This is a genomic window from Mesorhizobium sp. 2RAF21, from assembly GCF_052115345.1.
GTDB lineage: Bacteria > Pseudomonadota > Alphaproteobacteria > Rhizobiales > Rhizobiaceae > Mesorhizobium > Mesorhizobium terrae.
The window spans coordinates 387,532-500,618 of the sequence record NZ_JBFRGM010000001.1; the positions used below are offsets into that span (position 1 = coordinate 387,532).

Consider the following 113,087-nt stretch of genomic DNA (forward strand, 5'->3'; position numbering starts at 1 on the left):
CGCCCGGCGATATATCAGCGTTCCTGTCGTCACTTGCCGGCAATGGCTTCAGTGGCGGCAACGTCACCATTCCGCACAAGGAAGTGGTGTTCGCGGCACTCGGGCGACGCGACGAGGCGGCCGAGCAGATCGGCGCGGTCAACACGCTGTGGTTCGAGGATGGCTTCTTGTGTGGCGGCAACACCGACGCGCATGGCTTCGCCGCCAATCTCGACGAACATGCCCCCGGCTGGGCGGGGAACGGGCCGGCGGTCGTGCTCGGCGCCGGCGGAGCCGCCCGCGCCGTCATCCATGCGCTGAAGGAGCGTGGGCTCAAGGACATCCGCATCGTCAACCGCACCGTGGCGCGGGCGCGGGAGCTGGGCGACCAGTTCGGCGCCGGTGTCTCGGCGCATGGTGCGGATGCGACCGCCGCGCTGCTCGGCGATGCCGGCCTGCTCATCAACACCACGGCGCTTGGCATGCATGGCAATGAAGGCCTGCCTGCCGATCCCGCCGGCTTGCCGGCGCATGCGATCGTCACCGACATTGTTTATGTGCCGCTGGAAACGCCGCTGCTCGCCGCCGCCAGGCAGCGCGGACTGAAGACCGTCGACGGGCTGGGCATGTTGCTGCACCAGGCGGTACCCGGTTTCGAGCGCTGGTTCGGCCGCCGGCCCGAGGTGACGCCGGAACTGCGCGCCATGATCGTCGCCGACCTGGAGACCAGCCATTGATCGTTCTCGGCCTCACTGGCTCCATCGGCATGGGCAAGTCGACCGCGGCAAAAATGTTCGCGGAGGCCGGCGTGCCGGTGCACGATTCGGACGAGGCGGTGCATCGTCTTTATGCCGGCAAGGCAGCACCTCTGGTCGAGGCCGCCTTTCCCGGCGTCACCCGGGATGGCACGGTCGACCGGGCACTGCTTGGCCAGCGTGTGCTGGGCGATGCCGCCGCGCTGAAGACGCTGGAAGCCATCATCCATCCGCTGGTGCGCGCCGACGCCGACGCCTTCCTGGCGCGCCATCGCGCCGCGGGTGCCCAACTCGCTGTGCTCGACATCCCGCTTCTGTTCGAGACCGGCGGCAGAAACCGCGTCGACAAGGTGGTGGTGGTGAGTGCGGCGGCGGCGGCGCAGCGTGAGCGCGTTCTGTCCCGCCCCGGCATGGCCGAGGAAAAGTTCGCCGCCATCCTGGCGAAGCAGGTGCCGGACGCCGAAAAGCGCCGCATGGCCGACTATGTCGTCGACACCGGCAGCAGTTTCGAGGAGACGCGGGCGGCCCTTGCGGCGATCATAGCCGAGCTAACGGGGGAAAATGGCGGCAATGACGCCGGCTGACCTTGCGGGGCGGCCAGGCGGGCTCCATTTTCGGGTCAAACGAAATGCGCCGGCATCCCTCCCCGGAGAGATGATATGGGCCGCGGAGCGTCTGTGATGCGCGAGATCATCTTCGATACAGAAACCACCGGCCTCGACGCCCGCGAGGATCGCATCATCGAGCTTGGCGGCGTCGAGCTGGTCAACCGGTTCCCGACCGGCCGCACCTTCCATAAATTCATCAACCCGCAGGGCCGCGCCATCAATCCCGAAGCCGAGGCGGTGCACGGCATCAGCGCCGCCCAGCTGGTCGGGCAGCCGAACTTCGCCGAAATCTGCGCCGAGTTCCTGGAATTCGTCGAGGACGCCAAGCTGGTCGCGCACAATGCCGGCTTCGACATGGGTTTCATCAACGCCGAATTCGGCCGTCTCGGCTACCCGGCGATCGGGCCCGAGCGCGTGGTCGACACGCTGGCGCTGGCGCGCCGCAAGCATCCCATGGGCCCCAATTCGCTCGATGCGCTGTGCCGTCGCTACGGCATCGACAACAGCCACCGCACCAAGCACGGGGCGCTGCTCGATTCCGAACTTCTGGCCGAAGTCTATGTCGAACTGATCGGCGGCAAGCAGGCCGCACTTGGCCTGGATGCCGCTTCGCAGGCCAGTCGTCGCGGTGCCGGACGGGCGGCGGTGGCGCCGCGACCGGTCCCGCTGCCGCCGCGCCTGACCGAGGCCGAACGCGAGACGCACCAGCGCATGGTCAAGACGCTGGGCGAGAAGGCGCCGTGGCTGAAATTCGACGGCGGCAAGGCCGAGGCCGCCGAGTAAACCTTGGGCAGCCTGCCTGAGGGCACAAAAAACCCGGCGCGAGGCCGGGTTTTTCAATTCTGCTTTGGCGACAGCTGATTAGCTGACCAGCACCTTGGAAGCGGCCTGATCCTCGGCCAGCTTCTGCTGGAACATCTGCGCGAAGTCGATCGGGTCGAGCATCAGCGGCGGGAAGCCGCCATTACGCGTGGCGTCCGAGATGATCTGGCGCGCGAACGGGAACAGGAGCCGCGGGCATTCGATGAACAGGATCGGCAGCATGTGCTCCTGCGGGAAGCCGGCGATGTTGAAGACGCCGCCATAGACCAGCTCGACGTTGAACAGCACTTCCTTGTCGAAGGAGGCCTTGGCGTTGAGCGTCAGATGCACGTCGAACTGCGCGTCCGAGAGCGGATTGGCGTTGACGTTGACGCTGATGGCGATGCCCGGAGCCTTGTCGCGGCCGCGCAGCGAGTTCGGCGCGCCGGGGCTTTCGAACGAAAGGTCCTTCACATACTGGGCCAGAACGTTCAGCGTCGGCTGCGCTCCGTTGCCGTTGCCAGCCTGCGCTTCATTGTTGTCGGCCATGAGCCATATCCCCTTGCTGGGCCGCTCGGCCCCAATTGAAATCGGGGCGTTGGCTATCACGGCAGGCGCGCCAAGACAAGATTTGCCGCCTGTTCAATCAGCCCCGCTCATTCGTCCTTGAGGCGGCGCCAGGGCGAATCGGCATTGGGGCCGCGCGAAAAGTCCTCGGCGTCGAGATCGATGGTCTTGTCGCGACGACGCTGGCCGAAGCCGCCCTGACCGAAGGACGAGACCACGGTGACGCGGCTCTTGAGCAGGCGCCAGGCAAGGTCGCGCACCGGCGGCAGCAGGAAAACCAGCCCGATGATGGACGTGATGAAGCCCGGCACCATTAAAAGCAGCGCCGAAAACACGGTCATGGCGCCATGCGCCAGCGGCCGGCTCGGGTCACGGCCGGCGTCGATCTCGGCGCGCGCCGTGGCCATGGTGCTGAAACCCTGGCGTCTAAGCAGCATGCCGCCTAGCATGGTCGAGGCCAGCACCAGCGCCACCGTGGCCAGCGCGCCGACCTGCTTGCCGACGATGACGAAGCCGGCGATCTCCATCAACGGCAGCGCCAGCAGGAGGAAAGGAACAAAGGAAAGACGCACAATTCGCCCGTTTGTTGTATGTTTAGCCATGGCGACCAATCGCCGCTGGCGTTCACTATATCAAATAGGTATGCGCCGCTTGCGTTTGAATGATGGCGCGCCACGTTCTATATGGTTTTATAGTTTGACGATCAGTCGCGAAATGGAGGCGCGGCCGGTTGAGTAGATTGGCCACTTCGAGGATTGATTGGCGCAAGACATGGCATTTTTCGACTTCGGCACGATTTTCTTCCTGGTTGCGGCGATCGTGATCTTTTTCCAGCTGCGTAACGTGCTGGGCCGCCGCACCGGCAGCGAGCGGCCGCCCTTCGATCCCTATACGGCCGGGCGTTCGCGCGACAAGGATTCGGCCCAGGCGCAGGAGAACGTCGTTTCGCTGCCGCGCAAGCGCGCGCCGGGCGATGCCCCCGCGCCCGACGTCTATGCGGCGATCGATGCTTTCGCCAAGCCGGACACCGACCTCAACAAGGGCCTGCGCGCCATCAAGGACAACGACACCAGCTTCGAGCCGAAGGGTTTCGTCGACGGCGCCAAGATGGCCTACGAGATGATCGTCATGGCCTATGCCGACGGCGACCGCAAAACGCTGAAGAACCTGTTGTCGCGCGAGGTCTATGACGGCTTCGTTGCCGCCATTTCCGACCGCGAGGCCAAGTCGGAAAAGATCCAGTCCTCCTTCGTCGGCATCGACAAGGCCGACATCGTCTCGGCCGAGATGAAGGGTTCGGAAGCGCACATCACGCTGCGCATCGTCAGCGAGCTGATTTCGGCGACCCGCGACAAGGCCGGCACCGTCATCGACGGCGACCCGGAGACGGTTGCCGAGGTCAAGGACGTCTGGACGTTCGCCCGCGACAGCCGCTCGCGCGATCCGAACTGGAAGCTCGTCGCCACCGAGGAAGAAGACTGAGCCGGAGCCGCGCCGGTGCCGTTGTCGCCCCTCCTTTCGGCGCGCTCCTATGACGATCTGCCCGGCTGGGCAGACGACGACCACCTCGCCGCCTTCGAAGCCTTCCGCCGTTCGGCATTCCATGTACCGGTGAAACCCTACCGCACGGGCGCGCTCGGCATCGATTTCACCGCTTTCCATCAGGCCTATGAGGTGGCGCGCGCGAAGCCGCCGACGGACCGGGCCGCGGCCCGCGCTTTCTTCGAAAACCATTTCGCGCCTGTCCATGTTGCCGCCGAAGGCGATGGCGGCGGTCTCGTCACCGGCTTCTACGAGCCGGTGGTGGAAGCCTCGCCGGTGCGCACCGAAACCCATCGCTGGCCGCTTTTGGCGCGCCCAGTCGACCTGATCGACATCGACGACACCAACAGGCCTGCCGGCATGGACCCTTATCTGGCCTTTGCCCGGCAAACGGCGGCCGGGCCGGTGGAATATCACGACCGGGGCACGATCGAGCGCGGTGCGCTGGCCGGCCAGGGGTTGGAAATCGCCTGGTTCGCCGACAAGGTCGATGTCTTCTTCATCCATGTGCAGGGCGCCGCCCGCCTCAACATGACCGACGGGCGGCAATTGCGTGTCACCTATGCCGCGAAATCCGGCCAGCGTTTCACCGGGCCGGGCCGCGTGCTGATCGATGCCGGCGAAATTCCCTTCGAAAAAGTGACGATGCAGTCGATCCGCGCCTGGTTCAAGGCGCATCCGGAGCGCGTCGACGAAATCCTGTGGCAGAACCGCTCCTTCATCTTCTTCCGCATCGCGGCCGTCGACGATGCCGGGCTTGGTCCGGTCGCCGCGGCCAAGGTGCCGCTTTCCGCCGGCCGCTCGGTGGCGGTGGACCGGCTGTTGCACACATTCGGCACGCCTTTTTATATTGATGCGCCGACGCTGACGGCATTCGGCGACGGACCGTTCCGCCGGTTGATGATCGCGCAGGACACCGGCTCCGCCATCACCGGCCCGGCGCGCGGCGACCTGTTCGCAGGTTCCGGCGACGCCGCCGGCGAGATCGCCGGCGTGGTGCGCAACCAGGCCGATTTCTATGCGCTGGTGCCGCGCGCCCTGCTCGACGGGGCGGCGGGATGAGCCGGCGCGCCGAAAAACCCCTGTCGGAAGAGGATCGGGTTCTGTGGAACCTGGTGGCGCGCTCGGCCAAGCCGCTCAAAGGCAAGGCCACGCCCGAATTGCCGGAACTGATCGCGCCACAGGCACCGCAGCCCGGACCGGTTCCCGCTGCAACGACCATTGCCACGCCGGCCAAGCCGAAGGTTCAGGCGGTGCGGCATGTGCTGGACGAGCCGACGCTGGACAAGCTGTCCAAGGGCCGCTTGCCGATCGAGGGTCGTGTCGACCTGCACGGCATGACGCAGGACGAAGCCTACGCGCTGCTGTTCTCCTTCCTGCACCGCGCCCATGCCGGCGGCGTGCGTTATGTGCTGGTCATCACCGGCAAGGGTTCTTCGTCCGGCGGCGACGGCGTGTTGCGCCGTTCCGTGCCGGCCTGGCTGTCGACACCCGCCTTTCGGCCGCTGGTTTCCAGCCATGATCATGCCGCCCGCCATCACGGCGGCGGCGGCGCGCTTTACGTGCGCCTGCGGCGGGCGCGGGCATGACCCCGCTCGGCGAGCGCATTCGCGTGCTGCGCGAGGAACGCGGCGTCAGCCAGAAGAACATGGCGGCGGCGATCGGGGTGAGCGCTGCCTATCTGTCGGCGCTCGAACACGGCAAGCGCGGCGTGCCGAGCTGGACGCTGATCCAGAAGATCATCGGCTATTTCAACATCATCTGGGACGATGCCGAGGATTTGCAGCGGCTGGCCGAAAGCTCGCACCCCAAGGTCAGGATCGACACGTCGGGCCTTTCCCCCGCCGCCACCGAGCTCGCCAATCTGCTGGCTGACCGTATCGGCAAGATGAACGACGCCGATATCGGGCGCGTCACCGCGCTGGTGCGGGACATGGCGGGAAAAAGATGATCACTTACCCTTCCCCACATGGGGAAGGTAAACGCTACGCCGCCTTGTCGCGCACCTGATAGTCCTTGATCGCGGCGAAGCGGATCGCTTTCCAGCGCTCGGCCTCGTAGTTCAGCGAGAATTCGTGCTGGGCGAGGAACACCGGGTCGTTGTCGAGATCGCGGGCAATGTCGCCGCGATGCGCTTCGACGAAGCGCGTCAGGTCGAGCTTGTCGTCGGCGTCGATCCAGCGGCAGATCGAGAAACGCGACATCTCGAAATCGACCGGCAGCGAATATTCGACGTTGAGACGTTCCTTCAGAACGTCGATCTGCAGCGCGCCGACCACGCCGACGATGGCCGGTGAGCCGTCTTCGGGCTGGAACAGCTGCACGACGCCTTCCTCGGCCATCTGCTGCAGCGCTTCTTTCAGCTTCTTCGCCTTCATGGCGTCGCCGAGGCGAACGCGACGCAGGATTTCCGGCGCGAAGTTCGGCACGCCGCGGAACAATATGTCCTCGCCCTCGGTCAGCGTGTCGCCGATGCGCAGCGTGCCGTGGTTGGGGATGCCGACGACGTCGCCGGCATAGGCCTCGTCGGCGGTTATGCGCGAGCGGGCGAAGAAGAACTGCGGCGCCGACAGCGACATCGGCTTGCCGGTGCGCACGAGCTTGGCCTTCATGCCGCGCTTGAGCTCGCCCGAGCAGACGCGCACGAAAGCGATACGGTCGCGGTGGTTGGGGTCCATGTTGGCCTGGATCTTGAAGACGAAGGAGGTCATCTTCTCTTCCGTCGCCTCGACCTTGCGGGTGTCGGCCTCCTGCGCGCGCGGCGCCGGGCCGAAAGCGCCGAGCGCCTCGATCAGGTCGCGTACGCCGAAATTGCGCAGCGCCGAGCCGAAATAGACCGGGGTCAGGTGGCCCTGGCGGAAGGCTTCCAGGTCGAACGGCCGGCAGGCCTCGCGCGCCAGCTCCAGCTCCTCGATGAAGGCCGGGCGGTCATTGTCGGGCAACAGGCCGGCGGCGCGGTTGGAATCCGGGCCGTGCACGGGCGTGCGCTCTTCTTCCTCGTCGTTGCGGCGCACCGCGTTCTCGGCCAGGTGATAGGTGCCGGCGAAGGTCTTGCCCTGGCCGATGGGCCAGGTGATGGGCGCGGTGTCGAGCGCCAGCTTCTGCTCGATCTCGTCCAGGATCTCGAACGTGTCGCGCGCTTCGCGGTCCATCTTGTTGACGAAGGTGATGATCGGGATGTCGCGCAGGCGGCACACCTCGAACAGCTTCAGCGTGCGCGGCTCGATACCCTTGGCGGCGTCGATCACCATGACCGCCGAATCCACCGCCGAAAGCGTACGGTAGGTGTCGTCGGCGAAGTCCTCGTGGCCGGGCGTGTCGAGCAGGTTGAAGACGTTGTCGCCATATTCGAAGGTCATCACCGAGGTGACGACGGAGATGCCGCGCTCGCGCTCGATCTTCATCCAGTCCGAGCGGGTCTGGATACGGTCCTTCTTCGCCTTGACCTCACCGGCCAGCTGGATGGCGCCGCCGAACAAAAGCAGCTTTTCAGTCAGCGTGGTCTTGCCGGCGTCCGGGTGCGCGATGATCGCGAAGGTGCGGCGGCGGGCCACCGCCTTTTCGATGGTTTCGGTCATTTTTTCAGGAATTCCGTTCGTTGCGCCGGCTTCTACCAGCGACAAACCCGCCTGTCGAACGGAAACGGCGGCCAGCGCATGACCCAGAAAATCGGAATCGATCTTCGGAAAGGGTCATGCGCCGACTCAAAATGTCAGAGCGTCCTTTGCGCGTCCAAAAGGACGCGCGGCGTTCTAGAGGACCGCGCGCAGCCGCTCATAGGTCGGCGCCAGCTTCAGCAATTGCGTGGCCGCCGTCTTGTCGTCGCCGACCACCAGTGGGTGCTGCAGCGAGCCGATGAGGCGGGCTTGCCCGGCGGCGATCGCTGCCGCCTCCGTGCGGCCGATACGCGCAAGGCAAGTCGCGGCGTCGTTGGCGCGGCGGGCGCCGACGCGGATGGCGAAGTGGATCATGTGGCTGCGCAGGCCGTCGTCGCAGCCCGCTTCGATCATGCCGGCCAGCCGTTCCGCCGCCGCGCCGTTGCTGAGGCTGCCCTCTGGCATGCCGGACACACCTTCCATGGCAAGCCAGCGTTTTGCCGCCGGCAGCGACGCCTCGATCATCTCGAGCTCGCTGCGTTCGGCGACGCGCCGGAACGCCGTCCGCATCGCATAAGGCGTGCCATAACTCAGCGTCTTCGCCGCCCAGGCGGTCATGAAATCGGCCAGCGGCAGGGTCGCATAAGGATAGCCCTGCGGATCGTGCATCAGCACGCGTTCCCCATCGACCTCCAGCATCACGACATAGTGGTCTGCCTCGATCGGGCCGCGCATGCCCGGCTGGTGGTGCAGATGCCCCATCTCGAGCGGACCGACCCAGGCAGGACCATTGACGAGCGCCGCCTTCAACCGGGCAAGCGCGTCGTCGGCCGTGCCGCGGCCTGAGAGGTCGGATGCCCAGCCCAGCGCATCGAGCGTGTCGTCGAAACCTTGTTCGGGATCCCAGCCATAGGGGTCGAACAGAGGCAACTTGCCGCCGATCAATTGCATGCCGAACGGGCTCGACGTGGCGAATTCGATCACGGCGACGGAGGGCGCCGCATTGCCGAACATCATGGCGAAGGAGTTGGCGTAGCAATATGGGCCGGAGCCGACATAGTTGACATGCATGCGTTGGGTTTCCTCAGGAACTGATTGGATAGGCGATGTCGAAGCGCGCGCCATCGCTGCCGGGATAGGTCTCGGACGGGCTGTCGGCGGCGGCGAGACCGTTGCGTTCGATCCACGCTTCGAGCGCGTCGTAGACTGCGAGCACCAGCGGGAAGTCCTCATGGCCCGCCGGCACCGGCACGAACGCCTCGCGCCGTGCCGACAGCAGCCGGACATGCAGGTCGCCGACCGGTTCGACCGGGCCTTCGCAGGCGATCGCGACCTCCACCCAGCCTTCGCTGTCGCGGGTGGTGAAATCGTGATGGTGCACGCTCATCGGCCCGTCATGGGCGAGGCCAGAAGCGGCAAGATGCGCGCGGATGTCGGGCTCCGCCTGCGCCATATAGGCGTCGAGATCGGCCACCGTCACCAGCCGCCTTCGGCTGACGATCTTGGTGGCGGGAACGTCACGCAGCGCGATCGAGAGTGCCGGTCCCCCGAAATCGGCCTGGCGCACCATCGCCTCGACCAGTTCGGCGTGACCGGCAAGGCGTTCGCCCTGTGCCTCCAGCCAGGTCCGCAACTCCACCCCGCGCGCCTGTGGTGAAAGGTCGAGCAGGGCCGCGACGCGCGCCACCGGCAGGCCGAGCTCGCGCAAGCGGGCGATCAGCCGGGCACGCGGCGCCTGCTCCGGCGCGTAGTAGCGGTAGCCGGTCTGCGGGTCGACATGGGCAGGCACCAGCAGGCCCTGCTCGGCATAGAGCCTGAGCGCCTTGGGCGAGAGCCGGGTGGCGGCGCCGAAGCGGCCGGCAAGCAGATGGGGACGGGTCATGGCGCCTGTCTAAGGCCTGCCCCAAGGGCGAGGTCAAGCGCTCATCGCGGGTGTTTTTCGACCGTCGGTCAGAGCGCGAGATCGAAGCCGCTTGCTGCCAGCGTCTCGCCATTGACGATCAGCTCGACGCGGTGATGACCGGCATGGTGCTTGCGGGTGGTGAAATCGCGCACGGTCTGGCCGATCGAAAATTCGGCGCCGGCGCCGGGCGCCAGCGCGATCTCCTTCAGCTTGAACACCTTCTTCGATGCCGTGCCGGCCTTCTTCACATAATGGACGGCATAGTCGACCACGAGTTTCTGCTCCGTCGCGGCGCTGGAGACGAGGCGCGCATCGAGCTGGATGCGCTCGCCGAGACGGATTGCCGCTGGCGTCACTGAAAAATGGCCGATTTGAACCTCGGGCTTGCCGGTGGTGCCGATCAGCGCCAGCGCGCGCGGCTCGCCCTTCTTGATCATGGTGCGCAGAGCGTGCCTGACGATCCAGGCGGTGTGAGCGTTGCCCATCTCCCAGGCCGAGACCTGCGCGATCACCCGGTCAGGATTGTCCTTGGTGATGTCGTTGAGGTGGTTGGCCACCGACTTGCGCACATAGAGGCTGGGGTCGCTGTTCAGCGCCTCCAGGATCGGCGCGGTCGGCGCCGGGTCGGCGATCAGGTTCTTGAGATTGAACGACCATGGCAGGCGCGGGCGCGAACCTTCGCTGGCCAGGCGCCGCACATGCTCGTTGTCGTCCTCGGCCCAGCCAACCATGACAGCAAGCGTGCGTTCGAAGTCGCGGGCGAGGAAATGGCGGATGGCGAATTCAGCCGAGCCGTAGCGGGTGAACAGATGCAGCGCCCACATCGACAGGTCGAAATGGTCCTGCCCGTAGAGTGCGACGAATTCCGGCAGCACGATCGAGGCGAAGCCGTGATTGATGCGCGGCGCCAGCGCGGTCAACACCTCGAGCGCCTCGCCATAGGCGCCGGGCAAGGTGGCATGGAAACTCACCGCCGTCTGGCGCAGCCGCTGCATGATGCCGAGCGCGTCGAGATTGTCGGTGGCGAGCGCCAGGAAACGTCCAGCGTCGAAACCGGGAGAAATGGCCGCCGTCTCCGCGGCGAAATGGCCGAGCCGCGCGCGGTCGAAAATCTCCTTCAGCGCCGGCGCGGCCTGAGTTGCGGTGTTGTCCATATGCTCATCCTGTTCTGCCTCGTCAGCCCTGACGAATCGTGGCGGCACGCTACACCAGCCTGCTGTCAACGGACTGTCAGGAGCCTTGGCCGGCGCGCGGCTCTACAGCACAAAACGACGAGACCTGCATCATTCTTGACCAATCATCAGTTTGTGCTTATGATTAGTGATGACTTATGATTATGCGCAGATAGCCGCCCTGGCCGATCCTACCCGGCGAACCATCTTCGAAAGGGTGGCGCAGCGGCCTTGCTCGGTGGCCGAGATCACGCGCACGCTGCCGGTGTCGCAATCGGCGGTGTCGCAGCATCTCAAGGTGCTCAAGGAGGCGCGGCTGGTGCGCATGCAACCCCAGGGCGCGCGCAACATCTATCACATCGACCCGGCCGGTCTCGGCCGCATGCGGGCCTGGCTCGACCAGCTCTGGGGCGACGCGCTCGACGAATTCAAGCTCAAGGCGGAAATGGAGGACCAGACATGACAGCCACGATTTCACCGTCGCCGGTGCGCCGCTCGGTCACCGTCAAGGCAAGCCCGGCGCGGGCTTTCGAGGTCTTCACATCGGGCTTTTCGAGCTGGTGGCCAAAGACCCACAGCATCGGCACCGTCCCGCTCAAAACGGCGATCATCGAGCCTCGTGCCGGCGGGCGCTGGTACGAGACCGGCGAAGACGGCAGCGAATGCCCATGGGGCGATGTGATTGCCTGGGAGCCGCCGCAGCGCATCGTCCTGGCATGGCGTATCGGCACGGACTGGAAATTCGATCCCGATCTCCTCACCGAAGTCGAGGTCAGGTTCGTTCCCCTCGCCGGCGGCGGAACCCGCGTCGATCTCGAACACCGGCTGCTTGAAAACATGGGCCCGAAGGCCGAGGAAACGGCCGTGATGCTCGATTCCGAGGGCGGTTGGGGCGGCATCCTCCAGGGCTTCGGCACTGTGCTCGACGCTACGGCCTGACACGATCCGAACTTTGCGAACAAACGGCCCGCCATCGTTTGCGGGCCGTTTGTTGTCGTTGACCGCCATAACCGACAGGCGGATAATATCCGCAAAGGCGTCGATCATTCGACGCCGCTCCACAGCGCCGCGCGTCCCTTCGGACGCTCAAGGGGCACTGTGGACCTCGAGTTGTGCACGACCCGTTCGGAGAATCGATCCCGGTTTTTGGTCATGCACCAGCGATCCAGGAGGTCGCTATGACCATCCATCAGGAAGTTCATTTCAAAGGCACGCCGAAGGACATCTACGACCTGCTGCTCAACTCCGCCCGCTTCCAGGCAATGACGGGCGGACGCTCGGCCCACATCTCGACGCATGAGGGCGGCGAGGTGTCGATGTTTGGCGGCGACATCGAAGCCCGAAACGTCGAACTGGTGCCCAACCGCCGCATCGTCCAGACCTGGCGCTCACGCACCTGGCCAGAAGGCATCTTTTCGATCGTCCGTTTCGAGTTGCAGGCCGATGGCACCGGCACCAGGCTTGTCTTCGACCAGAACGGCTATCCCCAGGCTACCCATCATATGCTCGAAGACGGTTGGCAGAAGATGTACTGGGGGCCGATGAACCACGCGCTGAAGCATCACTGAGCGGCAGCCAGAGCGGCGTCACTTAGGCCCGCCGGCAATAGTCCGAAGGCCATTCACGCGTCGTCGCCTTGGCGCGCCAGATCGACATGCTCCGCCAAGCGCCCGCTGTCGTCCCAAAACTATCTGGACAGTGTCGGCTTCCATCCCGTTGGGTTGCCGGAGAGGTCTATGCGCCAATGGTGGAGGCGAGCGAAAGACGGGGCGGTTGCCCTCATTCGGCCGCGACGGGACGTCTTTCCGAAATCGGCGCGAAAGGCCGGATGACGATACCGGCCCTGGTCATGGCGACGAAGCTGGATGGCGGCACCGGCTGCCATTCGGCGTTCTCGCGGTCAAAGGGCTCGGAGACGATGCAGCGGCCCGTGCCGTCGCGAAACGACGAGGTGTAGAGCGTCGGCGCCGTCGCGTCGGTGGCGTAGCGCACCGCAAACAGCGTCTCGCCGTCGGAAAAAGCGGCGGTGAGTTTCAGCGCCGGGTCGATGCCGGCATGCCGCGCCGCCGAGACCACCCGGGCGGTCGCGCGTTCGAGCGCCCCTTGCGGGTCGTCGTCCAGCCCCTCGTCGATCATCAGGAGGAAAAACAGCTCGGAATCGGTGGTGCCCTCGAGCTGGTCGTAGAGCGCGTCGGGCAGCGTCGCCTCCAGGGCGCGGCGGATGCGCTCGAAGCCGCCGATCTGGCCGTTGTGCATGAACGCCCAGCGGCCCGACACGAAGGGATGGCAGTTGGCGCGGCTGGTGGCGCCGCCGGTCGAGGCCCGCACATGCGCCAGGAACAGGCCGGAGCGGATCTGCCGGCACAGGCTTTTCAGGTTCGGATCCGACCAGGCCGGCAGGATGTCGCGATAGAGGCCGGGCTCGGCGCGGCCGCCATACCAGGCAAGCCCGAAACCGTCGCCATTGGTCGGCGACTTGGCCTCCTGCGCGCAATGGCTCTGTGCGATCAGCGAATGGCATGGCGCGGTGACGATGTCTTCCAGGAAGACTTCCTCACCGAGATAGGCCGCCCATCGGCACATTCTGCTCAGCGTCCTTCAGGCGCCAGGTTCGGGAGGCTCGAAGCCTCCGGCAGGGTTACGCCTGCGGCCGCCGGTTGTGGGTGCGCTCGTAGAGCTGGCGGATGGTCCTGCTCGCCGTAGTCTCGAACAGGAAGGGTAAGAAAGCGTGAATGAGCGCGGCCGAGCCGGCCAGGAACAGCTTGCCGGCGAACCAGCCGGCAAAGCGCATGTGCTCAAAATAGGTTTCGTCGACCGAGTGTGGATGGTCGGTGAACAGGCGGGCGATGCGCGCGGTCATGTGATTCTCCCATTTCTGCCGCCATGGTTCCACGCTTTGACGGAACGAGAGTCCCAAATTGTCCTTGTTTCAGGGTCATGATTGGGACAAACATCCCAAGATGGAGCATGAACTCGATACGATAGACCGGCGAATCCTCGCCGAGCTGCAACGCGACGGCACCTTGTCGGTGGACCAGCTTTCCGAGCGCGTCGGCCTGTCGCGCAACGCCTGCTGGCGCCGGGTGAAACGGCTGGACGACGAGCGTTTCATCATCGGCCGCGTCGCCCTGGTCGATGCCGACAAGCTCGGCCTCGGCTTGTCGGTGTTCATCATCGTGCGCACCTCCAGCCACGACCCGGACTGGCTGGCGAAGTTCCGCGCCGCGGTCACTTCCTTTCCCGAGATCACCGGCGTCTACCGCATGTCGGGCGATCTCGATTACGTGTTGCGCGCCCGCGTCGCCGATGTGAAGGCCTATGACCGGCTCTACCAGCGCCTGATCGCCAAGGTGCCGCTGTCCGACGTCTCGGCCTCCTTCGTCATGGAGGAAATCAAGGAGACGACGGTGGTGCCGGTGGAGGTTCGGTAGGCAATCGCCGGACAGCGGTGCCCGATGACGTTCTGGACAACAGCGGTTTGAGCTCATATGTTACAACCGTAACATTGAGGCACAACCATGGTATCATTGTCCTGGCTTCTCCTCACCTACAAGGTACCGCCGGAACCCGCCGCCAAACGCATCGCGCTGTGGCGGCGCCTCAAGGGCATGGGTGCGGTCTATCTGCAGAACGGTGTCTGCCTTCTGCCCAAGACCGACGACCATGTGCGCCGGCTGAAGATGATCGAGAACGACATTCTCGAAATGGCCGGCGAATCCGTCATCCTGGAAACCGTCGCGCTCGACCGCGCGCAGGAGGAACGGGTGGTGCAGCGCTTCCGCGCCGACCGCGACGACCAGTATCGCGAGTTCCTCGGCCGCTGCGCCGATTTCGAAGCCGAGATCGCCAAGGAGATCGCGATCAACAAATTCACCTATGCCGAGCTTGAGGAGGAGGACACCGACCTCAAGAAATTGCAGGGCTGGCTTGAGAAGATCAGGAAGCTCGATTTTTACCAGGCGACGCTCGCCGGGGAGGCAGAACAGCGCTTGCGCGCCTGCGAGGCCCTGCTGGACGGATATGCCCGGCGCGTCTTCGATGCGCATGACGAGAACCGCTGAGATGGGCGGCCAGCAGGGCACCGGCAAAGATCGGGCGGACGGGGCTCGCCGCGGGCTCCCGGCGGGCGTCTGGGCGCTCGGTTTCGTCTCCATGTTCATGGACATCTCCTCGGAGATGATCCACGCCTTGCTGCCGGTCTATATGGTGGCGGTGCTCGGCACCTCGACGCTTGCCGTCGGCATCATCGAAGGCATCGCCGAGGCGACGGCGTCGATCACCAAGATTTTCTCCGGCGCGCTCAGCGACTGGCTCGGCAAGCGCAAGCTGCTGGCGGCGCTGGGTTATGGTCTTGCGGCGATAACCAAGCCCATCTTCCCGCTGGCGCCGTCGATCGGCTGGCTGGTAACCGCGCGTTTCATCGACCGCGTCGGCAAGGGCATTCGCGGCGCGCCGCGCGATGCGCTGATCGCCGACATCACGCCGCCCGAACAGCGCGGCGCCGGCTTCGGGCTGCGCCAGTCGCTCGACACTGTCGGCGCCTTTGTCGGGCCGTTGCTGGCGATCGTTTTGATGTGGCTGACCGCCAATCATTTCCAGGCGGTGTTCTGGATCGCCGTCATCCCGGCCTTCGTCGCCGTTGCCCTCATCATTGTCGCCGTCAAGGAGCCGAAGCGCGTCGAGGGGCAGCGCCGGGTGCGCATGCCGTTGCGGCGCGACGAACTCAAGCGCCTCGGTCCGGCCTTCTGGTGGGTGGTGGCAGTGGCCGCGATCTTCACCCTCGCCCGCTTCAGCGAGGCGTTCCTGATCCTGCGGGCCCAGTCGATCGGCCTGCCGCTGGCTCTGGTGCCGATCGTCCTGGTGGTCATGAACCTTGCTTATTCGCTTTCCGCCTATCCCGTCGGCGTGCTTGCCGATCGCATGGACCGCCCGACCCTGCTTGGCCTCGGCCTGGTATTGCTCATAGTGGCTGACCTCGCACTGGCGTTCCTGCCCAACGTGGCAGGGCTCGCGGCCGGCGTTCTTCTATGGGGGCTGCATATGGGTTTCACGCAAGGCCTGCTGGCGACCCTGGTCGCCGATGCCGCCCCGGCGGAATTGCGTGGAACAGCTTTCGGCATGTTCAACCTCGTCACCGGTCTCGCCTTGCTGGTCGCGAGTGTCGTCGCCGGCGCCCTATGGGATCAGTTCGGACCCCAGGCCACCTTCCTTGCCGGCGCGGCCTTTGCATTGCTCACCCTGATCGCGCTTTTATCCATGCGCCGCCGCCTGTCGGCGAAAGCCGGTTAGCTGGCTTTTCAACCGCCGTGGCAGACCGCTTCCCGCCACCAAAGAATCCCGTTGAAACCCCGGTGGGCGGTTGACTTGGCACGCGGTCGGGCCGATAGGATCGCGCCATGCACCCGACATCGAAAACTTCACCCGTCCTTGGCCCGACGGTCGGTTTCGTCCGCCTGCCGCATGGCGAGGGGCTGGAGCTTCCAGCCTATGAAAGCACCGGCGCCGCTGGCATGGACCTGCGCGCCGCCGTTCCCGAAGACCGGCCGCTGCTCATCCTGCCCGGCAGGCGCGTGCTGGTGCCGACCGGGCTGGTCATGGAAATCCCCGAGGGTCTGGAAGGCCAGGTGCGGCCCCGCTCCGGCCTCGCGCTGAAGCACGGCATCACCTGCCTCAACACACCGGGAACCGTCGACAGCGACTATCGCGGCGAGGTCAAGGTGCTGCTGATCAACCATGGCGACGAGGAATTTTATGTCGAGCGCGGCATGCGCGTCGCCCAGATCGTCTTCGCGCCCGTTGTCCAGGTGCGGGCCGAGGAACGCAGCCTCGCCGGCGGCACGACACGCGGCGGCGGCGGTTTCGGGTCGACCGGAACGGCTTGATGACGTTGCCGGAACTGGTCATCTTCGATTGCGACGGCATTCTGGTCGACACCGAGAACATGGCCAATGAGCGGCTGGCCGTCTGGCTGACCGAGGCCGGTTATCCCGCCGATTTCGACTATTGCCGCAAGCATTTTTCCGGCCGTTCGATGGTCTCGGTACGCAACGAGATCCTTGAAACGGCCGGTATCGACCTCGGCGAGGATTTCGCCGACCGCTGGAACATCGGCCTGCCGGAGCTGTTCGCCAAGGGCGTCGACGAGATCCCGCATGTGCGCGACGTCATCGACGCCGTGCGCGCCGCCGGCATTCCCTATTGCGTTGCCTCCTCGGCGCGCGTTTCCAAGATGCACATCACGCTCGGCGTAACCGGGCTTCTGCCTTTGTTCGAACACGCCATGTACAGCGCCACCATGGTCGGCCGCTCGAAACCCTTCCCCGACCTTTTCCTACATGCGGCGAGGGAAATGGGCGTCGCGCCCGAAAACTGCATCGTCATCGAGGATTCGGTGGCCGGAACCAAGGCCGGCATCGCCGCCGGCATGCGGGTGTTTTCCTATCACGGCGACCCCCATTCCGATCCCGAAGGCCTGCGGGAGGCCGGCGGCATCCTGTTCGCCGACATGCGCGAACTGCCGAGCATGGTCCCGCTGCGCTAGCGCCGCGCCTTCCATGACGGTTCGATCAAGCCTCGACGCCGACTTTTGGCAGGAGTGTTGAGCGGCCTGGGCCTGCGCCAACGGCATTCGTTTGCCCGGCCCCGAAGGGCTCGCTAGGATTAGCCCAATCGCACAATTGCCGGAGATATTTCAATGGACAAGGGCAAGACCTTCAGGGATTTGCACGCCGAGACGTTCGTCATTCCCAACCCGTGGGACGTCGGCTCGGCCAAGCTTCTTTCATCCATGGGCTTCAAGGCGCTGGCCACCACCAGCGCCGGCCACGCCTTCTCGCGCGGCCTGCCCGATGGCAGCATCACCTTCGAGGCGATGATCCAGCATTGCCGCGAGATCGTCGCGGCCACCGCGCTGCCGGTGTCGGCCGATCTCGAGAAGGGCAAGGGCGACAGCGCCGAAAGCGCCGCCGAGACCATCTTCGCGGCCGAGGCTGCCGGCCTTGCCGGTTGCTCGATCGAGGACCATACCGGCGACGCGGACAAGCCGATCTACGATTTCTCGCAAGCCGTGGAGCGGGTGGCGGCGGCGGCCGAGGCCGCGCGGGCCTTGAAACGCGACTTCGTCTTCACGGCGCGCGCCGAGAACTTTTTGCACGGCCGGGCCGACCTCGACGACACAATCCGCCGGCTGCAGGCCTATGAGAAGGCCGGCGCCGACGTGCTTTATGCGCCGGGTATCGCCGACGTTGCTTCGGTGCGCGCCGTCTGCCAGGCGGTCACGCGGCCGGTCAATGTGCTGGCGGTGCCCGACTTCACCGTGCCGGCATTGGCGCAAGCCGGCGCCAAGCGCATTTCGGTCGGCTCGCAGCTCGCCTGCGCTGCCTTCAGCGCATTGGAGCGGGCCGGCCGCGAACTGCTCGATGTCGGCTCCTTCACCTTCAACCGCGCCAACACGATGACCTTCCGCCGCCTGAACGAGCTGTTCTCGACGGAACAGGGTTGACGGCGAGGCACGTCGTTTCAGCGACGTGTGCCGACGCGGCGTTGAACCAGGCCGGCCCGCTCTCATTGCGCGGGCTGGCGCTCGCGCCTACTATGATGCCCGCGCCAAATTCATCGCCGATGCGAATGACGCGCCCGGCCAGGGTTCCTGTTGAGATGAATGTTGCGATCCGCGTTCTTTTTATCGCCGCCGTGCTGGCGGGTTTCGGCTCGCCGGTGCGTGCCGACGAGAAGGGCGAGCTTGCGGCACTGGTCGATGCGCTGCGCAACGAAATCGCCGCCTGCTGGATGCCGCCTGATATGACCGGTGCGAAACCCATCTCGGTGGTGGTCAAGGTCAGGCTGAAGCGCGACGGCTCGCTGGCCGCCAAGCCGGTGGCCGAGAACCCGCCCAAGGCGAAGGAAGCGAAGCTGCTCGCCGCCAGTGCCGTGCGCGCGGTGGAGCGCTGCGCGCCTTTTCACAGTATGGCCGGCACCCGCCTGCCCTACGAGCGCTGGCGCGAGCTGAAACTGAACTTCGCGCCGGTGTTTTGAGCCGGTCTGCCGGCACGCAAGGCGACCGTTGTGCCCAATCCCTGTTTCAATCTACGGTAGGACCCGCTGATGTGCAGGGGGAAGCCAAGGCATGCATTCACCGGCCCGGTGCGTTCTGGCCACTCTGTTGATGTGCGCTCCAACCGTGTCTGCCCAAGCCGCCGACAAGGCGGCTGCCGGGAAGATCAGTATGGCCGCCATGGTGGCCATGCGGGAGAAGATCGACAGCTGCTGGTCGATACCGGCGGGCGCGGTTTCAGGAGAAACCATCCTGTTTCAGGCGAAAATTCTCGTCCGCTTGAAGCCCGATGGCTCGTTAGCTGAAAAACCGACGGTCCGGGAGCCTCAAAAAGGGAAAGCATTTCGGCTCTACGCAGAGAGCGCCATACGCGCCATCGAAAAATGCGCTCCTTACACCATGCTGCGCCCCTGTCCGCCCGATGTATGCAGCGAGATTGTCGTTACATTCGCTCCTAACTACATGACCCCACCCCAACCGCAGCAATAACTTGCAAAATCCGGCCATTTCTGTAGACCCGCGCGCGGCCGGCATGGCAGAAAGCCAGGGTTTTGGGCCATTTGACTGGACCCAGCCTCGCGCGGAGACCTGAATGCCGGAATATGATGTGCTGAGCATCGGCAATGCCATTGTCGATATCATCGCCCAATGCGACGAGGCCTTCCTTGCCGACAACGGCATCATCAAGGGCGCGATGAACCTGATCGACGCTGAGCGTGCCGAACTGCTCTACCGTCGCATGGGCCCGGCCGTGGAAGCGTCCGGCGGCAGCGCCGGCAACACGGCCGCCGGCATCGCCAGTTTCGGCGGCCGTTCCGCCTATTTCGGCAAGGTCAGCCAAGATCATCTGGGCGAAATCTTCACCCATGACATCCATGCCCAGGGCGTCGCCTTCGACACCAGGCCGCTGCAGGGCACGCCGCCAACCGCGCGTTCGATGATTTTTGTCACACCCGACGGCGAGCGGTCGATGAACACCTATCTCGGCGCCTGCGTCGAGCTCGGCCCGGAAGATGTCGAGGCCGACAAGGCCCGCGGCGCGGCCGTCACCTATTTCGAGGGCTATCTGTGGGATCCGCCGCGCGCCAAGGAGGCGATCCGGCTGACCGCGAGCCACGCCCACGCCGCCGGCCGCAAGGTGTCGATGTCGCTGTCGGACAGTTTCTGCGTTGATCGCTACCGTGGCGAGTTCCTCGACCTGATGCGTTCGCGCACGGTCGACATCGTCTTCGCCAACAGCCACGAGATCAAATCGCTCTACCAGACCGCTTCCTTCGACGAGGCGCTGGCGCAAATCCGCAAGGATTGCCGCATCGCCGCCGTCACCCGCTCCGAGAAGGGGTCGGTCATCGTGCATGGCGACGAGACCTTCGTCATCGAGGCCACCAAGATCCACGAACTGGTCGACACCACCGGCGCCGGCGACCTTTATGCCGCCGGCTTCCTGCATGGTTACACCAAGGGTCTCGACCTCAAGACCTGCGGCGATCTCGGTTCGCTGGCGGCCGGCCTAGTCATCCAGCAGATCGGCCCGCGTCCGCGCCAGAACCTCAAGCGCGAGGCCGAGCAGGCCGGATTGCTGTAGCGTCTTTTTCCTTTTCCCATGCGGGAGAAGGATCATGGCGCCGCAAGACGAAATCCGTATAGTCCTCGCCGCGACAAACGAGGACGAGCATGGCAAGCCCCTATCCCGAAATCACCCTGGTGCGGCACGGCGAGACCGAGTGGAGCGCCACCGGCAAACACACCGGCCGCACCGATATTCCGCTGACCGCCACGGGCGAAGATGCCGCGCGCGGGCTGGGCGACCGCTTGAAGGGCAAGAGCTTTGCCGCCGTCTGGTCGAGCCCGTCTTCCCGCGCGCGCCGCACGGCGGAGCTGGCGGGGTTCGGCGCACTGGCCGAGGTGAAGCCCGACCTCGCCGAATGGGATTATGGCGCCTATGAGGGGCTGAAGACGAAGGAAATCCTGGTCGAGCGCTCTGGCTGGAACCTTTACCGCGACGGTTGCCCGGGCGGCGAAAGCGTGGCCGAGGCCGGCGCCCGCGCCGACCGCGTGGTTCAGGCGCTGCGCGCGGTGAATGGCAATGTGCTGGTTTTCTCCTCTTCGCATTTCCTGCGCACGCTCGCCGCCCGCTGGCTCGGCCTGCCGGCCTCGCAAGGGGCACTGTTCGTGCTCGATACGGCCAGCATCTCCACACTCGGCTACGAGCACGACATGACCGAACCGGTGGTGCGCCGCTGGAATCAGGTCTGAGCCGTCTCGGTTGCTCGCGATTGGGATGCCGCGCCGGTGCCCGGACCGGGCAAGGCCTCGCAGCGGGCGGCGAACAGCCGCTCGCAGATGAAATCCACGAACACCCTGACCTTCGGCGACAATTGCCGGTTCGACGGCCAGATCAGGCGGAATTGGCCCGGCGCGTCGAGATAGCGGTCGAGCAGCGTCACCAGCTCGCCTTTGGCCACCGGCTCGCGCGCCAGGAAATCCGGCATGCAGCCGATGCCGAGGCCGGCAAGGGTGGCGCCGCGCAGCGCCTCCATGTTGTTGCAGGTGAGCACGATGTGCCGGCGCGGTTCAGGCTCGCCCTCCGGCAGGGTCAGCGGCCAATCATGCAGCTTGCCGCTGTTGGGGAAGCGGAAGAGGATCGCCCGGTGGCCGTCGAGGTCGCGCGGACAGGCGGGGCTGCCGTGGCGCTCGAGATAATCGGGCGAAGCGCATAAGAGCATTTGGAAGGGCCTGAGCGCCCGCGCCATCAGTCGGGAATCGGGCAGGTCGCCGCTGCGCAGCGCCACGTCGACGCCTTCGTCGATCAGGTCGACGATGCGGTCGTTGAAATCGAGGTCGATCTCGACTTCCGGGTAGAGCCGCGTGAATTCCGGCAGCACCGGCAGGAACAGATGATAGCTGACCACCGGCGCGCTCACCCTCAAGCGCCCGCGCGGCGTTTCCACCGCCTCCGCCAGCATCGCCTGGGCGTCGTCGAGATCGTCCAGCACCCTGCGGCAACGGTCGTGGAACAGGCGTCCTTCCTCGGTCAGCCTGAGACTGCGGGTCGAACGCTGCAGCAGGCGAACCCCCAGCTGCTCCTCCAGCCGGGTCACCGCCTTGCCGACCGCCGACGGCGATAGCCGAAGCACCCGCCCAGCGGCGACGAAACTGCCGAGATCGGCCGTGCGCACGAAGGCGGCGAGCCCGCTCAGCCGGTCGAGGGAGCGATCCATTCGAGCGTTTCCTTCCATGATAAGCGGAACATGACCAGCATTTTGTTCAGATTACCGCAAATCTATCATGAAACGGTCATTCAACAAGCCCGGCGGCGTGTCTCGCGGAATGCGGACATCGTGGGCGAAAAAACCCCGCGGATATCATGGTTCAATCGAAAAAGGCTCCGGGCGCGGCCGAAAAAGCGCTCGTTCTCGTCGCGGTGTGTCTGGCCGCTCTCTCCATGCCGCTCACCTTCACAGGCCCGGCCGTGGCGCTGCCCGCCATCGGCCGGGCGCTCGGCGGCAGCCCGATCGCGCTCAACTGGGTGACCAACGCCTTCATGCTGACCTTCGGCTCCTCGCTGATGGCGGCGGGCGCGCTGGCTGATGCCTATGGCCGCAAACGCATCTTCCTGATCGGTACCGCGGCCTTCGGCCTGTTTTCGCTGGCTGCCGCCATGTCGCCCTCGATCCTCTGGCTCGACCTTGCCCGCGCCGCGCAAGGCGTTGCCGCCGCCTTTGCCTTCGCCGGCGGTGCGGCGGCACTTGCGCAGGAGTTCGACGATGGTGCCCGCATGCGCGCTTTTTCCCTGCTCGGCACCTCCTTCGGCATCGGACTGTCCTTCGGCCCGATCGCGTCGGGCCTGATGATCGACGCCTTTGGCTGGCCTTCCATCTTCCTGCCGGTGGCGGGCGCCACCGCCGTCGCCTTCCTGATCGCGGCCCGTTTCATGCGCGACAGCCGCGATCCCGCCGCCGCCGGTCTCGACTGGCCGGGCGCGGCAAGCTTCACCGCGGCACTTGCGCTGCTCACCTACGGTTTCCTCAAGGCGCCGGAGGCCGGCTGGAGCGATCCGACGGTGGTCGGTCTCATCGCCGGCGCGGTCGTGCTTTTCCTCGCCTTCGGCCTGATCGAGCGCAAGGTGGCGCGGCCGATGCTGGACCTCTCGCTGTTTCGTTATCCGCGCTTCGTCGGCGTGCAGCTTCTGGCCGCCGCTCCCGCCTACGCCTTCGTCGTGCTTCTGATCCTGCTGCCGGTGCGTTTCGTCGGCGTCGAGGGCATGGGCGAGATCGGCGCCGGCCGCATGATGATCGCGCTGTCGGCGCCGTTGCTGGTGCTGCCGCTGGTGGCCGGCCTTTTGACGCGCTGGCTGCCGGCCTCGGTGCTGTGCGCGACGGGCCTGGCCATCTCGGCCGCCGGGCTGTTATGGCTGTCGGGCGTGCCGGGCGGCGCGCCGCCGTCCGCGCTGCTTCTGCCGATGTTGACCATTGGCGTCGGCATCAGCCTGCCCTGGGGCCTGATGGACGGGCTTGCCGTCTCGGTGGTGCCGAAGGAACGCGCCGGGATGGCGACCGGCATCTTCAACACCACACGCGTTGCCGGCGAAGGCCTGGCACTGGCCGTGGTCAGCGCGATGCTGTCGGCGCTGACGGCCGGGCATCTGGCAACGGCAGCGACGCCCGCGGCGGAAACCGGCCGACTGGGTCAGGCCGCGCAAAGGCTGGTCACCGGCGACCTCGCCGCAGCACAAGCCCTGCTGCCCGGCACGGGCCGCGACCTCCTGGTGACGCAATATGGCCTGGCCTTCTCGACCTTGCTCGTCCTGCTCACCGCCATCACCGTGGTCACCGCGATCGTGGTGTTCCTGTTCATGGGACGGAGGGCGGAAGAGGAGCAGCCGGAGACGGCGCAGGCCACCTTCTGCGCTTGAGCTCGCGAGAACCGCAAGCCGCTACTGCCCCGCCTGCTGCAACTGGTCGGCGTCGGTGAGCGTGTTGAGAAAGGCGACGATGTCGTCGATCTCGGCATCGTCCAGCGCCGGCTTGTCGCCGGGCTTGCGGCCGAAGGGCGGGTCCTGGTTGAGATTCGCCCAATAGCGTTGCGGCAGGTCGTCATAGCGGTGAACCGAGCCGTCGGCGTTCTTCGCATACCAGTGGCCGGGGTCGCTGTCGCGCGAGGCGTAGAACGCGACAGCATCGCGCAGCGTGTGGAAGAAGCCGTTGTGGAAGAAGTTTTTCTTCAACGCCACGTTGCGCAGCGTCGGCGTGCGGAACAGGCCGCAATATTCGTCCCGCCTTTTGAGGTCGGTGCGCAGCGGGCCGCACACGCCGAGATCGACATAGGCGGAGTCGGCATTGGCGGGAATGGCCGGATTGCGTGGCACCGCCACGGCGATCAGGCCGAAATCGGTGAATTGCGGCGGCTCGCCGTCATTGGCCGGCTCGCTGAGATGACAGGAAGCGCAATTGCCCTTGGCCGGGTCTTCGAACAGGGCGCGGCCATGGAGTTCCTGCGCGGTCAACGTGCCCTTGCCGGCCAAAAAGGCGTCGTAGCGGCTGGAATAGGGGTAGAAGGTGGCGGCGTCCTGCTCGAACGTGCCGAGCGCCTCGACGGCGCCGTCGAAAGCATCGGTGGGTCGCGAGAAGATGTCGTCGCCGAACGCCGCCTTGAACGCGTCGGCATAGGCGGTCCTGGCGAGCCGTGCCACCACAGCGTCTGGGCCGGCATTCGCCATCTCGAACGGCGACAGAAGCGGGATCCTGGCCTGCTCGGCGCCGCGGTCGACGCGGCCGTCCCAGGTCAGGCCGCCGGTCGGGCCGTTGTCGACGCTTTCGTCGCCCTCGTCCTCGGAATCGTAGAAATGCTCGCTGAAGGCGGGCACCGCCTGCAGATAGCGCAGCGTCGGCACCGCGCGCTGGCCTGGCCGGTCGAGCGCCGGACCGCCCATCTCGACCGGCGCGGCCGAGGCGGAGGAGAAACCATGCTTCGGGTCATGGCAGGAAGCGCATGCCTGCCGCCCCGACGCCGACAGCGCCGGGTCGAAGAACATCTGGCGGCCAAGTTCGGTCAGCGTGGCGGCACGGGCGAAGGCCTGCGCCCGCGACAGCGGGCCGGGATGGACGCCGTTGGCCTCGGCGGCGACCGTGTGTCGGATAGCGGGGGCTGAGAGCCCGAGCGCCATGGCCACCGCCAGCGCGGCGAGACCGTGTCGCAGGCGTCGCGGATCGATCTTGGGCACTTTCGGAGGCACCTTCGGGTTTTGTCGTATCGGAGCAAGCCGGCGCATGATTCCCGGCGCCTGCAACGAAATGATGACGCCCGCCGGCACTGCATCCCCATGTCACAAACCTGACAGAGAGCGGGCCTAGGCTTTTTGCGACTTGCAGGTGCGTGGCTTCGGCAGGACGGCCCGCAGGCGGCCCTCCAGCCAGTCCCTCAGCCACAAGGTCATCCCCCATGCCAAGGCTCAAACCCCTCAAATCCGCTTGTCTGGCCAGTTCCGCGCTGGCTCTGCTCACCGCCGCGCTGCCCGCGCATGCCGCTCCCGCCGGCTACGACAAGATCGATAACATTGTCGTGATTTATGCCGAGAACCGCTCCTTCGACAATCTCTACGGTGGTTTCCCCGGCGCCAACGGCCTCGCCAATGCCAGCGCCGACGAGGTCACCCAGCTCGACCGCGACGGCAAGCCGCTGTCCGAATTGCCGCCGTCCTGGGGCGGCCTGACCGCCAAGGGCGTGACGCCGGCTGTCACCGAGGCGCAGTCGGCGCACCTCGCCAATGCCGTTTTCGCCATCGACGATGCCAAGGGTTTCAACCAGGGGCTCAACGTCATCACGCGCGATTTGTGGCACCGCTTCTACCAGGAGCAGATGCAGATCAATGGCGGCAAGAACGACAAGTTCGTGGCCTGGGCCGATTCCGGCGGCCTCGTCATGGGCCACTATGACGGCTCGTCTTTGCCGATGTGGAAGGTGGCGCAGAAATACGTCCTGGCCGACAACTTCTTCCAGGGTGCGTTCGGCGGTTCCTTCATCAACCATTTCGCGCTGGTCTGCGCCTGCACGCCGTTTTATCCCGACGCCGACAAGAGCCCGGTGAAGGACATGATCGCTTCAGTGGAGCCGGACGGCGTCACGCTGAAGGTGGCCGACAATTCGCCTGTATCGGCGCTCGCCGGCGGGCCGAAATTCGTCAAGGACGGCGCCATCTCGCCCGACTTCTACGCCGTCAACACCATGCAACCGCCCTACCAGCCGTCCAACAACAAGCCGGCGGAAGGCGGCGATCCGGCTTTTGCCGACCCGAAGGCCGCCACCACGCTGCCGCCGCAGCATGACATCACCATCGGCGACCTCCTGTCGCTGAAGGGGATTAGCTGGGCCTGGTATGCCGGGGCCTGGCAGACCGCGCTCGACGGCAAGAACGCCACGCCGGTGCCGAACTTCCAGTTCCACCACCAGCCCTTCAACTATTTCGCCGCCTATGCGCCGGGCACGCCGGCCCGCGCCGAGCATCTGAAGGACGGTGGCCTCGAGGGCGCCGCCTTCATCAAGGATATCGACGACGGCAAGCTGCCGGCCGTCACCTTCTACAAGCCGCAGGGCAACCTCAACGAGCATGGCGGTTATGCCGACGTGTCGAGCGGCGACCAGCACCTGGCCGACGTCATCGCCCATCTGGAGAAGAGCCCGCAATGGGCGCATATGCTGGTGGTGGTGACCTATGACGAGAATGGCGGCTTCTGGGATCATGTCGCGCCGCCCAAGGCCGACCGCTGGGGGCCGGGCAACCGCATCCCGGCCATCATCGTCTCGCCCTTCGCCAAGATGGGCACGGTGGATCACAGCCAGTACGACACCACCTCGATCCTGCGTTTCGTCACCACGCGCTACGACCTGCCGGTGCTGCAGGGGCTGGTCGCGCGCGACAACGCGCTGCGTGCCAACAGCCTGCCGGTCATGGGCGACCTCACCGCCGCGCTCGATCTGACGCACTGAACCGGGTTAGCGCTGGAACAGACAAAAACCCCGGCGGGTGACCGCCGGGGTTTTGCTTTGGGTTTGGCGAGTGCCTGATCGGAGCAGCATCCGAGACATGTCTCTGACGCGACCCTCGCCCGCTTCGCGGGAAGGGATCAGCCCTCAGGCTCCGGCCGAATAGGCCGCGATGGCCGCCATGTTGACGATGTCCGAATCCTTGGCGTTCAGCGGCACGATCTGGACCGGTTTGTTGAGGCCGACCAGAAGCGGGCCGATCACGGTCGAGCCGCCCAGTTCCTGCAGCATCTTGGTCGAGATCGAGGCCGAGTGGAACGCCGGCATGATCAGCACATTGGCCGGGCCGGTCAGCCGGCAGAACGGGTATTGCGCCATCACGCGCGGGTTCAGCGCGACGTCGGCGGCCATTTCGCCGTCATACTCGAAATCGACCCGCCGCTTGTCGAGAATGCGCACCGCCTCCTGCACCCGCTCGGAGCGTTCGCCCTGCGGATGGCCGAAGGTGGAGTAGGCAAGCATAGCGACGCGGGGTTCATAGCCCATTCGCCGCGCGAAATTGGCCGCTTCCTCGGCGATGTCGGCGATCTGGTCGGCATTGGGCATGTCGTGGACCGCCGTGTCGGCCACCAGAACGGTGCGCCCGCGCGCCAGCACGATCGATACGCCGATGACACGATGGCCGGGCTTGGCGTCGATGACGCGGCGCACGTCGTCCAGCGCCGTCGAATAGTTGCGGGTGACGCCGGTGACGATGCCGTCGGCATCGCCCAGCGCCACCATGCAGGCGGCGAAATGGTTGCGGTCGTTGTTGATCAGGCGCTGGCAGTCGCGGAACAGGAAGCCCTTGCGCTGCATGCGCTCGTACAGGAAATCGGCATAGATCGCGTTCTTGCGCGACAGGCGCGCATTGATGATCTCCAGCCCCGGCTTGTCGAGGTCGATGCCGGCGTGGCGGGCATTCTCCTTGATGATGTCGTCGCGGCCGAGCAGGATGGCGGTGCCGAGCCGCTGGTTCACATAGGCGACCGCCGCGCGCATCACCTGTTCCTCCTCGCCCTCGGCGAAGACGATGCGCTTGGGCTGGCGCCGCACGCGGTCGTAAATGCGCTGCAGCGTCGAGGCGATCGGGTCGCGCCGCGCCGACAGTTCCTGCGCGTAGCGGTCGAGGTCGAGGATCGGCTTGCGCGCCACGCCGGTTTCCATCGCGGCCTTGGCCACCGCGATCGGGATGGCCGAAATCAGGCGCGGGTCGAACGGCACCGGGATGATGTATTGCGGGCCGAATTTCGGCCGGTTGCCCTGATAGGCGGCGGCCACGTCGTCGGGCACGTCCTTGCGGGCAAGCTCGGCCAGCGCCTGGGCGGCCGCCACCTTCATGGCGTCGTTGATGGTGGTCGCGCGGACGTCCAATGCACCCCGGAAGATATAGGGGAAGCCCAGCACATTGTTGACCTGGTTCGGATAGTCGGACCGGCCGGTGGCCATGATGGCGTCGGTGCGGATCTCGGCCACCTCCTCCGGCGTGATCTCCGGATCGGGATTGGCCATGGCGAAGATGATCGGGTTTTTCGCCATCGACTGGATCATGGCATTGGTGAAGGCGCCACGCGCCGAAAGCCCGAACACCACGTCGGCGCCGTCCATCGCCTCGGCCAACGTCCGCGCCTCGGTCTTCACCGCATGCGCCGACTTCCACTGGTTCATACCCTCGGTGCGGCTCTGGTAGACGACACCCTTGGTGTCGCACAAGGTGACGTTTTCCGGCGCGAAACCCATCGACTTGACCAGTTCGATGCAGGCGATGCCGGCAGCACCCGCGCCGTTGCAGACGAGCCTGGTCGTCTTCATGTCGCGGCCGGTGATCGCCAGCGCGTTGATCAGGCCGGCGGCGGCGATGATGGCGGTGCCGTGCTGGTCGTCATGGAAGACGGGAATGTCCATCAATTCGCGCAGCCGCTGCTCGATGATGAAGCATTCCGGCGCCTTGATGTCTTCCAGGTTGATGCCGCCGAAGGAGGGCCCGAGGAACTTGACGCAGTTGATGAATTCGTCGGCGTCTTCGGTGTCGACCTCGAGGTCGATCGAATCGACGTCGGCAAAACGCTTGAACAGCACCGACTTGCCTTCCATCACCGGCTTGGAGGCCAGAGCGCCGAGATTGCCCAGCCCGAGGATGGCGGTGCCGTTGGAAATGACGGCAACCATATTGCCGCGCGTGGTGTAGTCGAAGGCGCGCGACGGGTCTTCGGCGATCGCCTTCACCGGCACGGCGACGCCCGGCGAATAGGCCAGCGAAAGGTCGCGCTGCGTGGCCATCGGTTTGGTCGGCACGATCTCCAGCTTGCCCGGCCGGCCCATGGCGTGGAATTCCAGCGCCTCCTCCGCGCTCACCGAAGGGCCTTGTCCATCCTGTGCGTTCTTACGGGCCATGCTGCGTTTCTTCCCCTTGGGTGGCGCTTTGCGCGCGCTCAATTTCTTTGTGGAGCGTTCGGGATTAAGGCTACACTTTGGAGGTGTAAACCGCCAAGCAATTGCCTTCGGGATTTTTGGAAACAGTTTCTTGAACGACGAAACCCCTATCGCGATGGAAGGTAGCGCGCCGCTGGCTGGCGCCTCGGCATCCATGCCCACTGCCGCCACCCCGATGATGGAGCAGTATCTCGAGATCAAGGCGGCGAACCCGGATTCGCTGCTGTTCTATCGCATGGGCGATTTCTACGAGCTGTTCTTCGACGATGCCGAGAAGGCTTCGCGGGCTTTGGGCATTGTGCTGACCAAGCGCGGCAAGCACCAGGGCGCCGAGATCCCGATGTGCGGCGTGCCGGTGCATGCGGCCGACGATTATCTGCAGAAACTGATCGCGCTCGGTTTCCGCGTTGCCGTCTGCGAACAGATAGAGGATCCGGCCGAGGCCAAGAAGCGCGGTTCGAAATCGGTGGTCAAGCGCGACGTCGTCCGTCTCGTCACGCCCGGCACCATCACCGAGGACAAATTGCTGGCGCCGTCGGAATCGAGCTTTCTGATGGCGCTGGGGCGGGTGAAGGGCGGCACTGACCAGAATTTCGCGCTGGCCTGGATCGAGATTTCCACCGGCGTCTTCCGTGTCGCCGAGACCAATGCCGAGCGGCTGTTGGCCGACATCTTCCGCGTCGATCCGCGCGAACTGATCGTCGCCGAGCCGGTCTTCTACGATCCCGAGCTGAAGCCGGTGTTCGATGTGCTTGGCCGCGTCGCCAATCCGCAGCCGGCCAGCCTGTTCGATTCCGCCTCGGCCACCGCCCGCATCGCCCGTTTCTTCAACGTGGCGACGCCGGATGCCTTCGGCACCTTCAGCCGCGCCGAACTCTCCGCCATCTCCGGCGCCATCGCCTATGTCGAGAAGACGCAGAAGGCGGAACGCCCGCCGCTGTCGCGACCCGAGCGCGAGGAGAACGGCGCCACCCTGTTTATCGACCCGGCGACGCGCGCCAATCTGGAACTGTTGCGCACGCTGTCCGGCAGCCGCGACGGCTCGCTGTTCAAGGCCATCGACCGCACCGTCACCGGCGGCGGCGCGCGCCTGTTGGCCGACCGGCTGATGGCGCCGCTGACCGATCCCGCGGCGATTACCGCTAGGCTCGATTCGGTCTCCTTCTTCCGCGACGAGGTTCGTCTGGCCGAGGCGCTGCGGCTTTCGTTGAAGGGCGTTGCCGACATGCCGCGCGCCTTGTCGCGGCTGGCGCTGAACCGCGGCGGCCCGCGCGACCTTGGCGCGCTGCGCGCGGGCTTCCTTGCCGCCGGCGAGATCGCACGGATCTTTGGCCGGGCCGCGCAGCCGGCGGAGGTGGCCGCAGCGCTCGCCGCCATCGGCGCGCTGCCGAAGCCGCTGGCCGAACACCTCGCCGGTGCGCTGGCCGACGAGCTGCCGCTGTTGAAACGCGATGGCGGCTTCCTGCGCGCTGGCTACGATGCCGAGCTGGACGAGATGCGGGCGCTGCGCGACGAGACGCGCAAGGTCATCGCCGGCATGGAGCGCGACCTGATCGAGGAAACCGGCATCCGCTCGCTGAAGATCCGGCATAACAATGTGCTGGGTTATTACATTGAGGTGACGGTCAACCACCAGGCCATCATGACCGGCACGGACGAGGCCAAGGCGCGCTTCATCCACCGCCAGACCATGGCCAACGCCATGCGCTTCACCACAACCGAACTGGCCGGGCTGGAAACGAAGATCGCCAATGCCGCCGACCGCGCGCTGGCCATCGAGCTTGCTGCCTTCGACAGGCTGCTGGCCGAAGCCGTCGGCGAGGCCGAGGCGATCCGCGCCGGCGCGGATGCACTGGCCGTGCTCGACATATCGGCCGCCCTGGCCGCGCTGTCGGTGAGCGAAAACTGGTGCCGGCCGGTCGTCGATGCCAGCCTGGCCTTTGCCATCGCCGGCGGCCGCCACCCGGTGGTGGAACAGGCGCTGCGCCGTTCCGGCGAGGGGCCGTTTGTCGCCAATAACAGCGACCTGTCGCCGGAGGGCGATGCGAAGAACGGCGCAATCTGGCTGCTCACCGGCCCCAATATGGGCGGTAAGTCGACCTTCCTGCGCCAGAACGCGCTGATCGCCATCCTGGCCCAGACCGGTTCCTTCGTGCCAGCGGCAAGCGCCCATATCGGCGTCGTCGACCGGCTGTTCTCCCGCGTCGGCGCTTCCGACGATCTGGCGCGCGGCCGTTCGACCTTCATGGTCGAGATGGTGGAGACCGCCGCCATCCTCAACCAGGCTGGCGAACGCGCGCTCGTCATCCTCGACGAGATCGGTCGTGGCACCGCCACGTTCGACGGTCTCTCCATCGCCTGGGCGGCGGTGGAATATCTGCACGAGAAGAACCGCTGCCGGGCGATCTTCGCCACCCACTTCCATGAAATGACGGCCTTGGCCGGCAAGCTCAACCGGCTTCACAACGTCACCATGCGCGTCAAGGAATGGGAGGGCGACGTCGTCTTCCTGCATGAGGTGGGCAAGGGTGCGGCCGACCGGTCCTATGGCGTGCAGGTCGCGCGCCTCGCCGGTCTGCCGGAAGCCGTGGTGGCGCGGGCCAGGGAAGTTCTGCATCAGCTCGAGGAAGGCGAGGTGTCGGGCAAGGCCGACCGCCTTGTCGACGACCTGCCGCTGTTTTCCGTTGCCGTGAAACGCGAGCCGCCGAAGACCGCCAAGCCCGATGTGCTGGGCACCGCTCTGTTAGAGCTGAGCCCCGACGAGATGACGCCGCGCGAGGCGCTGGAAGCGCTTTACAGATTGAAGGAACTGGCGGCGGGGAAATAGCCGTCTTGCGAACCTGCGGGCTTGGCGCGTGCGCCAGGCCCTCGTTCAGCCGATCGGCAGTGCGTAGGTCTGCTTGACGATCTGGCTCGGCACGTCGGTCTTGACGTTCTGGATGCCGTTGGCGCGCGTCAGGTGAGTGGCCTGGAACTGCCGGTATTCGGTGAGGTCGGCCACCGCCACCCGCAGCAGCGCGTCGCTCTCGCCCAGCATGATGTAGCATTCCATCACCTGCGGCAGCCTCTTCATCGCCGCCATGAAATGGTCGATGGTTTCCGCGTCCTGCGCCGTCAGCCACACCCTGGCGAACAACGACATGCCGACGCCGATACGGACGGGGTCGAGCACGGCGACATAGCGGTCGATGATGCCGGCTTCCTCCAGAAGCTTGACCCGGCGCAGGCAAGGCGACGGCGACAGGCCGACCTTTCTGGCCAGTTCGACATTCTGCAAGCGGCCGTCTTCCTGCAGGGCACGCAGGATACGGCGATCGATCTCGTCGAGTTTCATCGGCATTCCATGCCAGGATTTCGTTGAAATCAGCATATCATGCCAATTCTGAAAAGCAGCATGGCATCTTCGCAATCCGATTGCCGGCATCGTTGTCTAGCCTGTCTGTCATGCAAACGATGACCCTGATCCTTTTCGCCGCCACGGTATTGCCGCTGATCTTGACGCCGGGTCCCGACATGCTGTTCGTCGCCTCGCAGGCGCTGTCGGGCGGCGCGGGCGCTGGTCTGCGCGGCACCGCCGGCGTGTGCCTCGGCTATGTCGTGCATTCGGCCTTTGTCGCACTCGGCCTGGCTGCGGTCATCGCCGCCTCGCCGCTTTTGTTCGAGGCGCTGCGCTGGCTTGGCGTCGGCTATCTCGTCTATCTGGCGGTGAAGCTGCTGCAATCGGCGATGCGGCCGGGCGGCGTCGCGCTGGCCGCCGTCGCTGGTGGGGCTAGCCTGCGGCGCGGCTTCCTCACGGCCTTCCTCAACCCCAAGGGCATGATGATCTATTTCGCCATCCTGCCGCAATTCATGACGCATGACGCCAATGCCGCCCTGCAGGCGGTCCTGCTTTCAGCAATCTTCGTGGCGTTGTGCGGCCTGGTCTATACGGTGCTCAGTCTCACCATCGCCGGGCTTGGCCGGCGTGGCGGCATCAGCGACCGCAGCCGCCGCGTGGTCGAAGGTTCGGCCGGCGGGCTGCTGATCGTCGCGGCCGGTTTCATGGCCGCCCGCTGAGGGCGGGCTCGGAAGATGCGGCGCAGCCCGCCTGCAATTGGACAGACAGATCGCGCAATTCGCCCTTCAGCCAGTTGGTGGCGCCGTCGGCATCGCTGCGCGCATGCCAGGCCATGCCGATTTCAAACCCGTCCAGCGGCACCGGCGTTTCGAACCGCCTGAGCCCGTAGGCGCCGATGCAGCAGCGCGCCAGCTTGGCCGGCAGCGTGGCGACGAGGTCGGTCGAGCCTGCAACATTGGCCGCGACCAGGAAGTGCGGCACCGACATGGCGATGCGGCGGGCACGGCCGATGCCTGCCAGCGCCTTGTCGGCGACGGCGTTCATGCGGCCGACCCGCGAGACGATGACATGGTCCTCGTCGAGAAAGGCATCCAGCGTCACCGAGGCGCCGAGCCGTGGGTGGCCGTCGCGGCAAAGCGAGACATAGCGATCCTGGTAGAGCACCTCGCGCCGGCGCGCCGTCGAAAGCGTGCTTGCCTCGGAGATGACGAGGTCGCAGTCGTGGCTCGCCAGCCGCTCCTCGAAATCGGCCTCGAACGGCAGCACCTGCAGCACCATGCCGGCGGAGACGTCGCGAATGCGCTGCATCAGCGGGACCATCAGCACCGCCGCCGCATATTCATTGGCCAATATCCGGAAGCGGCGGGTCGAGGTCGCGGCCTCGAACCGCGCCTCGGTCTCGAGCGTCTGGACGATCTGGTCGAGCAGTGCCCGTACGCGCGGCCGCAACTGCTCGGCGCGCGGTGTCGCCACCATGCGGTTGCCGCGCCGGACAAGGATCGGGTCGTTGAGCAATTCACGCAGCCGGGCCAGCGTCGCGCTCATCGCCGGCTGGCTCAGCCCCTGCCGGCGCGCGGCGCCTGAGACGCTGGGTTCGGCCAGCAGCGCGTCCAGCGCTGTGAGCAGGTTGAGATCGATGCCGCGTATATCCATAGAGCCTATTCCGCAAATACACGAGATCGATTGGAATTATCGATCATCGCCGCATAAGTCCAGTTCGACCCGCCCGTTTGGGCATCGTCGAGACACTGGAGAGCGGAAATGCAGACCACCACATTGGGAAAGAACGGCAAGCGGGTTGGCCGCATTGGCCTCGGCGCCATGGGCATGACCTTCGGCTACGACCCGCATGGGCGCGACGACGATGCGTCGGCTGAAGTGATCCGCCGCGCCATCGATCTTGGCGTTACCCTGATCGACACCGCCGACGTCTATGGGCCGTGGACGAATGAGGAGCTCGTCGGCACGGCGTTGAAAGGGCGGCGTGACGAAGTGGTGTTGTCCACCAAGGGCGGCTTGCTGTTCGACGAAAACGGCTTCAGCAACAACGGTCGCCCCGACTATCTGGCGAAGGCCGTCGACGACAGCCTGATGCGGCTTGGCGTCGACCATATCGACCTCTATTTCCTGCATCGCATCGACCCGCAAGTGCCGGTCGAGGAGAGCTGGGGCGCGCTGGCCAAGGCCGTCGACGCCGGCAAGATCGGCGCGCTCGGCCTCTCGGCGTCGAGCCTTGACGAGATCCGCCGGGCGGAAAAGATCCACCCGGTTGCCGCCGTGCAATCGGAACTGTCACTGTTCGATCGCTCGGCGCTTGCCGAAGTGCTGCCCTACACGGTCGAGCATAGCATCGCCTTCCTGCCGTTTTCCCCCTTGGGTCGCGGCGTGCTGACCGGCGGCATCGCCAGGCACGAGGACCTGCCCAGGGACGACTGGCGCCGCAGGCTGCCGCAATTCAGCGACGAAGGTCTCGCCAGGCAGCGAGCGCTCGTCGCGGCGGTCGAGCGCATAGGCGCGCGGCACGGCGCCAAGCCCTCGCAAGTGGCGCTGGCCTGGCTGCTCGCCAAGGGCGATCATGTCATTCCGATCCCAGGCACCAAGCGCCTGCGTTATCTCGAGGAAAATGCCGCCGCCGCCGATCTCGCGCTGACACCGGCCGAGATCGCCGAACTCGACGCGCTGGAGCCGCCGGTGTTCGGCTGACGGCGGGCGGTCCGGAATGCGCTAAAAACACCTTGACCCGTCCCCTGGGACCGCCCCGATAAGAGGGCGGTCGGCAATCAGGAGATCGATTCGTGAGCATTTCCGGAGAAGTCCTCAATCCCGCCGAAGCCGCGCGGCGGCTCGGCGTATCCGCCAAGGCGCTGCGCCTTTATGAAAGGCGCGGTCTGATCAGGCCCTTGCGCACCGGCGCCGGCTGGCGCGCCTACGGACCGGTCGAAATGACGCGCGCCGGCGAAATCGTTGCCTTGCGCGGGCTGGGCCTCAGCCTGGTCGAGGTGGCGCGCATCCTGAATGGCGACCCCTCCGCTCTGGAGCCGGTGCTGGCAACCCATCAGGCCGTGCTTGAGGACGAGCTCAACCGGCTCGGCCGGACCGTCGAGACGGTGCGCGGCCTGCGCGGCGAGCTGGCCGGCGGCAAGGTCCCCAGCGCCGGTGAACTGACGAGGTTGTTGCGACCCGCCGGCGAGATCGTGGCCGCCTTCGACTTGCCCTGGCCCTGGGACGGCGAGCGGTTCGAACTTCGCGACGCGCGACCGCTGACTTTCATCGTCGGCCCGCTGGGCAGCGGCAAGACGCGCTTTGCAGAGGCGCTGGCCAAAGCGCTTCCCGACGCTGCTTTCCTCGGCCTGGAGCGATCGAGCGACGATGGAGCAGCCGCCGCGAAAGCGCTGCTGGAGAAGGATGCCGCGTTGGACGCGCGGGTGGAGGAAGCCATCGCCCGGCTGTGCGCGGATGGCGCGTCGCGTTCGCCGGCGCTGCTTACGCTGATGGTTGCGCTGGAGGCCGAGCGCCCGGCCGCGCTGGTTGTCGACATGGTCGAGCAGGGTCTGGATCAGGCCACCCAGGAGGCTCTGATCGCGCGCCTGCGCCGCCGTGGCCCGCAGGCGCGCCCGCTGTTCCTGATGACCCGCTCCGATGCGATCCTCGACCTTGCCGCCGTCGGTCCCGGCGAGGCGATCCTGTTTTGTCCGGCCAATCACAGTCCGCCGATGCGGGTGGCTGCCTTTTCGGGCGCTGCCGGCTTCGAAGCTGTCGCTTCGTGCCTGGCCTCGCCGCGGGTTCGGGCGCGCACGGAAGGCATGATCGCCTGGCGTCCGCAGGCGGCTTGAGCCCAACAGGGACGATTCGTGCGGCGGCCATTGCAAGGATTGCCGGGGGCGGATGGGCGCGTCGCGCGTCGATATGCTATCGAGCTGGGAAAGCCGAAGCCAAGGTTGCCCCATGCGTCTCGCCCAATGCCATAACTTCCACGACTTCCGCGCCATGGCCAGGCAGCGTCTGCCGGGCCCGATCTTCAACTATATCGACGGCGCGGCCGACGACGAGGTTACCTACCAGCGCAATACGGCGGCGTTCGAGCATTGCGATCTGGTGCCGAACGTGCTGCGCGGCGTCGGCGACGTCGACCTGTCGGTGACCGTGATGGGGCAGAAACTGGCGCTGCCGGTCTATTGTTCGCCGACGGCGCTGCAACGCCTGTTCCACCACCAGGGCGAGCGCGCCGTGGCTGCGGCGGCGGGCCGGTTCGGCACGATGTTTGGCGTGTCTTCGCTCGGCACCGTCAGTCTCGAGGAAGCACGCAAGATCAGCAGCGGACCGCAGGTCTATCAGTTCTACTTTCACAAGGACCGTGGGCTCAATCGCGAGATGATGGCCCGCGCCAAGCAGGCCGGCGTCGAGGTGATGATGCTGACGGTGGACAGCATCACCGGCGGCAATCGCGAGCGCGACAAGCGCACCGGCTTCGCCATCCCTTTCAAGCTCAACCTCGCCGGCATTGCCCAGTTCGCGGTCAAGCCCGCCTGGGCGATCAACTATCTCACCCATGAACGTTTCCGTCTGCCGCAGCTCGACAGCCATGTCGACATGGGCGGCGGCGTCATGTCGATCAGCCGCTATTTCACCGAGATGCTGGACCCGTCCATGTCGTGGGACGACGTCGCCGAAATGGTACGGCACTGGGGCGGGCAATTCTGCCTGAAGGGCATCATGTCGGTCGAGGATGCGCGACGGGCGGTCGACATAGGCTGCACCGGCATCGTGCTTTCCAACCATGGCGGCCGCCAGCTCGACGGTTCGCGCAGCGCCTTCGACCAGCTTGCCGAGATCGTCGACGCCGTCGGCGACAGGATAGACGTGATGATGGACGGCGGCGTGCAGCGCGGCACCCATGTGCTGAAGGCGTTGTCGCTCGGCGCGAAGGCGGTGGGGCTTGGCCGCTATTATCTGTTTCCGCTGGCGGCGGCCGGCCAACCCGGCGTCGAGCGGGCGCTGGACCTGATGCGTGTCGAGATCGAGCGCGCCATGAAACTGATGGGATGCGGCACCGTTGCCGAGCTGAGCCGGAGGAACCTGCGGTTCCGCTAGGATTGCGGTGCTTTCCAACGATCGTCCACCGGCCGTGGGCATGGTTGGAAACAGCCCCCTCTCATGAAGGGAATCTTAAAGCTTACTATTGTAGCACTTGCGAATATTCGCGTGGGCGGACGCGGAGAAGAACTGGCTAAAAGGGAGCGAGTTCGTTTCGCAGGGCATGTGAGGAAGCCAGGCAACATACGATCGAAATTTCAGCTTCTCGGGCTGCTCTGGCCTTTTATTGTCGTTGTACTGATCCAGACCATCATCGCCGGCGTCAGTCTTTACACGCTCTCGGCGGTACGCGCCTATGTGGCCGGCGAGAGTGCCTGGACGAAGGGTCAGAAAGACGCGATCTATTACCTGACGCTCTACGCCAACACTGCCGAACCGCATTATTTCGAACGTTTCCGCCACGCCATCGCCATCCCGCTCGCCGACCGCGAAGCGCGACGGCTGATGGAGCAGCCGGTTCTCGACTATGACGGCGCCGCGCGGGCGCTGCAGCTTGGCGGCAACAATCCCGACGATGTCGACGGCCTGATCTGGCTGTTCCGCAATTTCCGCAGCGTGCCTTATCTGGCCAATGCGGTGCAGCGCTGGACGGATGCCGATCCCAAGATCCTCGAACTGGCGGCGCTGGGCGAGGCCATGAATGTTGGCTTCACCACCGGCAGCGCCTCACCGGCGAAGCTTGACGTCTGGCGCCGTTCGATCGGCCGCATCAACGACCAGATCGCGCCGTTGGCTCAGGCTTTCTCGCAGTCGCTCGGGCGCGGCTCGCGCGACATCACCGCCCTGCTGCTCGCCCTCAACGTCGTCGTCGCCTTCGGCCTCATCCTGCTCGCCATCCGGCGCACCTCCAACCTGATCGGGCAGCGCCGCGCCGTCCAGGAAGCGTTGAACGCCGAACGCAAGCGCGCGCAGGTGACGCTGGCCTCGATCGGACAGGCCGTGGTGGCGACGGACGCCGATGGCCGGCTCGACTATATGAACGGCGCAGCGGAGCGGCTGCTCGGGCTGCAAAGCGCGGATGCCAAGGGCAAGCCGCTCGACGATCTGTTCCGGCTGGCCAGCGAGGAGACAGGCGAGGAGGATAGCGCCTATCTGGCGCGGCTTCTGGCCGGCGAAGCCTTCGACGGCAATGGCCTGACGCAGCGCCTTGTGCGCCAGGACCAGTCGCGCATCGCCGTCTCCCTGGTCGCCGCGCCGCTTTATGTCGACCAGCGGGTTGCCGGCGCGGTGCTGGTTTTCCACGACCGCACGACCGAGCAGGAATTCCTGGCGCAGCTGTCCTGGCACGCCACGCACGACACGCTGACCTCGCTCGCCAACCGGCGCGAGTTCGAGTCCCGGCTTGGCGCTTCGCTGGCGGGGCTCGCCAAGCGTCCGGCGACGCATGCGCTGATGTATCTCGACCTCGATCAGTTCAAGATCGTCAACGACACCTGCGGCCACGCTGCTGGCGACGAATTACTGCGCAAGGTTTCGACGGCGCTGCGCCAGCAATTGCGGCCGGGCGACGTGCTGGCCCGGCTGGGCGGCGACGAGTTCGGCATCCTGATGGAGAACTGCCCGGCGGAGCTTGCCGCGACCACGGCGGAAACCTTGCGCAAGGCGGTGGAGGAGCTGCATTTCGTGTGGAACGGCCGCGCCTTCAACATCAGCGTCAGCATTGGCGTTGTCGGGCTCACCGACGCCTCGATGACGATTGAGGAGACGCTGCGCAGCGTCGACGTCGCTTGCTACATGGCCAAGGAGAATGGCCGCAACCGCATCCAGCTGCAGCAGGTGGGCGATATCGAACTGGAGCAGCGCATGGGCGAGATGGCCTGGGTGCAGCGGCTGCGCGAGGCGCTGGAGCAGAACCGCTTCTGCATTCATGCGCAGGAGATCGTGCCATTGCAGGATGACACGCCGGCTGGCGCGCATGTCGAGCTCTTGGTGCGGCTAACCGACGCCGACGGCAACATGATCGCGCCCGGCGCCTTCATTCCGGCCGCCGAGCGTTATGGCCTGATGCCGCTGGTCGACCGCTGGATGGTGCGTTCCGCCTTCGAGATGCTGGCGCTGCGGGACCGGGCCGGCACCGACGGCGCGATCGCCACCTGCGCCATCAACCTGTCGGGCGCTTCCTTCGGCGACGACAGTTTTGTCGACTATGTGCTGGAGCAGTTCGAGCGCACCGACATTGCCCCCTCGCTGATCTGTTTCGAGGTTACGGAGACCAGCGCGATTGCCGACCTCGACCGCGCAACGCATTTCATGACGGCTCTGCGGGCGCATGGCTGCCGCTTCTCGCTGGACGATTTCGGCGCCGGCATGTCGTCGTTCAACTATCTGAAGACGCTGCCGGTCGACTATCTGAAGATCGACGGCGGTTTCGTGAAGGACATGCTGGCCGACCGCATCGATCGCGCCATGGTCGAGATGATCCAGCATATCGGCGAGGTGACCGGCAAGCGCACCATCGCCGAGTTCGTCGAGAGCCGCGAGATTGCAGTGGCGCTGCGCACCATCGGCGTCGACTATGCGCAGGGTTTCGGCATCGCGCGCCCCCGCCCCTTCGATGTTCATTTCCGCGCGACCGCCAGTCTCGACTTTGGCGTCGAAATCCCGGCTGCGACGCGGTCGCGGCGCGCGGCCGGATAAAGCGCCAGACAGGATGCGCGCAAGGCCGAAGGCGGGCGTCTTGACTCGATTGTACCGATCAGTACAATTTCTCCATCCCGATGCCGATGGAGATCAAAATGGCTCGTTCGCCACTGCCGCCCTTTACCGCCGAGACCGCCGCGCAGAAGGCGCGAATGGCCGAGGATGCCTGGAACAGCCGCGATCCCGAGAAGGTGTCGCTCGCCTATACCGAGGACAGCGTCTGGCGAAACCGCTCCGAGTTCATCCAGGGCCGTGGCGAGATCGCCGGCTTCCTCGCCCGCAAATGGGCCAGGGAACTGGACTATCGCCTGATCAAGGAAGTGTGGACCTGGAGTGGGAACCGCATCGCCGTGCGGTTCGCCTATGAATGGCGCGACGACAGCGGCCATTGGTTCCGCTCCTACGGCAACGAGAACTGGGAATTCGACGAGGCCGGGCTGATGCGCCGGCGTGTCGCCTCGATCAACGACATGCCGATCGCCGAGGCCGAGCGCAAGTTCCATTGGCCGCTCGGTCGCCGGCCGGACGACCATCCCGGTCTGTCCGACCTCGGTCTCTAGATGCGCAGGATCGCGCCCGGTCGCAACGATCTTGTCGTGGCGATCGCCGAGGTGTTTCGCGCACATGGTTATGCCGGCGCCAGCCTGTCGCTGATTACCGAGGCGACAGGCTTGGGCAAGGGCAGCCTCTACAACTTCTTTCCGGGCGGCAAGGATGAGATGGCGACAGCCGTTCTCGCCCATATCGACCGCTGGTTCGAAAACAATGTCTTTACGCCGCTGCGCGAAGCCGAACGGCCGCAGGAAGGCATCGATCGCATGCTTTCCGCGACGGATGCCTATTTCCACTCCGGCCGCCGCATCTGTCTGGTCGGCGCCTTCGCGCTGGATGATGCGCGTGATCGTTTCGCTACCGAAATAAAGTCTTATTTTGCCCGCTGGGTGGCGGATCTCGCCGGCGCGCTGCGCCGCGCCGAGCATGCGGAGGCGATGCTGCTGGCAGAAGAGGCCGTCGCGGCGATCCAGGGCGCGTTGACCCTGGCGCGCGCTTTCGACGATCCGGCGGTGTTTTCGCGCTCAATGATGCAGATCCGCCGGCGGCTCGGCGTCGCCGGCTAGGGAGGTGTCGCCTTCGGGCTCACGCCGCGTCGAGACCCTCGAAGATCAGGCTGCGATGCAGCGCGGCACCGGCGGTAACACCGTCGGCCGAGGCCCAGGTGGCGTTGTGCGTGGTGCGCGCGGCATCGCCCGCGGCAAAGACGCCGGCGATGCTCGTCGCCTTCATGGCATTCGTCGCGATGATGCGGCCGAAAGGACCATCCTCGAAAGCGCAGCCCAGCCGCTCGGCCAGCGGGCTCGCCATCGCCATGCGCGGTGTCAGATAGAGCGCGGTCAGGGCAAGGCGCCGGCCGTCCGCAAGCATCACCGCGTCGAGCGCCTGCCCTTCGCCTTCAAGGGCCTGCACGGGTGCCTGCTCCACGGTGACGCCGCGCCAGGCAAGCTTCGCCAGCATGCCTTCATGCGGCATCGGCTGGCCGTTGAGCAGCAGCGTGGTGGGGCCCCATTCGGAAATCATCAGCGCCTTTTCCACGCAATGCGGCGAGGTTGCCAACACGCCGAGCGGCGCGCCGCCGAATTCGTAGCCGTGACAATAGGGGCAATGCAGCACACTGACGCCCCAGCGCTCGGCCAGCCCTGGCATATCGGGCAGTGTGTCGGCCACGCCGGTCGCCAGCACCAGCTTGGAAGCCTTGAGCGTCGAGCCCGAGGCCAGTTCCACGGTGAAGGCGCCGTCCTGGCCGCTAGCATCGACCGTCTCGTCGGCGACCAGGCGGACATTGGGATAGGCGGCGAGTTTTTCGCGGGCGGCGGCGATCATCGCGGCTGGCGCGACCCCATCCTGGCCGAAGAAGCCGTGCGAGGCCGCGGCAAACCGGTTGCGCGGCCTGCCGGCGTCGATGACGGCGACCGCGCGGCGCCCGCGGGCAATCTGCATGGCGGCCGAAAGGCCGGCATAGGAGCCGCCGATAACGACGGCGTCGAGCTGTTTCGGGGCGAGGAGTGGCCTTGGGGCTTCAAGCTGCATGGGGATTGGCCTTTCTGGTCTTGTTCCGTTTCCAGCGTTCGTGGAAATCGGCGGCAAGGTCGGCCAGCGTCACTTCGCCGAGCCGCGTTATCAGCAGCGCCTGCGCCGCATCGAAGGCGTCGTCGAGCGCGGCGTTGACCGCCTGTTCCACCAGACAGTCGGGCGTCTCCATGCGGTTGCCGAGCGCAAACACCATCGGCTCGCCAAGTGCTGAATAGACGTCGCGCAGCGACACCGTGGCGAGGTCGCGGCTGATCGTCCAGCCGCCGCCATGACCACGCTCGGAGCGCACGATGCCCATGTCGCGCAGGCCGGCCATGATGCGCCGGATCACGACGGGGTTGGTGCTCAATGTCCTGGAAAGCTCTTCCGATGTCATCGGACGGGCTTCCTCGGCCATGTGCAAAAGGACGTGCAGGACGCCTGAAAGTCGACTGTCTCTTTTCATGCAACTTTATATGTTACGAAAGAGGCCGGACGTCAAGAGTTGGCCGATTGGGCCAGCTGCGGCTTCAGGAAACGTTGGAGATGATCGCCGGGACCGGAATGCCGCGTCGATCCACATGCCCTTGCGGGAGCGGGTCTCGCCGCTACTCGCTTTCGCCGTCCAGCGCCGGAACCGACACGCCGGCAAGTTCGGCGGCGAGCAAGCGCGCCGCGCCGGCGCGTGCGATTCTCAGCATCAGCGCCTTGCGGGTTGCGGCTGCCATGCGGTGCTCCGGCGCGTCGCGCAGCATCTCGGCGCCATAGCCGTCGGAGAGGATGAAGCCGCATTCCTCCGGAAAGATGTCGGCCGGCACGCCGGGATGGGTGGCAAAGAAAAAGCGGTCGCAATGCAGCCGGTAGTCCGGCCATTTGCGGTCGACGCGAAAGTCTTCGATCGAGGATTTGATCTCGATGATCCAGATGTCGCCCTGGCGGGTGAGCGCGACGAGATCGGCCCGCCGCCCGGTGGCCAGCGACAATTCCGGCAGCACATGCGCACCCATTTCCGACAACAGCCTTTGCACGCCGCGCCGCACCAGCATGGCGCGCTCCGACTGGCGACCGTCGATCAGGGGATTTTGCGATACCGGCGAGATGATGGGCATAACCCATCATGCCCGATTCTGTTCACGGTTTGAACCCTGCTCAGCCCACCGTCTCGGCTTCGCCTGCCATCTCTTCGAGGATCGGGCAGTTCGGGCGCTCGTCGCCATGGCAGGCGTGGATGAGCTTGTTCAGCGTCATGCGCATGGATTGCAGCTCGCGCACCTTTTCCTCGATCGCCGCGACATGGGCGGAGGCGATCGCCCGCACGTCCTGGCTGGCGCGGCCGCGATCCCTGTAGAGCGCCATCAGCTGGCGGCAGTCGTCGATGGAAAAGCCGAGATTGCGCGCCCGTTTCAGGAAGGCGAGGCGATGCACGTCGTCATTGGAATAGTCGCGATAGCTGTTGCCGGAGCGTTCAGGCGAAATCAGCCCGATCTCTTCATAATAGCGAATGGTCTTGGCCGGCAGGCCGGAACGGCGGGCGGCGTCGCCGATATTCATGGTCTTGCCCTCGTGCGGTCCGTCCCGAAGGGTTTTTCGGACTGCTTTTCTTGATTTTACTCAACAATCTCGCGGCATATGTTGCCGAAATGCCATAGCCGGCGCCTTACCGGCAAGCACTTGCTTTCATATAAGCATCGGCTGCTTGGCAAGCAAAAGAAATGCCAGCATGAATGCGTTAACGATTTGGTCGAATCGCACCGAAAAACACGGGACCGGGGGCTGGGAACGGTTCATGCGCTTGAAGTCTGCCATTATTGTCGCGGCACTTGCCGCCTCGCTCGCCGGTTGTAGCACCATCGGCCAGATGCGGCTGTTCACCAATGATTATGGCGGGGTCAGCGACGCTGGCTATCAGCTGCCGCGCATCCCGATCGAAAAGGTGCCGCGCCAGTTCCATCGCCAGATCGTCAGCTACGACACCAAGGAAAAGCCGGGCACGATCATCGTCGATACCGGCAACAAGTTCCTCTATTTCGTGCTGCCGGAAGGCGAGGCCGTGCGTTACGGCATCGGTGTTGGCCGCGAGGGCTTCGAATGGAGCGGTTCCGCCCATGTCGCGCTGAAGCGTGAATGGCCGACCTGGACGCCGCCGTCGCAGATGATCAAGCGCCAGCCGGAACTCGCGCAATACCGCAACGGCATGGACCCGGGCCTGAAGAACCCGCTCGGCGCCCGCGCTCTCTATCTGTTCAACAAGGGTGGCGATTCCGGCTACCGGCTGCACGGCACGCCGGAATGGTGGTCGATCGGCAAGGCGATGTCGTCGGGCTGCATCCGGCTGATGAACCAGGACATCATCGACCTCTACAGCCGCGCCGAAGTGGGCGCCAAGGTGATCGTGATGTGATTTGGCTCCTGTCCGAAGCCGGACAGGACCTCAAATGCGTTTCGTATGCGGACCGTCTAGGCAACACGGACGTCCCAAACAGAAAACCGGGCCTTGTCGCCCGGTTTTTTGTTTTCTAGCGAAGATCGCATCCCGCCCCAAAGAAAAACCCCGAGATGTTATCTCGGGGTTTTTGAACCAAAAGGATACGGGTGCTTAAGCGATCTGCTCGACATGCTCCACTTCCGGCACGAAGTGGCGCAGCAGGTTCTGGATGCCGTGCTTCAGCGTGGCGGTGGACGACGGGCAGCCGGCGCAGGCGCCCTTCATGTGCAGGAAGACGGTGCCCTTCTCGTAGCCACGGAAGGTGATGTCGCCGCCGTCCTGCGCCACGGCCGGGCGCACGCGCGTATCGAGCAATTCCTTGATGGTGACGACGATTTCCTCGTCGGCCTGGTCATAGAATTCCTTGCCGTCGTCGTGATGGGCACCGGCCCCCTTGCCTTCGGCCGCCATGACCGGCTGGCCGGACATGAAATGTTCCATGATGGCGCCGAGGATCGCCGGCTTCAGGTGCTGCCAGTCGGGGCCGTCCTTGGTGATGGTGATGAAGTCGTAGCCGAAGAACACGCCATTGACGCCGGGAATGTCGAACAGCCGGCCGGCCAGCGGCGAAGCCTCGCGCGCGGCGTCGGCGTCACGGAAATCGGCGGTGCCGTCCCTGAGCACTTCCTTGCCGGGCAGGAACTTCAGCGTCGCCGGATTGGGGGTCGACTCGGTCTGGATGAACATGGCCGTCTCCGTGCCCTTGGCGGGCATTAGTTTGGAATAATTCTAAATAGGCCCAATTCGCCGGCCGTTCAAGCAAAAGCGGCGGGACCGTTCCTAGAGATATAGGAAGCTCAGGCCAGGCTTTCGATGTCCTCGTCCGACAAGTTCTGCGGAACGACGGTGACGGGGATCGGAAAGGCGGCGCCCTTGCCGGCGATCGAGGCAACCAGCGGGCCTGGACCTTCCTTGCCGGCGCCGGCGGCCAGCACCAGGATGGCGATGTCCTGGTCTTCCTCGATCAGCTTGTGGATCTCGTCGGCGCGCTTGCCTTCGCGGATCACCAGCTCGGGTTCGATGCCGACCTTCTGGCGCACCTTGCCGGCCTGGACGTCGAGCGCCGAGCGCGCGGTAGCGTTGGCCTCCTCGCGCATGATCTTTTCAACGCCCAGCCAATGCTGAAAGTCGTCCGGCTCGATGACATAGAGCATTACCACCACGCCGCCCGTGCTTTGCGCGCGCTTCGAGGCATAGGCCACGGCACGCTCGCATTCGGGCGTGTCGTCGATGATCGCCAGGAACTTGCGGCGGTGGCCGGCTTCCCGGCTCAGGCGTTTGGAGACCATATGGATCCTGTTCGGTGGTTTCGGCCGCAATCTGCCATTCGGGTGGGGTGCCTTGCAAGCGCCCCCCGCCATCCGGCCAGGGTCGAAACTCCACAGGGCTGGCAGCCTGCTGATACGGCTTGTGCCAAAAAGGAAAAGCGGCCGCGAACGGCCGCCTCTGGGTTGGAATGACGACCGGCTCAGCCCTGCAGCAGGCCGATAATGTCGCGCACGGTCTTCATATTGGCCTCGGCCAGCACGCCGGCGCGCTCGCCGCCATTGCGCAGCACACCGTCAATATGGCCGGGATCGGCCATCAGGCGGCGCATTTCGCCGGCAATGGGCGCCATCTTCTCGACGGCGAGGTCGGCCAATGCCGGCTTGAACACCGAGAATTGCTGGCCGCCATATTCCTTCAGCACGGCTTCCTTGCTGGTGTCGGCGAGGCCGGCATAGATGCCGACGAGGTTTTCCGCTTCCGGCCGGCTGGCCAGGCCGGCGATCTCGGAGGGCAAAGCCTCCGGGTCGGTCTTCGCCTTCTTGATCTTCTTCGAGATCGTGTCGGCGTCGTCGGTCAGGTTGATGCGCGACAGGTCCGACGGATCGGATTTCGACATCTTCTTGGAGCCGTCGCGCAGGCTCATGATGCGCGCCGCCGGCCCGCCGATGACCGGTTCGGTCAACGGGAAGAAGCCGTTCACCGTCTCGTCGCCCATCTGGATTTCCACGCCGACGCCGAGTTCGGCGATGCGGTGGGAGAAGTCGTTGTTGAACTTCTGGGCGATGTCGCGGGTCAGTTCCAGATGCTGCTTCTGGTCGTCGCCCACCGGCACATGGGTGGCGCGGTAGACCAGGATGTCGGCCGCCATCAGGCTCGGATAGGCGAGCAGGCCGAGCGATGCATTCTCGCGGTCCTTGCCGGCCTTGTCCTTGAACTGCGTCATGCGGTTCATCCAGCCGATGCGCGCCACGCAGTTGAATATCCAGGCAAGCTCGGCGTGCTGCATCACCCGGCTCTGGTTGAAGACGATGTGTTTGTCGGGGTCGATGCCGGCGGCGAGGAAGGCGGCGGTGATCTGCCGGGTCTGGTCCTTGAGGTCTTCATGGACGAGCTGGGCGGTCAGCGAATGCAGGTCGACGACGCAATAGATGCAATCCATCGTTTCCTGCAGGGCGACGAATTTCCTGATCGCGCCGAGATAGTTGCCGAGGTGGAGATTGCCGGTCGGCTGGACGCCGGAAAAGATGAGCGGCTTGAAGGCGGAGGCGGTCATGTTGGTTTCCTTGGCTTGTGGAGGGCCGTTTCGCGCGCGGCGAAATTTCGGACGGCGCGTTATGGACGACGCCGGGGCGTCGATCAAGCCTCGCCGTGAAGGGCGGGGCCGAAACAACGGTTGCCGGGCGGTAAGAAGGTCGTGAACTGGACTGGTTAGCCGCCGGCGGCCGCCATGCTCTGGTCGGGGGCGCGAACCTTGCGACGATCGGGCAGGCCGACCAGCATGCGGAAGGGCGAAGGCAGAAGGTCGGCGATCACTGCGGTAAGCAGCGACCAGAAGGTGGTGATTGCCACCACCAGCGCAAGCTTACTCCACAGCGAGAGATCGAGCGGCAGAACATAATACAGCGCCATGATGACGAAGGTCTGGTGGACGATGTAGAGCGGGAAGATCTTGGCGTTCAGCCAACTCAGGACGGGGCTCTTGCGGTTGGCGTGCAGCGCCGCGAATCCGACTGCGGCCAGGATCACCGTCCAGGCCAGCGAGAAGGTCAGCGTCTTGTAGAGCGCCATCGACATGCCGCCGGTTTCGCCGCCGATGCTGGCCGCCTTGGTCACCCAGGAAAACCGGTAAAGCCAGATGGTCAAAGCCGCGGCGATGGCAAGGCTCCACCAACGCCGGGCGATGATGGCGGGCACCACCGCCTGATGATGTTTGGCGACGAGAAAGCCGAGGCCGAACCAGCTTGCCCACACCGCGAACCAGGCGCCGTCATTGTAGAGCACATTGGTTTCGCGCGGGAAGAACGGCAGGAAGATCAGGTGCAGCGCCAGCGGCAGAAGCACGAACAGGTAGATGGCCGGTGAGCGGGCCGTGCGTTCGAACCAGTCGGACAGCCGGCGCGTCGAGGGGAGGGTGAACAGTCGGAAGATCGGCGTGCAGATCACCGTCATCACCAGGAGATAGGCGACGAACCACATATGCGCCCAGGAGAAATTGCCGGTGGGATACTTGCCTTCGGTGAAGTAGCGCAGCACCCAGAACTCCAGCAGCGAGCCTTGGAAGCGGCCGTCGGACAGGCGCTCGTACCAGACCTGCGGCACGATGATCACGCACATGGCGAAGATCAGCGGCAGGAATAGCCTGAGGAAACGGCCCTTCAGGAAGTCGAACGTCGTCTGCGAGCGGAAGGCGAACCAAGTGCCCATGCCGGAGACGAAGAACAGCAGCGCCAGCCGCCAGGCGCGGGGAAACAGCGTGACCAGGGACAGGGTCTGGCTCTTTTCAGGACTGTTGAACAGCCAGTCCAGATCGTAGAGGAAGGCAGCCGACGAATGGTAGAGAATGAGCAGGCCGAAGGCCGAAACGCGCAGGGCGTCAACATAATAGAGGCGATGGCTGGTTGGCTGCATGGCGAAGGCTCCAGCGCAAAGGCCATCTGCCGAAAATGGTTTCGCGCGACTTTATCCTTGCTTCGTTAAGAAAGCAGCAAACCGGAACTCACATCGCGTCCACTGAAGAGTTCAACTCACCCGCCACCGATCAAAAGCCACGGGCATTGCAATTTTTTTCGCACGGCGGGAACCTTATCGTCGTTTCGCCATCTGACTTCCAAATGGAGGAGGTTTCGATGCAGCCGGTCAGATCAGCGTTGATACCTCTCAGCACTGCGAGCGACATCGATCTTGTGCGCGGGGCGCTGGCGCGTGAGGCTGCGGCCTTCCGCGCCATCATGACACGGTACAACCAGCGGCTCTATCGGCTTGCGCGTTCGATCCTGCGCAACGACGCGGAAGCCGAGGACGCCGTTCAGGAAGCCTATCTGCGTGCGTTTGCCAATCTCGCCGGTTTCCGGGGCGACTCCTCCCTGGCAACCTGGCTATCGCGGATCGTCATCAACGAGGCGCTTGGCCGCCTGCGTAAGACCCGGCGCGCCGAAACAGTGTCATTGCCTGTCGAGGATGCCGGGGCGGCCCGGATCATTCCCTTTCCCTTGAATGCAGGTTTAGGCGACCCGGAACGGAACATGGCTCAGCGAGAGATCCTGCGGTTTGTCGAACAGGCCACCGACAGTCTTCCCGAAACGTTTCGGATGGTTTTCGTCGCGCGCGTCATAGAAGGCCTGAGCGTGGAAGAGACGGCCGAATTGCTCGACATAAGGCCCCAAACCGTCAAAACCCGTCTGCACCGCGCTCGCAAGCTGTTGCGCGAGCGGCTCGACGCGCAGATTGGTCCGGTGCTGCTCGAGGCATTTCCCTTCGCCGGCACGCGTTGCGAGCGCATGACCGAAGCGGTGATGAAACGGCTCGGTTTTTCCGGCTGACGATTTTCGCAAGAGATCGCGGGAACGTTTCGCAACGTGGTTCATCCAATGGATGTCGAACCGAAGTGCTCGCTATTGCGAGCACGAAAACAGGAGTTCATCCGATGACCACGAGATTGCATATGGCGTTCGTCGCCGCCTTGATGCTTGGCACGGCTGGAGCTGCTCAGGCAGCGGACAAGCCAACCGACCCGCAGATCGCCCATATCGCGTATACCGCTGGGGCGCTTGACGTGGATATGGCCAAACTGGCCATTTCCAAATCCAAGAACAAGGATGTCGTGGGTTTTGCCAATGACATGGTACGTGATCACGAGGCCGTGAACGTACAGGCGCTCGACCTCGTCAAGAAGCTCAAGGTGACGCCGCAAGACAATGCAACGAGCAAGGCGCTGACCGAAGCGGCTGCTGCCGAGAAGACCAAGCTTGAAAAGCTCGACGGTGACGCTTTCGACAAGGCTTATGTTGCCAACGAAGTCGCCTATCACAAGCAGGTCAACGGCGCGCTGGAGACGCTGCTCATTCCGTCGGCACAAAATGCGGAACTCAAGAGCCTGCTGGAAACCGGGCTCAAGATATTCCAGGGCCATGAAAAACATGCCGAGATGGTTGCGTCCGAGCTGAAATAGGATCGGCCATGTGCGCGCAACGTCGCCTCCTGCCTCCTTTGGTGCTGGCGCTCGGCTTGGGCACATTGTCGGCTCACGCCAAGACGATAACGGTTACGGTCGAAAAGATGGCGTTCTCTCCCGCTGAAATCGGCGCCAGTGTCGGAGACACCGTCCAATGGGTGAACAAGGACGCGTTCGCTCATACCGCGACGGTGACGGGAGAATGGGAAGTGATGCTGCCCGTCGCGAAGTCGGGAAGCATCGTTCTGGAGAAGGCTGGCACCCTCGATTATTTCTGCCGTTTCCACCCGAATATGAAGGGTAGAATTGCCGTCTCTGCTCCGTGATCGGAGAGATTGGAACTGGAGAGCCGAAGCCGGTGGTCCGGCTTCGGCGCCAAGGCCGGTCGCTCGCTATTCCGTATCGACGGGCGCCGGCGAACCCTTGGCGTTGCCGCGCTTGATGTTGCGGCGGATCATGCCGAAATCGGCGCCGCCAATGGCGAAGGCGATCACGAAATAGATCACAGCGCCTGCTGCCGACAGGCCGACCAGAGTCACCGCCTTGGTCGTCAGATGTGCCGCCGACGACAATTGCACCGTGAACCAGTGCTCGCCGAAATAGAGCGCGGCTCCCATCAATGCCGCCGCCAGCACGAGACGCGGAATGCGTTTGAGCAGCGGCACGTCGCGGCCCCAATGGCCGCGCCGGACGAGCACGGCAAGCAGCATGATCGCATTCAGCCAGCCGGCGACGGCCGAAGCCACCGCGATGCCGGGCGCGCCCATGGACGGAAACAAAGTGAGCGCGATGGCGACATTGGCGACCACCGAGATCGCCGCGAAGATCATCGGCGTGCGCGTGTCCTCGCGCGCGAAATAACCTGGTGTGAAGGCCTTGATCAGCACGAAGGCCGGCAGGCCGAGACCGAAGATCGCCAGGATGGCGGCGACCGTCGGCGTCGAATTGTTGGCGGCGAAGGCGCCGCGCTCGTAGAGCAGTCGCACGATCGGTTCCGACATGACCAGCAGCGCCACCGCCGCCGGCAGCGTCATGAACAGCGTGAACTCGACCGAGCGGTTCTGCAGGTTGGCGGCCTCCACCATGTTGCCGGATTTCAGCGCGCGCGACAGTTCCGGCAAAAGCACGATCGCCACCGCCACGCCGACGACGCCGAGCGGCAATTGGTAGATGCGGTCGGCATAGGCGAGCGAGGAGACAGCGCTGTTCTGGCCCGACGCGATCGCCGTGCCGATCAGCTGGTTGATCTGGGTGATGCCGCCGGTGATTGCCGCCGGCAGTGCCAGCCACAGCAGCCGCTTGACGTTGGGTGTCATGTGCGGCCAGCGGAAACCGATCGAGATGCCGGCGTGGCGCACGGCAATCCACACGATGGCAAGCTGCACCAGGCCCGCCGCCAGCACGCCCCAGGCGAGCCCATAGCCGACATAATACGCGTCCTTGCCCTTGTACCAGGCATAGGCGAGCACCGCGATCAGGATGATGTTGAGGAACACCGGCGCGACGGCGGCGGCGAAGTAGCGGCGCAGCGAATTCAGCATGCCGGCCATCATGGCGCCGAGCGACATGCAGATGAGGTAGGGGAACATGACGGTTGCCAGCCGCACCGTCATGTCGAACTTGCCGGGGATGTCGGCGAAGCCGGGTGCCACCAGGTAACGCACGATCAGCGGCATCGCCAGTTCCATGGCGATGGTCAGCACCAGCAGCACTGAGAACAGCACGCCGAACACTTCCTCGGAAAAGCGCTTGGCGCCCTCGACGCCATTGGCCTCGATCTCCTTGGAGAACAGCGGCACGAAGGCAGCGTTGAACGCACCCTCGGCGAACAGCCGGCGGAAGGTGTTGGGCAACTGGAAGGCGGCGTTGAAGGCGTCGGCGATCGGACCGGTACCGAGGGCGGCGGCCATGAACATCTCGCGCGTGAAGCCGAGCGCGCGGCTCATCAGCGTGCCCGAAGCGACGGTGGCGAATTTCTTGACGAGGCTCATGCGGTATTCCTGTGCGGAGCACGGGTGAAGGGGCGATGGGGCATGGGATGCGTGGCGCTATTCCGCCGCGGCCTTGGTCTTGCCGCGGGCGGCCTGCGAGCCGTCCAGCGTTGCGATCAGCCGCTCGCGAATGGTTTTCAGGCGGCTCTGGTTTTCGATCTTCTGGTTGGTCAGGTCGGTGACGTAGAAAGTGTCGATCACCTTCTCGCCGAAGGTGGTGATGTGGGCCGAGGCGATATCGAGCGACAGGTCCGACAACGTGCCGGTGATTTCGGAAAGCAAGCCGGGCCGATCCAGCCCTTCCACCTCGATCACCGAGAAGCGATTGGACAGCGCGTTGCGGATCTCGGCGCGCGGCTGGATGCGGAAGGCCTTGGCGCCGCGCTTCGGCTTGGCGCGCTTCTCGATCATTTCGGGCAGCCAGGAGCGGCCGGACAGAACGTCCTCGATCAGCTTGCCGACGCGCTCGCCGCGCCGGCGCTCGTCCTCGTCGCGGTCGAACTCGCGTGCGATCAGGATCGTGTCCAGCGCGCGGCCGTCCGAGGTGGTGAAGATCTGCGCGTCGACGATGTTGCCGCCCGCTGCCGCGCAAGCGCCGGCAATGACCGAGAGCAGGCGCGGATGGTCCTGCGCCAGCACGGTAATCTCGGTCACCGCCTCGAATTCGTGCGTCTTGACCATGGTGGCGAGCTTTTTGCCGGCGGCATCGGCTTCGCGCACGAATTCGGCGTGGCGCAGCTGATCCTTGAGGTCGACGGCGAGCAGGTAGTTCTCATAATGCAGGCCGACGAGGCGCTTGCGCTCGTCCTGCGGCCAGCCTGCCAGCGCCTCTTCCAGCCGGTCCCGCGCCGCCGCCGTGCGGTCGGCACGCGAGACCTCGGAGAAGCCGCCGGTCAAAAGCAGCTCGGTCTCATAATAGAGCGTGCGCAGAAGCTGGCCCTTCCAGCCGTTCCAGACGCCTGGCCCGACGCCACGAATATCGCAGACGGTGAGGATGAGCAGCATTTTCAGCCGCTCCACCGACTGCACGACATCGGCGAAATCCTCGATCGTCTTGCGGTCGTTCAGGTCGCGCGTCTGCGCGGTCATCGACATGACCAGATGGTTCTCCACCAGCCAGGCGACGGTTTCGGTGTCGATGGCCGAAAGTCCCATATGCGGGCAGATGCGCCGGGCGATCTTGGCGCCGGCCTCGGAATGGTCCTCCGGCCGGCCCTTGGCGATGTCGTGCAAAAGCACGGCGACGTAAAGCGCCTCGCGCTGGTTCTTCAGTTCGCCGATCAGCTTGTGCGACAGCGGGTGGATCTTCTCGCCGCCGCCCTGCTCGATTTCCGACAGCACGTCGATGCAGCGCAGCAGATGCTCGTCCACCGTATAGTGGTGGTACATGTTGAACTGCATCATGGCGACGATCTTGCCGAAATCGGGGATCAGCCGCCCGAGCAGACCCGCCTCGTTCATGCGACGCAGATTGAGCTCGGGCTTGTTGTCCGAAGTCAGTATGTCCATGAACAGCCGGTTGGCCTCGCGGTCGCGGCGCAGATTGCGGTCGACCAGCTTGAGCGAGCGCGTCACCAGCTTCAGCGCATCTGGATGGTATTCCAGTCCGTGGCGGTCGGCGAACCAGAACAGGCGCAGAAGGTTGACCGGATCGCGGTCGAACACCTTGTTGTCGGCGATGTTGATGCGGTCGTTGTCGATGATGAAATCGGCGGTGCCGGCCAGCTTGCGGCGGCGGCGCGAGAAGGTGAGGAACAGCCGGTTGAAACCCGAGACGTGGCTGGCCTGCTCTTCCTCAAGCGCCGCGCAGAAGATACGGGTGAGGTCGCCGACATCCTTGGCGACCAGGAAATAGTGCTTCATGAAACGCTCGACCGCCGACAGGCCGGGATGGCTCTTGTAGCCGAGCCGGTCGGCGATATCGCGCTGGATGTCGAAATGCAGCCGCTCCTCGGCCTTGCCGGTCAGGAAATGCATGTGGCAGCGCACCGCCCACAGGAAATCCTCGGCCTTCTGGAACTGGTTGAACTCGTCGCGCGTGAACACACCCTGCGCGACCAGTTCTTCCACGGTACGCTCACGGTAGAAATATTTGCCGATCCAGAACAAGGTCTGCAGATCGCGCAGGCCGCCCTTGCCGTCCTTGATGTTGGGCTCGACCAGATAGCGGCTTTCACCACCCTTGCGATGCCGTTCGTCGCGCTCGGCAAGCTTGGCCTGTGCATATTCGGCGCCGGTATTGCGCACCACTTCGCGGTCGAAGCGGGTGATCAGCTCGTCGCAAAGCGCTTTTTCGCCCCAGACGAAGCGCGCTTCCAGAACGGCGGTGCGGATCGTCATGTCGGAGCGCGACAGCCGCAGGCATTCCTCGATGTTGCGGGTGGCGTGGCCGACCTTCAGCCCCATGTCCCACAGCATGTAGAGCATGTATTCGACGATCTGCTCGCCCCAGGGCGTCTGCTTGTAGGGCAGGAGGAACAGGAGATCGATGTCGGAGCCCGGCGCCAGCGTGCCGCGGCCATAACCGCCGACGGCGACGATCGCCATGCGCTCGGCCGCGGACGGGTTCTTGGCGCGATAGACATGGGTGACGGCGAAATCGTAGAGCGCGGCGATGATCTCATCCATCAGATGCGACAGCCGCTCGGCGCAGGCGATGCCGCCGCCATCCTGCATCAGCATCTTTTCGGCGATCTTGCGCCCGCTGGCGATGCGCTCCTTAAGGACAAGCAGCACGGCGGCGCGCGTCGACGCGCTGGAGCCGTCGCCATTGGTTTCGGCGGTCAGCGCCGACAATTCCTCGCGCAGCGTCTTGCCGTCGATGATCTCGTCGAGCTTGAGGGGAATCTTCGCCATTCGTCTCAGCTAGCGCCTTTCCGGCGGCGTCTATAGCCTGTTTTGACGGCTATGGGTATGGGGACGGCGCGACCTGGGCAGGCGCAGGAATAAGCGCTTGACCTTCCAGTTGCTGGAAGCCCTATCTGCGGTCAAAAGCTGGAAATACGAGGGATTCTTTGATGACGCAGACACACCACGATCATAGCCACCACGCGCACGCCAAGGATGGTTCCTGCTGTTCCGGCCATGGCGCCAAGCTGGCCGGTGCAGCTGTCGTGCGCGATCCGGTCTGCGGCATGGAGGTCAATCCCGTTGCCGGCAAGTCGACCTTCGAGCATGGCGGCCGCCTCTTCCATTTCTGTTCCGAGGGTTGTCGCGGCAAGTTCGAGGCGCATCCGGAGCTGTTCCTGACCGCCAAGGACCCGGTCTGCGGCATGGATGTGGATCGCGCCAGCGCCAAGCATTTCCTGCGCCACGAGGGCGAGAAATATTACTTCTGTTCGGAAAGCTGCCAGAAGAAATTCGAGGCTGATCCCAAGGCCTATCTGGGCGATCGCCCGGCGCCGGCACCCTTGCCCAAGGGCACGCAATACACCTGCCCGATGCATCCCGAGATCATCCGCGACAAGCCGGGCTCCTGCCCGATCTGCGGCATGGCGCTGGAACCGCTGGTGCCGACCGGCGAGGATGGACCGAACCCGGAGCTGATCGATTTCACCCGGCGGTTCTGGATCAGCGCCGTCCTGTCCGTACCGCTGCTTGTCATCACCATGGGACCGATGATCGGCCTGCCATTCCTGCGCGAATGGCTGGGCGAGCGCGCCGCCGTCTGGGTCGAGCTGGTGCTCGCCACGCCGGTCGTGCTGTGGGCGGCGCTGCCCTTCTTCGAGCGCGGCTGGGCTTCCGTCGTCAACCGCAGCCCCAACATGTGGACGCTGATTTCGCTCGGCGTCGGTGCCGCCTATCTCTTCAGCGTCTTCGCCACGCTGTTCCCCAACGTGTTCCCGCACGAGTTCCGCGGTCATGGTGACGCCGTGCCGGTCTATTTCGAGGCGGCGGCCGTCATCATCGCGCTGGTCTTCCTTGGCCAGGTGCTGGAACTGCGCGCCCGTGAAAAGACCGGCTCAGCGATCCGCGCCTTGCTTGACCTCGCGCCCAAGACCGCGCGATTGATCGGCGACGACGGTTCCGAGAACGACGTGCCGCTCGATCAGGTCAAGGCTGGCGACAAGCTGCGCGTGCGGCCGGGCGAAGCGGTGCCGGTGGACGGCATCGTGCTCGAAGGTCGCTCCTCCATCGACGAATCGATGATCACCGGCGAACCGGTGCCGGTCGAAAAGGTCGAGGGCGATGCGCTCACCGGCGGTACGCTCAACAAGAACGGTACGCTCATCATGTATGCCGAGAAGGTCGGCTCGGAGACGACGCTGGCGCGCATCGTCGACCTGGTCGCCAAGGCGCAGCGCAGCCGTGCTCCGATCCAGAGCCTTGCCGACCGCGTCTCTTTCTATTTCGTGCCGACGGTGGTGCTGATCGCCATCCTCGCCTTCATCGCCTGGGCGGTGTTCGGGCCGCAGCCCAGCCTGGTGTTCGCCACCGTCGCCGCAGTGTCGGTGCTGATCATCGCCTGTCCGTGTGCGCTGGGGCTGGCCACGCCGATGTCGATCATGACCGCCACCGGGCGCGGCGCGCATGCCGGCGTGCTGGTGAAGGACGCGGCGGCGCTCGAACGCTTCGCCGCCGTCAACACGCTGGTGGTCGACAAGACCGGCACGCTGACCGAGGGCAAGCCGAAGCTGACCGACGTGATCGCCACCGGCGGCATCGACGAAAACGAGCTGCTGGCGCTGGCTGCCGCCCTGGAGAAAGGGTCGGAGCATCCGTTGGCCGAAGCCATCGTTGATGGCGCCGAGGAGCGTGGGCTGAAAGTGGTGGATGCCGGCGACTTCGAGGCCGTCACCGGTAAGGGTGTCTCCGGCACGGTGGCCGGTCGCAAGGTGGCGCTCGGCAACCCCGCCATGATGGCTGGGCTCGGCCTTGATGCCGCCGCTCTCGCCGATCGTGCCGGCTCGCTCCAGAACGACGGCAAGACCGCGATGTATGTGGCGGTTGACGGCAAGCTGGCCGGTCTCGTCGCCGTCGCCGATCCGATCAAGGCCACGGCGGCCGAGGCGATCCGCGCTCTCCATGACGAAAACATCACCGTCGTCATGGCCACCGGCGACAATGAACGCACCGCCAAGGCCATTGCCAAGCGGCTCGGCATCGACCAGGTGCGGGCAAACCTTCTGCCGGAGCACAAGAGCGCGCTGATCGAGGAATTGCGCGGCCGTGGCGGCGTCGTCGCCATGGCCGGCGACGGCGTCAACGATGCTCCGGCGCTTGCCGTCGCCGATGTCGGCATCGCCATGGGCACCGGCGCCGACGTGGCGATGGAAAGCGCCGGCATCACGCTGGTGAAGGGCGATCTGACCGGCATCGTCAGGGCGCGGCGGCTGGCCAAGGCGACTTTGTCCAACATCCGCCAGAACCTGTTCTTCGCCTTCCTCTACAATGTCGCTGGCGTGCCGGTGGCGGCGGGCGTGCTCTATCCGGTGTTCGGTGCGCTGCTGTCGCCGATGCTGGCCGCCGCCGCCATGAGCCTTTCCTCGGTGTCGGTCATCGCCAACTCGCTCAGGCTGCGCGGCTTGAAACTTTAGGCTGAGTTGCTTGAAACTCTAGGCTGTGGCGCCGGTACCTCTGGACGAGCGGCGCCGCAGGCCCCACTTAGGGACGGCAAAAAGGAGATTCGCATGAACATGATGAAAAAGGTGATCCTGGCGCTGATGGCCGCCGGCATGCTGGTCGCCGTGCTTCTGGAGACCGCTCCAGCCTGAGGATCATGGCGGCCTGCCCATGCGGGTGGTCGCCGCACGAACTGATTTCAAAACAAAAGGCCGGCGTTTCCAATAGGACACCCCGGCCTTTTTCATTCGGACCTGGTTTATTCGTCCTCGCCGTGATCGGCGACGCTGGGCGCGGCCATCAGCAGCGCCGCGCCGCCAAGTGCCGCGATCAGCGAGCCGGCCAGGATGCCGACCTTGACCGCATCCTGCAGCTCGGGACTGTTGGCGAAGGCGAGCAGGCCGATGAACAGGCTCATCGTGAAGCCGATGCCGCATAGCAGCGCAATGCCGGTCATGTGCATCCAGCCGGCGCGCATCGGCAGATCGGCGAGGCCGAGCTTGATGGCCAAGGCCGACGCGCCGAGCACCCCCACCAGCTTGCCGAGGACAAGCCCCGCCGCGACGCCGAGCGTCAGCGGTTCGACCAGCGCGGCCGGTGTCAGGCCAGCCAATGAGACGCCGGCATTGGCGAAGCCGAAAATGGGGATGATGATCAGCGGCACGAAGCGGTGCAGCGCGTGTTCCAGCTGGTGCAGCGGCGAATGCTCCAGATCGTGGGCAATGCCGGGTGTCGCCTTGAGCGGGATGGTCAGCGCCAGTGCCACGCCTGCCAGCGTCGCATGCACGCCCGATTTCAGCACCAGGACCCACAGCACGACGCCGAGCACCAGATAGGGTATCAGCGACAGCACGCCCATGCGGTTGAGCACGACAAGGACGACAATGACGGCCAGCGCCGCCGCGAGATAAATGAACGACAGGCCGCTCGTATAGAACAGCGCGATGATGACGACCGCGCCAAGGTCATCGATGATGGCGAGTGCGGTCAGGAATACCTTCAGCGACGCCGGCACGCGGTTGCCGAGTAGCGACAACACGCCGAGCGCGAAGGCGATGTCGGTGGCGGTCGGGATCGCCCAGCCGGGAAGGGCGGCGGCGTTGTCGCGGTTGATGGCGACATAGACCAGAGCCGGCACCGCCATGCCGCCGGCCGCCGCGATGCCCGGCAGCATGCGGCGCGGCCAGGTGGAGAGCTGCCCGTCAAGCACCTCGCGTTTGATCTCCAGCCCGACGAGTAGGAAGAAGACGGCCATCAGCGCATCGTTGATCCAGTGCAGCAGGCTGAGCGGACCGAGATAGGCGTGCAGCGCGGCGAAATAGGTTTCGGCCAGCGGCGAATTGGCGACGATCAACGCAAGCGCGGCAGCCGCGATGAGGATGATGCCGCCGGCGGCTTCGCCATCGAGAAACTCGCGGAAGACCGAAACCGATCGCCGGTTGTCATTCGCCATGTCTGCTCCTGCCATCGTTGCCGTTCAGGGGCGATCATGCCGAACGCGGCCGCGCCCGGCAAGCAAGGCCGGGCAGGCTGCGACCATAAAGTCCGGTTTTCGCGTGTTTTTCCGGCCGATCAGCGCGGCGCGCGCTTGGCCAGGATGCGCTGCAGCGTGCGGCGGTGCATGTTGAGCCGCCGGGCGGTTTCCGAGACGTTGCGCTCGCACATTTCATAGACACGCTGGATGTGTTCCCAGCGCACGCGATCCGCCGACATCGGGTTCTCGGGCGGGGCGGCGCGCTCGCTGCCGCTACGGGTCAGGGCCGCGAAGATGTCGTCGGCATCGGCGGGTTTCGACAGATAGTCGACTGCGCCGAGCTTCACCGCCGTCACCGCCGTGGCGATGTTGCCGTAGCCGGTCAGGATGATGGCGCGCGCGTCGGCCCGCTTTTCCCGGATGGCTGCGACTACGTCGAGCCCGCTGCCGTCGCCGAGCCGCATGTCCACCACCGCATAGGCCGGTGGATGCGCGCGTGCCTTGACGAGGGCTTCCTCGACGCTTTCGGCGGTATCGACCTGGAAACCGCGGCCTTCCATGGCGCGGGCGAGACGGGTGAGAAACGGCTTGTCGTCCTCGACGATCAGCAGGGATATGTCGTCGCCCGTCACCATGCCGCCATGGGCATCTTCAACGCTCATGATCTGTTTTGTCCTTCTTCTTGGCTTTTGGCCCAGATATAGCGATTGCGCCCGAATTGTCCAATTTTGAGCAGGTTTTCGCCACGATTTGTGGCGTTTCTGCGCTATTCCGCCGCATCGAAACCGATCGGAATCATGGTCTCGGCGTTGACGAACACCTCGCGCGGCCAGTCGATGCTGACCAGCGCGCCCTCGCCGGGACCACCCGAGTTGCGGAAATCGATGACCGCGCCCGAGCGTTCGATCAGCGTCTTGGCGATGAACAGGCCGAGACCCAGCCCGCCGCCGCGCTCCGCGCCCTGCCTGGTCGACATATAGGGCTCGCCGATCCGGTCGATGATCTCGGGCGGGAAGCCCGGCCCGTCGTCAGTGATCGACACCGCCACGCGCTGATCGTTCCAGGCCCAGCGCACGGTGATCGAAGAGCGGGCGAAATCGACGGCGTTCTCGACCAGATTGCCGAGCCCGTAGATCACGCCGGGATTGCGCCGGCCGACCGGTTCGGGGCCGATGCATTCGCCGGGGTGCAGCGTGATGGTGATGCCGAAGTCGCGATGCGGGGCAACCACTTCCTCGACCAGCGAGGTCAGCGGCAATTGCGCCAGCTGCGGTTCGCCCTCGGAGGAAAGGCTGGTCAGGCGTTTGAGAATCTCGCGGCAGCGTTCGCTCTGCGTGCGCAGCAGCGAGACGTCCTCACCGTATTTAGGATCCTTGCCCAGCGTCTTCTGCAGCTCGCGCGCGACCAGAGTGATGGTGGCGAGCGGCGTGCCGAGTTCGTGGGCGGCTGCGGCCGCCAGCCCATCCAGCGCCGAAAGGTGCTGTTCGCGCTGCAGCACCAGTTCAGTGGCGGCAAGCGCGTTGGCGAGCTGGCGGGCTTCTTTAGCGACGCGGAAAGCGTAGATGGCGGTGAAGGCGATGGAACACACCACCGCCACCCAGACGCCGGCGACATAGACGAAGGGCATGACCAGCGTGCTGTTTTCATGCCAGGGCAGCGGTTCGTGGATGAAGACCAGCAAGGTTGCCGCCGCCATCACCAGCACGCTGAGCAGGGCGGTGAGCTTGAGCGGCAGCGAGGTGGCGGAGATGACGACCGGGACGGTGAGCAGGAGCGCGAACGGGTTGGTCAGGCCGCCGGTGAGGTAGAGCAGGCCGGTGAGCTGGAACCCGTCGAAGACCAGGATGCCGAACGCGGCGGGCGGTGTCAGCCGGTGCGCCGCCGGGTAGCGGAAGGCCAGGAACAGGTTCATCCAGGCCGAGCAGGCGATCAGCGTGAAGCAATAGCTGACCGGCAGCGGAAAATTCAGCGCATAGGCGACGACCAGCACGGTGATGCTCTGGCCGACGATGGCCAGCCAGCGCAGCCTGATCAGCGTGTTGAGCCGCAGGCGTTCGGTGGGTTGGAAGTCGGGGGAGCGCTGGAAACTGATCATCATGCCTTCTATCGCGCGGGCGGGGACGGCGCCAGTTCGGAGCGGTCGTTCAGGTGCCGCGTGGCTTGGCGCGGCTGGTGGCGGCTGCCTCGAGCGGGTTTTCCGGCCAGACATGCCTGGGGTAGCGGCCGCGCATGTCCGAACGCACATCGGCCCAGGAACCGCGCCAGAAACCGGGCAGATCCCTGGTCGTCTGGATCGGCCGGTGTGCCGGCGACAACAGTTCCAGCGTCAACGGCACCGTGTCGTTGGCGATCGAAGGATGACGGCCGAGGCCGAAAAGTTCCTGCACGCGGATCGCCAGCACCGGCGCCTCGCCATCGTAGCGAATGGGAACACGGCTGCCGGAGGGCGCGTCGAAATGGGTCGGCGCCAGCGCATCGATCCGGCGCTGCAGGTCGTGCGGCACCAGGCTGGTCAATCCGTCGATCAGCGCCGCACCTGAAATCGCATCGAATGAAGCCTTGCCGGTGAGGAAGGGGGCCAGCCAGTCGTCCAGTCTTTCGATCAGCGCCGCCTCGCTCATCTCCGGCCAGGGCGCGCCAAGGCCGCGGTGCAGCCAGGCGAGGCGGTTGCGCATGGTCTCCGCTTCCTTGTTCCAGGGCAGCAGCGTCAACCCGTGTTCGCGCAGGGCATCGAGAATGGCGCGGTCGGCGTCGGCGCCGGACGGGGCCGGCAGCATCCGCTCCGCCAACACGATGGCGCCGAGCCGAACCGTCTCGCGCACGCGCACCACGCGCCTGTCGCGGTCGAAGCTGGTTTCGCGCCGGCTCTCGACGCGGTCGGCGAGCGCGTCGCGGATTTCCGTCTCGCTGGCTGCTGCCGCCGCGGTGATGCGTGCATTCTGCGCCTTGCCCTGCAGGTCGGCCACGACGAGGAAGGGTTCTCCGGCGAGCGGGTCGGCACCGTCGAGCATCGCGCCGGAACCATTGGCGAGCACGAAGCGGCCACGCTCGCCGCGCGCCTTGGCGACGCGGTCGGGCCAGGCGTTGATAAGCAGGGCGCCGGCCGTGCCGGCTTCGTGTCCGGCCGACGAGACCGTGCGCGCCAGTCGATCCGCCAGCTGGCGCGCCGCATTGGCGCGTGGCGAACGATCCGAGGCGAAGCGCATCAGCCGCCGTTCGAGATCGGCGCTGTCACCGCCCAGACCGCGTTCCGTGAGCAGGACGGCGAGCCGGGCCGCATCCTGCGCGCGGCCAGGACCCGCCTCGGCAACCATGTGGGCGAGTCGGACCGGCAGTGCCAGCTTGCGCATGGCGGCACCGGATTGCGTCAGCCGCCCGCTGTCATCGATGGCATGCAGTGCCTTGAGCAGCGCGCGCGCCTCGGCCAGTGCCGGGGCCGGCGGCGTGTCCAGAAAGGCGAGGCTGGCGGGATCGGCGACACCGAATGCGGCGCAGTCCAGCATCAGCCCCGAGAGGTCCGCTTCGAGGATTTCCGGCGGCGTGAAGGCTGGCAGCGCCGCGGTCTGCTCGGCCCGCCACAAGCGGATGGCGACGCCCGGCTGGGTACGGCCGGCGCGACCGGCGCGCTGGTCGGCCGAGGCGCGCGAGGCGCGCACCGTCTCCAGCCGGGTCAGGCCGCTGGCCGGTTCGTATTTCGGCAGTCGTGACAGGCCGGAATCGATGACGACGCGCACGCCGTCGATGGTGATCGAGGTTTCCGCGATAGCGGTGGCCAACACCACTTTGCGCCGCCCTTCTGCCGCCGGGCGAATAGCGGCGTCCTGTGCCTTGCCGTCGAGCTGGCCGTAAAGCGGCACGACGTCGGTGTCCGCGCCGACGCGGCCGGCGAGTTGCTCGGCCGTGCGTTCGATCTCGCGTTGTCCGGGCAGGAAGGCAAGCACGCTGCCGGTCTCGTCGGCGAGCGCCGCGCGGATGGCTTTAACCGTCGCCTCCTCGATGGGCACGCCGCCGGCGCGCTCCTGATAGCGGATATCGACCGGGAAACTGCGGCCCTCGCTTTCGATCACCGGGGCACCGGACAGGAGCCTGGCGACGCGCGCGCCGTCCAGCGTCGCCGACATCACCAGAAGGCGCAGGTCCGCCCGCAGCGCGCCCTGCACGTCGAGTGCCAGCGCCAGCCCGAAATCGCCGTCCAGCGAGCGCTCGTGGAATTCGTCGAAGATCACCGCCGAGACACCCGGCAGCTCCGGGTCGTCGAGGATCATGCGGGCCAGAACACCTTCCGTGACGACGAGGATGCGTGTCCTGGCCGAGGTACGGTTCTCCATGCGCATGGCATAGCCGACCGTGCCGCCGGGCTCTTCGCCAAGCAGGGCGGCCATGCGCCTGGCCGCAGCGCGCGCGGCGAGCCGCCGCGGCTCCAGAAGCACGATCTTGCCGGAACCGAGCCAGGGCGCGTCGAGCAGGGCAAGCGGCACCAGCGTCGTCTTGCCGGCGCCGGGCGGCGCCACCAGCACGGCACTGTTTTTGCCGGCGAGCGCGTCGGCCAGCGCCGGCAGCACCGCGGTGACGGGAAGATCAGGTAAGGTGGCTGCAATCATGGGGACGACGACCGCATGTCAGCCGCGACGGCGCGCAGGCCGACGCGGTTCACGGTGTCCGGTCGCGCAAGCACGAAGAGCGGCCCTCAGGCCGCCTTCTTGCGAGCCAACCTTGCCTTGATGCTTTCGACATCGGCACGCGGCGTCGCGGCGAACAGCGTCTTGGTGTAGCTGTGCTGAGGGTTGGCGAAGACCTCTTCGCGCGAGCCGTATTCGACCGCCTCGCCGAAATACATCACCATGACATCGTCGGCGATGTAGCGCACCACCGACAGATCGTGGCTGATGAAGACATAGGTCAGCTGGAATTCGTCCTGCAGGTCGGCGAGCAGATTGAGCACTTGCGCCTGCACCGAAAGATCGAGCGCGGAGACCGGCTCGTCCAGCACCAGCAGGCTCGGATTCAGCATCAGCGCGCGCGCGATCGCGATGCGCTGGCGCTGGCCGCCCGAGAACATGTGCGGGTAGCGGTTGTAGTGCTCGGGGCCGAGGCCGACCTTCTTCAGCATCGCCATGGCGCGGTCGCGCCGTTCGGAAGCCGGAACGTCGGTGTTGATGACCAGCGGTTCGCCCAGGATATCGCCGATCTTCTGGCGCGGGTTGAGCGACCCGTAGGGGTTCTGGAACACGATCTGCACCTTGCGGCGCATCTCCTTGGACAGGCCGTCCTTGGCGATGTCGACCTTGTTGCCGTCGATGAACAGCTCGCCGGCGGTCGGCGCGTCGATCAGCGTGATGATGCGTGCCAGCGTGGACTTGCCGCAGCCGGATTCGCCGACGATGGCCAGCGTCTTGCCCTTCTCGACCGAGAACGACACGCCCTTGACCGCATGCACGGTGCGGGCCGGCCGGAACATGCCGCCACCGACATGGTAGTCGCGCTTGATGGTCTTTCCTTCGACGACGACGGTCATGAGGCGGCTCCCGAAATAGCGGGCTCGAAGAGCATGTCGGAGACGGTCGGCAGCCGGTCGCCGGTGGCATTGTCCGGCAGCGCCGAAAGCAGCGCGCGCGTGTAGTTGCTCTTCGGGTTTTCGAACAGCGACAACACGTCGGCCTCTTCCATCTTCGTGCCCTTGTATTGCACGATGACGCGGTCCGCCGTTTCGGCGACCACGCCCATATTGTGGGTGATCATGATCAGCCCCATGCCGTATTCGGCCTGCAGGCGGACCAGAAGGTCGAGGATCTGCTTCTGGATGGTGACGTCTAGCGCGGTGGTCGGCTCGTCGGCGATCAAAAGCTTCGGATTGCAGGCGATCGCCATGGCGATCATGATGCGCTGGCACTGGCCGCCCGACATCTGGTGCGGGAAGGAATTGAGCCGCTCCTCCGGTTCGGGAATGCCGACCAGGGTCAGGAGTTCGATGGCGCGGGCGCGGCGCTGGACGCGGTCCATGCCCATATGCACGCGCAGCACTTCCTCGATCTGGTAGCCGGCCGTAAAGCACGGGTTCAGGCTGGCGATCGGCTCCTGGAAGATCATCGAGATGTCCTTGCCGACGATCTTGCGGCGCTCGGCCGCGTCGAGGCCGAGCAGGTCGACGCCGTTGAAGCTCATGCGGTCCGCCTTGACCGTAGCCGAGGGCGGCAACAGGCCCATCACCGCCAGCATCGAGACCGACTTGCCCGAGCCGGATTCGCCGACGATCGCCAGCACTTCGCGCGGTTCGATCGCAAGGTCGATGCCCTTCACCGCCATGAACGGTCCGCTCGATGTGTCGAACGAGACCGTCAGGTTCTTGATTTCCAGCAACGCCATCTCAAGACCTCTTCAGCTTGGGGTCGAGCGCGTCGCGCAGACCGTCGCCGATCAGATTGATGGCGAGCACGGTGATCAGGATTGCGAGGCCGGGGAAGGTGACGACCCATGGCGCGCGCAGGATGAACTCGCGTGCCGAGGCCAGCATCGTGCCCCATTCCGGCGTCGGCGGCTGCGCGCCCATGCCGAGGAAGCCGAGTGCCGCGGCTTCCAGAATGGCGTTGGAGAACGACATCGTCGCCTGCACGATCAGCGGCGCCACGCAGTTCGGCAGGATTGTCACCAGCATCATCCTGATATGGCTGGCGCCGGCGACCTTGGCCGAGACGACATATTCGCGGTTCTTTTCGGCCATGACGGCCGCGCGGGTGAGGCGGGCGAAGTGCGGTTGCAGCACCAGCGCGATGGCGAGCATGGCGTTGAACAGGCCGGGCCCGAGGATCGCCACCAGCACCAGCGCCAGAAGCAGCGACGGGAAGGCGAGGATGATGTCCATCACGCGCATGATCAGCGCGTCGACCCAGCCGCGGAAATAACCGGCCAGCACGCCGAGCACGATGCCAGACGACAGCGCGAAGACGACGACGATAAGGCCGATGAACAGCGAATAGCGCGCGCCATAGATCAGCCGCGAGAGGATGTCGCGGCCGACCGCGTCGGTGCCCAGCAGGAACGTTGACTTGCCACCTTCATACCAGGCCGGCGGGGTGAGCAGCGAATCGCGGAACTGTTCGTCCGGCAGATGTGGTGCCACCAAAGGCGCGAAGACAGCCATCAGGACAAGGAGGGTGAACACCACCAGGCCGATGACGGCGCCGGTGTTCATGGAATAGTAGTGCCAGAATTCGGCGAGTGCGCGCTGCCGGGGGCCGGTGGGCACCGTGGCGGCGGTGTTCTCGCCTGCGGTTTGATCAGTCATGTCATTGTACCCGGATACGGGGGTTGATGACGGCGTAGAGCACGTCAACGACGAGATTCACGGCCATGACGATGAGGGCTATGATGAGCAGCCCGCTCTGCACGACGACGTAGTCGCGCTTGCCGATGGCGTCGATCATCCACTTGCCGATACCTGGCCAGGAAAAGATCGTCTCGGTGAGGATGGCGCCGGCCATCAGCGTGCCGACCTGCAGGCCGATCGTGGTGACGACCGGGATCAGCGCGTTGCGGAAGGCATGCAGGCCGATGACGCGACGTGGCGCGAGGCCCTTGGCTCGCGCGGTGCGCACATAGTCTTCGCCCAGCACCTCGAGCATGGCTGATCGCGTTTGTCGTGCGATGACGGCAAGCGGGATCGTGGCGAGCACGATCGACGGCAGGATGAGGTGACTGACGGCCGAGGAAAATGCGCCGGGCCGGCCCGAAATCAGGCTGTCGATCAGCATGAAGCCGGTGACGGGCTTGAAGAAATATTGCAGGCCGATGCGGCCGGAAACCGGGGTCCAGCCAAGATAGCCGGAGAAGAAGATGATCAGCAGCAGGCCCCACCAGAAGATCGGCATCGAATAGCCGGTCAGCGCCACGCCCATGGTGGCCTGGTCGAACCAGGAACCGCGCTTGACGGCGGCGAAAATGCCGGCGGGAATACCGATCACGATGGCGATGATGAGGGCGACGGTGGCGAGTTCGAGCGTCGCCGGGAACAGCGTCATGAATTCGCCGAAAACCGGCCGCTTCGTGGAGAGCGAGATGCCGAAATCGCCGGACAGGACGTTCACGATGTAATCGAAATACTGAACGACATACGGGCGGTTGAAGCCGAAGCGTTCGATGAGTTCTGCATAGCGTTCGGGGCTTACGCCGCGCTCGCCTGCCATAGCGAGGATCGGGTCGCCGGGCAGAAGCCTTACGAAGGCAAAGGCCGCCAGCGAGATGCCGAAGATGGTTGGCACGATGAGCGCCAGTTTGTGGAGTAGATAGCGGAACATGGACCTTAATAAAACGGCGGCGCTGAAAGTCCAGCGCCGCCGTTCCCTATTTAGCGTTTGAAGCCTTATTCGGTGACGTCAACACCGTCGAAACGGTGGATGCCGAGCGGATCCATGGCGAAACCGACGACCTTCTTGTTCATCGGCATGAACACCTTGGAGTGCGCAATCGTCAGCCACGGGGCTTCCTTCTTGAACACTTCCTGGGCCTTCTCATAGATCTTGGTGCGTTCGGCGACGTCCGTGGTGGCCTTGCCCTTCTGCAGCAGGTCCTCGAACTCCTTGTTGCACCAGATCGCGTAGTTGGACTGGCCGATGGCCGAGCAGCCGAGCAGGAACAGGAAGTTGTCCGGGTCGCCGTTATCGCCGGTCCAGCCGAGCTGGAAGGCGCCGTCACGATCCTTGGCCTTGCCGCGTTCGCGGTATTCGGTCCACTCATAGGAGACGATCTCGGCCTTGACGCCGACCTTGGCATAGTCAGCCTGGATCAGCTCCGCGACGCGCTGGGCGTTCGGGTTGTACGGACGCGACACCGGCATCGCCCAGATCTTCATCTTGAGATCCTTGACGCCTGCTTCGGCCAGCATCTTCTTGGACGCTTCAGGATCGTACTGATCGTCCTTGATGTCCTTGTTGTAGGACCACATCGTCGGCGGGATCGGGTTGACGGCCACCTGGCCGGCGCCCTGATAGACCGCGTCGATGATCGCCTGCTTGTTGACGGCCATGTTGAGGGCCTTGCGGACCTCGACCTTGTCGAACGGCGCGACGGTCGTGTTGTAGGCCATGTAGCCGATGTTCAGGCCTTCCTGCTCGGCAACGTGGAGGTTGGTATCAGCCTTCAGGCCGGCGATGTCCGCCGGGGCCGGATAGGACATGATATCGCACTCGCCGGCCTTCAGCTTCTGTGCGCGGACCGCCGGGTCCGTGGTGATCGCGAAGATCAGGTCGTCGATCTTCTGGCGGCCGCCGAAATAGCCGTCCCAGGCCTGATAGCGGATGACCGCGTCAACCTGGTAGTCGACGAACTGGAACGGGCCGGTGCCGACGGGCTTCTGCGAGAACTGCTGCAGCGTGCCGGCCTTCTGGAGCTGGTCGGCATATTCCTTCGACACGATCGAGGCGAAGTCCATGCCGAGGTCGGGCAGGAAGGCGACTTCCGGCTTGTTCAGCACGAACTTGACGGTGTGGTCGTCGACCACGACGATTTCCTTGAGCAGGTCCGGGAAGCCCATGCCGGCGAAGTATTCCCAGCCGGTGCCGGCCAGGTAGCTGTACCACGGGCTGTCCTTCTTCCACTGGCGCTCGAAGGAGAACTTGACGTCTTCGGCGGTGAGTTCACGGGTCGGCTTGAACCAATCGGTGGTCTGGAACTTCACGCCCTTGCGCAGCTTGAAGGTGTATTCCTTGCCGTCGTCGGAAACGGTCCAGCTCTCGGCGAGGCCGGGCGAGATGGTGGTCTTGCCATGGTCGAATTCGACCAGACGCGAATAGATGGTGCGCGACGATGCGTCGAAGTCGTTGCCGCCGCTCCACGGCGACGGATCGAAGCCTGCCGGCGACGCTTCGGAGCAGTAAACCAACTGCTTGGCGTTCGCCACGCCACCAATGACGGTTGCGGCCAGCAACGCGGCCGCAAAAGTCAGTTTCGTTTTCATTGAGCACTCCCTGGTGTTCTGCCAAGCCCCTCTATAGGCTCGCGAAGCGCGCATATAAGCACCGTTTTTGTGGTATTGGAACTCCCTGTCTGCCTAGCAGGCCGGTTTGGGAATGAAATTCTATCAGACTTGAAAATTGCGATATAAATGTTTCGCTATTTGCTTATCACGGGAATGTGAAAGCCTGTATCTTTCGTTGAGGTGCAAAAACCTCCTACGACCCATTCGGGCAAAAAAGGACGCGCCCAGCGGGCTATAGGCATCGCGTCGCAGAATCCTGCCCGGGTGCCGTTGGGGCAAGACTTGCACGGCGATGAATTGTCGCAATACATAGTCGACAGAAGGGTTTTCAGCGCCAATCGGCGTCGGTCGCATCGCACAAGCCCCCACCCAAGAGGGGCCTGGCCGGCCCAGCTATCGTCCAGGGAGGAGCACGTGGTGAAGGCAGCGAAGACGACGGGTGCGACGAAGGCAGCGAGCAAGGCGCCAGCCGCCGCAGCGAAAGCGCCGGTGAAAGCGAAGGCCGCGGCGGGAAAACCCGCCGTCAAGGCAGCGCCGCCCAAGACGACTGCAGCCAAGGCGACCAGTGCAGGTAAGGCCGCGCCCGCCGCAAAGCCGGCATCGAAGCCCACGGCACCCAAGGCAGTGTCCGCAAAGTCCACCAAGACCGCTCCTGTGGCATCTTCGGCCCAGTCATCCAGGAAGGCGGCTTCGGCGAAAGCGCCAGCCAAGCCCACGGCCGCCAAAACCGTCTCCGCGAAACCTGTCGCTCCGGCCAAGCCGGTTACGGCCCCGACAAAAACCTCGACCGCGAAGGCACCGGCAAAGGCCGTCGTAGCCAAGGCCGAAACGGCTCCGGCAAAACCGGCCCCAGCGGTGAAGAAAGCGGCGGCGCCGGCGAAAAAACCGGCCAAGACCGCAGCCTCGAAACCAGTCCCTGCCAAGACCGCGCCGCCGGCGGTTGCCGCTGCCGCGAAACGGCCTGCGAAGAAGGCGGCAGCGAAGTCCAAACCGCAGCAGGCGAAGGCTGCTGCAAAGACCGATGCGGCGAAGGTTACAGCCGCGCCCAAGGCCCCGGTGAAGGCCGCCGGCAAGGCTCCGGCAAAGGCTGCCAAGACAGCGAAGCCTGCTGCCAAACCTGCSAAGACCACCGCTGCCGCGGCCAGCGCGAAGGAGCTGCCAAAGGCGATCGCGGCACTGGCCGCCGGCCAAGCGGCAAAACCCTGGCTCGCCAGCTACCCGAAAAACATCCCGGCCGAACTCGGACCGATGCCGGCGGCTTCGATCGGCGATTTCCTGGTCGACACCTGCCGGCAGTTCGCCAGCCGTCCTGCCTACACCTGCATGGGCAAGACGCTGACCTATGCCGAGCTCGAGCGGCTTTCGGCCGGGTTCGGCGCTTATCTGCAATCGCTCGGCCTCAAGCCGGGGGCCCGCGTCGCGTTGATGATGCCGAACGTTTTGCAGTATCCTGTGGCGATGATGGCGGTGCTGCGGGCCGGTTACATCGTCGTCAACGTCAACCCGCTCTACACGCCGCGCGAGCTTGAGCACCAGCTGAAGGATTCCGGCGCCGAGGCGATCGTCATCCTGGAGAATTTCGCCACCACCTTGCAGGCGGTCATCGCCCGCACCCAGGTCAAGCATGTCGTCGTCGCGTCGATGGGCGAATTGCTGGGCGGCCTCAAGGGCGCGATCGTCAATTTCGTCGTACGGCGGGTGAAGAAGATGGTGCCGGCCTGGTCGCTACCGGGGCATGTGCGCTTCGGCGCCGCGCTGCGCGCCGGCCAGGGCATGAGCCTGAAGCCGGTCAAGGTTGTGCTCTCCGACGTCGCCTTCCTGCAATATACCGGCGGCACCACCGGCGTCTCGAAAGGGGCGACGCTGCTGCACTCCAACATCCTGGCCAATGTCGCCCAGAACGCGCTGTGGACCGAGGACGCTTATGTTTTGAAGCCGAGGCCGGCACAGGTGATCAACATCTGCGCGCTGCCGCTCTATCACATCTTCGCGCTGACGGTGAACGCGATGATGGGCATGCAGATGGGCGCGCATTGCATCCTCATCCCCAACCCGCGCGACATTCCCGGCTTCGTCAAGGAACTGCAGAAATACCCGTTCAACATCTTCCCGGGCCTCAACACGCTGTTCAACGCGCTCCTCAACAACGAGGATTTCCGTAAGCTCGACTTCAAGCCGCTGATCCTGACGCTGGGCGGTGGCATGGCGGTGCAGAAGGCTGTGGCGGATCGCTGGAAGGCGTTGACCGGCGGCGCCATCACGGAAGGATACGGCCTGTCCGAGACATCGCCCGTGGCGACGGCCAACAAGTTCAGCGCCGGCGACTACACGGGAACCATTGGTCTGCCGTTGCCGTCGACGGAAATCGCGATCCGTGACGAGGATGGCAATACGCTGCCCTTCGGCGAGGTCGGCGAGATCTGCATCAGAGGCCCGCAGGTCATGGCCGGCTACTGGAACCGTCCCGACGAGACCGCGAAGGTGATGACGGCCGACGGCTTCTTCAAATCCGGCGACATGGGCTTCATGGACGACAAGGGCTACACCAAGATCGTCGACCGCAAGAAGGACATGATCCTGGTTTCCGGCTTCAACGTCTATCCGAACGAGCTGGAGGACGTGGTGGCGCAGCACCCTGGCGTGCTGGAAGTGGCCGCTATCGGCGTGCCGGACGAGCATTCGGGCGAAGTGCCGAAATTGTTCGTCGTCAAGAGGGACCCGGGGCTGACCGTCGAGACGCTGCTCGCCTATTGCCGCGAGAACCTGACCGGCTACAAGCGGCCGAAATATATCGAGTTCCGCACCGAGTTGCCGAAAACCAATGTCGGCAAGATCTTGAGGCGCGAACTGCGCGGATAGTTCCGGCTGAGATCGGGCTCGCGGCGCGGCTGTTCGCGCGGGGGCAGCGTGCCGTTTCGAGGCTGCGGTTGCCGTGGTTGCGGGCCATGGTGCCGGCATGCGAAGTTGCCGGCATTACCGATGGAGATTCGCCGATGGTGCCGAGAACGTCCGCTCTGGTCCTGCTGCTGCTTCTGGCTGGCTGCGCCGGCGATTACTCGCTGGTATCGCGGCAGGACGCCGACCTGCAGTCGTCGCTGCAATACGACAAGGTCGAATGCAAGCAACTGATCGCGCAGCGCGATGGCCTCGCCAAGGCGAATGGGCTGACGTCGAACGCCAAACCGGTCTTCGCTGAAACGCCGCTCGGCCTCGGCCCAGTGCTGCCGGACATCCGGTCGGCCAAGCGGCAATCATCCGACAAGGCCTCCGCCCAGATCGATGCGATGAACCGCTCGCTGATCCGGCGTCAGTGCATCCCGAAGCCGGCCACGACTTGATCGGGACGGCTTCTGCCCAAAAGTCCAGCGTCTGAAGCGGTGTGCTGCGGCTCGGACCGGGCTGGAAAAGCCTAGTAGCCGGCGGCGCGGTCGACCGTGTTTTGCAGAGCCTCGCCGCGCTCCACGGCTGCCATCTGAGCCAGCATGGTCGGCACCAGGTGATTGGGGTCCGACGTGGCGGCCGCATGCGGCGTCACATAGACCTTCGGGTGGCTCCATAGCGGGCTTGTCTTGGGCAGCGGCTCCACCTCGAACACGTCGAGGCTTGCCTCCTTCAGGGTGCCGTCGTCCAGCGCGCGCAGAATGTCGGCATCCTTCTGCAGGCGGCCGCGGCCGGCATTGATCAGCACGGCGCCGCCGAGCCCGTTGCGTCGCCGCAATTCCTTCAGCAGGCCGTAGTTGACGATGCCCTGGGTGGTCGGCGTCAAGGGCAGAAGCACGACCAGGATATCGGTGGCGTTGAGGAAGGGGATCAGCCCGTTGTCGCCAGCATAGGTGGTCACACCCTCCATCGGCCGCACGGAGCGCGACCAGCCATTGACACGAAAGCCCAGCGACAAAAGCACCGAGGCGGCCGCACGGCCGAGCGTGCCCAGCCCCATGATGCCGACCGAAATATCGTTGGCCGGCCGTTGTTGCGGCTCGTGCCAGGTCTTCTTCTGTTGCTGGTGGCGATAGAGCATGCCCTGGCGGTGATGGTCGAGAACGCGCCAGACCACATATTCGGTCATGTACTGGGTGAGGTTGTCGGCCACCACCTTGACGATCGGCACGTTGGGCAGGCCGGGATCGTTGAAGATATGGTCGACGCCGGCGCCGATCGAAAAGATGGCGCGCAGATTGGGCAGGCCGGCAAGCAGGTTCGGCTTGTGTTTCCACACCACCGCATAGGTGATCGACGGGTCGTCCTTGCCGGCCGGCTCGGTCACCACGTCGCGTTCGGCCGAAAGAAGCTCATGCCAGCGCTGCGGGTGGAACCCGGTGACGGAAAGCAGGATGCGGCCTTTGTCCAGAACAGGCATTCTTTCTTCTTCCCCCGAATATGTGCTGAGGCCCGACCGCTATTCGCTGACGGCGCCGAGCGGCGCGGTCTCGATGCGGAAGGCGGCCGAGATCAGGGCCTTAGTATACTCGGTCTGCGGCCGCTCGAAAATTTGTTCTGATGGTCCAGCCTCGACCACCTTGCCGTTGCGCATGACAATGACGTCGTTGGCGAGCGCCCGGATCACCTTCAAATCGTGGCTGATGAACAGATAAGCGAGGTTATGCTTGGCCTGCAGGCTGCGCAGCAGATCCACAACCTGCGCCTGCACGCTCATGTCGAGCGCCGAGGTCGGTTCGTCCAGCATGACGAAGCGCGGCTTCAGCACCATGGCACGCGCGATCGCCACGCGCTGGCGCTGGCCGCCGGAGAATTCGTGCGGATAGCGGAAGCGCGTCGTGGGATCGAGCCCGACCTCGGTCAACACGTCGACCACACGCGTGTCGCGTTCGTCGGGCGTCAGCTTCGGCTCGTGGATCTTCAGCCCTTCCTCGATGATCTCTGCTATCGACATGCGCGGGCTGAGCGAGCCGAATGGATCCTGGAAGACGATCTGCAATTCGCTGCGCAGCGGTCGCATGGCGCCGAACGAAAGCTTGTTGATGTCGCGGCCGTCGAACTGGATCGCGCCGGTGGACGAGATCATGCGCGACAGCGCCAGGCCGAGCGTCGTCTTGCCGGAGCCGGATTCGCCGACCACGCCCAGTGTCTGGCCGGCGCGCACGGTGACATCGATGCCGTCCACCGCCTTCACGTGATCGACCGTCTTGCGGAAGAAACCCTGCTTGATCGGGAACCAGACCTTGATGTCGTTGCCGCGCATGACCGCCTTGGCCGTCTCGTCGGCGACCGGCGGCCGGCCTTTCGGTTCGGCGGCAAGCAGATGCCGCGTATAGGCATGCTGCGGATTGGCGAAGATTTCCCTGGTCGGGCCGGTCTCCACGATCTTGCCCTTGGTCATGACGCAGACGCGGTCGGCGATCTTGCGCACGATGCCGAGATCGTGGGTGATGAACAGCATCGACATGCCGTTCTTCTGCTTGAGCCTGGCCAGCAATTCGAGGATCTGCGCCTGCACCGTCACGTCGAGCGCCGTGGTCGGCTCGTCGGCGATCAGGAGTTGCGGTTCGTTGCCGAGCGCCATGGCGATCATGACGCGCTGGCGCTGGCCGCCGGACAGCTGGTGCGGATAGGCGTCGAGCCGTTTTTCCGGCTCGCGGATACCGACCTCGTTGAGCAGTTCCACGGTGCGCTTGCGTGCCTGCGCCTCGCCCATGCCCTGGTGCGTTCTGAGGATCTCGCCGATCTGCCGCTCGATCGTGTGCAGCGGATTGAGCGAGGTCATCGGCTCCTGGAAGATCATGGTGATCTTGTTGCCGCGCACGCGCCGCAGCTGCCGCTCGTCCAGCGAAAGCAGATCCTCGCCGCCGAACAGGATCTGCCCCGACGGATGGCTGGCGGGCGGATAGGGCAGAAGCTTCAGCACCGACAGCGCCGAAACCGACTTGCCGGAGCCGGATTCGCCGACCAGCGCTACGGTTTCGCCCTTGGCGATGTCGAAGGAAATGTGGTCGACGGCGGTCGAGACCTTGCCGCCTTGCAGGAAGGCAACCGAAAGGTCGCGGACGGAAAGAAGAGGGGTCTCGCTCACTTGAACGTCTTCCTCGGATCGAAGGCGTCGCGGGTCGCTTCGCCGATGAAGATCAGCAGCGACAGCATCAGCGAAATGACGACAAAGCCGGACAGGCCGAGCCAGGGTGCGTTGAGGTTGCGCTGGCCTTGCTTCAGCAGTTCGCCGAGCGAGGCCGAGCCGGGCGGCAGGCCGAAACCGAGGAAATCGAGCGACGTCAGCGTCGAGATCGAGCCGTTGAGGATGAAAGGCAGGAAGGTCAGCGTCGCCACCATGGCGTTGGGCAAGAGGTGGCGGAAGATGATGGTGTGGTTCGGCACGCCGAGCGCGCGGGCCGCGTTGACATATTCGAAGTTGCGGGCGCGCAGGAATTCGGCGCGCACGACACCGACGAAGGCGACCCAGGAGAACAACAGCATCAGGCCGAGCAGGATGAAGAAGCCCGGCGGCAGCACCGCCGCCACGATGAGCAGCAGATAGAGCACCGGGATGGCCGACCAGATTTCGATGAAACGCTGGAACAGGAGGTCGACCCAGCCGCCGAAATAGCCCTGAATGGCGCCCGCCGAGACGCCGATCAACGCCGAGCCGATGGTCAGTATCAGGCCGAACAGCACCGAAATGCGGAAGCCGTAGATGACGCGCGCCAGCACGTCGCGGGCCTGGTCGTCGGTGCCGAGCCAGTTCCAGTTGCCGACGACGCAGTCCGGGTCGGCTGCCTTCTGCGGATATTGCACGCAGCGTTTGTCGGCGCTGTATTGCCAGGAAGGCTTGGCGGGCGCCGCCTCCGGCACGGCGTTGTTGACGGTGCGATAGGAGTAGCGGATCGGCGGCCAGATCATCCAGCCATTGGCGTTGATCTCGTCGCGGATGACCGGGTCGCGATAGTCGGTGACGGCATAGAAACCGCCGAACTTCTCTTCCGGATAGGCGACCAGCACCGGGAACAGGATCTCGCCCTTGTAGGAGGCGATGATCGGCTTGTCGTTGGCGATGAACTCGGCGAACAGCGACAGCACGAACAGGACGAGGAAAATCCACAACGACCAGTAGCCGCGCCGGTTGGCCTTGAAGTTGGCCCAGCGGCGCTGGTTGAGCGGGGAGACGCGCGGTCGCGCCACCGGTGCGACCTCGGCGACGGGATTGGCAGCACGTTCGGCTGTCATACGTCCCTCCGCTCGAAGTCGATGCGCGGATCGATCCAGGTGTAGGTCAGATCGGAGATCAGGCTGATGAACAGGCCGATCAGGGACATGATGTAGAGATTGGCGAAGACGACCGGATAGTCGCGGTCGACCACCGATTTGAAGCCGAGCAGGCCGAGCCCGTCGAGCGAGAAGATGTTTTCGATGAGCAGTGAGCCGGAGAAGAAGGCCGAGATGAAGGCGCCTGGAAATCCGGCGATGACGATCAGCATGGCGTTGCGGAAGACATGGCCATAAAGCACCTGTCGCTGCGACAGGCCTTTCGCCCGTGCGGTCACCACATACTGCTTGCGGATTTCCTCGAGAAACGAGTTCTTGGTCAAAAGCGTCGTCGTGGCGAAGGCCGACAGCACCATGGCCGTCAGCGGCAGAGCGAGGTGCCAGAAATAGTCCAGGATGCGGTGCGGCCAGCTCAGCTGGTCCCAATTGTCGGAGGTCAGCCCGCGCAGCGGGAACCAGTCCCAGAACGAGCCGCCGGCGAACAGGATCATCAACAGGATGCCGAACAGGAAGCCCGGAATGGCGTAGCCGATGATGACGATGGCGCTGGTCCAGGTGTCGAAGGGCGAGCCGTCCTTCACCGCCTTGCGGATGCCGAGCGGGATCGAGATCAGGTAGGAAAGCAGGGTGATCCACAGGCCGATCGAGATCGAAACCGGCATCTTTTCAAGGATCAGGTCGACCACCGAAATGTCGCGGAAATAGCTGTCGCCGAAATCGAAGCGGGCATAGTTCCACAACATCAGCCCGAACCGCTCCAGCGGCGGCTTGTCGAAGCCGAACTGCTTCTCCAGCTTGGCGATGAATTCGGGATCGAGGCCCTGCGCGCCGCGGTATTTCGAACTCACGTCGCCGGCAACGTCGAAATTGGTGCCGCCGAGATCGCCGCCACCCCCGCCACCCAGCCGGTCGCTGGCGCTGCCGCCCTGGTTGGTCAGCTTGGCGATGACCTGCTCGACCGGTCCGCCAGGCGCGAACTGCACCACGGCGAAGGAAATCGCCATGATGCCGAACAGCGTCGGGATCATCAGCAGCAGGCGGCGCAGGATATAGGCGCCCATCAGGCTCTGCCTCGCGGGTCGCTGTGTCGGATGCCGTTCAAACCGTCAGGCTTTGCCAATCTTCGCCGCCTTGTCCTTATCCAGCCACCAAAGCGTCTCCACCGGGAAGGCATAGTCCGGTTTCGGCTCCTTGAAGCCGAACATGTCCCAGAACGCCACCCAGTGATTCGCGTTGAGATAGTTTGGAATCCAGTCGTGCCGCGCGCGCAAGACCCGATCGAGCGCGTGCATGGCAACGACCAGGCTTTGCCGGTCCTTGGCAACACCAACCGCGTCGATCAGTGCGTCGACGGCCGGGTCCGCGACGCCGGCGTAGTTCCGGGTGCCTGGCATCGCGGCACTGCGCGAATGGAAGAACTGTTCCATGTCGTCCTTCGTCGGCGTCGGTGAAAACTGAAACGCGACCACGACCAGGTCGAAATCGAACGCCGAAAGGCGCCGCTGATATTGCGGCGTGTCGACGATGCGGAAGGTGGCGTCTATGCCGATGGCGCGCATATTTTCGACGAAAGGCGAGAGGACGCGCGAAAACACCTCCTCGTCGGTCAGCAATTCCAGGGTCAGCGTTTCGCCCTTGTCGTTCTGGACAAAGGCGCCATTACGCTTCCAGCCGGCTTCGGCGAGCAGCCTTGACGCGGTGCCGAGCATCTTGCGGTCTCGGCCCGAACCGTCGGAGACCGGCTGCATCACCGCCTCGCCGAATGCTTCTTCAGGAACCTTGCCACGCAACGGCTCCATCAAGGCGAGTTCGGCGGCGGTCGGCTTGCCTTCGGCGCGATAATCGGAAAGTTCGAACAGCGATTGCGAGCGCTGGTAGAGACCGTAGAAGAAGTTCCGCTGCGTCCACTCGAAGTCGAAGCAGAAGCCGATCGCCTCGCGCACCTTGATGTCGTGAAAACGGTCGCGACGCTGATTGAGCGCCATGGCCTGCATGCGCGGCCGTTTCTCGGTCGGGAACTCGCGCTTGACGACCCTGCCTTCCTTGACGGCCGGAAAATCATAGTCGATCGCCCAGCTGCGCGAGACGGATTCCTCGCGAAAGAAGACGTCGCCTTTCTTGAGAGCCTCGAAATTGGCGCGGCGTTCGAGATAAAAATCGATGCGGATACGGTCGAAATTGTTCTGGCCGCGATTTACCGGCAAGTCCTTGCCCCAATAATCGGCGACGCGCTCATATTCGATGGTCTGGCCGGCAGCCACCTTGCCGACCCTGTAGGCGCCGGAGCCAAGCAACGGACGCATGCCGCCCTTGAACCCATTGGCCTCGATATCGGCCTTGGACAGGATCGGAAAGCCAATCAGCGAGAGGATGAGACGTTCGGTCTGTTTGCTGTCGAAAACCAGGCGCAGCGTCTGCTTGTCGTCGGCGATGGCATCAGCGAGATGCGCGAGCGGAATGGAGAAATCCGGAGCGCCGTCCGTCTTCAGAAGCTTGTAGCTGAAAGCGGCATCTTCCGCGGTGAGCGGCGAACCGTCGTGGAAACGCGCTTCGGGCCTGAGCTTGAAGGTGAAGGAATTGCGGTCAGGTGCAATCGTCACCGTCTCGGCGACCAGACTGTACGATGAATCGGGCTCGTCCAGCGCCGATGCCATGAGCGAATCGAAGCACAGTTCCATCCGGGGCGGCGCGTCGCCCTTGAGAATGAACGAATTCAGCGTGTTGAAGGTCTGCGGGTTCTGGTTGAACACCCAGCTGGACGGCGCGAAGTTGAACGTGCCGCCCTTCGGAGCGTCCGGGTTCACATAGTCGAAGTTCTTGAAACTGACCGCATATTTGAGGTCGCCGAAGGCAGAGAGCCCGTAAAGGGGTGTTTGTGTCGGGCTGGCGGCGAAGACCCGGCTCGGCAGAAGTGTCGCTGCGGCGGTCGCTGCGCCAAGCGCCAGCACTTCGCGGCGGGAAGGGCCCGCCATCAATTGAGGCCCTTGTATTTGGCGGCCAGCGCCTTTTCCTTATCGACGTCGATCCACCAGGAATCGAGATCCGGCCCGACATAGGTCGGCTGCTTGTCGGGAATGCCGAATTTGTTCCAGTAGGCCAGCCATACATTCGGGCGCGAAAACTGTGGCACCACGTAGAAATTCCACAACAGCACGCGGTCGAGCGCCCGGGTCGCGGCAACCTGATCTTCCCGGTTGGAAGCGAAGATAACGCGATCGACCAGCGCATCGACGACCGGATCCTTGATGCCGGAATAATTGCGCGAACCGGGCGAGTCGGCTGCCTTTGACGACCAGTAATCGCGCTGCTCGTTGCCGGGGGAGTCCGATTGCGGCAGCACCACGGTCGTCATGTCAAAGTCGAAATTGCGGACGCGGTTGACGTACTGGCTGCTGTCGACGAAGCGCAGCGTGGCGACGATGCCGATCTTGCGCAGCATGGCGACATAGGGATTGAGCGTCGCCTCGGCGCCTTGCCGGAAGTCGAGAATCTCGAAGGCGAAGGGCTGGCCGGTCTTGGTGTTGACCATCTTGCCGTCCTTGATCGCCCATCCTGCCTGGGCGAACAGGTCCACGGCGGCCTTCAACACCTTGCGCTCGGCCTGCGGCGTATCGAAGGCGGGGATCTTGAATTCGTCAGTAAAGAGCTTCGGCGAAAGCTTGTCCTTGTATTGATTGAGGATTTCCAGCTCCTTGCCCTGTGGCAGGCCGCTGGAGGCCAGCTCCTCGCTGCCGATGAAGTAGCTGGTGATGCGGGTGTTCAGCCCGAAGGACTGGGTGCGATTGATGGTGTCGAAATCGTAGAGATAAGACAGCGCCTGGCGCACGTGCCGATCCTGGAACAGCGGCCGGCGTGTGTTGATTCCGAAACCCTGCATGCGTTGCAGCGAGGTGGCCTTGAACTCCTTCTTGATGACGTCGCCGGCTTTCAGTGCCGGGAAGTCGTATTTTGTCATCCAGCCTCGGGCGCTGTTTTCAGCGTTGATGTCTTCCAGCCCGCCCTTGGTGAAGGCAAGCCAGGCAGCGCTGTCATCGAGAAAATAGACATAGCGCTTGGTGTCGAAATTCTCGCGGCCGATCTTCACCGGCAGTTTGGCTCCCCAGTAATCGGGAACCCGTTCCCAGACGATTTCGGCGCCGGCCTTGAAGCTTTTCACCCTGTAGGCAGCGGAGCCGAGCGGAATTTCCAGCGTCGGCTTGGTCACGTCGCGCTTGTTGCCCTTGGCGTCCGTGCCTTCCCACCAATGCTTCGGCAGGATGGCAAGGTCGCCCATGATCTTGGGCAGTTCGCGGTTGCCCTTCTGGTTGAAGCGGAATTCCACCTCGCGGTCGCCGACCGCCACCGCCTCGGTGACGTTGTCGAAATAGCGGTTGTACATCGGGCTGTTCGCCTTCAGCACGTTGAACGACCAGATTACGTCGTCGACGGTGATCGGCTTGCCGTCGTGCCATTTCGCGCGCGGATCGAGGCGGTAGGTGGCTGACGAATAGTCCGCCGGGTATTTGTAGGCTTCCGCGACCAGCGGATGGCTGACGCTGCCTTCGTCGATCGCCTGTTCCATCAGCGTGTCATAAAGCAGGCCGCCGCCGAACGCCGCGAAGCCAGCTGCCGGCGAGCCTTGAACGATGTAGGGATTGAAGCTGTCGAAGCTGCCCACGACGGTCGAATTCAGCGTGCCGCCTTTGGGCGCGTCAGGATTGACGAAGTCGTAGCGCTGGAAATTCTCGCCGTATTTCGATTCGCCGAGCAGCGAGGATGTGGTGCGCCATTCGTCGGCCGATGCCGCCTGGATGCCGATGACAAGGGCGGCACCCGCCGCCAGGAACTTCAAGGGCATACCGAGCCGGAAACGCTGCATTCGTGATCCTTCTGCCTATGGCTGGCGGTTCGTGCCGGCACTTTAGCTTATTCGCGGTCAGCCGAAACCGGCGGAGACCAGCTTCTTGCCCGCGAACAACAAAAAAGCCGGGGTGAACCCGGCTTTTTCGTGATCATTGCTAGGATAAATCCGTCACTGCGCGGGCTTTGCCTCGGCCGGCTTGGCATCCGCCGGGGCGGAAGCAGGCGTGGCTGCCGGCGCGGCACCGGCTTCCGGCAGCGCTGCCGGGCTGTCGGAAAGCGTGCGCAGATAGGCAAGCAGGTTACCGCGGTCCTCGTCCTTGGGCAGGCCGGCGAAGCCCATGGCGGTGCCCTTCACGAAGCCCTTCGGCGAAGTCAGGAAATGGTTGAGGTTCTCGAAGCTCCACTTGGTATCGCCACCCTTGGCGAAATCCTTCATGCCGGCCGAATAGGCGAAGCCTTCATGATGGGCAACCGGGCGGTTGACGATGTCCCACAGGTCCGGACCGACCTTGTTGGGGCCGCCCTTTTCGCCGCTGTGGCAGGCCTGGCACTTCTTGAAAACGGCGGCACCGGCGTCGGCAGTGCCCGCGGCCAGAAGCTCGGCGACCGGCTTGGCGGCCTTGACTTCCTTGGCGCCACCACCGGCTGCTTCGGGCTCAGCCGCCTCGATCGTGAAGCCGGGCTTCGCGGGCTTGGGTGCGGCGAACAGCGAGTCGGAGACGATACCGACCGAGAAGACCACGAACACGGTTCCCAGCAGGCCGGCCAGTATCTTGTTGACTTCGTTGGAATCCATGCACCCCAGCTCCCTTTTCCGGCGGACCGTTCCGTCCTTCCGGCCGTCGGTATCGAGACCCTCCCCGTCGAGGGGGCCAAATCGGGCGGAAACTAGGTCTTTTGCTATTCGGTTGCAACACCTATAAGGGCGCTTCCAGTGAGACCTTTTGCCACTTTCCGCCTTACCCATCCCAGTTCCGCGTCATCCATGTCCACCTTGATCCTGATTCCGGCCCGCATGGCCTCCACCCGTCTGCCGGGCAAGCCGCTGGCCGACATAGCCGGCAAGCCGATGATCGTTCATGTCGCGGCCCGCGCCGCCGAGGCGGGGCTCGGCCGTGTCGCGGTGGCGACCGACACCGAGGCGGTGGCACAGGCCGTTCGCGCCCATGGCTTCGAGGCGGTGATGACCCGCGCCGACCACCAGTCCGGCTCGGACCGCATCTTCGAGGCGCTGACCGCGCTTGATCCGAAAGGCGAGGTCGAGACGGTCGTCAACGTGCAGGGCGACCTGCCGACCATCGAGCCGGGCATCATCGGCGCTGCGTTGAAGCCATTCGAGGACAGCGCGGTCGACATCGCCACGCTTGGCGTCGAGATCACGCGCGCGGAAGAAAAGACCAACCCGAATGTGGTCAAGATCGTCGGCTCGCCTCTGTCCGGAACCCGGCTCAGGGCGCTCTATTTCACCCGCGCCACCGCCCCATGGGGGGAAGGCCCGCTCTATCACCACGTGGGGCTCTATGCCTATCGCCGCGCCGCGCTGGAGCGCTTTGTTGCGCTGAAACCGTCGGCGCTCGAGCAGCGCGAGAGCCTCGAGCAACTGCGCGCGCTGGAGGCCGGCATGCGCATCGACGCCGAAATCGTCCGCTCGGTCCCGCTTGGCGTCGATACGCCCGAGGATCTGGAACGCGCGCGCGAAATACTGTCACACTGAAGGTTGAAGCATGTCTCCTGCCCCCACCAACCGCATCTCTTTCCAGGGCGAACCGGGCGCCAATTCCGACACCGCCTGCCGCAACATGTTCCCGACGATGGAACCGCTGCCCTGCCCGACCTTCGAGGATGCGTTCAACGCGGTGGAAAGCGGCAAGGCCGATCTCGCCATGATCCCGATCGAGAACACCATCGCCGGGCGCGTCGCCGACATTCATCACCTTCTGCCGGAATCGAAACTGCACATCATCGGCGAATATTTCCTGCCGATCCATTTCCATCTGATGGTGCTGCCCGGCGTCCAGCGCGCCGAGATCAAGACCGTGCATAGCCATATCCATGCGCTTGGCCAGTGCCGCAAATACATCCGCAAGAATGGCTGGAAGCCGGTGGTGGCCGGCGATACCGCCGGCTCCGCCAAGCAGGTGGCGGCCATAAAGGACCGCACCATGGCGGCGCTGGCGCCACGGCTCGCCGCCTCCCTCTATGGGCTCGATATCCTGGAAGAGAATGTCGAGGATACCGATTCCAACGTCACGCGCTTCGTCGTGCTGACCAAGTCGAAGCAATGGGTGGAACGCCCCTCGCCCGACGCCAAGATGATGACGACCTTCATCTTCCGCGTGCGCAACGTGCCGGCCGCGCTCTACAAGGCCATGGGCGGTTTCGCCACCAACGGCGTCAACATGACCAAGCTGGAGAGCTATCAGCTGGGCGCCTTCACCGCGACGCTGTTCTACGCCGACATCGAGGGACATCCGGAGGACCCGGGCGTGAAGAACGCGCTGGAGGAGCTGCGCTTCTTCTCCAAGGAAGTGCGCATCCTCGGTGTCTACCCGGCCAGCGATTCGCGCGAGCAGTGGAAAGTGGCGGACTGAGGTCCTGCCACTAGGGCAGCACGGCTTCCGCTTCGATCTCGATCAGCCATTCCGGCAAGGACAGTCCGGTGACGATGATCCAGGACGAGGGTGGCGGATTGCTTGGGAAAGCGCGGCGTAGTGCTTCTGTGATCGGCCTCTGATCGTCCCGCGCCGCCTCGGCGATGTAGATGCGCAGCATCACCACATGCGAAAGATCGCCACCCGCCTGCTTCAGCAGATAGTCGATATTGTCGAGCGCTTTAACGGTTTGCGCGCCGATGCCGCCCTCGACGGTCTTTTCGTTCTCGTCGACGCCCACCTGGCCCGAAAGCAGCAGCCTGCGGCCTCCCTCCACCATCATCGCCTGGCTGAAACCATATTGAAGGCTGTCGAACAGCCCGTCGGGATTGATCGTGTGGCGTTGCGTCAAGGCAGGCTCCGGCTGGCAGGTCGATCGAGCGGCCGCGCTCGCGTGGCGGCGGAACCGTCATATCGGAGTGGTGGATGTGGATTTCCAGCCCGGCGGCTCGGTTCGATCATCCAAAACGATACCTGTCACGGGCAGGGCTCGAACGTCAGCTTCGTTGCGCCAGCTGCAATTCAGCCTTCGCTGTCTACCCAGGCCTTGATCAGGTGATGCGCGATGGCGCCGGGCGGCGGCGTCATCAGCCCGTCCGGATGCCTTCGCTCCAGCATCTGCCGCGTCTCCTCGCGCGAGAACCAGCGGCAATCCTCCAATTCGTTGAGATCGGGCTGGATGTCCTCGTTCAGCGCCTCGCCGAAACAGCCGATCATCAACGAATAGGGGAACGGCCAGGGCTGGCTTGCGTGGTAGACAACGCGGCCAAGCCGGATGCCGGCCTCTTCCAGCGTTTCGCGGCGCACGGCGGCTTCGATCGTCTCGCCGGGCTCGATGAAGCCCGCGAGCGAAGAATACATGCCGGGCGAAAAATGCGGGCCGCGGCCGAGCAGGCATCGTTCACGCGACACGGTCAGCATGATCGCCACCGGATCGGTACGGGGAAAATGGTCGGTGCCGCAGGCCGGGCAGTGGCGCCGGTAGCCGCCGGCACGCATTTCGGACGGGTTGCCGCATTTCGAGCAGAAGCGGTGGCTGGCGTTCCATGACAGGAGTGCAGCGCCCTGGGCGAGGGCGCCGAGCGCGGCCTCGTCGATGAGCCCCTGGATGTAGACGGAGCGATGGTCGATCGCCTTGATCGTTTCAGGCAGAGCTTCCGGAACCATCGCCGCCGGCGCCGCCAAGATGGGCGTTCCATCGGAAAAACCGAGCAGAATCGCATCGGCGAGCTGAGTCTCGACGCCCTGGCTCTCGGCCTGGTCGAACCAGGGATCGAAGGCGCCGTCCTTGAGCTTGAGATACAGTCGGCCGTCCCGCATCGGCAGGATGCGGGCGCGGGGGTCGGCCAGCGCAACCGTCACGCAATCGTCGGAACGGTGTTCGGACTGGCGGTCGATATGGTTGCCGGCAAAACCGACGAACTGGCTGGGCTCGCGCAATGGTGCGTCGAACAGGCGGAAGCTCATTGGGGAAACTCGGAGGTCAGGAGGTCGGGGGACTTTGTCCGCGATTTATAGCGCTGCCTTCACCTGTTCGGCAAACCGGTGAAGGTCGGACCGTTTGTAAGGCTCACGCAAGCCGTGGCCCCAGACCGGGCCCGGCCAGCCAGGGTCGCCCTCGTTGCGGGCGATGACATGGAGATGGAGCTGCCGGACGATGTTGCCGAGGGCGCCGGTGTTGATCTTGGTGCAGCCGGTCGCCCGCTTCAGCGCTTGCCCCACCATATTGGCTTCGAAGGTCAGCATCGCCTGGTCGAGCGGCGTCAGGTCATGCAATTCCTCGATGCCGTGCCGTTGTGGCACCAGGATGAGCCAGGGCCAGCGGCAGTCGTTCATGATGCGCAGTTCGCACAGGCCGAGCCACAACAATTGTTCGCTGTCTGCCTCCAACCGGGCATCCAGCGAAAATCCGGCCTTCAGGCCAGGCAGCATCGGCATTCCCCCAGAGGTTTGGAGGAAGGCTAAAACGGCGCAGAGCCCGCCGCAAGCACTTCCTTGCCCTGCCCCAATGATCTGTCATGGCACTCCACCCTTGCATTCCGCCGCCAAATTGCCGATATGGGGGTGGGAGGTTGGTGGTGGACGATCCACTCGCCAACCGGGTCAGGTCCGGAAGGAAGCAGCCCTAACGAGCCCGGAACGGGTCATTGTTCCAGCCTCCCGCCTTCTTCGCCCTTCTCCCGCGGTCCTTCTGTCGCTAACAATGACGACGCGCAGTTCAGCGGGTGAAACTCTTTTGCGGGAACAGGCTCCAGGGAGCATTGAGGGCGGATGAGCGAAGCCGGAAACAAATCCGCACCGGAAAAAGCCCCCGGCGGCTACCGTGTCCTGGCGCGCAAATACCGCCCGTCCAATTTTTCGGAACTGATCGGCCAGGAGCCGATGGTGCGGACGCTGACCAATGCGTTCTCCACCGGCCGTATCGCGCAGGCCTGGATGCTGACCGGCGTACGCGGCGTGGGAAAGACAACCACCGCGCGTATTCTTGCGCGCGCCCTCAACTATAAAACGGCCGAAATAGACCGCCCCTCCGTCGATCTTTCCGTGCCGGGCGAACACTGCCACGCGATCATGGAAGGCCGCCATGTCGATGTCATCGAGATGGACGCCGCCTCCCACACCGGTATCGACGACATTCGCGACATCATCGACCGCGTGCGCTATGCGCCCGTCTCGGCCCGCTACAAGGTCTACATCATCGACGAGGTTCACATGTTGTCGACGCAGGCCTTCAATGGCCTGCTGAAGACGCTGGAAGAGCCGCCGCCGCATGTAAAATTCATCTTCGCCACCACCGAGATTCGCAAGGTGCCGATCACGGTTTTGTCGCGTTGCCAGCGTTTCGACCTGCGCCGCATCGATGCCGCCATGATCAAGGCCGACCTTCGGCGTATCGCCGGGCTCGAACAGATCGAGGTCGAGGACGACGCGCTCGCCATGGTCGCGCGCGCCGCCGAAGGCTCGATGCGCGATGCCCAGTCAATCTTCGATCAGGCGATTGCCCACAGCGCCGGCAATGTCACGGCGGAGGCGGTGCGCTCGATGCTCGGCCTTGCCGACAGGGCCCGTATCGTCGACCTGTTCGAACAGGTCATGAAGGGCGACGTCGCTTCGGCCCTGCAAGGCTTGCGGGCGCTCTACGATGTCGGCGCCGATCCGGCCGCCGTTCTCACCGATCTTGCGGAATTCAATCACCTGGTTACGCGCCTGCGCTTCGTGCCGGGCGCCGCGGACGATGCGGCGCTGAGCGAGGACGAGCGCGTGCGCGGCCTCGAGTTCTCGCAAACGCTCTCCGTGCGCGTGCTGTCGCGCAGCTGGCAGATGCTGCTCAAGGGCATTCCGGAGGTGCAGAACTCCAACCGCCCGGTGAGTGCCGCCGAAATGGTGCTGATCAGGCTTGCCCATGCCGCCGATCTGCCAACGCTCGACGAGGCCTTGAAATCGCTGGAAGCCGGCCTGCCGCTATCGTCCGCGACGGCGCGTGCCAATGGCAGCCCAACTCCCAACGGTGGCGGCAATACAGCCTCCGCTGCTGCAATGGCGTCGACGCGCATGCCGGTTACGTCCGGCGGTGGCCAGACCATGCGGCTCGTCGAGCCTGTCGCCGCGCCGGCCTTTGTGCCCGCACCGGAACCGGTGCAGGAACAGCAGACTGTGTCGGTCAAATCGCTGGCCGACATCGTCTCCCTCGCCGATCAAAACCGCGACATCGCTTTCAAGGTGCTGGTCAAGCGTTATGTCAGGCCGGTGCGATTCGAGCTGGGCCGTATCGACGTGACGCTGACGCCCGACGCTCCGAAGATGTTGCTGAACGACATGACCTCGAAGCTGCGGGCCTGGACCGGCCGCAGCTGGCTGGTGTCGCTGTCGAAGGAAGAGGGCGGCCCGACCATGGCCGAAGCCGAATCCGCGCGGCGTGAAAGCGCCATCTCCGATGCGCGCGCCGATCCGGCCGTGGCAGCGATCCTCGCCCGGTTCCCCGGCGCAAAGATCATCGACGTGCGCATTCCCGATGCCCCCGGTGGCGACGACGCGGACGAAAATCTGCCGTCGGAACCCGTGGCCGACGACGATACCGATATTTGAGAAGGACAAGACGATGAAAGATCTGCTCGGCCTGATGGGCAAGGCAAAGGAAATGCAGGCCAAGTTCCAGACCATGCAGGAGGAGATCGCTGGTCTCGAAGCCACCGGTCAATCCGGTGGCGGTCTGGTCAGCATCACGCTGACCGGCAAGTTCGAGATGAAGGTTTTGAAAATCGATCCGTCGTTGTTGAAGGAAGGCGAGGCCGAAATTCTGGAAGACCTCGTGCTGGCAGCACACAACGACGCCAAGACGAAGGTCGAGCAGGTGATGCAGGAAAAGACCAAGGCTTTGACTGCCGGCCTGCCGCTACCGCCCGGTATGAAACTGCCGTTTTAAGCGGCAAGACAATATACCATAATAATAGCGAGAGAATTGGAACAGAAAATCTTCATCAATTCTCTCGTTCTCGCTTTATTACAGAGTGTAACAATTAGTCATACATTGGTATTAACCCTTCAGTAACAGCTGTGGCACGCCGGTAAAATCCACGAATTGTTCACTCTGTTTGCCAAAGTAAGCCTTTGGCCATCTTTTTGCCCGAAAGTGTCTCATTCTTGCCGCATATCCTGGGGACAAGGCGGCGCGAAAATGAGGGACGTTTGTTGATCGCCAAGCGATGGAAAAGACCGTTCGTTCTGGGAACGGTGGTTCTGGCGCCCCTTTTGTTGGCCGCCTGCAGCCAGACAACCGGTAGCCACGGCATGTCGGTGACCAAATTCACCGATTCGGTCGCGCCGAGCTCCAAGGTTCGCCCCTACCGTTATTCCGCCCGCGATAAGGAATGCCTGTCGCGCGCGATGTTCTTCGAATCGAACCGTTCCAGCCGCGATGGCATGGTCGCCGTCGGCACCGTGGTGATGAACCGCCTGCGGTCCGGCAAGCATGGCAACGACGTCTGCACGGTTGTCGGCGAGCGTGGCCAGTTCGCGCCCGGCGTGATGACGCGCCGCATGAATTCCCGTGCCATGCCGGACGTGCAGGCGGCGGCCGAGGCCGTGCTCAACGGTGAGCGCTCCACCAAGCTGAAGAACTCGATGTACTTCCACACGGCGGGGCTGAAGTTCCCTTACAACAATATGCATTATGTGCTGGTTGCCGGCGGCAACGCCTTCTACGAAAAGCGCGGCCGCAACTGGCAGCCGCTGCCGGACGAGAACCCGGTTGCCATCGCCATGGCGACGCCGGCGGCACCGGTCGTGTCGAGCACGTCGACAGCCACCGCCTTCGCGACGACCAAGGCGACAAAAGCTGCCGTGACCGCGCCCGTGGTGATGGCTTCGGCCGAGCCGGCGCCGTTGCCGGTGATCACCGCTTCGGCTGTGCCGAGCGAACGACCGGCTCCGATCATGGCCTCCGCTTCGATGGCTGAACCGCAGCCGGTGATGTCGTTCCAGTCGACGCCGGACAATACCGACGCCATCGGCGCGCTCATCATGAGCGAGAGCCGTCCGCTGCAATGATCGGCGCGCCGGCCTGACCGGCGTCTCCGTTCGGATGGCGGTTTCCGTCCGCATCGTTGCGGACGCGCGCGGCTTTCAGTTTCAAACCGGCTGGAAAAATCCTACATCGGTGCGATGTCCAAGCGAATCGCCGGTCCCGAGATCGAACGCCTGATCCAGCTTCTGGCCAAGGTGCCGGGACTTGGCCCGCGTTCGGCACGCCGCGCCGCGTTGCACCTTATCAAGAAGAAGGATCAGCTGCTGTCGCCGCTCGCTGGTGCCATGAGCGAGGCAGCGGAAAAGGTGCGCATCTGCTCGAATTGCGGCAATGTCGATACCGCAGACCCCTGCATGATCTGCACCGATCCGCGCCGCGACGATGCGACGTTGATCGTGGTCGAGGACGTCTCCGACCTTTGGGCGCTGGAACGGGCTTCGGCCATGAACGTCCGCTATCACGTGCTCGGCGGCACGCTCTCGCCCCTGGACGGCATCGGGCCGGACCAGCTGAACATCCGTTCGCTGGTCGACCGCGTTGCCGCCGGCGCGATCAAGGAGATCATTCTGGCCGTCAACGCCACCGTCGAAGGCCAGACCACGGCGCATTATCTCACCGACCAGCTCTCCGGCTTCGAGGTGAAGGTGACGCGGCTGGCGCATGGCGTGCCGGTGGGCGGCGAGCTCGACTATCTCGACGAGGGCACGCTGGCAGCAGCGCTGAAGTCGCGCACGGCATTTTGATGCAGGGTTTTCGGGGAAGGGTCGGATGCACAGTTTGAACCCTCGCTACCTGCCCATCTTCCTGGCAAGGTTTTTGCTGTTGCTCGGGGTCGTTGCCGGTTTGACGGCCCCCGCCTCCGCCGCGTCCGTCGACGACCAATTCCGCGCTTGGCTGCAGAACGATCTCTGGCCCGAGGCCAAGGCAAAGGGCATTTCGCAGGCCACCTTCAAGGCCGCCTTCGACGGCGTGAGGCCCAACCTCAAGCTGCCCGATCTCGTCCTGCCGGGCGAGAAACCGAAGACGCCGAAGAAGCAGCATCAGGCCGAATTCGGTTCGCCGGGCGCCTATTTCGCCGAAAAGATCGTTGGCGCGGTCTCAAGCGGCGGCCGTGCGCGCGCCGGCAAATATACCGCCACGCTCAGCCAGATCGAAAAGCGCTACGGTGTTCCGGCGCCGATATTGCTGGCAATCTGGGGTCGTGAAAGCGGCTTCGGCACTGCCAAGATGCCGTACGATGCCTTCGAAGTGCTCGGCACCAAGGCCTTTCTGGCGACACGCAAGGACATGTTCCGCGAGGAGCTGCTGGCGGCGCTGGAGATCGTGCAACGCGGGCTGGCGCCGGTTGGCGCCATGAAATCCTCTTGGGCCGGCGCGCTCGGCCAGCCGCAATTCATGCCGACGTCTTTCCTGAAACACGCGGTCGATTTCGACGGCGACGGCAAGACCGATATCTGGAACTCGGTGCCGGACATCCTCGCGTCCATCGCCAACTATCTGACCCAGTATGGCTGGGTGAAGGGGCGCGGCTGGGGCTATGAGGTGACGGTGCCTGAAAGCGTGTCGTGTTCGCTGGAAGGACCGGACCGCGGCAAGCCGATCGCGGAATGGGCCAAGCTCGGCATCAAGCGTGTCGGCGGCAAGGCGTTCCCGGCAAGCGAGCAGAAAGCCGAGGGCTTCCTGATGATGCCGGCCGGCCGCAATGGTCCGGCGTTCCTCGCCACGCCCAATTTCTACGTGTTGAAGGAATACAATACGTCCGACCTTTACGCGCTGTTCATTGGCCTCGCCGCCGACCGTATCGCTCAAGGCGATCATCGATTTTCGGCGGACTGGGGCGCGGTCGGCGGGCTCTATCGCTCGGATATCGCAGCCCTGCAGCGCGCGTTGGAGAAGAAGGGCTACGACGTCGGCAGCGCGGATGGGCTGCCCGGCTTCAAGACCCGGCGCTCGATCGGCGAGTGGCAGGCCAAGAACGGCCGCGCGGCCACCTGTTACCCTGACACAGCACTGGTGCAGGCGGTGAAGTAACGGCGCGTTTGCGCCGTCATGCCGCCTTCGACAGTTCGCGGTGCACGTCTGCCAGAATCTCGAACGACCGCACGCGTGCCGCATGGTCGAAGACCTGCGCCGTCACCATCAGTTCGTCCGCCCCGGTACGCTGGATGAAGGTCTCGACACCTTGCCGCACCGTTTCCGGCGAGCCGACGACCGCGCAGGAGAGCGCCTGGTTGAGCATGGTGCGCGCGACGGGGTCGAGATCGCGGTCATAGTTCTCGACCGGCGGCGGCAGTTTGCCCGGTCGGCCGCTGCGCAGATTGACGAAAGCCTGCTGTAGCGATGTGAACAACAGCCGCGCCTCGGCGTCGGTCGGGGCGGCGATGACGTTGAGGCCCAGCATCACACGCGGCTTGTCGAGTTGTTTCGACGGTTCGAACCGCGTCCGGTAAACCTCCAGTGCCTGGTCGAGTTCGGCCGGCGCGAAATGCGATGCAAAGGCGTAGGGCAGGCCGAGCATGGCGGCGAGTTGCGCCCCGTATAGGCTGGAGCCGAGGATCCAGACGGGCACATCCTCGCCTTCACCCGGCACGGCGCGGATGCGCTGGCCTTCTTCCGCAGCTTCGAAATAGGCCATCAGTTCGACGACGTCGCGGGGGAAACTGTCCACGCCGGCGTCGAGATTGCGGCGCAGGGCGCGTGCGGTCAGCATGTCCGTGCCCGGCGCGCGGCCCAGTCCAAGATCGATGCGGCCGGGATGAAGGGCAGCCAGCGTGCCGAATTGTTCGGCGATCACCAGCGGTGCATGGTTGGGCAGCATGATGCCGCCGGCGCCAACGCGAATGGTGTTGGTGCCGCCAGCGACATGGGCGATCACCACGGCGGTGGCCGCGCTGGCGATGCCGGGCATGTTGTGGTGTTCGGCCAGCCAGTAGCGCTTGTAATCCAGCCGTTCGGCATGGCGGGCCAGATCCAGCGTGTTGGCCAGCGACTGCGCGGCGCTGCCGCCTTCGATGATCGGCGACAGGTCGAGAACGGAAAGATCGGTCATGGGCAGGCCCCGCTGGATGGTGAAACCGCATATAGGGTGGGGCCGATGAGGCAGCAAACCGACTGATTATGCCAGCGCTAACGCATCGGCCCGAAAATCGGGTTCAATTTTCGAAAGCACGACGCGCAAATTCAAAAGTGTTGGAGTACCCTTTGCTCGTCCGAATGGCCGCGCGGCGCTCTAATATGTCGTTGCATTGCAACATAAGCGTTCTATTCATGGCTGGCATACCGTTTTGGCGCTTGATCTCTGGCTTTGCGCGCGTATGTAAGCGGCGCACATAGACTTCAGGGAACTGGACTTGGCTATCTACAGGGAAAAAGACATTTTCGAGCGGCGTAATGCCGCGAACGAGGCAAAGAAGGCGCTTCTGGAGCGCTTCAAGGCGAAACCCGCAGCAGACGACCCCGCGGTGTTGGCCCGTCAGGCCGAACGCAAGGCGATTCTCGAGGCGCGCGCCGTGCGCGAGGCTGAGAAGGCTCGGCTGAAGCAGGAACGCCTGGCACGCGAAGCGGCCGAGAAGGCTGCGCGTGAAGCGGCTGCCGAGGCTGCAAGGCTGGAAGCCGAAGAGAAGGCACGCGAGGAAGCTGCCTTGCGCGATGCCGAAGAGAACGAGCGCATTGCCCGCGTTTTGGCCGACGAGGCCGAACGCAAGGCTAAGCGCGACGCACGTTATGCCGCGCGCAAGTCGCGCGTTGGCCGTACGCCCCCGGGCTTCTCGGCGCGCTGATTGCCTTCATGAACAAAAAAGACCCCGCTTCACCTCATGTGGAGCGGGGCTTTTGCATTTGCCGTCTAGCGGTAGCTGGGCCGGATTGACGCCGGTCTTACTGTCTGTCGAGCCGCGCCGGGCCGAGCATGCCCGTGTCGAGGCCGAAATCGACGATGCGCCCGGGCAGCGGCTGCCCGCGAACGAGCGCCGCACAGGCTTCGCCCATGGCGGCGGATGTCTGGATGCCGTAGCCGCCTTGTGCGACCAGCCAGAACAGGCCGGGCACGGAAGGGTCGAAACCGCCGACAAGGTCTCCGTCGCTGACGAAGGAGCGCAGGCCTGCCCAGACGCGGCTGGGGCGGCCCACGGGAAGCGTGGTCAACTCCTCGATACGGTGGATGCCGAGGGCGATATCCTCCATTTCCGGCTGCACGTCCTGCGGTGGCATCGGATCGGCATTGGCCGGCGAGCCCAGCAGCATGCCGGCATCGGGCTTGATGTAGCAGCTCTCGTCGGCGCTGATGAACATCGGCCAGCGGGTCACGTCCAGCCCGGCCGGCGGCGCGAACACGAAAGCGGTGCGCCGGCGCGGCTCCAGCCCGACCCGTTTGGCGCCGAGCAGGGCGCCGACTTCGTCGCCCCACGCACCGGCGGCATTGATCACGATCGGCGCGATATAGTCCTTGCCCGAGGCGGTGATGCGCCAGTCGGCACCGATCCGTTCGGCAGCGGTCACTTCGGCATTGTTGACGACGGTGCCCCCGGCACGCTTGAACCCGCGCAGATAGCCCTGGTGCAGGGCGTGCACGTCGATGTCTTCGGCCATTGAATTATAGACCGCACCGACCGTGCTTTCGGGGCGCAATACAGGAATCCAGGCTTTTGCGCCCTCGAAATCGAGCCGCTCGCCGGAGAGGCCGATCGAGCGGGCCGCCTCCTGATGTTCTTCCAGTAGATGCTCCTGCTCGGCGGACGCCACGACCAGCATGCCGCGCGGCGTCAGGATCGGATGCTCCGTAAAGCCGGCGGGCGGCGTTTCGAGGAAGGCCCGGCTCGCCTTGGTCAGCGCGCAGACCTGGCGCGTACCATAGGTTTCGCTGAACAGCGCGGCCGAGCGGCCCGTCGAATGGTAACCGGGCTGGCTCTCGCGCTCGAGCATGACCGTTTTCAGATGCGGCGCCAGCCAGTAGCCGACGGACGCGCCGGCAATGCCGCCGCCGATGATCAGGACGTCGGTCTTGACTGGCTCCTGCCGGTGGCCGGTTTCTTGTGTGGTCATCGGATGTTTCCTGGCGTCGGCTTCATCTCGACGCGACGTTTTCCTATGCGCTAAGCATTTTCAAAATTTGAAAACGACGTCAAGCGCCGGCTCGGCGCATGAACCCGAAAATCGGCATCGATTTTCGGGTTCATGCGCCATCTCAAAGTGCTAGAGCGTCCTTTGCGCGCCCGAACGGACGCGCGGCGCTCTAATGATCCAGCATCTCGATCAGCGCCGACTGGAAGTCCGGCTGCGCGCTGGAGCACACGGCAAGCACCAGCCCGTCGGCTTCGCTGACCGCGAGATAGGCATGTCCCATGGTGCTGTCGATGTAGATGCTTTCGCCCTTCTCCAGCCGCACCGGCGCATAATGCTCGGTGTGCACCTCAATGGTGCCTTCGAGCACATAGAGGAATTCCTCGCCGGAATGTTTGATGAGCGGGCCGAATTCATCCAGCGAGCGGGTGGTGATGCGCGTCAGCACCGGCACCATGCGCTTTTTGGTGATGTCGGTGCTGAGGTAAAGATAATCGTAGTTCTGGGTTTTTTGCCGCAGCCCGTCGCCCTGCAGATTGACTGATCGCCGGGTCAGCGGGTGGCCGGGGATTTCCGGTTCGGCCACCAGTTCCGCCATCGACAGGCCAAGCCCTTCGCTGATCTGCAGCAGCTTGTCGTAGGACAACGACATCTGGTCGTTCTCGACCTTGGACAGCGTCGACACCGCCACGCCCGTCTTGTGGCTGACATCGCTGAGCTTCCAGCCATGTCTCTGGCGCAGCGCCTTCAGGTTCGATCCGAGTTTCGGGTGCTTGGCCATCGATCCCCAATCATTGGTCCAGTTCGCCGATACGACGATAGCCGTTGACAATATCGGCAACAAGGAAAATCATTTGTCGTATCGGAAAATGGAATTCCCTTTCGCTGGATTGGGACACGAAAATCTGCCGGAGGCAGCTTCGGAGACGGTTGGCCGCGAAGTGGCCCGCCGTTGCCGGGGATTATCGTTTCGAGGAGGAAAGCAATGGCTCGGGAAGTGGAATGGGCGCGCATGACGGCGCCGGAGCTGCGCGCGATCGCCGAGCGCGGCAACGCACTGGCCATCCTGCCGGTCGGTTCGCTGGAGCAGCATGGGCCGCATTTGCCGGTCATCACCGATACAGCGAGCGCCGTTGCAGCGGCCGTGCGCGCGGCAAGGCTCGTCGCGGAAGACGTGCCGCTGGCGGTGCTGCCTGGCCTCTGGCTCGGCATGAGTGAACATCACCTGCCCTTCGGCGGCACCATCACGCTCGACTACGCCGCCTATCACGGCGTACTGCGGTCAGTCGCCCGCTCGCTGAAGGCACTCGGCTTCACCCGCCTGCTTATCGTCAACGGCCATGGCGGCAATGTCGATCCGCTGGCGGTCGCCATACGCGAACTGGCGGTCGAGTTCGACATGCCGATCGTGGCGACGACGCCGTGGTTCCTGGCGCAGGAGGAAACCTCCGCCCTGTTCGAAGCCGACGATGGCCCGAAGCATGCCTGCGAAGGCGAGGCTTCGGTCATGCTGGCAATCGCCGGAGACATCGTCAAAACCGACAAGTTCAAGGAGGCCGAAGCCTTGCAGGCCGGGCAGAACGAGGCACCGCATGGCGCTTCCCGCTTCTATTCCTTCTCCGAACGCGCGCCCAAGACCGGCACCTGGGGTTTTCCCAGCAAGGGCACGGCCGAGAAGGGCGAAAAGTTCCTGGCTCTGCACGCCCGCGAGGTCGCCAAACTGATCACCTCCGACATCCTGTGGACGCGGCCGGATCCGGTGTGGCGCCAGGGTCGCGGTCTGGAAACCACTGCCGGCCGCGTTGAATGAACCATCCATTGGGCGGCCCGCATATCAAGGAAGGCCGCCTTTCCACCCGCCGATGACACGACAATCAAGAAACGAAGGGGAAAGAACATGACAATTGTGCAGCGCGGCCGGTTGGTCACCAAGCTCGCCACCGGTGTCGCCATCACGGTCCTGTCCGGGCTGTTGGCCAGCCAGGCTTTCGCGAAGAGCCTCGTCTATTGTTCGGAAAGCGCGCCGGAGGGCTTTGATCCGGCGCTCTATTCCAGCAACTCGACCTGGGATGCCTCGTCCAAGCCTGTCTACAGCCGTCTCGTCGAATTCGAGAACGGCACCACCAATGTCGTTCCCGGCCTCGCGGAAAGCTGGTCGATCTCGGACGACAAGCTCGAATACACCTTCAAGCTGCACAAGGGCGTGAAGTTCCAGACCACGGACTATTTCACGCCGACCCGGGAGCTGACAGCCGACGACGTGCTGTTCTCGCTCAACCGCCAGCGTCTCAAGAACGATCCCTGGTACACCTACATCGCCGGCTCTAGCTATGAGATTTTCGAGAGCATGGAGATGCAGGCCCTCATCAAGGATATCGTCAAGGTCGACGACCAGACGGTGAAGATCGTGCTGAACCAGCCGTCCGGTTCGCTTCTGGCTATGCTTGCGATGGATTTCGGCTCCGTCATGTCGAAGGAATATGCCGACAAGCTTGCCGCCGCCGGCACCAAGGAAAAGTTGAACCAGCAGCCGATCGGCACCGGGCCGTTTCGCTTCGTCGACTATCAGCAGGACGCGGTCATCCGCTTCCAGGCCAATCCCGACTATTTCGGCCAGAAGCCGAAGCTCGACGAACTGGTCTTCGCGATCACCATAGACCCCACCGCGCGCATCCAGCGTTTGCGAGCCGGCGAATGCCAGGTCGCGCCCTACCCGGCACCGGCCGACATCGCCGACCTCAAGGTCGACCCCAACCTGACGGTCATGGAGAAGCCCGGCCTCAACGTGGCCTACCTCGCCTACAACACGCTGATGCCACCCTTCGACAAGGTGGAAGTGCGCCGCGCGCTTAACATGGCGATGAACAAGCAGGCGATCATCGATGCGATCTTCCAGGGCACCGGGCAGGTGGCCAAAAACCCGCTGCCGCCCGGCATGTGGGGCTACAACGACGCGGTCGTCGACGACAAATACGATCCCGAGGCAGCTAGGAAGATGCTGGATGGGGCCGGGGTCAAGGATCTCAAGATGAAGATCTGGGCGATGCCGGTGAGCAGGCCTTACATGCCCAACGCGCATCGCACGGCCGAACTGATCCAGGCCGACTTCGCCAAGGTCGGGGTCACCGCTGAAATCGTCTCCTACGACTGGGGCGAGTATGTGAAACGGGCCCGCGACAAGGACCGCGACGGCGCCATCATCCTCGGCGCCACCAGCGACAATGGCGATCCCGACAATCTGATCAGCTATTTCTTCGCCTGTTCAGGCGTCGGTGGAGCCAATTTCGCCAACTGGTGCTACAAGCCGGTCGAGGAGTTGATGCAGAAGGCGCGCGTCACCTCCGACCAGGCCGAGCGCACGAAAATGTACCATCAGCTGCAGGTCCTGTTCAAAGAACAGGCGCCGTGGGCGACGCTCGATCACTCGACCGTTTCGCTGCCGATGTCGAAGAAGGTGTCGGGTTATGTGATGGACCCGCTCGGGTCGCATCGCTTCGAGACCGTCGATATCGCCGAATAGGCGATGGAGGCGAACTCCGCGGGCTCGTTCCCGCGGAGTTTTCTGTTCTTTCACGCGATCGCCATCGCGCTCTCTAGGCCACGGAAAATATCCCCGGGGATGCCCGCCAAACCTCGGGCGTTCGCCGCGTATTGGTTTTGCAGGTCCCCTAAATCTGTGTTAGCCTTTCTGAGGCTTTGTCCATGTGGGGGACAATGGCGAAGTACTTCTAATCGTTACTCGATTCAAAGTATCTGCCATCGGCCTTGGGACGGCTGGCTCTGGCATGTGCTGCTCATCCGTATTTTGGGGGATCGGGGTCGCCACGCATGGTCGATCATCAGGCGACACGGCAGCTTTCAACGATCTGCGCCATTGACGCAGTCGGGTTCTCGCGTCTGATGAACGAGAACCAGGAAACCGCTGTCGCCATCTTCCAGGAACGTCGGTCCGCTATTTCCGAGACCGTTGCCGAATTCGGCGGCCGTGTGTTCGGAGCCGCCGGCGACAGCATGATGGCGGAGTTCGGCAGCCCGGTGGAGGCGCTGCGCGCCTCGCTCGAAACCCAGGCACGTGTCGAAAAGCTCAACGCTTCGGTCGCGGAACAACTCAGGATGCCGTTCCGCATCGGCATCGCCACGGGCGTCGTCATTTTCGACGAGGGCGGCATCTTCGGCGACTGCGTGAACGTCTCGGCGCGCTTGCAGGAGTTTTCACCACCGGGCGGTGTCGCCATCACCGAGACGACATTCGAACACGTCAATGGCAAGCTTTCGGCGGAGTTCACCGATCTCGGCCCGCTGCCGCTCAAGAACATCGCCTTGCCGGTGCGCATCCTGATCGCCAATCCGGCGGCCACACAGGCGCCGCCGGCGGCGTTCGCCCAGGCGCGCTCCTCGCATGTCCAGCAAATCCTCGCCAATGCCGGTCATCTTCAGCCGGCGATCGCCGTGCTGCCGTTCCAGAACGCCAGCCAGGACAGGTCGACGGACTACCTTGCCGACGGCATCGTCGACGACATCATCCATGGCCTGGCGGCAACGCGGTCCCTCCCCGTCATCGCGCGCGATTCGAGCTTCCAGTTCCGCGACCAGTGGCTGGGCATGGCGGCCATCGGCAAGCTGCTCGGCGCGCGCTATTTGGTGACCGGGTCGATCGCCAGTTCTGATCGCCGCATTCGCCTCAACTCCTCCCTGATCGACAGCAGCAACGGGCGGGTCGTCTGGTCCGGCCGCTTCGAGCGCGACCTGGAGCATGTGATCAAGCTGCAGGACGATCTCGGCGGCGAGATCGTCTCCACGCTCGAACGCGAGGTGGATCGCGTCGAGCAGGTGCGCACCTTCCAGATTCCGTGGGAACGGCTGGAAACCTGGCAACTGGTGCGCCGCGGCCGCTGGCACATGCAGCGCCGCACCAAGGAAGACATGGATGCGGCGCTGAAGCTGTTCCAGCAGGCTTTTGACGAAGACCCCAATTCCAGCGCCGTGCTCAACGAACTCGCCTGGTGGTATTTCTGGCGTGCCTGGCTCAATTTCGGAAATGTCGACGATCTTGAGAGGGTGAGCGATTTCGCCCAGCGCGCCTTGCTCGTCGACAGCCAGGATGCGCGACCCTACACCTTCCTCGGCTTCGTTGAGATCCTGCGCGGCCGTCCTTACCTTGCGCTGGATTTCCTGCAGCAGGCGCTGCACTACAATCCGAGTTTCGTGCCGGCCAATCTGGGAGCCGGCAGCGCGCAGCTTTTGCTGTCGCGCCCGGACGATGCGATCCCGATCCTGAAGCGTGCCGACCGGTTGTCGCCCTTCGACACCTACCGCTTCCACAGCCTGGGCGAACTCGCCGTCGCCTACACGCTGATCGAGGACTGGCCCGCCGTCATCGCCGTTGCCGAAAGATCCCTCGCCCTGGCGCAGGAGTATTTTTATCCACGGTTCCTGAAGATCGGTGCGCTCGCCCGCAGCGGGCAGATCGAGGCCGCCCGGGCCGAACTCGCCATTTTTGGCGTACGGCATCCCAAATTCCGGCGCGGCTGGATCGAATGGGTTCCGTTTGCCGACAAATCCGTCAACCGCCGGATGCTGGAAAACTTCGACGCGGCAGGCTGAGGGCCGATTGACCGCAGCCTGCAATTTACATCGCTCCGGCCGGAATGAATGTGAAGCGGATCACTTACCCGGCCCGAATCGGGCCGTAGCATCATCGGCGGGTTTTTCAGGGCGTCCGGGGGATCGAGAACATGGCCTTTGCCTTCAAATATTATGAAGGGGTTCTCAAAGGGCAGGCCGAGCTGTCGTTGAACGATGCGGCGCCGCCATTCGACATCGAGCGGATGCGCGGCAAGCCGGGTTTCGTTTCGCGCCTGATAAAGGGCGGTCTCGAAAAACCCGACTGGTGGCTGGGTCTCTTTCGGCGCTTCTGGCCGCGTGCGCGCCTCGGCAGGGTCGTGTTGCTCACGCGCTTCGAGGACGTGCGCGAGGTGCTCGAGCGCGAGGCGGATTTCGAGACGCCCTATGGCATGGAGATGCGCGAGTTCGGCGGCGGCGCCAATTTCATTCTCGGCATGAAGGACAGCGAAGCCTACCGCCGGCAGAAGTCGGCGGTTCTCACGGCTTTTCCGCCGAGGGAGATCGAGGAGCGCGTGCGGCCGATTGCCAGGGAGAACTCCCGGCAGATCGTCAAGCGTGCCGGAGAAAAGTTCGACGCCGCCGGCGAATTGATGCGCATCGTTCCCGTCCGCATCTGCCGCGACTATTACGGGCTGCATATCGAGGACGACCGGCAATTCGGTGACTGGGCGCTTGCGCTCTCCAACATCTTCTTTGCCGATGCGACCGCCGACCGCACGACGCGGGAACTGGCGGTGGCTGCCGCGCAGAACATGCTGGCTACGATCAATCGGTCGATCGACCTGATCATCGCCAAGGGCAAGCCGGACGACCGGCCGCTCGGCCGCCTAGTCCAGATGCTGAACAAGGGCGAGGTTTCCGGTCGGGACGAAATCTGCTCGATCATGATGGGCATGATCACCGGCTTCATGCCGACCAATCTGCTCGGCGGCATCAATTGCCTGGATGTCGTGCTGGACAAGCCGGAAGCGTTTGACTGCATCCGCAAGGCAGTGCTTGCGGAAGACAATACGCGCCTGGAAAAGGCGATCGTCGAAGCGATGCGCTTCAAGCCGATCTGGATTTGGCCCTGGCGTTATGCCGCCGAGGACAGGACCATCGGAGCTGGGCGCTCGCGCCCCTTTCGCATCCGCTCCGGAACGACCGTTCTCGCCGCCACCCGGTCGGCCATGTTCGACACGTCGAAGATTGCCGATCCCTGGACTTTCAATCCTGATCGCAACCCAAGCGAAAGCATGGTTTTCGGCCACGGCATCCACACCTGCATCGGTATTGCGATGGCCCGCGTCCAGATCGGCGAGGCTTTCAGGGCGCTGTTCGAAAAGCCCGGCTTCCGCAGGGCGCACGGCAAGGAAGGCAAGCTAGTAAGGATAGGCGCCTATCCCGACACGCTGATGGTGGAATTCGACCAGCCGGCCGAGAACCGGCAGACCGATCAGGCGCTCGTCACCGTCTGCGTGCCCGTCCGGCCGGGCGTCGATGCGTCGCGGCTTCAGCAGGAGATCGACACGCTTGGCAACCCGGCGACCGACGTCCTGAAAGCGAGCCTCGACAAGACGGCCGCGATACACTTCGCCAGCCTTTCGGCGGTTTCCACCGCCGATGGCGAGGCGCGGCAAGACGGCGGTCTCTATCTGATGTTGGAACTTTCCGGGGACGGAACAAGGCGCCAGGTGATCAAGACGTTCGCCGAGGCCACAGCCACCCAGTTCCAGCCGCTGTTCGAGCGTTTTTCCGCCGTCCCGCTCAAGGGCTCGTTCGAGGCTTTTCTCCAAAAGCACACGATCGATGTGTCGCCGCAATTCGGTAGCCTGTCGGGCCTCGTGTTTGCGGGCACGCCGGGACACTCGGTTTCCCGTATCCAGGCCGAAGCGGCGCTGGCCGACGAAGCCAGCAACATCGTCGAGGGGCTGACCGGCTTCCAGGGGCCGCCGGCAGCGGAGATCCTGAAGACCGTTCGGACCCAACTGGCTCAGGACAGCCGCTTCGATTGGGCATTTGCGCCGGCGCCAAGCCTGCTCGAAAAGCCGGGCGGTTCGCTGGGTTCGACATTCTTCCACAGCGTCTTCAATCTACGCACGGCCCTGCCGCTGGCGATCCTTGTCGCCATCCTCACTTTCCTGACCTATGCGATGATGTTCGATGCGAGCGGCGGCTGGTTTCGCATGGCGGCGCGGATCGGCTCGTCCCTCGTCGTCGCCGTTGGCGGGCTGGTTCTCACCACCCTGGCGCTGGCGACGGCGATAGCCGTCTGGTTGAGGCGCATCGAGCAGCGCGACGACGTCAGCGCAACCGGCATCAGCCTTGACGCGCTCAAGCAACTGCAGCAGCGCGAGGATGCGGACGGCTATACCCAGAACCACATGACGGCGGTCTCGATCATCAAACCGGGCATGCTTCGCGTCTTCCTGCTGGGCTTTTCGTTCTACATCATTTCGATCGCCGCCAGCCGGGCGTTCCGGCCGGGTTATCTCGGCGACATAAACACGATCCATTTCGCGCGCTGGGTCAGGATCCCCGGTACCAACCGGCTCGTCTTCTTCAGCAACTACGGCGGGAGCTGGGAAAGCTATCTCGAGGATTTTGTCACCAAGGCGTCCGCAGGTCTCACCGGCGTCTGGAGCAACACGAAGGGGTTTCCGCGCACACGCTTTCTGTTCCTGGACGGTAGCCGTGACGGTGACCGGTTCAAGCGCTGGGCGAGGGCGGAGCAAATACCGACATCGTTCTGGTATTCGGCCTATCCCAAGCTGAACACCACGCTGATCCGCAAGAATTCGCGCATCCGCCAGGGCTTGTGCGCGGCGCGCATGAGCGAGGCGCGCGACTGGGTGAGCCTGTTCACCTCACTGCCCCGGCAGGACGGGATCAAGCTGTCTTTGCCACAGAAGCTGCTCAATCAGGCCGAGGACACGGCCGTGGAAAGCCTGGAGAATGGCGAAATCCAGTCGCTCGTCTTCGGTCCGCTCGGCAATCTCGAACACGCAAAGATGTTTGCCTTCGCAGTCGGCGACAAGAGTTCGGTTGAGCAACGTGAAGGCCTGCTGGACTATCTCGTCTCGCATGTGAGTTTCGGCGATGCTAAGCCGGCCGCGCGCGCGATGTTCTGTGTCTTCGGGCCGGACGGCCTGAAGAAACTGGGCCTTGCGGGCAATGCAAACAGCGATCCGCTTGCCAGCTTCCCATTGGCCTTCCGGCAAGGCATGGCGGACCAATATCGCAGTCGCATTCTTGATGACCGGGGCGACAGCGCGCCCGAGCTTTGGCGCTGGGGCTCGGTCGCGACGCCGGTCGATCTGGCGATGGTCTGTTATGCCGCCACCAAGGAACTGCTCGATGAGATGGGGCTCGAGATGGGCAATCTCGCGGCGCGGTCGGGGCTGGTGCCGAGAGCGGTGATACCGCTGTCGATCGAACGCGGCGCCGCCAAATGTCCGGTCGGAGATCCGGCGCGGAAAGAGCGTGAAGACAGCCCGATGGCGAGGGAGCATTTCGGCTTCGTCGACGGCATATCCCAGCCGGTGATCAAAGGCACCAGGCGTAGGAGAACTCATAATTCGAGCCCGATTCACCAGATCGCCGCCGGCGAATTTCTGTTCGGCTATCGCGACGAACATGGCTTCTATCCACCAAGCCCGACGACGCCGGCCGAGTTCGATCGCGAAGGGCGTTTGCTGGCGATCGACGATGGTGGGCAGCCCGTTGCCGGCGCTGCTTCGATGCATGATTTCGGCCGCAACGGGTCGTTCGTCGTCATCCGCCAACTTGAACAGCATGTCGATGCATTCAACGACTACTGTCATCGAGAGGCGGCGGGCCTGCGCAGCTTCAAGGGTTTCGAAGGGGTCGATGCTGAATGGATCGGCGCCAGGATCGTCGGCCGCTGGAAGAACGGCTCGTCGCTCACCAGGAATCCGGACAGCCCCGGCCGTGAACTCGACAATCAGTTCACTTACGGAGCGGAGGACCCTCAGGGGCTGCATTGCCCGTTGGGTGCTCACATAAGGCGCTCCAACCCGCGAGACTCGCTGGGCACCGATATCGATACCCAGCTTCGCATCTCCAAGCGCCACCGTATCCTGCGCGCCGGCCGCAGCTACGTCCTGGACAAGGGCGAAGGCACCGCAGCCGAAAAGGGACTGCTGTTCATCTGCTTCAACGCGAGTTTCGAACGCCAATACGAATTCATCCAGCAGACCTGGATGTCCGCGCAAAACTTCCACGGCTTGCGCGGCGAAAAGGACCCGCTGATCGGCAGGCAGCGGGTTGAGGGAGAACCCAAGGAGGCGAAGGGGCGTTTTACGATCCCGCGCTGGGAAGGAGCGGTCGAGCTCACCAATCTGCCGTCGTTCATCACCATGCGCGGCGGCGGCTATTTCTTCATGCCGAGCCGCGCCGCTTTGCAATATCTGCGCTGGCGCATGCGTGGGGGCTGATTGCCGTTGAGGCCAATCGGAGGCGGCTCGTCCGCCCTGCCAAGCACGGCTCAGTCGGAACCGACATGCCGCAAGCGGCTTGGATCGTTCACTTTGACATGGCCGCGTTTAGTCGCGATCAGGGCGCGACCACGCCAATCGTTGAGCAGTTTGTTGACCGATTCCCGCGTCGCCCCGAGCGTCTGTGCAAGCTCGGATTGCGAGATCGCGATCCAGCCGGAAGCGTCGGAAAGCCGGTCGTTCAGATGCAACAGGCGTTTGGCGAGCCTCGCTTCGATCCCGAGGAAATTGTGGTCGCCCAGTTCCTCGCTGACCCACCTCAGCCGTTTGCACAACAATTCGATGATGGCGCGGCCGAGCAAAGGATCCTGCTCGATGCGGTCGAGAACCTGTTTGCGGGTGAGCGAGACGATCGAACAATCGGATCTGCAGATGGCCGTCGCCGTCCTGCGCCCACCGTCGAGCACGCCGATTTCGCCGATCAGGCTCGGTGGAAACTGGAGATTGGCGACCAGCTTGTCGCCGCCGGTCGAGTAGATCGAAATCTCGACCGAACCGCCAAGCAGGCCGTAGATGCGGTCGGAAGGATCGTCCTGGAGAAAAAGCAGCCGCCCGGCGGCGTATTTCTCGGGCTTGGCGTCGCCGAACATCCTGTCCAGCAAATCCCGGTCATAATGGGCGAAGCCGGCAAGCGCCTGCTTTGGTTCCTGATCCAGACTGGTCATCAACATCGGTGCCCCCAAAGCCCGATTTCAATTCAAACGAAAAGATTGCGCCTTCATTTCCTTGCGAATTCCAGCGAAGCCCTTGGGCGAGCGAAAGTATACGCGCAATAACGCGCCTTGAACAGCCGGTCGTCATGGCATGTCCGGTTCGCTTGGCCGGCTCCGCAGCCTAGGGCATTGCGGGCTCCAGCCTGCTCAAGGCGATATTGCCTCTCATTGTCGCCATCATCGCCGCCTGGGTATGGTTTGCCACCCCAAACTTGCTCATGATCTGACGGACACGCATCTTGATCGTCGATACCCGCGTGCCGAAATCGCGGGCGCGGATGGGGTCGCTGAAGGAGAGCTGGTCATGGACCATCGCCGCGATGCCGGCGCGCTTTAGCGCAAGCGCATCGACCACCAGCACAACAGCTCTTTTTGCGGCCCCAGCCATTTGTCGGTTCCTCCGGGCTCGCAGGTGCCTGTTCCTGCAATGCCGGAGTTCGCCTTTTCCATATCGGTAACCCATCCATGGCACGACGCAAACGTCTTGGATGTGAGGCCTTTCACACCGCGAAGATCCACGGCGGGTGTCCCGCTTCCGTCAGGCGGCCACCTTGAGGCCGATGATGCCGGCGACGATCAGTGCGATGCAGCTCAGTCGCACGGCGGTTGCCGGTTCGCCCAGAAGCCAGATGCCGAGCAGCGCTGTTCCGACCGTGCCGATGCCGGTCCAAACCGCATAGGCTGTGCCGACCGGCAATGCCTTCAGCGCCAGACCGAGCAAGGTCAGGCTGATGATCATCGAAACGACGGTGAGGATGGTCGGCGTAAGCTTGGTGAAACCTTCGGTATATTTCAGGCCGATTGCCCAGCCGATTTCGAAAAGCCCAGCGAAGAACAGGTAGGTCCATGCCATGATGAAACTCCGCGTCTGAACGCCACCAACCGCGTTCCGGGGAGAGAATGTTTCCCACCGGGCGGGGGATTGATTGGCAAGACGGCCGGCGCGGCGTCGCGCCGGCTGCCTGAGGTTGCCGCGGTCCGCGGCCTCACTTCTCCTTGATGCGGGTCGCCTGCACGGGCGGAGCCTTTATCGCCGGCGCTGCCGCGGGCTTCTTGGCATCCTTCTTCGGCTTTCTGGCTTCCTTGCCAGGTCTCATCGAACCTTTGGCCATGATTCGCTCCTCCATTGGGACAAACACAAGTGAAACAACAGATCGCGAAAAGAGCAAGGCACAGGCGTCAATCGATGGCGCCAGATTGCAACAGACGTTGTCCGGCTGTCTGGCCGCGCTAGATTGCTGGAAGAAACGAGGAGGACGACCATGAAGATCGACGGCGGCTGCCATTGCGGCGCGATTGCCTATGAAGCGGAGGTCGATCCCGACAAGACATCGATCTGCCACTGCACCGATTGCCAGCAGCTTACGGGCACGGCTTTCCGGGTGACGGTACCTGCCCCGGAGGCGCAGTACCGGATCACCCGGGGCGCGCCGAAAATCTACATCAAGACGACCGCGGATAGCGGAACGCCGCGCGCCCATGCTTTCTGTGCCGATTGCGGTTCGCATCTCTACGCCACATCGGTGGGAGACGGCCCGAAAGTTTATGGCATTCGCGCCGGCACGGCCAGGCAGCGGCAGGAGCTGCTGCCAAGGGCGGAGAAGTGGCACGCTTCGGCGCTGCACTGGCTGCCGCGATTTGAAAGTGTCGAGGTCACTTCCGAAGGAGCATAAGCTCGCAGCACTCTAGCTGTCGTCGCCTTCCACAACCCGCAGCCTCAGCTGACCGGTCTTGGAATCAGCGGTGCGCGAGACGGGCTCATGCTTGTGTTGCCCGTCCGCTTTGTTGGCCTCGTCTGCTCCTTCCGCTCCCCCGAACTCCAGCGCCTCGATCTTCTGGCCGCGTTTGGTGACCTTGGAGGAGGAGACGAGTATATCGTCGATGTCTTTTGAGGCCTGGCCGAAATGGGTTTGCAGCTTGCGCACCCGCTCGTCGAGCCGCACGACATCTTCCATCAGGCGGATGACCTCGCCCTGGATCAGATGCGCCTGTTCGCGCATCCGCGCATCCTTGAGGATCGCCTGGATGACCTGGATCGACAGCATCAGGAGCGATGGCGAGACGATGACGACACGGGCCCGATGGGCACGCTGCACCAGCGCCTCGAAATGCTCGTGGATTTCGGCGAACACCGATTCCGACGGCACGAACATGAAGGCGGTGTCCTGCGTCTCGCCCTGGATCAGGTATTTTTCGGCGATATCGCGGATATGGACCTCGATATCGCGCCGGAACGATTGCGCCGAGACCTTCTGCAGCTCGGGGCTCTCCGCCGCGCGGATGGCGTTCCAGGCTTCAAGCGGAAACTTGGCATCGATGGCGAGCGACGGCGCGCCGTTCGGCATCTTCACCACGCAATCCGGCCGGCTGCCGTTCGACAGCGTCGCCTGGAATTCATAGGAGCCGTGCGGCAGTCCGTCGGCGACGATCGCTTCCATGCGCGACTGGCCGAAGGCGCCGCGCGTTTGCTTGTTGGAGAGGATCGCCTGCAGCTGCACCACTTGCCCGGCAAGCGACTGGATGTTGCCTTGCGCGGTATCGATCACCGCAAGCCGCTCCTGCAATTTGGCCAGGCTTTCATGGGTCGATTTCGTCTGCTCGGTCATGGTCTGGCCGATGCGCCCGGTCATGGTGTCCAACCTCTGGCCGAGCGATTGCGTCAATTCGGCCTGGCGGGCGCCGAACACGTCGGCCAGCGCGCCCATGCGCCCTTGCATCTCGGCCTGCGATTGCAGGATGCCGGCCATGCGCGCTTCGGCATCGCGGGCATGATCTGCGGCTTCCGCCGCGGCGACGCTGCGCGCCTTGGCCGCGCGCCACAGCGCCACGATCAAGGCAACGAACAGGACAAAGACAAGCAGCACGACGAAGCCCAGCGCCTGGCCGAGCGAAATCGTGGTCGCGCCAAGCCGGGCGACGGGTTCGGAGAGGATGGAGCCGAGGTCGTTCATTGCGCCAGCATAGCCGATTCTCGAGGCTCGCAAAGATCAAAACGTGAACATGGCGACAGCAGCGCAGTTGACGCTTTCTTTGCAAGGTTTTAGGTGAGCGGTATGTCGATCAAGCCGCTCATCATTCTTCCCGATCCCGTCCTGCGTCAGGTTTCCAAGTCCGTCGAGCGCATCGACGAGCCGTTGCTCAAGCTGGCCGATGACATGCTGGAGACCATGTACGATGCACCGGGCATCGGCCTGGCCGCTATCCAGGTCGGCGAGCCGCTGCGCATGCTGGTGATCGATCTCGCCAAGGAAGGCGAACCGCCGGCACCGCATGTCTTCATCAACCCCGACGTCCTGGAAAGCGGCACTGAGCGCTCGGTCTACGAGGAAGGCTGCCTGTCGATCCCCGACTACTACGCCGAGGTCGAACGGCCGGCCACAGTCCGCGTCCGTTATCTCGACCGGGATGGGCGGCTCCAGGAAATCCAGGCCGAAGGGCTGATGGCAACCTGCCTGCAGCATGAAATCGACCATCTGAACGGCGTTCTGTTCATCGACCATATTTCGAAGCTGAAGCGCGATATGGTGGTCAAGAAGTTCAAGAAGCTCGCCCGCGACAAGGCGCCCAGCCGGCTGGCTGGCTGATCGGGTTCATGACGCTCCGCATCGTCTTCATGGGGACACCGGATTTTTCGGTCGCGACGCTGCGCGCGCTGGCCGAGGCCGGGCACGGCATTGCCGCGGTCTATACGCAGCCGCCGCGCGCCGCCGGCCGGCGTGGACTGGAATTGACGCCATCGCCGGTGCAGCGCGAGGCCGAGCGCCTCGGCATTGCCGTGAGTACGCCTGTTTCGCTGAAGAACGAGGCGGAACAGCAGGCATTCCATGCGTTGAACGCCGATGTCGCGGTGGTTGTCGCCTATGGATTGCTGCTGCCCAAGGCGATCCTCGATGCGCCGCGCCTGGGCTGTCTCAATGGTCACGCCTCGCTTTTGCCACGTTGGCGTGGTGCAGCACCGATCCAGCGCGCCATCATGGCCGGCGATGCCGAGACCGGCATGATGGTCATGAAAATGGAAGCTGGGCTGGACACCGGCCCAGTCGGATTGGTTGACAAACTGGTCATCGATCCCGACATGACGGCTGGCGACCTGCATGATCGCCTGATGGCGGCAGGGGCCAGATTGATGGTCGATGCGCTGGCCCGGCTTGAAACCGGAACATTGAGCTTTGTGGAACAGGCCGCCGATGGCGTGACCTATGCGACAAAGATCGATAAAACGGAAACCCGGATCGATTGGACCCGCCCGGCGGGCGAGGTTCACGACCATATCCGGGGCCTGTCGCCTTTTCCGGGTGGATGGTGCGAGGCCATGATCGGCGGCCGTGTCGAACGGCTGAAGTTGCTGCGTTCGACTGCCGCCGAAGGCGCGGGGGAACCGGGAGGAATTCTCGACGACCGGCTGACGGTCGCCTGCGGAGCAGGCGCGGTCAGGCTGGTCGAATTGCAGCGGGCGGGCGGTAAGCCCGTAACCGCGCAGGAGTTTCTGCGCGGGGCCAAGTTGGAAAAAGGAATGAAATTGTCATGAGCATGATGTCGATACGCGCGGCGACGCCGCGGGACCGCGAGGCAATCCGCCTCGTCGAAGAGCATGCCTTCGGCCAGCAGACCGAAGCAGGCCTGGTCGACGCCATCGTTTTGGAAGGCAACGCGGTGCTGGAGCTGGTCGCCGAGGAAGATGGCCAGGTGGTTGGCCACATCCTGTTCTCGCGCCTCTATGTCGAGAACGGCGGCAAGCAGTTCCCGGCCCTGGCGTTGGCGCCACTCGCCGTGGAGCCCGACTTCCACGGCACCGGCATTGGCGGTGCTCTGGTACGCGAGGCCCATATCCGGCTGAAGGATGCCGGCGAGAACCTGTCGATCGTCCTGGGCGATCCGGCCTATTACGGCCGCTTCGGCTACAGCCACGATCGTGCAGCCGGTTTTGCCTCGGAATACCAGGGCGAAGCGCTGCAGGCGCTGGCCTGGGGCGAGGCGCCCGAAAACGGCGAACTGGTCTACGCTTCGGCCTTCGGCACCGCGCTCGCGGCCTAAGCTCACTGCATGCCCCGCTATCGCCTCGACATCGAGTATGACGGCGGGCCTTATGCCGGCTGGCAGCGTCAGGCTGCCGGCCAGCACACCGTGCAGGCGGCGATCGAACAGGCGATCGCGCTGTTCTGCGGTGACGCGATTTCGCTGCGCGGTGCCGGGCGCACCGACGCCGGCGTGCATGCCACCGCCCAGGTGGCTCATGCCGACCTGTCCAAAGCCTGGCCGGACGACACGGTGCGCGATGCCGTCAACGCCTACCTTCAACGGGCGGGTGAGCGCGTCACCATCCTGAAGGCCGCTGTCGTGGCCGACGATTTCGACGCGCGGTTTTCGGCGACCGGCCGGCACTATCTCTACCGCATCGCCAACCGCCGCGCGCCGCCAGCATTGGACAAGGGCAAGGTGTGGTGGGTGCCCAAGCGCCTCGACGCCGAAGCCATGCATGAGGCGGCCAAGGTGCTCATCGGGCGGCATGACTTCACCACTTTCCGCTCGACGCAATGCCAGGCCAACAGCCCGCTGCGCACGCTTGCGCGGCTGGATGTGAGCCGCGACGACGAGACGATCGAGATTCGGGCCTCGGCGCAGTCTTTCCTGCATAATCAGGTGCGTTCGATGGTTGGTTCGCTGAAACGCGTCGGGGAAGGTGGCTGGTCCGCGACGGACCTCAAGGCGGCGCTGGAGGCGCGCGACCGGGCAGCCTGCGGCCAGGTGGCGCCACCCGACGGCTTGTTCCTGACCGGCGTCGACTATCCCAATTCGTAATTCCGCCGGTCGTCGGATGCTCGTGTTCAGTTGGTATCGACCTTGGAAATGGTATTGACGCTGCCGCGATGCTCTATCGGCCGCGCCATATGGCGCGGCATTGGCCAGACCTTGGTCGTACCCGGCTGCACCGGCCGTTCCAGATAGGTCGACAGCACCACATAGCTGCGCGTCGCGATGACACCCGGCGTGTCGTATAGTCTCGCCAACAGGCCTTCCAGCGCGTACGTGTCCCTGGCGCGAACCTTGAGCAGCATGCAGGCGTCGCCGGCGACGGAGTGGATCTCTTCCACCTCAGGATAGGCGGAGATCGCCATGAGCTCCGGCGTCTTGCCCCAGCCGCGTGTGTCGACATGGACGAAGGCAAGCAGCGGCTTGTTGACGGCCACAGGGTCGATCAGCACCGACGTGCTGCGAATGGCACGGCTGCGGCGCAACCGCTTCACCCGCTCATGTGCGGCCGGGGCGGAAAGACCGACCTTTTCACCGAGTTCGGCATAACTCACGGTGGCGTCCTCGCACAGCGCGCCTAATAGCTTTCGGTCCATATCATCGAGGTCGCGCTCCGGAATGATGTTTTGCCGAATGCCATCTGTTTCTTCATCCATCTTGAAGATTCCTCTTGAGGCTGAACATCGTTCAACCATCATGCGCCTATGACAAAGACAGATCAATCATCCGCCATCCCCTTGGACACGACCGCGCGGCTGCCCGCCGTGACCTATGTGCTGACCTTCTGCATCGCCGTCATCGGCTCCAATTCGCTGGTGCTGGGTCCGATCGCGCCGGAAGTGGCCCGTTCGCTCGGTACGAGCGTTGCGCTGGTGATGTCGGCATCGGCCGCTTTCGGGCTTGGTACGGCCGCCAGCGCACTTCTGATGGCGCGCCATGTCGACAGGCTCGGTGCCCGGCGCATGCTGCTTGGCGCGCTTCTCGGACTGGCGGCGGCGTTGGCGCTGAGTGCGCTTGCGCCGGCGGTGCCCGCTCTGGCCCTTACCCAGCTCGCTGCCGGCGTCGCATCGGGCATTGCGCTGCCGGCAATCTATGCCGGCGCGGCGGCGGTGGCGCCACCCGGTCGCGAAAGCCGCACCATCGGCGTGGTTCTGACAGGCTGGACGCTCAGCATGGTGGCCGGCGTCTCATTGTCGGCGCTGGTTGCCGACCTTGTCCACTGGCGGGCGGTCTATGCGGTGGTGGCGCTGCTGGCGTTCGGCGCCTTTGCCACACTGAAGACGAGCCGGTACCGCGATGCACCCGCCGCCGGCTCCGCGCCGTGGCCGTTGGCGGCGCTGCGCATCGGTGGCGTGAAGCCGCTGCTGGTTGCCTGCGCGGCCTTCATGAGCGCGTTCTACGGCATCTATGGCTATCTGGGCGATCATCTGCACAGCGCTCTCGGCGAGCCGGTCAGCGCCAATGGGATCGTCGCGCTGGTCTATGGCATCGGTTTTGGCGCCGCGGCTTTGCTGGACGGCGTCGTTGACCGGTTGGGCGCACGGCGTGTCATGCCCTTCGCTTTCCTTGCCGTCGCCGCCGTCTATCTCGGCTTCGCGCTGGCAGGTGGCAGCTTCGCCTTCGTCCTGGTCATTACTTTCCTGTGGGGCCTCAGCAACCACTTCGGCCTGAACGTGCTGATCATGCGGTTGGCGGCGATAGACCCGGCGCGGCGTGGCACG

107 protein-coding genes and 1 other RNA gene (2 of these 108 only partly in view) are annotated in these 113,087 nt (G+C 64.4%); 56 read left to right on the top strand and 52 right to left on the bottom strand.

Going from position 1 to position 113,087, the window contains the following annotated elements:
- The 3 genes from AB4136_RS01985 to dnaQ form a co-directional block, all read left to right on the top strand.
- Positions 1-716, top strand: partial view of a shikimate dehydrogenase gene (locus AB4136_RS01985; protein ID WP_024923285.1) — the 3' portion only. It extends 124 nt beyond the left edge of the window; only the last 716 of its 840 coding nucleotides appear in the window; the start codon falls outside the window, past its left edge; the stop codon is at positions 714-716.
- Positions 713-1,318 carry a dephospho-CoA kinase gene (gene coaE / locus AB4136_RS01990; protein WP_024923286.1) on the top strand — a complete coding sequence of 202 codons (606 nt, stop codon included), beginning with the start codon at positions 713-715 and terminating at the stop codon, positions 1,316-1,318. The genes AB4136_RS01985 and coaE overlap by 4 nt, the downstream gene beginning before the upstream one ends.
- A 96-nt stretch (positions 1,319-1,414) precedes the next feature.
- Positions 1,415-2,125: a DNA polymerase III subunit epsilon gene (gene dnaQ / locus AB4136_RS01995; protein WP_024923287.1), complete on the top strand. Its 711-nt coding sequence runs from the start codon at positions 1,415-1,417 to the stop codon at positions 2,123-2,125.
- Positions 2,126-2,203: 78 nt separating this feature from the next.
- On the opposite strand, the gene secB is transcribed toward dnaQ, so the two are convergent.
- The gene (secB, locus tag AB4136_RS02000; RefSeq protein WP_024923288.1) at positions 2,204-2,692 is read right to left on the bottom strand and encodes a protein-export chaperone SecB; all 489 of its coding nucleotides are present in this window, start codon (positions 2,690-2,692) and stop codon (positions 2,204-2,206) included.
- A gap of 107 nt (positions 2,693-2,799) precedes the next feature.
- Positions 2,800-3,282: an FxsA family protein gene (locus tag AB4136_RS02005; protein ID WP_024923289.1), complete on the bottom strand. Its 483-nt coding sequence runs from the start codon at positions 3,280-3,282 to the stop codon at positions 2,800-2,802.
- A gap of 199 nt (positions 3,283-3,481) precedes the next feature.
- On the opposite strand from AB4136_RS02005, the gene AB4136_RS02010 reads away from it, so the two are divergent.
- From AB4136_RS02010 to AB4136_RS02025, 4 genes are read left to right on the top strand one after another with little or no spacing between them, the layout of a single operon-like run.
- Entirely contained in the window at positions 3,482-4,192 is a 711-nt protein-coding gene (locus AB4136_RS02010; protein WP_024923290.1) for a Tim44/TimA family putative adaptor protein, read from the top strand.
- 15 nt (positions 4,193-4,207) lie between these two features.
- Positions 4,208-5,314: a murein transglycosylase A gene (mltA, locus tag AB4136_RS02015; protein ID WP_024923291.1), complete on the top strand. Its 1,107-nt coding sequence runs from the start codon at positions 4,208-4,210 to the stop codon at positions 5,312-5,314.
- Positions 5,311-5,841, top strand: coding sequence for a Smr/MutS family protein (locus AB4136_RS02020; protein ID WP_024923292.1), 531 nt, complete (start codon positions 5,311-5,313; stop codon positions 5,839-5,841). Before mltA ends, AB4136_RS02020 begins: the two co-directional genes overlap by 4 nt.
- Positions 5,838-6,203: a helix-turn-helix domain-containing protein gene (locus AB4136_RS02025; protein WP_024923293.1), complete on the top strand. Its 366-nt coding sequence runs from the start codon at positions 5,838-5,840 to the stop codon at positions 6,201-6,203. The genes AB4136_RS02020 and AB4136_RS02025 overlap by 4 nt, the downstream gene beginning before the upstream one ends.
- Positions 6,204-6,237: 34 nt before the next feature.
- Here the strand turns inward: AB4136_RS02025 and AB4136_RS02030 are convergent, their stop codons facing one another.
- The 4 genes from AB4136_RS02030 to AB4136_RS02045 form a co-directional block, all read right to left on the bottom strand.
- Positions 6,238-7,830 carry a peptide chain release factor 3 gene (locus tag AB4136_RS02030; RefSeq protein WP_024923294.1) on the bottom strand — a complete coding sequence of 531 codons (1,593 nt, stop codon included), beginning with the start codon at positions 7,828-7,830 and terminating at the stop codon, positions 6,238-6,240.
- 174 nt (positions 7,831-8,004) lie between these two features.
- The gene (locus AB4136_RS02035; protein WP_137900341.1) at positions 8,005-8,919 is read right to left on the bottom strand and encodes a hypothetical protein; all 915 of its coding nucleotides are present in this window, start codon (positions 8,917-8,919) and stop codon (positions 8,005-8,007) included.
- Between the two features lie 13 nt (positions 8,920-8,932).
- On the bottom strand, positions 8,933-9,730 hold the full coding sequence (locus AB4136_RS02040) for a MerR family transcriptional regulator (RefSeq protein WP_137900340.1): 798 nt from the start codon (positions 9,728-9,730) through the stop codon (positions 8,933-8,935).
- 68 nt (positions 9,731-9,798) lie between these two features.
- Positions 9,799-10,905: a DNA alkylation repair protein gene (locus AB4136_RS02045; RefSeq protein ID WP_137900339.1), complete on the bottom strand. Its 1,107-nt coding sequence runs from the start codon at positions 10,903-10,905 to the stop codon at positions 9,799-9,801.
- 169 nt (positions 10,906-11,074) lie between these two features.
- Between AB4136_RS02045 and AB4136_RS02050 the strand changes: the two genes are divergently transcribed.
- From AB4136_RS02050 to AB4136_RS02060, 3 genes are all read left to right on the top strand, one after another.
- Positions 11,075-11,386 (top strand): metalloregulator ArsR/SmtB family transcription factor, encoded by a 312-nt coding sequence (locus tag AB4136_RS02050; protein WP_137900338.1) that lies wholly within the window; start codon positions 11,075-11,077, stop codon positions 11,384-11,386.
- On the top strand, positions 11,383-11,862 hold the full coding sequence (locus AB4136_RS02055) for an SRPBCC family protein (RefSeq protein ID WP_137900337.1): 480 nt from the start codon (positions 11,383-11,385) through the stop codon (positions 11,860-11,862). Before AB4136_RS02050 ends, AB4136_RS02055 begins: the two co-directional genes overlap by 4 nt.
- A gap of 239 nt (positions 11,863-12,101) precedes the next feature.
- Entirely contained in the window at positions 12,102-12,491 is a 390-nt protein-coding gene (locus AB4136_RS02060) for an SRPBCC domain-containing protein (RefSeq protein WP_137900336.1), read from the top strand.
- Positions 12,492-12,702: 211 nt separating this feature from the next.
- Here AB4136_RS02060 and AB4136_RS02065 read toward each other — a convergent pair whose 3' ends face one another.
- Positions 12,703-13,506, bottom strand: a complete 804-nt coding sequence (locus tag AB4136_RS02065; protein WP_137900335.1) for a class II glutamine amidotransferase — start codon at positions 13,504-13,506, stop codon at positions 12,703-12,705.
- Positions 13,507-13,561: 55 nt separating this feature from the next.
- The gene (locus AB4136_RS02070; protein WP_024923302.1) at positions 13,562-13,783 is read right to left on the bottom strand and encodes a DUF6356 family protein; all 222 of its coding nucleotides are present in this window, start codon (positions 13,781-13,783) and stop codon (positions 13,562-13,564) included.
- Between the two features lie 100 nt (positions 13,784-13,883).
- On the opposite strand from AB4136_RS02070, the gene AB4136_RS02075 reads away from it, so the two are divergent.
- The 10 genes from AB4136_RS02075 to AB4136_RS02120 all read left to right on the top strand — a co-directional run bounded on the left by AB4136_RS02075 (position 13,884) and on the right by AB4136_RS02120 (position 21,232).
- Complete coding sequence (locus AB4136_RS02075) at positions 13,884-14,354, top strand: Lrp/AsnC family transcriptional regulator (protein WP_137900396.1); 471 nt, start codon at positions 13,884-13,886, stop codon at positions 14,352-14,354.
- An 87-nt stretch (positions 14,355-14,441) separates the two neighbouring features.
- Positions 14,442-14,984: a Chromate resistance protein ChrB gene (locus AB4136_RS02080; RefSeq protein ID WP_024923304.1), complete on the top strand. Its 543-nt coding sequence runs from the start codon at positions 14,442-14,444 to the stop codon at positions 14,982-14,984.
- 1 nt (position 14,985) lies between these two features.
- On the top strand, positions 14,986-16,212 hold the full coding sequence (locus tag AB4136_RS02085; protein WP_024923305.1) for an MFS transporter: 1,227 nt from the start codon (positions 14,986-14,988) through the stop codon (positions 16,210-16,212).
- A 107-nt stretch (positions 16,213-16,319) separates the two neighbouring features.
- On the top strand, positions 16,320-16,805 hold the full coding sequence (gene dut / locus AB4136_RS02090; RefSeq protein ID WP_024923306.1) for a dUTP diphosphatase: 486 nt from the start codon (positions 16,320-16,322) through the stop codon (positions 16,803-16,805).
- Positions 16,805-17,464 carry an HAD family hydrolase gene (locus AB4136_RS02095; protein ID WP_024923307.1) on the top strand — a complete coding sequence of 220 codons (660 nt, stop codon included), beginning with the start codon at positions 16,805-16,807 and terminating at the stop codon, positions 17,462-17,464. The genes dut and AB4136_RS02095 overlap by 1 nt, the downstream gene beginning before the upstream one ends.
- Positions 17,465-17,617: 153 nt before the next feature.
- Positions 17,618-18,424: an isocitrate lyase/PEP mutase family protein gene (locus AB4136_RS02100; RefSeq protein ID WP_024923308.1), complete on the top strand. Its 807-nt coding sequence runs from the start codon at positions 17,618-17,620 to the stop codon at positions 18,422-18,424.
- A 155-nt stretch (positions 18,425-18,579) separates the two neighbouring features.
- Positions 18,580-18,957, top strand: coding sequence for a hypothetical protein (locus tag AB4136_RS02105; protein ID WP_137900334.1), 378 nt, complete (start codon positions 18,580-18,582; stop codon positions 18,955-18,957).
- 190 nt (positions 18,958-19,147) lie between these two features.
- Positions 19,148-19,465 carry a hypothetical protein gene (locus AB4136_RS02110; RefSeq protein ID WP_137900333.1) on the top strand — a complete coding sequence of 106 codons (318 nt, stop codon included), beginning with the start codon at positions 19,148-19,150 and terminating at the stop codon, positions 19,463-19,465.
- Positions 19,466-19,568: 103 nt separating this feature from the next.
- Positions 19,569-20,561 carry an adenosine kinase gene (locus tag AB4136_RS02115; RefSeq protein WP_137900332.1) on the top strand — a complete coding sequence of 331 codons (993 nt, stop codon included), beginning with the start codon at positions 19,569-19,571 and terminating at the stop codon, positions 20,559-20,561.
- 89 nt (positions 20,562-20,650) lie between these two features.
- On the top strand, positions 20,651-21,232 hold the full coding sequence (locus tag AB4136_RS02120; protein ID WP_137900331.1) for a histidine phosphatase family protein: 582 nt from the start codon (positions 20,651-20,653) through the stop codon (positions 21,230-21,232).
- Here the strand turns inward: AB4136_RS02120 and AB4136_RS02125 are convergent.
- Positions 21,223-22,197, bottom strand: a complete 975-nt coding sequence (locus AB4136_RS02125; RefSeq protein WP_137900330.1) for a LysR family transcriptional regulator — start codon at positions 22,195-22,197, stop codon at positions 21,223-21,225. The genes AB4136_RS02120 and AB4136_RS02125 overlap by 10 nt on opposite strands.
- A 146-nt stretch (positions 22,198-22,343) precedes the next feature.
- Between AB4136_RS02125 and AB4136_RS02130 the strand changes: the two genes are divergently transcribed.
- Positions 22,344-23,891 (top strand): MFS transporter, encoded by a 1,548-nt coding sequence (locus AB4136_RS02130; RefSeq protein WP_137900329.1) that lies wholly within the window; start codon positions 22,344-22,346, stop codon positions 23,889-23,891.
- 21 nt (positions 23,892-23,912) lie between these two features.
- On the opposite strand, the gene AB4136_RS02135 is transcribed toward AB4136_RS02130, so the two are convergent.
- Positions 23,913-25,142: a cytochrome-c peroxidase gene (locus AB4136_RS02135; RefSeq protein ID WP_051504810.1), complete on the bottom strand. Its 1,230-nt coding sequence runs from the start codon at positions 25,140-25,142 to the stop codon at positions 23,913-23,915.
- Positions 25,143-25,417: 275 nt separating this feature from the next.
- Here AB4136_RS02135 and AB4136_RS02140 point away from each other — a divergent pair, with 275 nt between their 5' ends.
- Positions 25,418-26,962, top strand: a complete 1,545-nt coding sequence (locus tag AB4136_RS02140) for an acid phosphatase (protein ID WP_024923316.1) — start codon at positions 25,418-25,420, stop codon at positions 26,960-26,962.
- A 144-nt stretch (positions 26,963-27,106) separates the two neighbouring features.
- On the opposite strand, the gene AB4136_RS02145 is transcribed toward AB4136_RS02140, so the two are convergent.
- A complete protein-coding gene (locus AB4136_RS02145) occupies positions 27,107-29,392 on the bottom strand; it encodes an NADP-dependent malic enzyme (RefSeq protein ID WP_024923317.1) in 2,286 nt (761 codons plus the stop codon).
- A gap of 154 nt (positions 29,393-29,546) precedes the next feature.
- Between AB4136_RS02145 and mutS the strand changes: the two genes are divergently transcribed.
- A complete protein-coding gene (mutS, locus tag AB4136_RS02150; protein ID WP_051504809.1) occupies positions 29,547-32,258 on the top strand; it encodes a DNA mismatch repair protein MutS in 2,712 nt (903 codons plus the stop codon).
- Between the two features lie 45 nt (positions 32,259-32,303).
- On the opposite strand, the gene AB4136_RS02155 is transcribed toward mutS, so the two are convergent.
- Positions 32,304-32,771: an Lrp/AsnC family transcriptional regulator gene (locus AB4136_RS02155; RefSeq protein WP_204367404.1), complete on the bottom strand. Its 468-nt coding sequence runs from the start codon at positions 32,769-32,771 to the stop codon at positions 32,304-32,306.
- 113 nt (positions 32,772-32,884) lie between these two features.
- Between AB4136_RS02155 and AB4136_RS02160 the strand changes: the two genes are divergently transcribed.
- Positions 32,885-33,487, top strand: a complete 603-nt coding sequence (locus tag AB4136_RS02160) for a LysE family translocator (protein ID WP_244431181.1) — start codon at positions 32,885-32,887, stop codon at positions 33,485-33,487.
- Here AB4136_RS02160 and AB4136_RS02165 read toward each other — a convergent pair.
- The gene (locus AB4136_RS02165) at positions 33,471-34,421 is read right to left on the bottom strand and encodes a LysR family transcriptional regulator (RefSeq protein ID WP_024923321.1); all 951 of its coding nucleotides are present in this window, start codon (positions 34,419-34,421) and stop codon (positions 33,471-33,473) included. The two genes, AB4136_RS02160 and AB4136_RS02165, sit on opposite strands and share 17 nt — an antisense overlap.
- A 108-nt stretch (positions 34,422-34,529) precedes the next feature.
- Here AB4136_RS02165 and AB4136_RS02170 point away from each other — a divergent pair, with 108 nt between their 5' ends.
- The 6 genes from AB4136_RS02170 (at position 34,530) to AB4136_RS02195 (ending at position 41,620) form a co-directional block, all read left to right on the top strand.
- Positions 34,530-35,471: an aldo/keto reductase gene (locus tag AB4136_RS02170; protein WP_036254975.1), complete on the top strand. Its 942-nt coding sequence runs from the start codon at positions 34,530-34,532 to the stop codon at positions 35,469-35,471.
- Positions 35,472-35,563: 92 nt separating this feature from the next.
- Entirely contained in the window at positions 35,564-36,601 is a 1,038-nt protein-coding gene (locus tag AB4136_RS02175; protein WP_024923322.1) for a MerR family transcriptional regulator, read from the top strand.
- 112 nt (positions 36,602-36,713) lie between these two features.
- Positions 36,714-37,859, top strand: coding sequence for an alpha-hydroxy acid oxidase (locus tag AB4136_RS02180; protein ID WP_024923323.1), 1,146 nt, complete (start codon positions 36,714-36,716; stop codon positions 37,857-37,859).
- A 168-nt stretch (positions 37,860-38,027) separates the two neighbouring features.
- Positions 38,028-40,499 carry an EAL domain-containing protein gene (locus AB4136_RS02185; RefSeq protein WP_024923324.1) on the top strand — a complete coding sequence of 824 codons (2,472 nt, stop codon included), beginning with the start codon at positions 38,028-38,030 and terminating at the stop codon, positions 40,497-40,499.
- Between the two features lie 98 nt (positions 40,500-40,597).
- Entirely contained in the window at positions 40,598-41,062 is a 465-nt protein-coding gene (locus AB4136_RS02190) for a nuclear transport factor 2 family protein (protein WP_024923325.1), read from the top strand.
- A complete protein-coding gene (locus tag AB4136_RS02195; protein WP_024923326.1) occupies positions 41,063-41,620 on the top strand; it encodes a TetR/AcrR family transcriptional regulator in 558 nt (185 codons plus the stop codon).
- A 19-nt stretch (positions 41,621-41,639) separates the two neighbouring features.
- Here the strand turns inward: AB4136_RS02195 and AB4136_RS02200 are convergent, their stop codons facing one another.
- From AB4136_RS02200 to cueR, 4 genes are all read right to left on the bottom strand, one after another.
- Complete coding sequence (locus AB4136_RS02200; RefSeq protein WP_024923327.1) at positions 41,640-42,587, bottom strand: NAD(P)/FAD-dependent oxidoreductase; 948 nt, start codon at positions 42,585-42,587, stop codon at positions 41,640-41,642.
- On the bottom strand, positions 42,577-43,035 hold the full coding sequence (locus tag AB4136_RS02205; RefSeq protein ID WP_024923328.1) for an Rrf2 family transcriptional regulator: 459 nt from the start codon (positions 43,033-43,035) through the stop codon (positions 42,577-42,579). The genes AB4136_RS02200 and AB4136_RS02205 overlap by 11 nt, the downstream gene beginning before the upstream one ends.
- 142 nt (positions 43,036-43,177) lie before the next feature.
- On the bottom strand, positions 43,178-43,678 hold the full coding sequence (locus AB4136_RS02210; RefSeq protein WP_024923329.1) for an MmcB family DNA repair protein: 501 nt from the start codon (positions 43,676-43,678) through the stop codon (positions 43,178-43,180).
- Positions 43,679-43,718: 40 nt separating this feature from the next.
- Entirely contained in the window at positions 43,719-44,120 is a 402-nt protein-coding gene (gene cueR, locus AB4136_RS02215; RefSeq protein ID WP_024923330.1) for a Cu(I)-responsive transcriptional regulator, read from the bottom strand.
- 235 nt (positions 44,121-44,355) lie between these two features.
- Between cueR and AB4136_RS02220 the strand changes: the two genes are divergently transcribed.
- The gene (locus AB4136_RS02220) at positions 44,356-44,970 is read left to right on the top strand and encodes a L,D-transpeptidase (RefSeq protein WP_024923331.1); all 615 of its coding nucleotides are present in this window, start codon (positions 44,356-44,358) and stop codon (positions 44,968-44,970) included.
- Between the two features lie 195 nt (positions 44,971-45,165).
- On the opposite strand, the gene AB4136_RS02225 is transcribed toward AB4136_RS02220, so the two are convergent.
- The 4 genes from AB4136_RS02225 to AB4136_RS02240 all read right to left on the bottom strand — a co-directional run bounded on the left by AB4136_RS02225 (position 45,166) and on the right by AB4136_RS02240 (position 48,951).
- Complete coding sequence (locus AB4136_RS02225) at positions 45,166-45,741, bottom strand: NifU family protein (RefSeq protein WP_024923332.1); 576 nt, start codon at positions 45,739-45,741, stop codon at positions 45,166-45,168.
- A 110-nt stretch (positions 45,742-45,851) separates the two neighbouring features.
- A complete protein-coding gene (locus AB4136_RS02230; protein WP_024923333.1) occupies positions 45,852-46,343 on the bottom strand; it encodes a universal stress protein in 492 nt (163 codons plus the stop codon).
- 179 nt (positions 46,344-46,522) lie between these two features.
- Complete coding sequence (trpS, locus tag AB4136_RS02235; protein WP_024923334.1) at positions 46,523-47,596, bottom strand: tryptophan--tRNA ligase; 1,074 nt, start codon at positions 47,594-47,596, stop codon at positions 46,523-46,525.
- 155 nt (positions 47,597-47,751) lie between these two features.
- On the bottom strand, positions 47,752-48,951 hold the full coding sequence (locus AB4136_RS02240) for an acyltransferase family protein (RefSeq protein WP_024923335.1): 1,200 nt from the start codon (positions 48,949-48,951) through the stop codon (positions 47,752-47,754).
- A gap of 218 nt (positions 48,952-49,169) precedes the next feature.
- On the opposite strand from AB4136_RS02240, the gene AB4136_RS02245 reads away from it, so the two are divergent.
- From AB4136_RS02245 to AB4136_RS02255, 3 genes are all read left to right on the top strand, one after another.
- Positions 49,170-49,862, top strand: a complete 693-nt coding sequence (locus AB4136_RS02245; protein ID WP_024923336.1) for an RNA polymerase sigma factor — start codon at positions 49,170-49,172, stop codon at positions 49,860-49,862.
- Positions 49,863-49,966: 104 nt separating this feature from the next.
- Positions 49,967-50,491: a DUF4142 domain-containing protein gene (locus AB4136_RS02250; RefSeq protein WP_024923337.1), complete on the top strand. Its 525-nt coding sequence runs from the start codon at positions 49,967-49,969 to the stop codon at positions 50,489-50,491.
- A gap of 8 nt (positions 50,492-50,499) precedes the next feature.
- Complete coding sequence (locus tag AB4136_RS02255; protein WP_024923338.1) at positions 50,500-50,820, top strand: cupredoxin domain-containing protein; 321 nt, start codon at positions 50,500-50,502, stop codon at positions 50,818-50,820.
- Between the two features lie 66 nt (positions 50,821-50,886).
- On the opposite strand, the gene murJ is transcribed toward AB4136_RS02255, so the two are convergent.
- Together murJ and AB4136_RS02265 are read right to left on the bottom strand one after the other, a co-directional pair.
- Positions 50,887-52,485 carry a murein biosynthesis integral membrane protein MurJ gene (murJ, locus tag AB4136_RS02260; RefSeq protein ID WP_024923339.1) on the bottom strand — a complete coding sequence of 533 codons (1,599 nt, stop codon included), beginning with the start codon at positions 52,483-52,485 and terminating at the stop codon, positions 50,887-50,889.
- A 57-nt stretch (positions 52,486-52,542) separates the two neighbouring features.
- Positions 52,543-55,341 carry a [protein-PII] uridylyltransferase gene (locus AB4136_RS02265; RefSeq protein WP_024923340.1) on the bottom strand — a complete coding sequence of 933 codons (2,799 nt, stop codon included), beginning with the start codon at positions 55,339-55,341 and terminating at the stop codon, positions 52,543-52,545.
- A gap of 161 nt (positions 55,342-55,502) precedes the next feature.
- On the opposite strand from AB4136_RS02265, the gene AB4136_RS02270 reads away from it, so the two are divergent.
- Positions 55,503-58,022 (top strand): heavy metal translocating P-type ATPase, encoded by a 2,520-nt coding sequence (locus tag AB4136_RS02270; RefSeq protein ID WP_024923341.1) that lies wholly within the window; start codon positions 55,503-55,505, stop codon positions 58,020-58,022.
- Positions 58,023-58,306: 284 nt separating this feature from the next.
- On the opposite strand, the gene nhaA is transcribed toward AB4136_RS02270, so the two are convergent.
- The 10 genes from nhaA to AB4136_RS02320 all read right to left on the bottom strand — a co-directional run bounded on the left by nhaA (position 58,307) and on the right by AB4136_RS02320 (position 70,384).
- Positions 58,307-59,500 carry a Na+/H+ antiporter NhaA gene (nhaA, locus tag AB4136_RS02275; protein ID WP_024923342.1) on the bottom strand — a complete coding sequence of 398 codons (1,194 nt, stop codon included), beginning with the start codon at positions 59,498-59,500 and terminating at the stop codon, positions 58,307-58,309.
- A gap of 119 nt (positions 59,501-59,619) precedes the next feature.
- Complete coding sequence (locus AB4136_RS02280) at positions 59,620-60,183, bottom strand: ActR/PrrA/RegA family redox response regulator transcription factor (protein WP_024923343.1); 564 nt, start codon at positions 60,181-60,183, stop codon at positions 59,620-59,622.
- Positions 60,184-60,287: 104 nt separating this feature from the next.
- A complete protein-coding gene (locus AB4136_RS02285) occupies positions 60,288-61,616 on the bottom strand; it encodes an ActS/PrrB/RegB family redox-sensitive histidine kinase (RefSeq protein WP_024923344.1) in 1,329 nt (442 codons plus the stop codon).
- Between the two features lie 49 nt (positions 61,617-61,665).
- Positions 61,666-64,122, bottom strand: a complete 2,457-nt coding sequence (hrpB, locus tag AB4136_RS02290) for an ATP-dependent helicase HrpB (protein WP_024923345.1) — start codon at positions 64,120-64,122, stop codon at positions 61,666-61,668.
- Positions 64,123-64,208: 86 nt separating this feature from the next.
- The gene (locus AB4136_RS02295; RefSeq protein ID WP_024923346.1) at positions 64,209-65,036 is read right to left on the bottom strand and encodes a dipeptide ABC transporter ATP-binding protein; all 828 of its coding nucleotides are present in this window, start codon (positions 65,034-65,036) and stop codon (positions 64,209-64,211) included.
- Positions 65,033-65,884: an ABC transporter ATP-binding protein gene (locus tag AB4136_RS02300; protein ID WP_024923347.1), complete on the bottom strand. Its 852-nt coding sequence runs from the start codon at positions 65,882-65,884 to the stop codon at positions 65,033-65,035. Before AB4136_RS02300 ends, AB4136_RS02295 begins: the two co-directional genes overlap by 4 nt.
- A 1-nt stretch (position 65,885) precedes the next feature.
- A complete protein-coding gene (locus AB4136_RS02305) occupies positions 65,886-66,803 on the bottom strand; it encodes an ABC transporter permease subunit (protein ID WP_024923348.1) in 918 nt (305 codons plus the stop codon).
- A gap of 1 nt (position 66,804) precedes the next feature.
- A complete protein-coding gene (locus tag AB4136_RS02310) occupies positions 66,805-67,812 on the bottom strand; it encodes an ABC transporter permease subunit (RefSeq protein WP_024923349.1) in 1,008 nt (335 codons plus the stop codon).
- 65 nt (positions 67,813-67,877) lie between these two features.
- Positions 67,878-69,470, bottom strand: a complete 1,593-nt coding sequence (locus AB4136_RS02315) for an ABC transporter substrate-binding protein (RefSeq protein WP_024923350.1) — start codon at positions 69,468-69,470, stop codon at positions 67,878-67,880.
- 155 nt (positions 69,471-69,625) lie between these two features.
- Positions 69,626-70,384, bottom strand: coding sequence for a hypothetical protein (locus tag AB4136_RS02320; protein ID WP_051515422.1), 759 nt, complete (start codon positions 70,382-70,384; stop codon positions 69,626-69,628).
- Between AB4136_RS02320 and AB4136_RS02325 the strand changes: the two genes are divergently transcribed.
- Both AB4136_RS02325 and AB4136_RS02330 read left to right on the top strand, forming a co-directional pair.
- Positions 70,347-72,350, top strand: coding sequence for a long-chain fatty acid--CoA ligase (locus tag AB4136_RS02325; protein WP_162835306.1), 2,004 nt, complete (start codon positions 70,347-70,349; stop codon positions 72,348-72,350). The two genes, AB4136_RS02320 and AB4136_RS02325, sit on opposite strands and share 38 nt — an antisense overlap.
- A gap of 134 nt (positions 72,351-72,484) precedes the next feature.
- The gene (locus tag AB4136_RS02330) at positions 72,485-72,829 is read left to right on the top strand and encodes a hypothetical protein (RefSeq protein WP_024923353.1); all 345 of its coding nucleotides are present in this window, start codon (positions 72,485-72,487) and stop codon (positions 72,827-72,829) included.
- A 71-nt stretch (positions 72,830-72,900) separates the two neighbouring features.
- Here the strand turns inward: AB4136_RS02330 and AB4136_RS02335 are convergent, their stop codons facing one another.
- The 7 genes from AB4136_RS02335 to AB4136_RS02365 form a co-directional block, all read right to left on the bottom strand.
- Positions 72,901-73,842: a 2-hydroxyacid dehydrogenase gene (locus tag AB4136_RS02335; protein ID WP_024923354.1), complete on the bottom strand. Its 942-nt coding sequence runs from the start codon at positions 73,840-73,842 to the stop codon at positions 72,901-72,903.
- Positions 73,843-73,890: 48 nt separating this feature from the next.
- Positions 73,891-75,522 carry an ABC transporter ATP-binding protein gene (locus AB4136_RS02340; RefSeq protein ID WP_024923355.1) on the bottom strand — a complete coding sequence of 544 codons (1,632 nt, stop codon included), beginning with the start codon at positions 75,520-75,522 and terminating at the stop codon, positions 73,891-73,893.
- On the bottom strand, positions 75,519-76,667 hold the full coding sequence (locus AB4136_RS02345; protein ID WP_024923356.1) for an ABC transporter permease: 1,149 nt from the start codon (positions 76,665-76,667) through the stop codon (positions 75,519-75,521). Before AB4136_RS02345 ends, AB4136_RS02340 begins: the two co-directional genes overlap by 4 nt.
- Positions 76,664-77,767: a microcin C ABC transporter permease YejB gene (locus AB4136_RS02350; protein ID WP_024923357.1), complete on the bottom strand. Its 1,104-nt coding sequence runs from the start codon at positions 77,765-77,767 to the stop codon at positions 76,664-76,666. The genes AB4136_RS02345 and AB4136_RS02350 overlap by 4 nt, the downstream gene beginning before the upstream one ends.
- A gap of 45 nt (positions 77,768-77,812) precedes the next feature.
- Positions 77,813-79,678 (bottom strand): extracellular solute-binding protein, encoded by a 1,866-nt coding sequence (locus AB4136_RS02355; protein WP_137900327.1) that lies wholly within the window; start codon positions 79,676-79,678, stop codon positions 77,813-77,815.
- A complete protein-coding gene (locus AB4136_RS02360) occupies positions 79,678-81,564 on the bottom strand; it encodes an extracellular solute-binding protein (protein WP_024923359.1) in 1,887 nt (628 codons plus the stop codon). The genes AB4136_RS02355 and AB4136_RS02360 overlap by 1 nt, the downstream gene beginning before the upstream one ends.
- Before the next feature lie 153 nt (positions 81,565-81,717).
- Positions 81,718-82,344: a c-type cytochrome gene (locus AB4136_RS02365; protein ID WP_024923360.1), complete on the bottom strand. Its 627-nt coding sequence runs from the start codon at positions 82,342-82,344 to the stop codon at positions 81,718-81,720.
- 189 nt (positions 82,345-82,533) lie between these two features.
- Here AB4136_RS02365 and AB4136_RS02370 point away from each other — a divergent pair, with 189 nt between their 5' ends.
- Both AB4136_RS02370 and AB4136_RS02375 read left to right on the top strand, forming a co-directional pair.
- Positions 82,534-83,262: a 3-deoxy-manno-octulosonate cytidylyltransferase gene (locus tag AB4136_RS02370; protein ID WP_024923361.1), complete on the top strand. Its 729-nt coding sequence runs from the start codon at positions 82,534-82,536 to the stop codon at positions 83,260-83,262.
- 10 nt (positions 83,263-83,272) lie between these two features.
- A complete protein-coding gene (locus tag AB4136_RS02375) occupies positions 83,273-84,139 on the top strand; it encodes a prephenate dehydratase (protein ID WP_024923362.1) in 867 nt (288 codons plus the stop codon).
- Between the two features lie 10 nt (positions 84,140-84,149).
- Here AB4136_RS02375 and AB4136_RS02380 read toward each other — a convergent pair whose 3' ends face one another.
- The 3 genes from AB4136_RS02380 to AB4136_RS02390 all read right to left on the bottom strand — a co-directional run bounded on the left by AB4136_RS02380 (position 84,150) and on the right by AB4136_RS02390 (position 86,131).
- Complete coding sequence (locus AB4136_RS02380; protein ID WP_024923363.1) at positions 84,150-84,551, bottom strand: RidA family protein; 402 nt, start codon at positions 84,549-84,551, stop codon at positions 84,150-84,152.
- Between the two features lie 170 nt (positions 84,552-84,721).
- Positions 84,722-85,666, bottom strand: a complete 945-nt coding sequence (gene nudC / locus AB4136_RS02385) for an NAD(+) diphosphatase (protein WP_024923364.1) — start codon at positions 85,664-85,666, stop codon at positions 84,722-84,724.
- Positions 85,667-85,711: 45 nt separating this feature from the next.
- Positions 85,712-86,131, bottom strand: a complete 420-nt coding sequence (locus AB4136_RS02390) for an HIT domain-containing protein (RefSeq protein WP_024923365.1) — start codon at positions 86,129-86,131, stop codon at positions 85,712-85,714.
- Positions 86,132-86,266: 135 nt separating this feature from the next.
- Here AB4136_RS02390 and ffs point away from each other — a divergent pair.
- From ffs to AB4136_RS02420, 6 genes are all read left to right on the top strand, one after another.
- An RNA gene (gene ffs / locus AB4136_RS02395) (signal recognition particle sRNA small type) lies at positions 86,267-86,363 on the top strand.
- 107 nt (positions 86,364-86,470) lie between these two features.
- On the top strand, positions 86,471-88,285 hold the full coding sequence (locus tag AB4136_RS02400; protein ID WP_024923366.1) for a DNA polymerase III subunit gamma/tau: 1,815 nt from the start codon (positions 86,471-86,473) through the stop codon (positions 88,283-88,285).
- A gap of 13 nt (positions 88,286-88,298) precedes the next feature.
- Complete coding sequence (locus AB4136_RS02405) at positions 88,299-88,622, top strand: YbaB/EbfC family nucleoid-associated protein (RefSeq protein ID WP_024923367.1); 324 nt, start codon at positions 88,299-88,301, stop codon at positions 88,620-88,622.
- Positions 88,623-88,888: 266 nt separating this feature from the next.
- Positions 88,889-89,746, top strand: coding sequence for a cell wall hydrolase (locus tag AB4136_RS02410; protein WP_036255001.1), 858 nt, complete (start codon positions 88,889-88,891; stop codon positions 89,744-89,746).
- Between the two features lie 114 nt (positions 89,747-89,860).
- Positions 89,861-90,466, top strand: coding sequence for a recombination mediator RecR (gene recR, locus AB4136_RS02415; RefSeq protein ID WP_036254971.1), 606 nt, complete (start codon positions 89,861-89,863; stop codon positions 90,464-90,466).
- 25 nt (positions 90,467-90,491) lie between these two features.
- Positions 90,492-91,754: a lytic murein transglycosylase gene (locus AB4136_RS02420; protein WP_024923368.1), complete on the top strand. Its 1,263-nt coding sequence runs from the start codon at positions 90,492-90,494 to the stop codon at positions 91,752-91,754.
- A 16-nt stretch (positions 91,755-91,770) separates the two neighbouring features.
- On the opposite strand, the gene AB4136_RS02425 is transcribed toward AB4136_RS02420, so the two are convergent.
- On the bottom strand, positions 91,771-92,772 hold the full coding sequence (locus tag AB4136_RS02425) for an LLM class flavin-dependent oxidoreductase (RefSeq protein ID WP_024923369.1): 1,002 nt from the start codon (positions 92,770-92,772) through the stop codon (positions 91,771-91,773).
- Between the two features lie 301 nt (positions 92,773-93,073).
- Here AB4136_RS02425 and AB4136_RS02430 point away from each other — a divergent pair, with 301 nt between their 5' ends.
- Positions 93,074-93,502 carry a DUF6481 family protein gene (locus tag AB4136_RS02430; protein ID WP_024923370.1) on the top strand — a complete coding sequence of 143 codons (429 nt, stop codon included), beginning with the start codon at positions 93,074-93,076 and terminating at the stop codon, positions 93,500-93,502.
- 97 nt (positions 93,503-93,599) lie between these two features.
- Here AB4136_RS02430 and AB4136_RS02435 read toward each other — a convergent pair whose 3' ends face one another.
- Together AB4136_RS02435 and AB4136_RS02440 are read right to left on the bottom strand one after the other, a co-directional pair.
- Positions 93,600-94,763, bottom strand: coding sequence for an FAD-dependent oxidoreductase (locus AB4136_RS02435; RefSeq protein WP_137900325.1), 1,164 nt, complete (start codon positions 94,761-94,763; stop codon positions 93,600-93,602).
- A gap of 190 nt (positions 94,764-94,953) precedes the next feature.
- Positions 94,954-95,562, bottom strand: a complete 609-nt coding sequence (locus AB4136_RS02440; RefSeq protein ID WP_024923372.1) for a helix-turn-helix domain-containing protein — start codon at positions 95,560-95,562, stop codon at positions 94,954-94,956.
- A gap of 204 nt (positions 95,563-95,766) precedes the next feature.
- Here AB4136_RS02440 and AB4136_RS02445 point away from each other — a divergent pair, with 204 nt between their 5' ends.
- The 4 genes from AB4136_RS02445 (at position 95,767) to AB4136_RS02460 (ending at position 104,842) form a co-directional block, all read left to right on the top strand.
- A complete protein-coding gene (locus tag AB4136_RS02445; RefSeq protein WP_024923373.1) occupies positions 95,767-96,591 on the top strand; it encodes a creatininase family protein in 825 nt (274 codons plus the stop codon).
- Between the two features lie 87 nt (positions 96,592-96,678).
- The gene (locus AB4136_RS02450) at positions 96,679-98,301 is read left to right on the top strand and encodes an ABC transporter substrate-binding protein (protein WP_024923374.1); all 1,623 of its coding nucleotides are present in this window, start codon (positions 96,679-96,681) and stop codon (positions 98,299-98,301) included.
- 308 nt (positions 98,302-98,609) lie between these two features.
- Positions 98,610-100,385, top strand: coding sequence for an adenylate/guanylate cyclase domain-containing protein (locus AB4136_RS02455; protein ID WP_024923375.1), 1,776 nt, complete (start codon positions 98,610-98,612; stop codon positions 100,383-100,385).
- Between the two features lie 131 nt (positions 100,386-100,516).
- Complete coding sequence (locus tag AB4136_RS02460) at positions 100,517-104,842, top strand: cytochrome P450 (protein WP_024923376.1); 4,326 nt, start codon at positions 100,517-100,519, stop codon at positions 104,840-104,842.
- 50 nt (positions 104,843-104,892) lie between these two features.
- Here AB4136_RS02460 and AB4136_RS02465 read toward each other — a convergent pair whose 3' ends face one another.
- From AB4136_RS02465 to AB4136_RS02480, 4 genes are all read right to left on the bottom strand, one after another.
- Positions 104,893-105,573 carry a Crp/Fnr family transcriptional regulator gene (locus AB4136_RS02465; RefSeq protein WP_024923377.1) on the bottom strand — a complete coding sequence of 227 codons (681 nt, stop codon included), beginning with the start codon at positions 105,571-105,573 and terminating at the stop codon, positions 104,893-104,895.
- A 163-nt stretch (positions 105,574-105,736) separates the two neighbouring features.
- Positions 105,737-106,003: a response regulator transcription factor gene (locus tag AB4136_RS02470; RefSeq protein WP_024923378.1), complete on the bottom strand. Its 267-nt coding sequence runs from the start codon at positions 106,001-106,003 to the stop codon at positions 105,737-105,739.
- 150 nt (positions 106,004-106,153) lie between these two features.
- A complete protein-coding gene (sugE, locus tag AB4136_RS02475; RefSeq protein WP_024923379.1) occupies positions 106,154-106,468 on the bottom strand; it encodes a quaternary ammonium compound efflux SMR transporter SugE in 315 nt (104 codons plus the stop codon).
- A gap of 133 nt (positions 106,469-106,601) precedes the next feature.
- Positions 106,602-106,727, bottom strand: coding sequence for a hypothetical protein (locus AB4136_RS02480; protein ID WP_137900324.1), 126 nt, complete (start codon positions 106,725-106,727; stop codon positions 106,602-106,604).
- Between the two features lie 150 nt (positions 106,728-106,877).
- On the opposite strand from AB4136_RS02480, the gene AB4136_RS02485 reads away from it, so the two are divergent.
- A complete protein-coding gene (locus tag AB4136_RS02485) occupies positions 106,878-107,288 on the top strand; it encodes a GFA family protein (RefSeq protein ID WP_024923380.1) in 411 nt (136 codons plus the stop codon).
- A 12-nt stretch (positions 107,289-107,300) separates the two neighbouring features.
- Here AB4136_RS02485 and AB4136_RS02490 read toward each other — a convergent pair whose 3' ends face one another.
- Positions 107,301-108,566 (bottom strand): DNA recombination protein RmuC, encoded by a 1,266-nt coding sequence (locus AB4136_RS02490; protein WP_024923381.1) that lies wholly within the window; start codon positions 108,564-108,566, stop codon positions 107,301-107,303.
- 102 nt (positions 108,567-108,668) lie between these two features.
- Here AB4136_RS02490 and def point away from each other — a divergent pair, with 102 nt between their 5' ends.
- Genes def through truA form a run of 4 tightly spaced genes read left to right on the top strand, consistent with a single transcriptional unit; the run spans position 108,669 to position 111,414 of the window.
- The gene (def, locus tag AB4136_RS02495) at positions 108,669-109,199 is read left to right on the top strand and encodes a peptide deformylase (protein WP_024923382.1); all 531 of its coding nucleotides are present in this window, start codon (positions 108,669-108,671) and stop codon (positions 109,197-109,199) included.
- Positions 109,200-109,207: 8 nt separating this feature from the next.
- Entirely contained in the window at positions 109,208-110,143 is a 936-nt protein-coding gene (gene fmt, locus AB4136_RS02500) for a methionyl-tRNA formyltransferase (protein ID WP_024923383.1), read from the top strand.
- Entirely contained in the window at positions 110,140-110,649 is a 510-nt protein-coding gene (locus tag AB4136_RS02505) for a GNAT family N-acetyltransferase (RefSeq protein ID WP_024923384.1), read from the top strand. Before fmt ends, AB4136_RS02505 begins: the two co-directional genes overlap by 4 nt.
- Before the next feature lie 9 nt (positions 110,650-110,658).
- Positions 110,659-111,414, top strand: coding sequence for a tRNA pseudouridine(38-40) synthase TruA (gene truA / locus AB4136_RS02510; protein WP_024923385.1), 756 nt, complete (start codon positions 110,659-110,661; stop codon positions 111,412-111,414).
- A gap of 26 nt (positions 111,415-111,440) precedes the next feature.
- Here truA and AB4136_RS02515 read toward each other — a convergent pair whose 3' ends face one another.
- Positions 111,441-112,022 (bottom strand): Lrp/AsnC family transcriptional regulator, encoded by a 582-nt coding sequence (locus tag AB4136_RS02515; protein ID WP_024923386.1) that lies wholly within the window; start codon positions 112,020-112,022, stop codon positions 111,441-111,443.
- A gap of 48 nt (positions 112,023-112,070) precedes the next feature.
- On the opposite strand from AB4136_RS02515, the gene AB4136_RS02520 reads away from it, so the two are divergent.
- Positions 112,071-113,087 carry the 5' portion of an MFS transporter gene (locus tag AB4136_RS02520; RefSeq protein WP_024923387.1) on the top strand. 180 nt of this gene lie beyond the right edge of the window, so 1,017 of the gene's 1,197 nt are visible here — the first part of the coding sequence; the start codon lies at positions 112,071-112,073; the stop codon falls past the right edge of the window.

Coding starts and splice junctions, on each gene's coding strand:
- AB4136_RS02095 (WP_024923307.1), top strand. CDS start 16,805: ATGACGTTGCCGGAACTGGTCATCTTCGATTGCGACGGCATTCTGGTC.
- AB4136_RS02485 (WP_024923380.1), top strand. CDS start 106,878: ATGAAGATCGACGGCGGCTGCCATTGCGGCGCGATTGCCTATGAAGCG.
- AB4136_RS02035 (WP_137900341.1), bottom strand. CDS start 8,919: ATGCATGTCAACTATGTCGGCTCCGGCCCATATTGCTACGCCAACTCC.
- AB4136_RS02200 (WP_024923327.1), bottom strand. CDS start 42,587: ATGCAGCTTGAAGCCCCAAGGCCACTCCTCGCCCCGAAACAGCTCGAC.
- AB4136_RS02390 (WP_024923365.1), bottom strand. CDS start 86,131: ATGCTGCCTGGCCTGAAGGCCGGATTTTCGCTGGATGCCCGGTTGGAG.
- AB4136_RS02375 (WP_024923362.1), top strand. CDS start 83,273: ATGTCTCCTGCCCCCACCAACCGCATCTCTTTCCAGGGCGAACCGGGC.
- AB4136_RS02105 (WP_137900334.1), top strand. CDS start 18,580: ATGAATGTTGCGATCCGCGTTCTTTTTATCGCCGCCGTGCTGGCGGGT.
- recR (WP_036254971.1), top strand. CDS start 89,861: ATGTCCAAGCGAATCGCCGGTCCCGAGATCGAACGCCTGATCCAGCTT.
- AB4136_RS02065 (WP_137900335.1), bottom strand. CDS start 13,506: ATGTGCCGATGGGCGGCCTATCTCGGTGAGGAAGTCTTCCTGGAAGAC.
- AB4136_RS02075 (WP_137900396.1), top strand. CDS start 13,884: ATGGAGCATGAACTCGATACGATAGACCGGCGAATCCTCGCCGAGCTG.
- truA (WP_024923385.1), top strand. CDS start 110,659: ATGCCCCGCTATCGCCTCGACATCGAGTATGACGGCGGGCCTTATGCC.
- AB4136_RS02285 (WP_024923344.1), bottom strand. CDS start 61,616: ATGATCAGTTTCCAGCGCTCCCCCGACTTCCAACCCACCGAACGCCTG.
- murJ (WP_024923339.1), bottom strand. CDS start 52,485: ATGAGCCTCGTCAAGAAATTCGCCACCGTCGCTTCGGGCACGCTGATG.
- AB4136_RS02445 (WP_024923373.1), top strand. CDS start 95,767: ATGGCTCGGGAAGTGGAATGGGCGCGCATGACGGCGCCGGAGCTGCGC.
- AB4136_RS02170 (WP_036254975.1), top strand. CDS start 34,530: ATGCAGACCACCACATTGGGAAAGAACGGCAAGCGGGTTGGCCGCATT.
- AB4136_RS02010 (WP_024923290.1), top strand. CDS start 3,482: ATGGCATTTTTCGACTTCGGCACGATTTTCTTCCTGGTTGCGGCGATC.
- def (WP_024923382.1), top strand. CDS start 108,669: ATGTCGATCAAGCCGCTCATCATTCTTCCCGATCCCGTCCTGCGTCAG.
- dnaQ (WP_024923287.1), top strand. CDS start 1,415: ATGCGCGAGATCATCTTCGATACAGAAACCACCGGCCTCGACGCCCGC.
- AB4136_RS02050 (WP_137900338.1), top strand. CDS start 11,075: ATGACTTATGATTATGCGCAGATAGCCGCCCTGGCCGATCCTACCCGG.
- AB4136_RS02480 (WP_137900324.1), bottom strand. CDS start 106,727: ATGGCCAAAGGTTCGATGAGACCTGGCAAGGAAGCCAGAAAGCCGAAG.
- nudC (WP_024923364.1), bottom strand. CDS start 85,666: ATGAGCTTCCGCCTGTTCGACGCACCATTGCGCGAGCCCAGCCAGTTC.
- AB4136_RS02330 (WP_024923353.1), top strand. CDS start 72,485: ATGGTGCCGAGAACGTCCGCTCTGGTCCTGCTGCTGCTTCTGGCTGGC.
- AB4136_RS02140 (WP_024923316.1), top strand. CDS start 25,418: ATGCCAAGGCTCAAACCCCTCAAATCCGCTTGTCTGGCCAGTTCCGCG.
- AB4136_RS02515 (WP_024923386.1), bottom strand. CDS start 112,022: ATGGATGAAGAAACAGATGGCATTCGGCAAAACATCATTCCGGAGCGC.
- AB4136_RS02425 (WP_024923369.1), bottom strand. CDS start 92,772: ATGACCGATCTTTCCGTTCTCGACCTGTCGCCGATCATCGAAGGCGGC.
- AB4136_RS02115 (WP_137900332.1), top strand. CDS start 19,569: ATGCCGGAATATGATGTGCTGAGCATCGGCAATGCCATTGTCGATATC.
- AB4136_RS02440 (WP_024923372.1), bottom strand. CDS start 95,562: ATGGCCAAGCACCCGAAACTCGGATCGAACCTGAAGGCGCTGCGCCAG.
- AB4136_RS02135 (WP_051504810.1), bottom strand. CDS start 25,142: ATGGCGCTCGGGCTCTCAGCCCCCGCTATCCGACACACGGTCGCCGCC.
- fmt (WP_024923383.1), top strand. CDS start 109,208: ATGACGCTCCGCATCGTCTTCATGGGGACACCGGATTTTTCGGTCGCG.
- AB4136_RS02220 (WP_024923331.1), top strand. CDS start 44,356: ATGCGCTTGAAGTCTGCCATTATTGTCGCGGCACTTGCCGCCTCGCTC.
- AB4136_RS02195 (WP_024923326.1), top strand. CDS start 41,063: ATGCGCAGGATCGCGCCCGGTCGCAACGATCTTGTCGTGGCGATCGCC.
- AB4136_RS02225 (WP_024923332.1), bottom strand. CDS start 45,741: ATGTTCATCCAGACCGAGTCGACCCCCAATCCGGCGACGCTGAAGTTC.
- AB4136_RS02165 (WP_024923321.1), bottom strand. CDS start 34,421: ATGGATATACGCGGCATCGATCTCAACCTGCTCACAGCGCTGGACGCG.
- AB4136_RS02210 (WP_024923329.1), bottom strand. CDS start 43,678: ATGCCCATCATCTCGCCGGTATCGCAAAATCCCCTGATCGACGGTCGC.
- dut (WP_024923306.1), top strand. CDS start 16,320: ATGCACCCGACATCGAAAACTTCACCCGTCCTTGGCCCGACGGTCGGT.
- AB4136_RS02435 (WP_137900325.1), bottom strand. CDS start 94,763: ATGACCACACAAGAAACCGGCCACCGGCAGGAGCCAGTCAAGACCGAC.
- AB4136_RS02450 (WP_024923374.1), top strand. CDS start 96,679: ATGACAATTGTGCAGCGCGGCCGGTTGGTCACCAAGCTCGCCACCGGT.
- AB4136_RS02180 (WP_024923323.1), top strand. CDS start 36,714: ATGCGTCTCGCCCAATGCCATAACTTCCACGACTTCCGCGCCATGGCC.
- AB4136_RS02420 (WP_024923368.1), top strand. CDS start 90,492: ATGCACAGTTTGAACCCTCGCTACCTGCCCATCTTCCTGGCAAGGTTT.
- AB4136_RS02085 (WP_024923305.1), top strand. CDS start 14,986: ATGGGCGGCCAGCAGGGCACCGGCAAAGATCGGGCGGACGGGGCTCGC.
- AB4136_RS02270 (WP_024923341.1), top strand. CDS start 55,503: ATGACGCAGACACACCACGATCATAGCCACCACGCGCACGCCAAGGAT.
- AB4136_RS02250 (WP_024923337.1), top strand. CDS start 49,967: ATGACCACGAGATTGCATATGGCGTTCGTCGCCGCCTTGATGCTTGGC.
- AB4136_RS02145 (WP_024923317.1), bottom strand. CDS start 29,392: ATGGCCCGTAAGAACGCACAGGATGGACAAGGCCCTTCGGTGAGCGCG.
- AB4136_RS02160 (WP_244431181.1), top strand. CDS start 32,885: ATGACCCTGATCCTTTTCGCCGCCACGGTATTGCCGCTGATCTTGACG.
- AB4136_RS02190 (WP_024923325.1), top strand. CDS start 40,598: ATGGCTCGTTCGCCACTGCCGCCCTTTACCGCCGAGACCGCCGCGCAG.
- AB4136_RS02295 (WP_024923346.1), bottom strand. CDS start 65,036: ATGACCGTCGTCGTCGAAGGAAAGACCATCAAGCGCGACTACCATGTC.
- trpS (WP_024923334.1), bottom strand. CDS start 47,596: ATGACCGCCTCCGCCTTCAAGCCGCTCATCTTTTCCGGCGTCCAGCCG.
- AB4136_RS02490 (WP_024923381.1), bottom strand. CDS start 108,566: ATGAACGACCTCGGCTCCATCCTCTCCGAACCCGTCGCCCGGCTTGGC.
- AB4136_RS02205 (WP_024923328.1), bottom strand. CDS start 43,035: ATGAAAAGAGACAGTCGACTTTCAGGCGTCCTGCACGTCCTTTTGCAC.
- AB4136_RS02350 (WP_024923357.1), bottom strand. CDS start 77,767: ATGGGCGCCTATATCCTGCGCCGCCTGCTGCTGATGATCCCGACGCTG.
- AB4136_RS02460 (WP_024923376.1), top strand. CDS start 100,517: ATGGCCTTTGCCTTCAAATATTATGAAGGGGTTCTCAAAGGGCAGGCC.
- nhaA (WP_024923342.1), bottom strand. CDS start 59,500: ATGGCGAATGACAACCGGCGATCGGTTTCGGTCTTCCGCGAGTTTCTC.
- AB4136_RS02240 (WP_024923335.1), bottom strand. CDS start 48,951: ATGCAGCCAACCAGCCATCGCCTCTATTATGTTGACGCCCTGCGCGTT.
- AB4136_RS02360 (WP_024923359.1), bottom strand. CDS start 81,564: ATGCAGCGTTTCCGGCTCGGTATGCCCTTGAAGTTCCTGGCGGCGGGT.
- AB4136_RS02470 (WP_024923378.1), bottom strand. CDS start 106,003: ATGGCTGGGGCCGCAAAAAGAGCTGTTGTGCTGGTGGTCGATGCGCTT.
- AB4136_RS02310 (WP_024923349.1), bottom strand. CDS start 67,812: ATGTTCCGCTATCTACTCCACAAACTGGCGCTCATCGTGCCAACCATC.
- AB4136_RS02300 (WP_024923347.1), bottom strand. CDS start 65,884: ATGGCGTTGCTGGAAATCAAGAACCTGACGGTCTCGTTCGACACATCG.
- AB4136_RS02505 (WP_024923384.1), top strand. CDS start 110,140: ATGAGCATGATGTCGATACGCGCGGCGACGCCGCGGGACCGCGAGGCA.
- AB4136_RS02120 (WP_137900331.1), top strand. CDS start 20,651: ATGGCAAGCCCCTATCCCGAAATCACCCTGGTGCGGCACGGCGAGACC.
- AB4136_RS02365 (WP_024923360.1), bottom strand. CDS start 82,344: ATGGATTCCAACGAAGTCAACAAGATACTGGCCGGCCTGCTGGGAACC.
- cueR (WP_024923330.1), bottom strand. CDS start 44,120: ATGAATATCGGCGACGCCGCCCGCCGTTCCGGCCTGCCGGCCAAGACC.
- AB4136_RS02130 (WP_137900329.1), top strand. CDS start 22,344: ATGGTTCAATCGAAAAAGGCTCCGGGCGCGGCCGAAAAAGCGCTCGTT.
- AB4136_RS02125 (WP_137900330.1), bottom strand. CDS start 22,197: ATGGATCGCTCCCTCGACCGGCTGAGCGGGCTCGCCGCCTTCGTGCGC.
- AB4136_RS02025 (WP_024923293.1), top strand. CDS start 5,838: ATGACCCCGCTCGGCGAGCGCATTCGCGTGCTGCGCGAGGAACGCGGC.
- AB4136_RS02055 (WP_137900337.1), top strand. CDS start 11,383: ATGACAGCCACGATTTCACCGTCGCCGGTGCGCCGCTCGGTCACCGTC.
- AB4136_RS02315 (WP_024923350.1), bottom strand. CDS start 69,470: ATGAAAACGAAACTGACTTTTGCGGCCGCGTTGCTGGCCGCAACCGTC.
- AB4136_RS02155 (WP_204367404.1), bottom strand. CDS start 32,771: ATGCCGATGAAACTCGACGAGATCGATCGCCGTATCCTGCGTGCCCTG.
- AB4136_RS02245 (WP_024923336.1), top strand. CDS start 49,170: ATGCAGCCGGTCAGATCAGCGTTGATACCTCTCAGCACTGCGAGCGAC.
- hrpB (WP_024923345.1), bottom strand. CDS start 64,122: ATGATTGCAGCCACCTTACCTGATCTTCCCGTCACCGCGGTGCTGCCG.
- AB4136_RS02455 (WP_024923375.1), top strand. CDS start 98,610: ATGGTCGATCATCAGGCGACACGGCAGCTTTCAACGATCTGCGCCATT.
- AB4136_RS02400 (WP_024923366.1), top strand. CDS start 86,471: ATGAGCGAAGCCGGAAACAAATCCGCACCGGAAAAAGCCCCCGGCGGC.
- secB (WP_024923288.1), bottom strand. CDS start 2,692: ATGGCCGACAACAATGAAGCGCAGGCTGGCAACGGCAACGGAGCGCAG.
- AB4136_RS02255 (WP_024923338.1), top strand. CDS start 50,500: ATGTGCGCGCAACGTCGCCTCCTGCCTCCTTTGGTGCTGGCGCTCGGC.
- AB4136_RS02110 (WP_137900333.1), top strand. CDS start 19,148: ATGGCCGCCATGGTGGCCATGCGGGAGAAGATCGACAGCTGCTGGTCG.
- AB4136_RS02370 (WP_024923361.1), top strand. CDS start 82,534: ATGTCCACCTTGATCCTGATTCCGGCCCGCATGGCCTCCACCCGTCTG.
- AB4136_RS02070 (WP_024923302.1), bottom strand. CDS start 13,783: ATGACCGCGCGCATCGCCCGCCTGTTCACCGACCATCCACACTCGGTC.
- AB4136_RS02265 (WP_024923340.1), bottom strand. CDS start 55,341: ATGGCGAAGATTCCCCTCAAGCTCGACGAGATCATCGACGGCAAGACG.
- AB4136_RS02020 (WP_024923292.1), top strand. CDS start 5,311: ATGAGCCGGCGCGCCGAAAAACCCCTGTCGGAAGAGGATCGGGTTCTG.
- mutS (WP_051504809.1), top strand. CDS start 29,547: ATGGAAGGTAGCGCGCCGCTGGCTGGCGCCTCGGCATCCATGCCCACT.
- AB4136_RS02305 (WP_024923348.1), bottom strand. CDS start 66,803: ATGACTGATCAAACCGCAGGCGAGAACACCGCCGCCACGGTGCCCACC.
- AB4136_RS02465 (WP_024923377.1), bottom strand. CDS start 105,573: ATGTTGATGACCAGTCTGGATCAGGAACCAAAGCAGGCGCTTGCCGGC.
- AB4136_RS02045 (WP_137900339.1), bottom strand. CDS start 10,905: ATGGACAACACCGCAACTCAGGCCGCGCCGGCGCTGAAGGAGATTTTC.
- AB4136_RS02040 (WP_137900340.1), bottom strand. CDS start 9,730: ATGACCCGTCCCCATCTGCTTGCCGGCCGCTTCGGCGCCGCCACCCGG.
- AB4136_RS02405 (WP_024923367.1), top strand. CDS start 88,299: ATGAAAGATCTGCTCGGCCTGATGGGCAAGGCAAAGGAAATGCAGGCC.
- AB4136_RS02345 (WP_024923356.1), bottom strand. CDS start 76,667: ATGACAGCCGAACGTGCTGCCAATCCCGTCGCCGAGGTCGCACCGGTG.
- AB4136_RS02060 (WP_137900336.1), top strand. CDS start 12,102: ATGACCATCCATCAGGAAGTTCATTTCAAAGGCACGCCGAAGGACATC.
- AB4136_RS02355 (WP_137900327.1), bottom strand. CDS start 79,678: ATGGCGGGCCCTTCCCGCCGCGAAGTGCTGGCGCTTGGCGCAGCGACC.
- AB4136_RS02230 (WP_024923333.1), bottom strand. CDS start 46,343: ATGGTCTCCAAACGCCTGAGCCGGGAAGCCGGCCACCGCCGCAAGTTC.
- AB4136_RS02280 (WP_024923343.1), bottom strand. CDS start 60,183: ATGAGCGTTGAAGATGCCCATGGCGGCATGGTGACGGGCGACGACATA.
- AB4136_RS02030 (WP_024923294.1), bottom strand. CDS start 7,830: ATGACCGAAACCATCGAAAAGGCGGTGGCCCGCCGCCGCACCTTCGCG.
- AB4136_RS02080 (WP_024923304.1), top strand. CDS start 14,442: ATGGTATCATTGTCCTGGCTTCTCCTCACCTACAAGGTACCGCCGGAA.
- sugE (WP_024923379.1), bottom strand. CDS start 106,468: ATGGCATGGACCTACCTGTTCTTCGCTGGGCTTTTCGAAATCGGCTGG.
- AB4136_RS02100 (WP_024923308.1), top strand. CDS start 17,618: ATGGACAAGGGCAAGACCTTCAGGGATTTGCACGCCGAGACGTTCGTC.